Below are 115343 nucleotides of genomic sequence, written 5' to 3'. Positions count from 1 at the left end.
GGTCGCGTGCCGCGATTCCTCGCCAAGAGCGGCCTCTTCAGGAAGGGGTTCGTCGGCGCCGCGATGCGCGGCACCGGGCAGATCCCCGTCTACCGCGAGAGCACGGACGCGCTCAGCGCCTTCCGGGCCGCGATCGACGCCGTGGAGCGCGGCGAGTGCGTCGCCTTCTACCCCGAGGGCACCCTCACCCGTGACCCCGACGGCTGGCCGATGACCGCCAAGACCGGTGCCGCGCGCGTCGCCCTGCAGACCAAGTGCCCGGTGATCCCCGTCGCGCAGTGGGGCTGCAACGAACTCCTGCCTCCGTACGCGAAGAAGCCCCACCTGCTGCCGCGCAAGACCCACCGCGTGCTGGCGGGCCCTCCGGTCGACCTGTCGCGCTTCTACGACAAGGAGATGACCGCGGAGCTGCTGAAGGAGGCCACGGAGGTCATCATGGCCGCCGTCACCCGCCAGCTCGAGGAGATCCGCGGCGAGAAGGCGCCCGAGACGCCCTACGACCCGCGCCGCGAGCGGATCGAGCAGCGGCGCCGGACGCAGGCACAGACGCAGGCACCGCAGGAACCGACGCGGACGCCGCAGGGGAAGCAGGCAGAAGGGCAGGGAACGTGAGCAAGCCCGTCAAGGCGGCCGTCTTCGGCACCGGATCGTGGGGCACCGCCTTCGGCACGGTCCTCGCCGACGCCGGATGCGACGTGACCCTGTGGGGGCGCCGCGCCGCACTCGCCGACGCCGTCAACTCCACCCGGACCAACCCGGACTACCTGCCCGGTGTCGAGCTTCCCGAGAACCTGCGGGCCACCACCGACGCCGCCGAGGCCGCGCACGACGCCGACTTCACCGTCCTCGCGGTCCCGTCCCAGACCCTGCGCGCCAACCTCGCCGACTGGTCGCCCCTGCTGGCGCCCGGCACCGTCCTGGTGTCGCTGATGAAGGGCGTCGAACTCGGCTCCGCGATGCGGATGAGCGAGGTCATCGAGGACGTCGCCAAGGTCGGCGCCGAGCGCATCGCCGTGGTCACCGGCCCCAACCTGGCCCGGGAGATCGCCGCCCGCATGCCGGCCGCCGCCGTGGTCGCCTGCCCGGACGAGGCCGTCGCCCAGCGGCTCCAGACCGCCTGCCACACCCCGTACTTCCGCCCGTACACCAACACCGACGTCGTCGGCTGCGAGCTCGGCGGCGCCGTGAAGAACGTGATCGGGCTGGCCGTCGGCATCGCGGACGGCATGGGCCTCGGCGACAACGCCAAGGGGTCGCTCATCACGCGCGGCCTCGCCGAGACCACGCGGCTCGGGGTCGCCCTCGGCGCCGACCCGCTGACCTTCTCCGGACTCGCCGGGCTCGGCGACCTGGTGGCGACGTGCTCCTCGCCGCTGTCCCGCAACCACACCTTCGGCACCAACCTCGGCAGGGGCATGACCCTGGAGGAGACCGTCGCCGTCACCAGGCAGACCGCCGAGGGCGTCAAGTCCTGCGAGTCGGTGCTGGATCTGGCCCGCCGGCACGGCGTCGACATGCCGATCACCGAGACGGTCGTCGCCATCGTGCACGAGGGCAAGTCCCCGGTGGTCGCGGTCAAGGAGCTGATGTCGCGCAGCGCGAAGCCCGAACGACGCTGAGCGACGCCGGACCGGCACCCGGGTGCACACCGCGCCACGCGGCCCCGCCGACGCTGACTCGCGGCCCCGGGGGCGGGTACTCTCAACGCGATATGAGCACCGAGAACCTCCCCCAGAGCCCCGAGCAGCCGTCTCGCAAACCGCGGGTGGCCGTCGTGTTCGGCGGGCGCAGCTCCGAACACGGGATCTCCGTGGTCACCGCCGGCGCCGTCCTCGCGGCCATCGACCGGACCAAGTACGACGTCCTGCCGATCGGCATCACCCAGGACGGCCGCTGGGCGCTCACCGCCGACGAGCCGGAGCGCATGGCGATCACCGAACGGCGCACCCCGAGCGTCGACCAGCTCGCCGAGTCGACCGAGGGCGCCGTGGTGCTCCCCGTCGACCCCGCCAACCGCGAAGTCGTCTACAGCGAACCCGGCTCCGTGCCCAAGGCGCTGGGCGAGGTCGACGTCGTCTTCCCGGTGCTGCACGGCCCCTACGGCGAGGACGGCACCCTGCAGGGCCTGCTGGAGCTGTCCGGCGTGCCGTACGTCGGCTCGGGCGTGCTCGCCTCGGCCGTCGGCCAGGACAAGGAGTACATGAAGGCGGTGTTCACCTCCTACGGGCTGAAGGTCGGCCCGTACGTGGTGATCCGGCCGCGCGAGTGGGAGCAGGACCGTTCCGGCGCCCGCCGGAAGATCGTGGACTTCGCCGGCGAGCACGGCTGGCCGCTGTTCGTGAAGCCCGCCCGCGCCGGTTCCTCCATCGGCATCACCAAGGTCGACGACCTCGCCGGACTCGACGAGGCGATCGAGGAGGCCCGCCGCCACGACCCGAAAATCCTGGTCGAGGCGACCCTGCGCGGCCGCGAGATCGAGTGCGGGGTGCTGGAGTTCGAGGACGGCCCCCGGGCGTCCGTCCCCGCCGAGATCCCGCCGCCCTCGGCGCACGCGTACTACGACTTCGAGGCCAAGTACATCGACTCCACGCCCGGCGTCGTGCCCGCCCCGCTGACGCCCGAGGAGACCGCCGAGGTCCGGCGGCTGGCCGTCGAGGCGTTCGACGCGGCCTCCTGCGAGGGGCTGGTGCGCGCGGACTTCTTCCTCACCGAGGACGGCGAGTTCGTGATCAACGAGATCAACACGATGCCCGGCTTCACGCCGATCTCGATGTACCCGAAGATGTGGGAGGCCACCGGCGTCGGCTACGCGGAGCTGGTGGACCGGCTGGTCCAGGCGGCGCTGCGGCGGTCCACGGGCCTGCGCTGACCCGCGGCGGACCCGGATGTCCTCAGAAGGCGATCCCCTCCGGGATCGCCTTCTTCACTGCCGGGGCGAGATCGACCAGCGGCGCCATCCCGCTTCCCGCCCGGTCCTCGGGGATGGTCACCTCGACGTACGCCTCACGCAGCGTCGTGGTGAACCGGAAGCCTCCGTCGTCCCGCTTGGTCAACTGCCAGCCCACGCCGTCGACCTCGACGCCGTCGGCCTCCGGATCGCTCATCTCCGCGGGCCGTTCCACCCCGCAGCGCAGTATGATCAGCGGGTTTCCCCAGCCCGCCGTCAGCGCGGAGGCGGGCTCGGGATCCTCACGGTTCAGGCCGTCCACCGTCGACGGCAGCGCCCTGTCCAGGTTCTGGCACAGCTCGGTGACCTTCGCGCCCGGGCTGGGAACCGCCGCCGGCACGCTGTCGTCTGCCGAGGAGCAGCCTGCGGCGGCGATCAGCAACGCGAGAGCGGGCAGGCGGAGGCGCCGGTGACGGTAGAAGTTCACCGGCCCAGCGTAGACGGGGGCTAGAGATGGACGACCGGGCAGGTCAGGGTGCGGGTGATGCCGTCCACTTGCTGGACCTTGGCCACCACCATGCGGCCCAGTTCGTCGACGGTGTCGGACTGGGCGCGGACAATGACGTCGTAAGGTCCCGTCACGTCCTCGGCCTGGATGACTCCAGGGAGCTTGCTGATCGTCTCGGCGACGGTCGACGCCTTGCCGACCTCCGTCTGGATCAGGATGTACGCCTGTACCACGAAACCTCCAGAGCGGCCACGAGGATCATGTGGGGAAAAGGAACGCCACGGTATCGCGTCGCCGCTCTCCGCGGGGAGACCCGCGGGACGCGAGCCCACGCGCCGGGGTGGTGTGATGACACACGTTGACGGCCACGCCGACCGTGACGACGGCCGTTCCGACCGTAACCAGGACCGGGACGGCGCGCGACCGGGCACGGACAGGGACAGAAGGGGACCAAGGCAATGAAGGGCACTGTTGGTGAGCTCGGCGAGTTCGGGCTCATCAGGGAGCTCACCTCCCGCCTCACCTCCACCCCGGCGGTGCGGGTCGGCCCGGGCGACGACGCCGCGGTGGTGGCCGCGCCCGACCGCCGGGTGGTGGCCAGCACCGACATCCTCGTCGAGGGGCGGCACTTCCGGCGCGACTGGTCCACCGCGTACGACGTGGGCCGCAAGGCGGCGGCGCAGAACCTCGCCGACATCGCCGCCATGGGCGCCGTGCCCACCGCGTTGCTGCTCGGCCTGGTGGTGCCGGCCGAACTCCCGGTGACCTGGCCGACCGAGCTGATGGACGGACTGCGCGACGAGTGCCAGGTCGCGGGCGCCTCCGTGGTCGGCGGGGACGTGGTGCGCGGCGACACCATCACCGTGTCCATCACCGCCCTCGGCGACCTGCGCAACCAGGAGCCCGTCACCCGGGGCGGCGCCCAGCCCGGCGACCTCGTCGCGGTGACCGGCTGGCTCGGCTGGTCCGCGGCCGGGTTCGCCGTGCTCTCCCGCGGCTTCCGCTCGCCGCGCGCCTTCGTCGAGGCCCACCGGCGCCCCGAGCCGCCGTACCACGCGGGCCCGGCCGCCGCGGGGCTCGGCGCCACCGCCATGTGCGACGTGAGCGACGGCCTGATCGCCGACCTGGGTCACATCGCGGAGGCCAGCAAGGTCAGGATCGACGTCCGCTCCGGGCAGATCGACATCCCGTCGCAGATGAACGACATCGGGCAGGCCGTCGGCGTCGACCCGATGCAGTGGGTGCTCACCGGGGGAGAGGACCACGCGATCGTGGCCACCTTCCCGCCCGACGTGAAGCTGCCCGCCCGCTGGAAGGTGATCGGCGAGGTCCTCAACCCCTCGGCGCTGCCCCAGGTGACCGTCGACGGGGCACCCTGGACCAGCCAGGGCGGCTGGGACCACTTCGGCGGGGAGACCGAGGCATGAGGCTCCCCCTGGTCCTCACCGTGGCCGGGTCCGACTCCGGCGGCGGCGCCGGCATCCAGGCCGACCTGAAGACGATGCTCGCCCTCGGCACGCACGGCATGAGCGTGCTCACCGCCGTCACCGCGCAGAACTCCCTCGGCGTGCAGGGCGCCTGGGAACTGCCCGTGGAGGCGGTCCGGGCCCAGTACCGCAGCGTCGTGGACGACATCGGCGTGCAGGCGGTCAAGACCGGGATGCTCTCCTCCGCCGAACTCGTCGAGACCGTCGCCGAGTTGATCTCCGGCACCGACGCCCCGGCCGTCGTCGACCCGGTCGGCGTCTCCAAGCACGGCGACCCGCTGCTCGCCGCCTCCGCCCTGGACTCCGTGCGCACCAGACTGCTGCCGGTGGCCACCGTCGCCACGCCCAATCTCGACGAGGTCGCGCAACTCACCGGGGTGCGCGTCGACTCCGACGCCGACCTGCGCCGGGCCGCCGCGGCCGTGCTGGAGTACGGCCCGCGATGGGTGCTGATCAAGGGAGGTCACCTGTCCGGCGACGCCGTGGACCTGCTCACGGACGGCTCCGAGGAGCACTGGCTGCGCGCCCCGCGCCTCGACAACCGGCACACGCACGGCACGGGCTGCACCCTCGCGTCGGCCGTCGCCTGCGGCCTGGCCAAGGGGCAGTCGGTGCCGGAGGCCGTGACGGCCGCGAAGTCCTACGTCACCGGCGCGATCGCGGCCGGATTCGCGCTCGGCGGTGGCATCGGCCCCGTGGACCACGGCTGGGAGCTCGGGCGGCCCACCGCCCCGGCGTGACGCCCAGGGCGGCACTCCGGGCAGGCCGGCCTCCGGGAGGCGGGCCGTGCCCGCGGCCGTGCTTCCCGCACCGGAACCCGGGCACGGCAAAAAGCCGGCCCACCGAAGTGGACCGGCTCAGTGCAGCGGACCGGACAGTGGCCGCGCGCTCAGCTGTAGCGTCAGCGCGAGACCTTGCCGGCCTTGATGCACGAGGTGCAAGCGTTCACGCGCTTCGGCGTCCCGCCGACCACGGTACGCACACGCTGGATGTTCGGGTTCCAGCGACGGGACGTACGGCGGTGCGAGTGCGAGATGTTGTTGCCGAAGCCCGGCCCCTTGCCGCAGACGTCGCAGTTGGCAGCCACGGGTCACTCCAAAGACTTCAGATGCACTTACGGTTGATCCCGGCATGCCGGGACAGGATCTCGAGCGCGAACGGTCCGTGATCTGAGTGGCGGTGCCAGGGGGAGAGCCCGATCGGATCGGGCAACCGGAGCAGCATACAACGGCTGCTCCAGCACAACGAAACTACCACGGCGGTGCAGCGGCCCGCCCCCGGGCCTCTTCCGGTGGGCACCCTCGCGGGGTCTACGCTGCCTGCCACGTCCAGCAGCTCAAGGAGGCGCAGGTGGCGCAGGTGCCGCAGAGGTTCTTCGACGCTCTGGCGGTGCGCACCTGGTGCGGCCTGTCGCTGCGCGCGCTGGGACGGGCGCGCGAGGAGATCGACGCGATCAACGTCTACCCGGTCGCGGACGGGGACACCGGCACGAACCTCTATCTGACCGTCGAGTCCGCCGTCGCCGCCGTGGAGGCCGTGTTCGCGGCGCACGAGGTCGGCCGGGTGCCGGCCGGACGGAACCCGGACCGGCCCGCGGACCCGGCGGGGACGGCCGGCGGACCCACGCTGGCGGACGCCGTCGGCGCCATGGCGCACGGGGCGCTGATCGGGGCCCGGGGCAATTCCGGGACCATCCTGGCCCAGCTGCTGCGCGGCCTGGCCCAGGTGCTCGGCGCGCACGGTGAGAACGCTCACACCGACGGCACGGGCCTGCGGCTGGCCCTGCGGCACGCGGCCGACTCCGCCCGGCAGGCCGTGGCCCACCCGGTCGAGGGCACCGTCCTCACGGTCGCCTCCGCCGCCGCCGACGCGGCCGGGAACGCCGAGGGCGACTGCGCGGCCGTGGCGCACGCCGCCTACGAGGGTGCCCGCGCGGCCCTCGCCGCGACCCCCGGACAGCTTCCGGTCCTGGAGCGCGCCGGAGTGGTCGACGCCGGGGGCCACGGCCTGGTGACCGTCCTCGCGGCCCTGGTCGAGACGTTCACCGGGCGGACACCGGTGCCGGGAGCGGCGGCGGGAGCGGTGGCGGGAGCGGTGGCCGTGCCGCACGCACGCGTGGAGCACACCGGCGGGGAGACCGCCGGGGAGTGCGCGGCGCCGGACGGCCCCGGGGACGGACCCGCCTTCGAGGTGATCTACCTCCTGGAGGCCGAGGACACCGCCGTGGCACGGCTGCGGCAGCGGCTCGACGCCCTCGGCGACTCGCTCGTCGTGGTCGGCGGCGACGGGCTGTGGAACGTCCACGTGCACGTCGACGACGCAGGCGCCGCCGTGGAGGCGGGCGTCGAGGCCGGACGGCCGTACCGGATCCGGATCACCCACTTCGGGGCCGGCGACGTGCACACCACCGGCACCGAGCGCCCGCCGCGGGAACGGGCCGAGCGCGCCGTGGTCGCCGTCGTGCCCGGCGAGGGCCTGGCCGGGCTGTACGCCGAGGCCGGCGCCACCACGGTGCTCGCGCGCCCCGGGGAGCCGCCCGCGAGCGGGGAGCTCGTCCAGGCCGTACGGCGGGCGCACGCGCGCGAGGTCGTGCTGCTGCCCAACGACGCCGAGCTGCGCCACACAGCGGCCGCGGCGGCCGAGCAGGCCCGCGCCGACGGCATCCGCGTCGCCCTGATCCCGACCCGCTCCGCGGTGCAGGGCATCGCCGCGCTCGCCGTGCACGAACCCGAGCGGCGCTTCGACGAGGACGTCGTGGCGATGACCTCGGCGGCCGGCGCCACCCGCTACGCCGAGGTCACCGTCGCCGAGCACCGGTCCTGGACGACTGCCGGCATCTGCCAGGCCGGCGACGTCCTCGGCCTCGTCGACGGGGACGTCGCCGTGATCGGCGCGGACGTCACGACCGTGGCGAGTACGGTGCTGGACCGCATGCTCGCGGCCGGCGGCGAACTGGTCACCCTGGTCGTCGGCGACGACGCCCCCGAGCCCCTCGCCGGACTCCTGGAGGCCCGCGTCCGCGAGGCCTACCTCGCCGTCGACACGGTCGTCTACCGGGGCGGCCGGCAGGGCGCGCCGCTCCTGATCGGCGTGGAGTAGCGCACCTCGCTCCGGCGGGGGTGGCCGGCGATGTCAGTGGCGTGGTGTGCAATGGATCTCGTGCCCGCACTGCAAGAACCCCTGAAGAAGGTGCTCGGCCCCGCCACCGCGAAGGTGATGGCCGAGCACCTCGGCCTGCACACCGTCGGCGACCTCCTCCACCACTACCCCCGCAGATACGAGGAGCGCGGCCAGCTCACCCACCTCGCCGACCTCCCCATGGACGAGCACGTCACGGTGGTCGCCCAGGTCGCGGACGCCCGCCTGCACACCTTCGCCTCCGCCAAGGCGCCGCGCGGCAAGGGACAGCGCCTCGAGGTGACCATCACGGACGGCAGCGGCCGCCTCCAGCTGGTCTTCTTCGGCAACGGCGTCCACAAGCCCCACAAGGAGCTCCTGCCGGGCACCCGGGCGATGTTCTCGGGCAAGGTCTCCGTCTTCAACCGCCGCCTGCAACTGGCCCACCCGGCATACGAGTTGCTGCGCGGCGACACCGACGGCGAAGAGACCGCCGAGTCCTGGGCGGGCGCCCTCATCCCGCTGTACCCGGCCACGGCCAAGCTGGAGTCCTGGAAGCTCGCCAAGGCCATCCAGACGGTCCTGCCCGGCGCACAGGAGGCCGTCGACCCCCTGCCGGACTCGCTGCGCGAGGGACGCGGCCTGGTCTCCCTGCCCGAGGCCCTCCTGAAGATCCACCGCCCGCACACCAAGGCGGACATCGAGGACGCCCGCGCCCGCCTGAAGTGGGACGAGGCCTTCGTCCTCCAGGTCGCCCTGGCCCGCCGCCGGCACGCCGAGACCCAACTGCCCGCGGTCCCGCGGAGACCGAAGCCGGACGGCCTGCTCAGCGCCTTCGACGACCGCCTCCCGTTCACCCTCACCGACGGCCAGCAGAAGGTCTCCCGCGAGATCTTCGACGACCTCGCCACCGACCACCCGATGCACCGGCTGCTCCAGGGCGAGGTGGGCAGCGGGAAGACGATGGTGGCCCTGCGCGCCATGCTCGCCGTCGTCGACGCGGGCGGTCAGGCCGTGATGCTGGCGCCCACCGAGGTGCTCGCCCAGCAGCACCACCGGTCGGTCGTCGAGATGATGGGCGAGCTGGCCGAGGGCGGCATGCTGGGCGGCGCCGATCACGCCACCAAGGTCGTGCTGCTCACCGGCTCGATGGGCGCCGCCGCCCGCCGCCACGCCCTGCTCGACCTGGCCACCGGCGAGGCCGGCATCGTCATCGGCACCCACGCCCTGATCGAGGACAAGGTGCAGTTCCACGACCTCGGCCTGGTCGTCGTCGACGAACAGCACCGCTTCGGCGTCGAGCAGCGCGACGCCCTGCGCGGCAAGGGGAAGCAGCCTCCGCACCTGCTCGTCATGACCGCCACGCCCATCCCGCGCACCGTCGCCATGACCGTCTTCGGCGACCTCGAGACCTCCGTCCTGGACCAGCTCCCGGCCGGCCGCTCCCCGATCGCCAGCCATGTCGTCCCGGCCGCCGACAAGCCGCACTTCCTGGCCCGAGCCTGGGAGCGGGTCCGCGAGGAGGTGTCGAACGGCCACCAGGCGTACGTCGTCTGCCCGCGCATCGGCGACGAGGAGGACGGCGCCGGGAAGAAGCAGGGGCCGCCGGAGGGCGACGCCGACAGGCGTCCGCCGCTCGCCGTCCTCGACATCGCCGAGCAGCTCGCGAAGGGACCGCTGCAGGGACTCGGGGTCGAGGTGCTGCACGGACGCATGCAGCCCGACGACAAGGACGCCGTCATGCGCCGCTTCGCCGCCGGCGAGACCGACGTCCTGGTCGCCACGACCGTCATCGAGGTCGGCGTCAACGTCCCGAACGCCACCGCGATGGTGATCATGGACGCCGACCGCTTCGGTGTCTCCCAGCTCCACCAGCTGCGCGGCCGCGTCGGCCGCGGCTCCGCCCCCGGCCTGTGCCTGCTGGTCACCGAGATGCCCGAGGCGAGCACGGCCCGCCAGCGGCTCAACGCCGTCGCCGGCACCCTCGACGGCTTCGAGCTCTCCCGCATCGACCTCGAACAGCGCCGCGAGGGCGACGTCCTCGGCCAGGCCCAGTCCGGCGCCCGCACCTCCCTGCGCGTCCTCGCCGTCATCGAGGACGAGGAGATCATCGCCGAGGCGAGGCAGGAGGCGGCGGCGGTGGTGGCCGCCGACCCGGAACTCACCGGCCTGCCCGGCCTGCGAACGGCCCTCGACGCCCTCCTCGACGAGGAGCGGGAGCAGTACCTGGAAAAGGGATGAACATCACCGGCCCGGGGCGCGGGGCCGCGCCGGCACACGGCTCGGCCGCGCGGCGCGACCAGCCACACTGAACACAACGCCGTCTACGACCAAGGACCCCAGATGACCCGCGTGATCGCCGGCAAGGCCGGCGGACGTCGCCTAGCCGTCCCGCCGGGAACGGGCACCCGCCCCACCTCCGACCGTGCGCGCGAAGGCCTCTTCTCCACCTGGCAGTCCCTGCTCGGCGGCCCCCTGGACGGCGAACGGGTCCTCGACCTGTACGCCGGATCGGGCGCCGTCGGCCTGGAGGCGCTGTCCCGGGGCGCGGGCCACGTCCTGCTCGTCGAGGCCGACGCCCGTGCGGCCCGCACCGTCCGGGACAACGCCAAGTCCCTCGGTCTGCCCGGCGCCGAGGTCAGGGCGGGCAGAGCGGAACAGATCGTCCGCACCCCGGCCCCGGCCGAGCCGTACGACATCGTCTTCCTGGACCCGCCGTACGCCGTCTCGGACGACGATCTTCGGGAGATCCTGCTCACACTCCGCACGGAGGGGTGGCTCACCGCGGAAGCGCTCGTCACCGTGGAGCGCAGCACCAGAGGCGGCCCCTTCGGGTGGCCCGACGGCTTCGAGGCGATCCGGGCCCGTCGCTACGGCGAGGGAACGTTTTGGTACGGTCGCGCCGCCTCTACGTGCGAAGACGCACGATGACCGGACCGGAGAGCGAGGGAACTCTAGTGCGCCGCGCCGTCTGTCCCGGGTCGTTCGACCCCATCACCAACGGACATCTCGACATCATCGCCCGGGCCTCCAGCCTCTACGACGAGGTCTACGTCGCGGTGATGATCAACCAGGCCAAGAAGGGCCTGTTCGAGATCGAGGAGCGGATCGACCTCATCGGCCAGGTCACCGCCGAGTACGGGAACGTCCGTGTGGAGGCCTTCCACGGCCTCCTCGTCGACTTCTGCAAGCAGCGCGAGATCCCCGCCATCGTGAAGGGCCTGCGCGCTGTCAGCGACTTCGACTACGAGCTGCAGATGGCCCAGATGAACAACGGCCTCTCGGGCGTGGAGACCCTCTTCATCCCCACCAACCCCACCTACAGCTTCCTGTCGTCCTCCCTGGTCAAGGAGGTCGCGACCTGGGGCGGCGACGTCTCCCACCTGGTGCCGCCGCTGGTCCTCGAGGCCCTCTCGGAGCGCCTGAGGAAGGACTGAGCGCGCCCCCGCACGCCGCCCGCACGCCCCCGCGCAGCTCCCGGAGACCGACATCCCGTCACCCGGTGTCCCCGCGACACCCCAGGGTCGTACAGTCGTCCCGTCCGTCTCCAACACAGCTGTAGAGAGTGGCGAGCACACGGTGGACGTGCAGAAGAAGCTCGACGAGATCACCGCGATGGTCTCCGGCGCCCGCGCCATGCCCATGTCGGCCTCGTGCGTGGTCAACCGCGCCGAGCTGCTCTCGATGCTGGAGGAGCTGCGCGCCGAGCTCCCCGGTTCGCTCGCCCGGGCCCAGGAGCTGATCGGCGACCGCGAGCAGATGGTCGCGCAGGCCCGCGAGGAGGCGGACCGGATCATCGAGAGCGCGCACGCGGAGCGCGGTTCCCTGATCTCCGGCACGGAGGTGGCCCGCCGCTCCCAGGCGGAGGCCGACCGGATCCTCGCCGAGGCCCGGCAGGAGGCCGAGGAGGTCCGCGCCGAGGCCGACGACTACGTCGACTCCAAGCTCGCCAACTTCGAGGTCGTCCTCACCAAGACGCTCGGCTCCGTCGGCCGTGGGCGGGAGAAGCTCCTCGGCACCGGCCCGGGCCTCGACGAGAACGGCTACGAGGACGAGGACGCCCCCGAGCGCAGCCACGACCCCGAGACCCTGCGCCGCGACGCCGACACCTACGTCGACACCAAGCTCGGCGCCTTCGAGGCGGTCCTGGCCAAAACCCTGGAGGCCGTCGGCCGCGGCCGCCAGAAGCTGCACGGCCGGATCGCCACCGACGACCTCGGCGCCCTCGCCGACGACCTCACCACCGTCCAGCACTCCAGCGACGCCGACTACCTCGCCGACCTCGCGGCGCTCTCGGACGCCCCCGCCGCGCCGCCCCGGCAGCAGGAGTACGGCGAGCAGCAGCCGGCGGCGGCACAGGCGCCGGCCGTACCGGAGATGCCGTCGCAGCAGCCGGCGTACGGCTACGCGCAGCAGCAGCCCGATCCGTACGCCGGCTACCAGCAGCCCTACGGCGGCCGGCAGGACGCCTACGGCTACCAGCAGCAGGACCCCGACCCGTACGCGTACCAGAGCTACGACGCCCAGCAGCAGACCTACGACGCCCAGGGCTACGCCCAGCCCCAGCAGCCTCCGCAGCTGCCGCCGGCCCAGCCGGGGACCCTCGACGAGACCAGCCTCTTCGACACCAGCATGATCAGCGCCGAACAGCTCCGGGCCTACGAACAGGGCCGCGGGCTGTAGCCCGGCGCCGGCCCGGGGGCCGGATTGGGCCGAGAGCGAAAGGTCCAGTATCCTGGCTCTTCGGTCGCGCGTACGTCCGTGATCAACGCTGCCCGGGACACCGCAGGGCGGCGTCCCCCCACTCAGAAGATCGAAAGCAGGAATGGCCCTGAACGCCCGCCTCGACCACCGAAACCCTCTCGTGTTCGACACGCACGAGCTGGGACGGCGTCCTGGTGCGCTGCAGCGCCTGAACCGCACGATCGACGCTCCCCGGGACCTCGGTGTCGCGGGAGTCATCGGAGTGCCGGAAGGCGCCCCGTTGGAGCTCGAGGTCCGGCTCGAGTCGGTCATGGAAGGGGTGCTCGTCACAGGCACCGCCCGTGCCAAGGCCGAGGGGGAGTGCGTAAGGTGTCTGGAGCCGCTGGAGCAGCAGCTCGAAGCGGACTTCCAGGAGATGTTCTCGTACCCTGACGCCGACGACCGGGGCCGCGTGAAGGCGGAACCGGCCGACGACGCCGAGGAAGACGAGGACAGGCTCTTCGTCGAGGACGGTCTGATCGACCTCGAACCCGTGCTGCGTGATGCGGTGGTGCTCGCACTGCCGATGCAGCCGGTGTGCCAGGAAGACTGCCAGGGTCTGTGCTCCGAGTGCGGAGCACGCCTGTCGGACGACCCGGACCACCACCACGACGCCGTCGACATCCGTTGGGCGGCTTTGCAGGGACTCGCCGGTTCACTCGAAGACGGCGAGAAGGACGAGATGAGCGGCGCCGAACCGGGCGTCGACGAGAAGCAGGAGAAGTAGCCGTGGCTGTTCCGAAGCGGAAGATGTCGCGCAGCAACACGCGCCACCGCCGGTCGCAGTGGAAGGCTGCGGTCCCCACCCTGGTTGCGTGCGAGCGCTGCCACGAGCCCAAGCAGCAGCACATCGCGTGCCCGTCTTGCGGCACTTACAACAAGCGCCAGGTCCTCGAGGTCTGAGCGGCTGGTGAGAGGCACTGTGTCAGTCCCCAAAAAGGCGGAAGACGCCAAGAAGAAGGCGGACACCCAGGCCTCGTCCCACACGCTTCTGGAAGGGCGGCTCGGCTATCAGCTCGAGTCCGCCCTTCTGGTGCGTGCGCTGACCCACCGTTCCTACGCGTACGAGAACGGCGGCCTGCCGACGAACGAGCGGCTGGAGTTCCTCGGTGACTCCGTCCTCGGCCTCGTCGTCACGGACACGCTGTACCGCACCCACCCCGACCTGCCCGAAGGCCAGCTGGCCAAGTTGCGGGCCGCGGTGGTCAACTCGCGTGCGCTGGCGGAGGTGGGCCGCGGGCTCGACCTCGGCTCCTTCATCCGGCTCGGCCGCGGTGAAGAGGGAACGGGCGGCCGGGACAAGGCGTCCATCCTCGCCGACACCCTCGAAGCGGTGATCGGCGCGGTCTATCTCGACCAGGGCCTCGACGCGGCCTCCGAACTGGTGCACCGCCTGTTCGACCCGCTGATCGAGAAGTCCTCCAACCTCGGTGCCGGCCTGGACTGGAAGACCAGCCTCCAGGAACTCACCGCGACCGAAGGACTCGGCGTCCCCGAGTACCTGGTCACGGAGACCGGCCCGGACCACGAGAAGACCTTCACTGCTGCCGCCCGCGTCGGAGGCGTCTCGTACGGCACCGGCACCGGCCGCAGCAAGAAGGAGGCGGAGCAGCAGGCGGCGGAATCCGCGTGGCGGTCCATCCGCGCCGCGGCGGACGAGCGCGCCAGGACCAAGGCGGCCCCGTCGGCCGCCGGCGTCGTCGCCGAACCGGACGCCGACGCACCGTCGGCCTCCGCCTGACCACAGCACAGCACAGCACGACCCGAGCGCCCGCCCCAGCCCCGGGGCGGGCGCTCGGGCCGTCCAACGGACCGTCCGAGGGGAAGCCATGCCCGAGTTGCCCGAGGTCGAGGTCGTACGGCGCGGCCTGGAACGCTGGGTCGCCCACCGGACCGTCGCCGACGCCGAGGTGCTCCACCCGCGCGCGGTACGCCGGCACATCGCCGGCGGCGACGACTTCGCCCAGCGTCTGAAGGACCACCGCATCGGCACACCCAGCCGCCGCGGCAAGTACCTGTGGCTGCCCCTGGAGGACACCGGCCAGGCGGTCCTCGCGCATCTCGGCATGAGCGGCCAGCTGCTGGTCCAGCCGCACGAGGCGCCGGCCGAGAAGCACCTGCGCATCCGCGTCCGCTTCGCCGACGCCCTGGGCACGGAGCTCCGCTTCGTCGACCAGCGCACCTTCGGCGGCCTGTCACTGCACGAGACCACCCCCGACGGACTGCCGGACGTCATCGGGCACATCGCCCGCGACCCCCTCGACCCGCTGTTCGACGACGAGGCGTTCCACCAGGCCCTGCGCCGCAAGCGGACCACCGTCAAACGGGCCCTGCTCGACCAGTCGCTGATCAGCGGCGTCGGCAACATCTACGCGGACGAGGCCCTGTGGCGCTCCCGCCTGCACTACGAACGTCCGACCGCCACCCTCACCCGGCCCCGTACCGCCGAACTCCTCGGCCACGTCCGGGACGTGATGAACGCGGCCCTCGCCGTGGGCGGCACCAGCTTCGACAGCCTGTACGTCAACGTCAACGGGGAGTCGGGCTACTTCGACCGCTCGCTCGACGCGTACGGCCGCGAGGGACTGCCCTGCCGCCGCTGCGCGACGCCGATGCGCCGCAGGCCGTGGATGAACCGCTCCAGCTACTACTGCCCGAAGTGCCAGCGACCGCCGCGCGCGGTGTCCTGAGGCCTAGGTCTGTCGTCTGGATCAGGCCGGCTGTGACGGACGGCGCGTCCCGGCCGACCCGAGCGGGGTGTGGTGCGTGCAGCTGCAAGGCGGAGGAGGGCGCCAGGGCGGAGCCCTGGCAACCGACGACAACGCGGCAGATGTGCGTGCCACACCCCGCGACGCCGGCATGATCCAAACGACAGACCCTAGCCCCGGGCGTCGTAGCGCTCACGCGAGGCGAGCACCTCGTCCATGTGCCCCTCCAGGCACTGGATGAGCGTGATCAGCCGTCCGGCCACCTCGCGTCCGAGCGGGGTGAGTTCGTAGTCCACCCGGGGCGGGTTGGTGGGCTGCGCCTCGCGGTGCACCAGACCGTCGCGCTCCAGCGCGTGCAGGGTCTGGGACAGCATTTTCTCGCTCACGCCGTCGACCCGGCGGCGCAGCTCGTTGAAGCGGAGGGAACCCTCGGACAGCGCGCCCAGCGTGAGCGCGCCCCAGCGCCCCGTGACGTGCTCCAGGGTGCCGCGCGAGGGGCAGGCCCGGGAGAACACGTCGTACGGCAGATCCTGCTCCTCCGTGCGCTCCTGCGTGGTCGACATGTCACCAGCGTACGTGAGCACAGCGCTGCCCCGCGGAGAGCGCCGAGCGCACGACAGCGGTCCCGGCGGCTCGCTCAGTAGCCGAAGTCCTGCGTCCACCAGGGGCCGCCGGCGCCGAAGTGGACGCCGACGCCGAGGGTCCGGAAGTCGCAGTTCAGGATGTTGGCCCGGTGACCGGAGCTGTTCATCCAGGCGTCCATCACGGCCTGGGCGTCCGCCTGCCCGCGGGCTATGTTCTCGCCCCCGAGGTCGCTTATCCCGGCCGCCTCGGCCCGGTCCCACGGGGTGGCGCCGCCGGGGTCGGTGTGGTCGAAGAAGCCCTGTGCCGCCATGGCCTCGCTGAAGTCCTCGGCCAGTTCCCGCAGCGCGCTGTTCGCGGCGACCGGGCTGCAGCCCGCCTTGGCCCGCTCGTCGTTGACCAGCTTCAGCACCTGGGCCTCGGCGGCGGACTGCTCGGAGACGGCACCCGCGGGAGCGCCGGTCTTCCGCTCCGGCGCCGCCGTGGCAGCGCCCGCCGCGCTGGGCGGGCGCTCCCGGCCGGGCGTGGACGCCTCGGGCTCCTTCGTCACGGACGGCGTCCCGGCCGGTGCGGCCGACGTCGTCGACGCCGAGGGCGAAGGGGAGGCGGACGCCGAGGACGAGGAGGGGGACGCGGGGGAGGAGGGCGGAGCGGAGCGGCCCGTGCCGCGGCCGGCGGACGACGCGCCGCCGTCCGGGCCGGCCTCCGCACTGCCGGAGGTGCCGCCCAGCTCGGCCGGGTTGTTCGTCGGGACGTCCGCGGACTCGACCCGGTCACCGCCGCCGGCGCCGCCGACGCGGTAGTTGTCCAGGCCGGGCACCGCACCCGTGGCCACCGCGATCGTGCCGAGGGCGACGGCGGCGGAGACGCCGAGCAGTCCGGTGCGGACCGGCGTGACGGCCTTCTTCCGGCGGCGCCGCTGTGCCGTGCGCCGCGGGCCGTCGTCGGGAGTGAAGCCCTCGCTGGGGAAGGGCACCGTACGGCCGGCCCCCGGGCCCTCGCCGGTCCGGTCGTCCGGCCCGAACAGGTAGGCGTCGCTCCGCGCGCGGGCCTCGGCGTACGTCTCGGGATTCAGATAGGGCGCGATGCCCCTCGTGGGGCGGTCACCCGCGCCCGGGACCTGCGGGTGCCGGCCCTGTCCCGCCGATCCGTCCGGGCGGTGGCCCCCCGCGGCGCGGCCGGCGGCGGAGCGTCGGTGGCGTCCCATGTCCTGGCCTTCCTCGTCCTCGCGTTCACCACAGAACTCACACGATCAGGTGAGTTTGAGGCGCGATTCATTGGGTGGGGACGGTACCGCATGGTGCCAGGGGGTGAAGTGTCCGGAGAGACATTGACTGGTTAGGTTGCACTCATGAGCGAGGATGTACGGCTGGTCGCGTGGGTTCGCGGGCAGGTCCAGGGTGTGGGTTTCCGCTGGTTCACGCGGGCCAGGGCACTGGAACTCGGCGAACTGAGTGGTTTTGCTCTCAATCTGGCCGACGGGCGCGTCCAGGTGGTGGCGGAGGGCCCGCGGGAGCGGTGCGAGGGACTCCTCGACTGGCTGGGGGGCGACGACACGCCCGGACGTGTGGACGGAGTCACCGAGATCTGGGACACACCCCGCGGCGGCTACGACGGCTTCGCGATCCGCTGACGGAACACCGCGCGGAGCCCGCCCGGCACCCGGGGCGGGGGAGTGCCAGGGGTCTGCCGGAGCGAAAACGAGCAGGTGGTTGCCAAGAAGGCCGGTTCCGTGGCAGGCTCCCCACCCAGAATGATCGCCACGCCCCTCGGGGCCCGCAGGATTCGCAGCGCCGCCGTTTCCCGGCCGCGCGCCCCGGGCACCCGTCAATACGGGGCGTGATCGTGTTGACCGTCAAACTTTTTGGTGAGACGCTGAAAGCCCCGCGCACCTTAGCTGTTTGGCATGGTTGAACGGCAGTGAAAACTCAAGAGTGCCAAGCACCGCGGGTGCGAATCCCTCACGACCCAACGACCCGCACCGCTCAGGTCGGTCACTCATTGTGGAGGACCATCCATCATGGCAAAGGCGCTTCTCGGTTACGTCGGCGGCTCCGACCCTCGACTCCTCGCCGAGATGCGACGGCTCCAGCAGCGCGTCCAGGACCTGGAATCCGAACTCGGACGAATCCAGGCGGAGAACGACGCGCTGGCGGCTGCCGCTTCTCACGACAGGATCATGGAGAGCATGGAGAGCGTTGACGCACACCAGGCGGAGCCTGCGCTCACCTGATCACTGCATCGCTCCACCGACGGCACAGCAGTGGTTGGGCCCGCCCGTACAGCCGCTCAGTTGTCAGAGTTGCAAGGGACGCTTCGGCGTCCCTTCTTTCTTTCCCCGCCCCATCCGTCTCGTGCGCTGCTCCGGCGTGCCGTCCGAACCTTCGCCCGTGCATCCTTTCACCCTCTTCAACGTCTGATGTGCCCTGCATGTTCACCGGCGAAACCGCGCCGGTTCACCGGTTCATGAAGTGAGACACCCCGAAAGGTAGAGTCCGGCGGCGTGCACCTGAAGGCCCTCACCCTCCGCGGATTCAAGTCGTTCGCCTCGGCGACCACGCTCCGGTTCGAACCCGGCATCACCTGCGTCGTCGGTCCGAACGGGTCGGGCAAGTCGAACGTCGTGGACGCGCTCAGCTGGGTCATGGGCGAACAGGGCGCCAAGTCGCTGCGCGGCGGCAAGATGGAGGACGTCATCTTCGCCGGCACCACCGGCCGCCCGCCGCTGGGCCGGGCCGAGGTGTCCCTCACCATCGACAACTCCGACGGGGCCCTGCCCATCGAGTACGCCGAGGTCACCATCACGCGGATCATGTTCCGCAACGGCGGCAGCGAGTACCAGATCAACGGCGACACCTGCCGGCTGCTCGACATCCAGGAACTGCTCTCCGACTCCGGCATCGGCCGCGAGATGCACGTCATCGTCGGCCAGGGCCAGCTCGACTCCGTCCTGCACGCCGACCCCACGGGCCGCCGCGCCTTCATCGAGGAGGCCGCCGGCGTCCTCAAGCACCGCAAGCGCAAGGAGAAGGCGCTCAGGAAACTGGACGCGATGCAGGCCAACCTCGCGCGCGTGCAGGACCTCACCGACGAACTGCGGCGCCAGCTCAAGCCACTCGGCCGGCAGGCGGCGGTGGCGAGAAGGGCCGCCGTCATCCAGGCCGACCTGCGGGACGCCCGGCTCAGGCTCCTCGCCGACGATCTCGTACGGATGCGCGAGGCGCTCCAGGCCGAGATCGCCGACGAGGCCGCCCTGAAGGAGCGCAGGGAGAGCGCCGAACGCGAGCTGGGCAAGGCGCTGCGGCGCGAGGCGGACCTGGAGGACGAGGTGCGCCGCCTCACCCCACGCCTGCAACGCGCGCAGCAGACCTGGTACGAGCTGTCCCAGCTCGCCGAGCGGGTGCGCGGCACGGTCTCCCTGGCCGACGCCCGCGTGAAGAGCGCCACCTCCTCGCCCCCCGAGGAGCGGCGCGGCCGGGACCCGGAGGACCTGGAGCGCGAGGCCGCCCGGGTGCGCGAGCAGGAGGCCGAACTGGAAGCGGCCCTGGAGGCGGCCGAGCGCGCCCTGGAGGACACGGTCGCCCACCGCGCCGACCTGGAACGCGAACTGGCCCTGGAGGAGCGCCGCCTCAAGGACGTGGCCCGCGCCATCGCCGACCGCCGCGAGGGGCTCGCCCGGCTCAGCGGGCAGGTCGGGGCCGCCCGTTCCCGCGCGGCCTCCGCGCAGGCGGAGATCGAGCGGCTGGCCGCCGCCCGGGACGAGTCCCGGGAGCGGGCCGCCGCCGCCCAGGAGGAGTACGAGGCGCTCCGGGCCGAGGTCGACGGACTCGACGCCGGCGACCAGGAACTCGCCGAGCGGCACGAGGCCGCCAGGCGTCGGCTGGCCGAGGCGGAGGCCGCCCAGAGTGCCGCCCGGGAGGCGGCCACCGCGGCGGAGCGCGAGCGCGCGGCGACGCAGGCCCGCCACGACGCCCTCGCCCTGGGCCTGCGCCGCAAGGACGGCAGCGGGGCGCTGCTCGCCGCGCGGGACGGGCTCGGCGGACTGCTCGGCCCCGCCGCCGGCCTGCTCACCGTGACACCGGGCCACGAGGTCGCCCTGGCCGCCGCCTTCGCGGCCGCCGCCGACGCTCTCGCCGTCTCGTCCCCGGCGGCCGCCGCCGACGCCATCCGGCACCTGCGCAAACAGGACGCCGGCCGCGCCGCGCTGCTGCTCGCCGGCGCCCCCGACGACGTACCGCACGAGCCGCGGAGCGACGGGCCGCCGTACGCCGCCGACCTCGTCCGGGGGCCCGCCGACCTGATGCCCGCGGTACGGCGGCTGCTGCGCGGCATCGTCGTCGTCGCCACCCTGGAGGACGCCGAGGACCTCGTCTACGCCCACCCGGGGCTGACCGCGGTCACCGCCGAGGGCGATCTGCTGGGCGCCCACTTCGCGCACGGCGGGTCCGCCGGGGCGCCCAGCCTGCTGGAGGTGCAGGCGTCCGTGGACGAGGCCGCCGCGGAGCTGACGGAGCTGGGCGTGCGGTGCGCGGAACTGGCCGAGGCGCAGGAGGCGGCCGTCGAGCGGCGCCGCGAGTGTGCCGCGCTCGTGGAGGAGCTGGGGGAACGGCGCCGGGCCGCCGACCGGGAGAAGTCGTCCGTCGCCCAGCAGCTCGGGCGGCTCGCCGGGCAGGCGCGGGGCGCGGCCGGGGAGGCCGAGCGGTCCGCCGCGGCGGCCGAGCGGGCGCAGGAGGCGCTGGACAAGGCGCTCATGGACGTCGAGGAACTGGCCGAGCGGCTCGCGGTCGCCGAGGAGATGCCGGTCGAGGAGGAACCCGACACCTCCGTGCGCGACCGCCTCGCCGCCGACGGCGCCAACGCACGGCAGACCGAGATGGAGGCCCGTCTCCAGGCGCGTACGCACGAGGAGCGGGTCAAGGGACTGGCCGGACGGGCCGACTCCCTCGACCGGGCCGCCCTCGCGGAACGCGAGGCACGCGCGCGTGCCGAACAGCGCCGGGCCCGGCTGCGGCACGAGGCGGCCGTGGCCGAGGCCGTCGCCGCGGGCGCCCGGCAACTGCTGGAGCACGTCGAGGTCTCGCTGATCCGCGCCGACGAGGAGCGCGGCGCCGCCGAGGCCGCCAAGGCCCGGCGCGAGCAGGAACTGGCCGCCGCGCGCACCGCCGGGCGCGACCTCAAGGCCGAGCTCGACAAGTTGACGGATTCAGTCCACCGGGGCGAGGTACTCGGCGCCGAGAAGCGGCTGCGCATCGAGCAGCTGGAGACCAAGGCGCTGGAGGAACTCGGTGTGGAACCGGCGGGGCTCGAGGCCGAGTACGGGCCGCATCAACTGGTGCCGCCCTCGCCCCCCGCCGAGGGCGAGGAGCTCCCGGAGGATCCGGAGCACCCTCGCAACCGCCCCCGGCCCTTCGTACGGGCCGAGCAGGAGAAGCGGCTGAAGGCGGCCGAACGGGCGTACCAGCAGCTCGGCAAGGTCAATCCGCTGGCCCTCGAGGAGTTCGCGGCGCTGGAGGAGCGGCACCAGTTCCTCAGCGAGCAGCTCGAGGACCTGAAGAAGACCCGCGCCGACCTGCTCCAGGTCGTCAAGGAGGTCGACGAGCGCGTCGAACAGGTCTTCACGGAGGCCTACCGGGACACGGCCCGGGAGTTCGAGGGCGTGTTCGGCCGGCTCTTCCCCGGCGGCGAGGGACGCCTGGTGCTGACCGACCCCGACAACATGCTCACCACGGGCGTGGACGTCGAGGCGCGGCCGCCGGGCAAGAAGGTCAAGAGACTCTCGCTGCTCTCGGGCGGGGAGCGTTCGCTGACCGCCGTGGCGCTGCTCGTGTCGATCTTCAAGGCGCGGCCCAGCCCGTTCTACGTGATGGACGAGGTCGAGGCGGCGCTCGACGACACCAACCTGCAGCGGCTGATCCGGATCATGCAGGAGCTCCAGGAGGCCTCGCAGCTGATCGTCATCACGCACCAGAAGCGGACGATGGAGGTCGCCGACGCGCTGTACGGCGTCTCCATGCAGGGCGACGGCGTGTCGAAGGTCATCAGCCAGCGTCTGCGGCAGCCGGTGTAGGACGTTGAAAGCCGGGCATGTGAGCTTCAACTCTTGAACGCATCGACGTCAGGTGCATCGCCTAACTCACAGCTCTCGCCCTATTGACTTCGAAACTTGAAGGCATAGTCTCTGCAACGTTGCTTTTACCTTCAGGTACCTACTAGTGGCACCTCGAAGGGCGAACCACCCCGGCAGCGTTGCCGGAAGCCCGAGGAGTACACGTGGCCAGCACAGCGCAGGCACCCAATCCAGGAGCCAGAACGGCTCACCCCGATCATCTCGGGCACGTCATCTTCATCGCGGCGGCGGCCGCGATGGGCGGTTTCCTGTTCGGCTACGACAGCTCCGTGATCAATGGCGCCGTCGAGGCCATCCGGGACCGCTACGACGTCGGCTCCGCGGTGCTGGCCCAGGTCATCGCCGTCGCGCTGATCGGCTGTGCCATCGGCGCCGCGACCGCCGGCCGCATCGCCGACCGCATCGGCCGCATCCGCTGCATGCAGATCGCGTCGGTCCTGTTCACCGTGAGCGCCATCGGATCGGCCCTGCCGTTCGCGCTGTGGGACCTCGCCATGTGGCGCATCATCGGCGGTTTCGCCATCGGCATGGCCTCGGTGATCGGCCCGGCCTACATCGCCGAGGTCTCCCCGCCCGCCTACCGCGGCCGGCTCGGCTCCTTCCAGCAGGCCGCGATCGTCATCGGCATCGCCGTGTCGCAGCTGGTCAACTGGGGCCTGCTGAACGCGGCGGGCGGCGACCAGCGCGGTGAGCTGATGGGCCTGGAGGCCTGGCAGGTCATGCTCGGCGTCATGGTCATCCCGGCCGTCCTCTACGGCCTGCTGTCCTTCGCCATCCCGGAGTCCCCGCGCTTCCTGATCTCCGTCGGCAAGCACGAGCGCGCCAAGCAGATCCTCAAGGAGGTCGAGGGCAAGGACGTCGACTTCGACGCCCGCGTCACCGAGATCGAGCACGCGATGCACCGCGAGGAGAAGTCGTCCTTCAAGGACCTGCTCGGCGGCAGCTTCTTCTTCAAGCCGATCGTCTGGATCGGTATCGGCCTCTCGGTCTTCCAGCAGTTCGTCGGCATCAACGTCGCGTTCTACTACTCCTCGACGCTGTGGCAGTCGGTCGGCGTCGACCCGACGGACTCGTTCTTCTACTCGTTCACGACGTCGATCATCAACATCGTCGGTACCGTGATCGCGATGATCTTCGTGGACCGGGTCGGCCGCAAGCCGCTCGCCCTCATCGGCTCGGTCGGCATGGTGATCGGGCTGGCGCTGGAGGCCTGGGCGTTCTCCTTCGACCTGGTCGACGGCAAGCTCCCGGCCACCCAGGGCTGGGTCGCCCTGATCGCCGCCCACGTGTTCGTCCTGTTCTTCGCCCTGTCCTGGGGTGTGGTCGTCTGGGTGTTCCTCGGCGAGATGTTCCCGAACCGGATCCGTGCCGCCGCGCTGGGTGTGGCCGCGTCCGCCCAGTGGATCGCCAACTGGGCGATCACCGCGAGCTTCCCGTCGCTGGCCGACTGGAACCTCTCCGGCACGTACGTGATCTACACGATCTTCGCCGCGCTCTCCATCCCGTTCGTGCTGAAGTACGTCAAGGAGACGAAGGGCAAGGCCCTGGAGGAGATGGGCTGACCGCCCTCCCCGAGCTCGGGGAGAAGGGCCTCATCCCCGCTGCCCCTCTCCCCGTACCGTGCCGCCGCCCCCGGTCCACCACCTGGACCGGGGGCGGCGGTGTTGTGTGCGGGCGGGGGGACGGTTCCGCGGGGGGACCGAGGGCCCGCACCGGGCTCGGCACCGGGGTGCGCGGCGGGACCAGCCGGGTCCGCGGCGGCGGGGGAGGGCGCACGCAAGCGCCCGGCCGTCCGTGGGCGGGGGTGCGGGCACAGGCGCGGTCGCAGTCCGTCGGTGGAGGCCACGGCATGGGCCCCTCCGGCGGGTAGGGACGTGACGGCGGTGTCGCACGGTCGCGCTGTTCGGTGGTGCCACCGGTGGGACCCGCCGACCCATGCCGTGGCGCCGGCGGTGCCGACCTGCCGGGCAGACCGGTGGGGACTGCGGTGCGCCCCACCTCTGCTGACCCGCCGGGCCGCTGTACGGGGGCTGCGATGCCGACCCGCCGGGCACGGTCGACGGCCCGTCGGGCGCGCGGGACGACGACGGCGCGACGCCCCCGGCCACCTGACTGTGCGGGGGCGCGGGCGCCGCTCGCCGGGCCTCGCCGGCCCTGCGGTACTGGGCCCGCCGACCGGCACGGGCCCAGCGGCGGGCCCGCCACGCGAACGTCCCCCTCCGCCGGACCGGGCGAAGGGGGACGCGGTGGTGCGCGGTGTCAGACGCTCAGCGTCTGCGGCTGCTCGGGCTGCTCGGCGCGCTCGGCGGACGCCGCCGGGACGACCACCGGAGGCTTCGGCAGCACCGCGTACAGCAGGCCGGAGATCACCACCGTGGCGACCCAGCCGAGCCCGTACTCGCCGATGACGTTGTTCGCGGCGAGCGGCCCCGTGAACCAGTCGGACGTCGTGAACATCAGGCCCGCGGCCAGACCCACCGCCCAGGCGGCGACGGCGGCGGGGGAGAAACCGCCCCGGTACCAGTACGCGCTGGTGCGCCCGGTGTCGGCCAGGGCCTCGCCGTCGTACTCCTTGCGGCGCAGCATGTCCGCGCCGAAGACGCCGACCCAGGCGGAGAAGGCGACCGCGAGCAGCGACAGGAAGGCGATGAAGGAACCCATGAAGCTGGTCGCCACCAGCATCAGCACGCCGCCGAAGACCAGCGAGATCACGGCGTTCACCGAGACCGCCCAGTGCCGCGGGATCCTGAAGCCGAGGGTCTGCGCGGTGAAGCCGGCCGAGTACATCGACATGGAGTTGATCAGCAGCATGCCGATCAGCGCGATCAGCAGGTACGGCACCGCGATCCAGGTCGGCAGGATCTCGCCGAGGAAGGAGACCGGGTCGCTGGCGGAGGCCAGGTCCGGCGTGGAGACCGCCATGACCATCCCCATCAGCACCATGGGCAGCACGACGATGCCGGCGCCGCCGATCGTCACGCCCACGATGCCCTTGGAGGAGGCGGTGCGCGGCAGGTACCGGGTGAAGTCCGGCGCGGACGGGATCCAGCTCACGCCGCCCGCCGCGATCAGCCCCACGCCGGTGATCATCGCGGCCACCGAGCCGGCGGACCGGTCGAAGACCGCGGACCAGTCGGTGTCGACGATCAGGTAGCCCAGCACCAGCACCGAGAAGACGCCGAAGAGGTACGCCGCGTACTTGTTGCACTTCTGTACGGCGTTGATGCCCAGCCCGGAGATCGCGAACGTCGCGACGACGAAGACGAGAAGCGTCACGATGTCCAGCACGCTGTTGGCCCGGATGCCGAACACGATGTGCAGCACGGTCAGCACGGCATAGGCGCCGGTCACCGCGTTGATCGTCTCCCAGCCCCAGCGGGCGATCCAGATCAGCGCCCCGGGCAGCAGATTGCCCCGCTGGCCGAAGACCGCCCGGGACAGCGCCATGCCGGGGGCGCCGCCGCGCTTGCCGGCGATGCCGATCAGGCCCACCAGGCCGTACGACACCAGGGGCGCGGCGGCCGCGACGACCAGCGCCTGCCAGAAGTTGAGGTGGTAGGCGACGACCAGGCTCGCGCCCATCGTGAGCAGCAGCACGCTGATGTTGGCGCCGACCCAGGTCGGGAAGAGCTCGCGGGTCCGGGCGGTGCGCTCGTGGTCGGGCACCTGCTCGATGCCCCGGGTCTCCAGGGCGCCTTCTGTCTCGGCGGTCTTGCTCATATGGGGGGTCCGTGCCTCGATCGTGGGGAAATCGCGGGAAGGGGATGCGTTCGGGACTCTACGCGCGTTGACGCGTCCTCTTCCATCGTACTTTGATCCGACTCCTGCCTTCCAGGGCCCTTTGTCCCTTGGAGGAAGACACAAGCGGGTGTCCCGGGAGCCCATGGCCGATACTGGACGGGTTATGGAAATCCTCATCCTTGCTGTAGTCATCGCCGTGGTCGTGATCGGCGCGCTCGGCGGGCTGGTCGTGGGCAGTCGCCGCAAGAAGCAGCTGCCTCCGCCGCCTCCGTCGACGCCCGACATCACCGCCCCTCCGGCCGAGCCGCACGTCGGCGACGAGGCCGAGACGCCGCGCGACGAAACGCGCCGGACGATAGAGGAGGTCGATCTCCCCGACGGCGGCACCGCTCCCGTCGGTGTCGAGGAGCCGCCCGTCGTCGAAGAGCTCGAGATCCCGCAGATCGAGGTTCCCGAGCCCACCGCCGGCCGTCTGGTCCGGCTCCGTACCCGACTCTCCCGCTCGCAGAACGCCCTCGGAAAGGGCCTGCTCACCCTGCTCTCCCGGGAACACCTCGACGAGGACACCTGGGAGGAGATCGAGGACACGCTGCTCACCGCCGACGTCGGCGTGCAGCCCACGCAGGAACTCGTCGAGCGGCTGCGCGAGCGTGTGAAGGTGCTCGGCACCCGCACGCCCGAGGAGCTGCGCGGTCTGCTGCGCGAGGAGCTGATCACGCTGGTCGGCCCCGACATGGACCGCGAGGTCAAGACCGAGCCCGCCACCGGCAAGCCCGGCATCGTCATGGTCGTCGGCGTCAACGGCACCGGCAAGACCACCACCACCGGCAAGCTCGCCCGGGTCCTGGTCGCCGACGGCCGCAGCGTCGTCCTCGGTGCCGCCGACACCTTCCGTGCCGCCGCCGCCGACCAGCTGCAGACGTGGGGCGAGCGGGTCGGCGCCCACACCGTGCGCGGCCCGGAGGCCGGCGACCCCGCCTCCGTCGCCTTCGACGCGGTCAAGGAGGGCAAGGACGTCGGCGCCGACGTGGTGCTCATCGACACCGCCGGCCGCCTCCACACCAAGACCGGTCTCATGGACGAGCTCGGCAAGGTGAAGCGCGTGGTGGAGAAGCAGGCCCCGCTGGACGAGGTGCTGCTGGTGCTCGACGCCACCACCGGCCAGAACGGCCTGATCCAGGCCCGCGTCTTCGCCGAGGTGGTCAACATCACCGGCATCGTGCTCACCAAGCTGGACGGCACGGCCAAGGGCGGCATCGTCGTCGCCGTGCAGCGCGAGCTGGGCGTGCCGGTCAAGCTGATCGGGCTCGGCGAGGGCGCCGACGACCTGGCGCCGTTCGAGCCGGCGGCGTTCGTGGACGCGCTCATCGGAGAGTGACCCCCCGCCGGCCCAGCGCCGGTACGCGCACGAAGAAGCGCCCGCCCCCGAGGTGCAGTCGGGGACGGGCGCTTCGCCGTGCCGGGCGGGTGCCGGGGCCGGGTGGCCCGCCGGTCTACGCCCGGGAGCGGTGGGCCACGTACGCCAGCGTCCCCAGCACCAGCCGTGCCGCGGGCGGCTTCGTCGCCGAGTCGAGGGCCGGCGGCCGCAGCCAGCGCACCGGACCCAGGCCGCCGCGGTCCGAGGGCGGGGCCGTGACGTGCGTACCGGGGCCGAGGCCGCGCAGGTCGAGGGCGGTCGGGTCGTCCCAGCCCATCCGGTAGAGGAGCCGGGGCAGCTCGGCGGCCGCGCCGGGGGCCACGAAGAAGTGGGCGCGGCCCTCGGGGGTCGCGGCGACCGGGCCGAGCGGCAGGCCCATGCGCTCCAGCCGCGCCAGTGCCCGGCGCCCGGCGGCCTCGGCCACCTCGATCACGTCGAACGTCCGCCCCACCGGCAGCATCACCGCGGCGCCCGGGAACTCGGCCCAGGCCGTGCTCGCCTCGTCCAGCGTCGCTCCGGCCGGCACCTCCGGGGCGAAGTCCAGCGGATGCGCGCCCGGCACCGGGCAGCCGCGCCGCCCGCAGGAGCAGTCGCCCCCGGCGGCCCGTGCGCCCGGGACCACGTCCCAGCCCCACAGTCCCGTGAACTCGGCCACCGCGGTGGCCTCGGACGCGCGGCCGCGGCGGCGCGTGCCGGGCCGGAGGTCGCGCGTGCCCCGACTCGTCCCGATGCCGATCGTGAAGCCCATGCCCCCTCCAACGGGTCCGACGCAGCGACGGTTACGCAGCGGACGTGATGCGTGACTCTCTGTTTCCAACTCCCCGTTCCGGCGCGGTTCAGACAGCGCCCGGAAGCACTCCGGGTGGTGCGCACGGCGGGGCGCGCCCCGGCGGGCACCGGTTGCACCGTCCTCCGATCGGCCCCTGTCAAGTGAATCGTGCGCAGGCCATCGGGAGTTCATTCGAAGGGGTGGCGAATGGTGGCGATTCCCGAATCACCGTGGCAGGCCCAGTGACCGTGGGATTACTTTGTGTGCATGGCGCCTTGGGGCACATGCACACGTGGGTATGCCGGAGGCAACTCGGCTTTCCGTTCGAAGGGTGGCGTACGCCGGACGGAGGGCCCGGGTCACCGGCATGCTGATAGCGCTTGGCGCACTCGGCGACAGGTGGTCTCAGGGATGGGGGCGTTCCAGTGAGCGGCAACGGCGGAGGCGGCACGAGCGCGGACAGCGCGACGCACGCCGACAAGCGCCCCAACGAGCTGCTCACCTCGTGGTTCGCGCGCAGCGGCTGGTCCAAGGGCGAGCTCGCCCGGCAGGTCAACCGCCGCGCCCGCCAGCTCGGCGCCGGCCACATCTCCACGGACACCTCGCGCGTACGCCGCTGGCTCGACGGCGAGAACCCGCGCGAACCGATCCCGCGGATCCTGTCCGAGCTGTTCTCCGAACGCTTCGGCGTCGTCGTCTCCGTCGAGGACCTGGGTCTGCGCTCCACCCGCCCGTCGCCCTCCGCGACCGGCGTCGACCTGCCCTGGACGGGTCCGCAGACCGTGGCCCTGCTCAGCGAGTTCTCGCGCAGCGACCTGATGCTGGCGCGGCGCGGCTTCCTCGGGAGCTCGCTGGCCCTCTCCGCGGGCCCGTCCCTCATCGAGCCGATGCAGCGCTGGCTCGTCCCCTCGCCCCCGGCGGCGCCCACCGGACACGAGTCCGCGCCCGCCACGCGTGCGCGCGGCCGGCTGTCCCGGCCGGAGCTGGAGCTGCTGGAGTCCACCGCCGTGATGTTCCGCCGCTGGGACGCCCAGTGCGGCGGCGGCCTGCGCCGCAAGGCGGTCGTCGGCCAGCTGCACGAGGTCACCGACCTCCTCCAGGAGCCCCAGACGGAGACCACCCGCGCCAAGCTGTTCAAGGTCGCCGCCGAGCTCGCCGAGCTGGCGGGCTGGATGTCGTACGACGTCGGACTCCAGCCGACCGCGCAGAAGTACTTCGTCCTCGCCCTGCACGCCGCCAAGGAGGCCGGCGACCGGCCGCTCGGCTCGTACATCCTCTCCAGCATGAGCCGCCAGATGATCCACCTCGGCCGGCCCGACGACGCCCTCGAGCTCATCCACCTCGCCCAGTACGGCAGCCGGGACTGCGCCGGCCCGCGCACCCAGTCGATGCTGTACGCGATGGAGGCCCGCGCCTACGCCAACATGGGACAGCCGGGCCGCACCAAGCGCGCGGTGCGCATGGCCGAGGACACCTTCGCCGAGGCCGACGAGTGGGACGAGCCGGACCCCGACTGGATCCGCTTCTTCTCCGAGGCGGAGCTGCACGGCGAGAACAGCCACTCCTTCCGCGACCTCGCCTACGTCGCCGGCCGCAGCCCCGCCTACGCCTCCCTGGCCGAGCCGCTGATGGCGCGGGCCGTGGAGCTCTTCGCCAAGGACGAGGAGCACCACCGCTCCTACGCGCTGAACCTGATCGGCATGGCCACCGTCCACCTCCTCCGGCGCGAGCCCGAGGAGAGCGCCGTCCTCGCCACCGAGGCCATGGCCGTCGCCAAGAAGGTCCGCTCCGAACGCGTCAACACGCGCATCCGCAAGACCGTCGACACGGCCGTACGCGATTTCGGCGACCTGGCCGAGGTCACCGACCTCACCGCACGGCTCGCCGCCGAGCTTCCCGAGACCGCGGAAGCGGTCTGACCCCCACAGACCCCGGCCGCGGCCGGCCCTCCCGAACTGCCCGACTCGGCTCCCCCATGCCAGGTCACTCGGAAGGCCGCCGCGGCCGGCCCGCGTCCACCCCGCGGACCCGCGGCAGGGCCACGCCCGCCGGGGCCCCGACCCGGCAGTTCATCCACGCGTAACACGCACGGCGCCTTCGTCACGGCGGCGAAACAGCGAGGGGCACCCACCGAAACGGCGCTGCGCCAATCTCGTGGCGCATAACCGGCCCACCCCTCACTGCCGCTCAGGCTTCGCCCGCACGGGGCCGCACAACGACGAGGAGACGCCGATGGCTCCAGCCATCACGCTCGCCGCGGAGACACAGCTCTCCGCCGCCAACACGGGCTTCATGCTCATCTGCTCCGCCCTGGTGATGCTCATGACCCCGGCCCTGGCCTTCTTCTACGGAGGCATGGTCCGCGTCAAGAGCACCCTGAACATGCTGATGATGAGCTTCATCAGCCTCGGCATCGTCACCGTGCTGTGGGTGCTCTACGGCTTCTCCATGGCCTTCGGCACGGACTCCGGCAGCCTCATCGGCTGGAACTCCGACTGGGTCGGCCTCAGCGACATCGGCCTGACCGAGCTGTGGGACGGCTACACCATCCCGGTCTTCGTCTTCCTGGTCTTCCAGATGATGTTCGCCGTCCTCACCCCCGCGCTCATCAGCGGCGCCCTCGCCGACCGCGTGAAGTTCACGGCCTGGGCGCTGTTCGTCGCCCTGTGGGCCACCGTGGTCTACTTCCCGGTCGCCCACTGGGTCTGGGGCGCGGGCGGCTGGGCCTACGAACTCGGCGTGATCGACTTCGCCGGCGGCACGGCCGTGCACATCAACGCCGGTGCCGCGGCGCTCGGCGTGATCCTGGTCATCGGCAAGCGGGTCGGCTTCAAGAAGGACCCGATGCGCCCGCACAGCCTGCCGCTGGTCATGCTCGGCGCGGGCCTGCTGTGGTTCGGCTGGTTCGGGTTCAACGCCGGCTCCTGGCTCGGCAACGACGACGGCGTCGGCGCGCTGATGTTCGTCAACACCCAGGTCGCCACCGGCGCGGCCATGCTGGCCTGGCTCGCCTACGAGAAGGTCCGCCACGGCGCCTTCACCACGCTGGGTGCCGCCTCCGGCGCCGTCGCGGGCCTGGTCGCCATCACCCCGGCAGGCGGCGCCGTCTCCCCGCTCGGCGCGATCGCCGTCGGCGCCATCGCCGGTGTCCTGTGCGCCATGGCCGTCGGCCTGAAGTACCGGTTCGGCTACGACGACTCCCTCGACGTCGTCGGCGTCCACCTCGTCGGCGGCATCGCCGGCTCCCTGCTCGTCGGCCTCTTCGCCAGCGGCAAGGGCCAGTCCGACGTCCAGGGCCTGTTCTACGGGGGCGGACTGGACCAGTTCTGGAAGCAGTGCGCCGGTGTCTTCGCCGTCCTCGCCTACTCTCTGATCGTCTCCGCCGTCCTGGCCTTCGCCCTGGACAGGACGATCGGCATGCGGGTCCCCGAGGACGACGAGGTGAGCGGCATCGACCGGGCCGAGCACGCCGAGACCGCATACGACTTCAGCGGCGCCGGCGGCGGCTCCGCCCGGACCGCCGCACCGGCCGGCACCGCGGCCGCGCAGGCCCAGAGCAAGAAGGTGGACGCATGAAGCTCATCACCGCCGTCGTCAAGCCGCACCGGCTCGACGAGATCAAGGAGGCCCTCCAGGCCTTCGGAGTCCACGGCCTCACCGTCACCGAGGCCAGCGGCTACGGCCGCCAGCGCGGCCACACCGAGGTCTACCGCGGCGCCGAGTACACCGTCGACCTGGTGCCCAAGATCCGCATCGAGGTGCTGGTCGAGGACGACGACGCCGACCAGCTGATCGAGGTCGTCGTGAAGGCGGCCCGGACCGGCAAGATCGGCGACGGGAAGGTCTGGTCGGTCCCGGTCGACACGGCCGTACGGGTCCGCACCGGCGAGCGCGGCCCCGACGCGCTCTGAGCCGGGACGAGGGAACAGGAGCCGCCGGGTGACGCACACGGAGCTGACGAACGAAGCACAGGACTCGGGACCCGGCGGCTACGCGGCGGCCCGGCTGCGCCTCCTCACCGAGGGGGCGCGGTCCGGGCCGCCGCGCCGTGCGGCCCTCGCCGGGCTGACCGACACGTGGCTGGCGGGCCTCTTCGGCGCCGGCACCGGGGGACTCGCGAAGGTGTCGCTCGTCGCGGTCGGCGGCTACGGACGCGGGGAGCTGTCCCCGCGCAGCGACCTGGACCTGCTCCTGCTGCACGACGGCGGCGACGACAAGGCGGTCGCCGCCCTCGCCGACCGCCTCTGGTACCCCGTCTGGGACCTGGGCCTCGCCCTCGACCACTCCGTGCGCACGCCCCAGGAGGCCCGGAGGACGGCGGGCGAGGACCTGAAGGTCCACCTCGGCCTCCTGGACGCCCGTCACCTCGCGGGCGATCCGGCGCTGACCGCGGCCCTGCGCACCACCGTCCTCGCCGACTGGCGCAACCAGGCCCCCAGGCGCCTCCCCGAACTCCGGGACCTGTGCGCCGAGCGCGCCGAACGCCACGGCGAGCTGCAGTACCTGCTGGAACCCGACCTCAAGGAGGCCCGCGGCGGCCTGCGCGACGCCACCGCCCTGCGCGCCGTCGCCGCCTCCTGGCTCGCCGACGCCCCGCGCGAGGGTCTCGCCGAGGCCCGGCGCCGCCTGCTCGACGTACGTGACGCACTCCACCTGGCGACGGGCCGGGCGACCGACCGGCTGGCCCTCCAGGAGCAGGACCAGGTGGCGGCCGGACTCGGCCTGCTGGACGCCGACGCCCTGCTGCGCCAGGTCTACGAGGCGGCGCGCGTCGTCTCGTACGCGGGCGACGTCACCTGGCGTGAGGTGGGGCGCGTGCTGCGGGCGCGCTCCGTACGGCCCCGCCTGCGCGCCATGCTGGGCGGCGGCAGGCAGGCGGCCGCGGAGCGTTCCCCGCTCGCCGAGGGGGTCGTCGAGCAGGACGGCGAGGCGGTGCTCGCCCGCACCGCCCGCCCCGAACGCGACCCCGTCCTGCCGCTGCGGGCCGCCGCTGCCGCCGCCCAGGCCGGAATCCCGCTCTCCCTGCACGCCGTACGGCGCCTGGCCGCCACCGCACGCCCGCTGCCCGCGCCCTGGCCCGCGGAGGCGCGCGAACAGCTGGTGACGCTGCTGGGCTCGGGCCGCCCCACCGTGGAGGTCTGGGAGGCCCTGGAGGCCGAGGGGCTGGTCACCCGGCTGCTGCCCGACTGGGAGCGGGTCCGCTGCCGCCCGCAGCGCAACGCCGTGCACCTGTGGACCGTCGACCGGCATCTCATCGAGACCGCCGTCCGCGCCTCCGCGCTCACCCGCCGCGTGCACCGGCCCGACCTGCTCCTGGTCGCCGCGCTGCTGCACGACATCGGCAAGGGCTGGCCCGGCGACCACTCGGTGGCCGGCGAGACCATCGCCCGGGACGTGGCCGCCCGCATCGGCTTCGACCACGCGGACGCCGCCGTCCTCGCCCGCCTCGTCCGCCACCACCTGCTGCTCGTCGAGACGGCCACCCGGCGCGACCTGGACGACCCGGCCACCGTCCGCGCGGTCGCCGAGGCGGTCGGCACCGAGGGCACCCTGGAACTGCTGCACGCCCTGACCGAGGCGGACGCCCTGGCCACCGGTCCGGCCGCCTGGTCGGCCTGGCGCGCGTCGCTCGTCGCCGACCTGGTCAAACGCGTCTCGGCGGTGCTCGCCGGGGACCCGCTGGAGGAACCGGAGGCCCCCGCGCCCACCGCCCAGCAGGAACGGCTCGCCGTCGAGGCCTTCCGCACGGGCGGACCGGTGCTGTCCCTGCGGGCACAGGCCGAGCCGCCGGCCGAGGAGCAGGAGCCCCTCGGCGTGGAGCTGCTCATCGCCGTGCCCGACCAGGCGGGCGTGCTCCCCGCCGTCGCCGGTGTCCTGGCCGTGCACCGCCTGACCGTCCGCACGGCCGAGCTGCGCTCCCTCGCGCTGCCGGACGGCGTCGAGGGCGGCTCCGTGCTGCTGCTGGCCTGGCGGGTCGCCGCCGAGTACGGCTCCCTGCCCCAGGCCGCCCGCCTCCGCGCGGATCTGGTCCGCGCCCTCGACGGCACCCTGGACGTCGCGGGCCGCCTCGCCGAGCGGGACGCCGCCTACCCGCGCCGCCGGGGCGTGGTCCAGCCCCCGCCCCGGGTGACCGTCGAGCCGGCCGCGTCCCGCCACGCCACGGTGATCGAGGTCCGCGCCCAGGACGCGCCCGGCCTGCTGTTCCGCATCGGGCGGGCGCTGGAGGGCGCGGGCGTGCGGGTGCGCAGCGCACACGCGTCGACGCTGGGCTCCAACGCCGTGGACGCCTTCTACGTCACCGGCCCCGGGGGGGAGCGGCTGCCCCTGGAGGAGGCGGCGGACGTGGCGCGCGCGCTGGAGGACGCGCTGAGGGGGTGACACGGCCCCCGCCGCACGCCTCGCGCACACCGAATGCGGCGGGCGGGGACGAATGCCTTGCGTGGCCGGATACCCTGGAAGACGCTCAGACTGCCCCCGACTCCGAGGACCGACGCCGCCGTGTTCGACACTCTTTCCGATCGCCTCTCAGCGACCTTCAAGAACCTGCGCGGCAAGGGACGCCTGAGCGAGGCGGACATCGACGCCACGGCACGCGAGATCCGCATCGCGCTCCTCGAGGCGGATGTGGCCCTGCCGGTCGTGCGCGCCTTCATCAAGCAGGTCAAGGAGCGCTCGCTCGGCTCCGAGGTCTCCAAGGCGCTCAACCCCGCCCAGCAGGTCCTCAAGATCGTCAACGAGGAACTGGTCACCATCCTGGGCGGCGAGACCCGCCGCCTGCGCTTCGCCAAGCAGCCGCCGACCGTGATCATGCTCGCGGGTCTGCAGGGTGCCGGTAAGACCACCCTCGCGGGCAAGCTCGGCAAGTGGCTCAAGGACCAGGGGCACTCCCCGCTCCTCGTCGCCTGTGACCTTCAGCGCCCCAACGCCGTCAACCAGCTCAGCGTCGTCGCCGAGCGCGCCGGCGTCGCGGTGTACGCGCCCGAGCCGGGCAACGGCGTCGGCGACCCGGTCAGGGTCGCGCAGGACTCCGTCGAGTTCGCCAAGGCCAAGGTCCACGACATCGTGATCGTGGACACCGCCGGCCGCCTCGGCATCGACCAGGAGCTGATGCGGCAGGCCGCGGACATCCGCGACGCCGTATCGCCCGACGAGATCCTGTTCGTCGTCGACGCGATGATCGGCCAGGACGCCGTCAACACCGCCGAGGCCTTCCGCGACGGCGTCGGCTTCGACGGCGTGGTGCTGTCCAAGCTCGACGGCGACGCCCGCGGTGGAGCGGCCCTGTCGATCGCCTCGGTGACCGGCAAGCCGATCATGTTCGCCTCGAACGGCGAGAAGCTCGAGGACTTCGACGCCTTCCACCCGGACCGGATGGCCTCCCGCATCCTCGACATGGGTGACCTGCTCACCCTGATCGAGCAGGCGGAGAAGACGTTCAGTCAGGAAGAGGCCGAGAAGATGGCCTCCAAGCTGGCGTCCAAGAAGGGCCAGGACTTCACCCTGGACGACTTCCTGGCCCAGATGGAGCAGGTCCGGAAGATGGGCAGCATCTCCAAGCTGCTCGGCATGCTGCCCGGCATGGGCCAGATCAAGGACCAGATCAACAACCTCGACGAGCGGGACGTCGACCGCACGGCCGCCATCATCAAGTCGATGACCCCGGCCGAGCGCCAGGAGCCGACGATCATCAACGGCTCGCGCCGCGCCCGTATCGCCAAGGGCTCCGGCGTCGACGTCAGCGCGGTGAAGGGCCTGGTCGAGCGGTTCTTCGAGGCCCGCAAGATGATGTCCCGCATGGCCCAGGGCGGCGGCATGCCCGGTATGCCGGGGATGCCCGGCATGGGTGGCGGTCCGGGCCGGCAGAAGAAGCAGCAGAAGAAGGCCAAGGGCAAGCAGCGTTCCGGCAACCCGATGAAGCGCAAGCAGCAGGAGCAGGAGGAGGCCGCCCGCCGCGCCGCCGCGGCCGAGGGCGGCAACGCGTTCGGGCTGCCGCAGCAGGGCGGCAAGGACTTCGAGCTCCCGGACGAGTTCAAGAAGTTCATGGGCTGACGCCGGCTCCGCCCGGCACACCCGCTCCGTCGTACGTCACCGGGGGCACCCCTGCCGCAGGGGGTGCCCCCGGTGACGTTCACGCACATGCCCGCATGGCCTTCCTGTCGTAACGTCCCGGTATGACCAACCCGTCCCCGCCGCGCAAGGCCCCCGAGCCGCCCTGGCGCACCGAGGGCACGCCCGACGAGCCGCCGAAGCCGCCGTCCGGCGGACGCAGGCTGCGCGGCGGCTGGTGGAACCTGGTCCTCGCCGCCCTGGTCGTCTACCTCATCGCCAACCTGGTGCTGTCGTTCTTCAACGAGGGCGACGAGCCGACGATCTCGTACACCGAGTTCAGCAAGCAGGTCGACGAGGGCAACGTCAGCAAGATCTACGCCAAGGGCGACGCGATCCAGGGCCAGCTCAAGAAGGCCCGGGACAACCCCCAGGGCGACGGGACGTACACCAAGTTCACGACCGAGCGGCCGACGTTCGCGGACGACCGGCTCTGGGCCGCCCTGACCGAGCACGACGTCACCGTCACCGCCGAACCGGTCGTCCAGCACCGCAGCCTTCTGGCCAACCTGCTGATCGCGCTCGCCCCGATGCTGATCCTCGTCGTCCTGTGGGTCGTCATCGCGCGGCGGATGCGCGGTGCGATGGGCGGTCCCGGCGGCATGCTCGGCCGCAAACCGCCGCCCAAGCCGGTCGAGCTGGAGGCGGGCAGGCCGCGCACCACCTTCGCGGACGTGGCCGGCATCGACGAGGTGGCGGGCGAGCTCAGCGACGTCGTCGACTTCCTGAAGAACCCCGGCGCCTACCGCCGGATGGGCGCCAAGATGCCCCGGGGCGTCCTGCTGACCGGCCCGCCCGGTACCGGGAAGACCTTGCTCGCACGGGCGGTGGCCGGTGAGGCGGGGGTGCCGTTCTTCTCCGCGTCCGCGTCCGAGTTCATCGAGATGATCGTGGGCGTGGGCGCCTCCCGGGTGCGTGAGCTGTTCGCCGAGGCCCGGAAGGTGGCGCCGTCGATCATCTTCATCGACGAGATCGACACCATCGGCCGGGCCCGGGGCGGAGGCTCCGGCATGGGCGGCCACGACGAGCGCGAGCAGACCCTGAACCAGATCCTCACGGAGATGGACGGCTTCTCGGGCGCGGAGGGCGTCGTCGTCATCGCCGCAACCAACCGCGCCGACATCCTCGACCCGGCCCTGACCCGCCCCGGCCGCTTCGACCGGGTGGTGAGCGTCTCGCCCCCCGACCGGGGCGGCAGGAAGGCCATCCTGGAGATCCACACCCGCGAGATCCCGCTCGCCCCCGACGTCGACCTCGCCCAGGTCGCCCGTACGACGCCGGGGATGACGGGAGCCGAACTGGCCAACCTCGCCAACGAGGCGGCCCTGCTCGCGGTCAAGCGGAAGCAGGACCGGGTGACGCAGGCGAACCTGTCCGAGGCCCTGGAGAAGGTCCAGCTCGGCGCCGAACGCCCGCTGGTGATGCCCGAGGAGGAACGCCGGCGCACCGCCTACCACGAGAGCGGACACGCCCTGCTGGGCATGCTGCAGCCCGGCGCCGACCCCGTTCGCAAGATCACCATCGTGCCGCGCGGGCGGGCGCTCGGCGTGACGCTGTCCACCCCGGACTCCGACAAGTACGCGTACACGGAGGAGTACCTGCGCGGCCGGATCATCGGGGCGCTCGGCGGGATGGCCGCCGAGCACGTCGTGTACGACGTGATCACGACCGGCTCGGAGAGCGACCTCGAACAGGTCACCCGGATCGCGCGCGGCATGGTCGGCCGCTGGGGCATGAGCGAACAGGTCGGCCGCCTCTCCGCCCTGCCCGGCGACGCCCAGCAGGCCTACGGGCTGGCCGCCGCCCCGGGCACCCTGGACGCCATCGACGACGAGATGCGGCGCGTCGTCGACGAGTGCTACGACGAGGCCGTCCGCAAGCTGCGCGACCACCGCCGGCAGCTCGACGCCCTGGCCGAGGCGCTGCTGGCCCGCGAGACGCTGGACGAGGCGGAGGCCTACCGGATCGCCGGGATCACCCGGCTGACGAAGGACGACCCGGAGGCGTGAGGGCCGACGTCCCCGCCCCCGCACGCGGACGACGGGGACGGGACGGACGCCGGTGTGCCGTCAGCGCGTGCGGGCGACGAGGTACCGGAACACGTTCGGCATCCACACCGTTCCGTCCGGCCGCCGGTGGGGGTGCAGCGCCTCGGCCAGTTCCTTTTCCACCTGTTCCCGGCCGGCGGTGGTGATCGCCGCGTCGAACAGCCCCGTCGACAGCAGCCCGCGCACCGCGCTGCCTTCGTCGGCGTATCCGAAGGGGCACGCCACGCGGCCGGACCCGTCCGGTGCGAGTCCGGCCCGGTGCACGACCTCCTCCAGGTCGTCGCGCAGGGCCGGGCGCCGGCCTCCCGCGCTGCGCAGCGGATCCGCCAGCTTGGTCGCCACGCGCAGCACCGACGTCGTGGCGCACCGCTCCGGCGGCCCCCAGCCGGCCAGCACCACGGCCGAGCCCCGTGCGGCGAGCGGTGTCGCCTCCGCGAGCAGGTCGGCCAGGCCCTCCGAGTCGCCCGCGAGGCATCCGACGGGCTCGAAGGCGGTCACCAGGGTGAACGCGGGCGCCGACGGGTCCCGGGCGTCGCGGGGGAGACCGTCGACGATCCGGGCTGCCGCACGCGCGGGCGCGTCCGGTGCCGCGGGCGCCTCGGGCAGCAACCGCTGCTTCGCGAGGGCCAGCCGCTCCGGGGAGCAGGAGTCGACGCCGGTGACGGCGGCGCCCCGTGCGGCGGCCATGAGCAGGGCCAGCCCGGAACCGCAGCCCAGCCCCAGCATCCGGGTGCCGCCGCCGACGTCCAGTCGCTCGTAGACGGCCTCGTAGAGCGGCACGAGCATCCGCTCCTGTATCTCGGACCAGTCACGCGCGCGTGCATCCAGGTCCACGCCGGGCGTCGCCCTCGCGTGGGGTGAGTGCTGCCGCACGAGCGTAGGTGTCATAGGAAAGTGCCCCAATCGCCGACCGTTGCCGATGTGCCCGATTCCATGGCCCCCGTGCAGTGCGCTCGCACTCCCCCCGTATGTCAGGTAACTCCGGGCTCGCCGTGGCGTCCAGTGGTAGCGAGGGCCGGGTTGCCCGATCCCCGCCCGAGTGGCGAGATTTCACTTCCCGGCAACGTGCGCCCGGCCGTGCGGTGGGCCCGGCGGCCCTCCCCGGGCTCTCCGGCGGATGGCCTGATCGTGCCGGTCGGCGATGACAGCGGGTGGCGGCGGCGCCGGACGGGCCGTTTCGGCCATGCCCGGCGGGCCGCCCGGGCACTCCACGGTGCCCGAAGGGCCCCGGGGGCGGGGCGGTACCGCACGCCGGCGGCCGACCGGGTAACGTCACGCACGTCGCTACGCCCGCCGAGGCGGCGCCCCCTCGCCCGGACGGCGGCCGAAACGCCCCTTGCGCGTCCGCGAGCCCACCGCACCCCGGCGCGTGGACGGGGCCTACGCGCCGGCGCGTACGCCGTACTACGCACCAGCTTGGTACGAGCTGTGAGGCTTCTCCGCAGATCAGCGCACCCGCCCTCGTCACGACGCATCAGCGGCAACTGACGGGTACGTGCAAATTATTTGGGATGCCCCGGAATAGGAACACAGCGGCACCCCGGCTCGTTGTCATTACGTGAGCACGACACCACCTGTTCTCGCCGCAGAGCTGGCGCAGGCGTGGGCCGACATTCAGCGGCACCACCCCGAGCTGCCCGATCTTGCCGCGCCCGAGTCCCTGATCGGAGAGTCGTCGTCCGCCTGCGGGCACGAACTCTCCTTCGAACGACTGCTTCACGAGGCAGTCCACGGCATCGCCGCCGCGCGTGGAGTGCGCGACACCTCGCGCGCCGGCCGCTACCACAACCGACGATTCCTCGCGATCGCCGAGGAGCTGGGCCTGGACCACCCCGAGGAGCCGCATCCCAGCAGCGGCTTCTCCCTGGTCACGCTCACTCCCGAGGCGAAGCGCCGCTACCGGCCGACGGTCGAGCGCCTCCAGCGCGCGCTGAAGGCCCACACCGCCGCGACCGCGACCGACTCGGCCCGCAGCTTCCGCGGTCCGGCCGCCCGCCACGGTTCCTCCGGCGGCGGGGTGCGCGTGAAGGCGGTGTGCGACTGCGGCCGCAATGTGCGCGTCGTCCCGTCGGTCCTGGCGCAGGCCCCCATCGTGTGCGGCGGCTGCGGCAAGCCGTTCCGCATCCCGGAGGTGGTCGGCGCGGCGGCGGGCTGACGGTCCGGCTGCTCGTGGCGGCCGGACCGTGACCCAGTGCCCTCGGTCGGGAGGGGTCGGGAGCGTGTGGCAGAATGGACAGCTGTACTCGACAGCCGCACAGGACCCCTCTCTCCTCCGGCTGACGCGTCCGTCGGGCACTCGGGTACCGCAACCCCACGCGGCTCTCCCGCCGTGCCCAACCACGTCAATCCAGGAGAATCCACTCCCGTGGCAGTCAAGATCAAGCTGAAGCGTCTGGGCAAGATCCGTTCGCCTCACTACCGCATCGTCGTCGCCGACTCCCGTACCCGCCGTGACGGCCGGGCCATCGAGGAGATCGGCAAGTACCACCCGACGTACAACCCGTCGGTGATGGAGGTCGACGCCGAGCGCGTGGCGTACTGGCTCGGTGTCGGCGCCCAGCCGACCGAGCCCGTGCTCGCCATCCTGAAGAAGACCGGCGACTGGCAGAAGTTCAAGGGCGAGCCCGCCCCGGCGCCGCTGCTGCAGCCGGCCGAGAAGTCGGCCCGTCCGTCCTTCGAGGCGCTGGGCGGCGACGACGAGGGCAAGGGTGAGGCCATCACCCAGAAGAAGAAGGCCGAGAAGAAGGACGAGGCTGCCGCCGAGTCCGAGTCGACCGAGGCCTGAGCATGCTCGAGGAGGCTCTCGAGCACCTCGTGAAGGGCATCGTCGACAACCCTGACGATGTGCAGGTGGCCTCGCGCAACCTGCGCCGCGGGCGTGTGCTCGAGGTCCGGGTCCACCCGGACGACCTCGGCAAGGTGATCGGCCGCAACGGCCGCACCGCGCGCGCTCTGCGCACCGTCGTGGGCGCCATCGGCGGCCGCGGTGTCCGCGTCGACCTCGTCGACGTGGACCACGTCCGCTGACGCTTCGCAACGCAGCACCGGCTCGGGCCGGGGAAGGCCACAGGGCCGTCCCCGGCCCGCAGTCGTATGACAGGAGATCAAGCACAGTGCAGCTGGTAGTCGCGCGCATCGGCCGCGCCCACGGGATCAAGGGCGAGGTCACCGTCGAGGTCCGCACCGACGAGCCGGAACTGCGGCTCGGACCCGGTGCCGTACTGACCACCGACCCCGCCTCCGTCGGTCCGCTCACCATCGAGACCGGCCGGGTCCACAGCGGCCGCCTCCTGCTGCGGTTCGCCGGCGTGAGCGACCGCACCGCCGCCGAGGCGCTGCGCAACACCCTCCTCATCGCCGACGTCGACCCCGACGAACGGCCCGAGGAGGAGGACGAGTACTACGACCACCAGCTGATCGACCTCGACGTGGTGACCGTGGACGGCACCGAGGTCGGCCGCATCACCGAGATCTCCCACCTGCCCACCCAGGACTTGTTCGTCGTGGAGCGCCCCGACGGCACCGAGGTCTACGTGCCGTTCGTGTCCGAGATCGTCACCGAGGTCGACCTGGAGGAGCAGCGCGCCGTCATCGACCCGCCGCCGGGACTGATCGACGACCGCGTGGAGATCGCCTCCTCCCGGGACGAGGACGCCGGCGCATGAGGCTCGACGTCGTCACGATCTTCCCCGAGTACCTGGAACCGCTGAACGTCTCCCTCGTCGGCAAGGCCCGCGCGCGCGGACAGCTCGACGTCCGGGTGCACGACCTGCGCGACTGGACCTACGACCGGCACAACACCGTCGACGACACCCCGTACGGGGGCGGCCCCGGCATGGTGATGAAGACCGGGCCGTGGGGCGACGCGCTGGACTCCGTGCTGGCCGACGGATACGAGGCGGGCCACGGCGAGCCCGCCCTCATCGTGCCGACGCCCAGCGGCCGGCCCTTCACCCAGGAACTCGCCGTCCACCTCTCCGAGCGCCCCTGGCTGATCTTCACGCCCGCCCGCTACGAGGGCATCGACCGCCGCGTCATCGACGAGTACGCGACCCGGATGCCCGTGTACGAGGTGTCCATCGGCGACTACGTCCTCGCCGGCGGCGAGGCGGCCGTGCTCGTCGTCACCGAGGCCGTGGCACGGCTGCTGCCGGGCGTCCTGGGCAACGCCGAGTCCCACCGGGACGACTCCTTCGCCCCCGGCGCCATGGCCGGCCTCCTGGAGGGCCCCGTCCACACCAAGCCGCCCCTGTGGCGCGGGCGCGGCATCCCGGACGTGCTGCTCAGCGGCCACCACGGCAGGATCGCCCGCTGGCGTCGCGACGAGGCCCTGCGGCGCACCACGGCCAACCGGCCCGACCTGATCGAGCGGTGCGAGCCCGCGGCCTTCGACAAGAAGGACCGCGAGATGCTCTCCATCCTGGGCTGGGAACCCGACCCGGACGGGGAGCCGTACGGCCGATTTTGGCGCAGGACGCCGGGCGTGGAACAATAGGCCGCTGTTGTGCGTCCGTCCGGAGCGCGCCCCTGCCACAGGGGGACACGACGCCCGTCCCGACCCGCACGGCCCAGAATCCGAAACACCTAGTTTCCGTTGATGACCTGTGGCATCAGCGAGGAAAGCAGACGAAATGTCTCACCTGCTCGACACCGTCGACGCCGCGTCGCTGCGCAGCGACGTCCCGGCCTTCCGCCCCGGCGACACCGTCAACGTCCACGTCCGCGTCATCGAGGGCAACCGCTCCCGTGTGCAGCAGTTCAAGGGCGTAGTCATCCGCCGCCAGGGTGCCGGCGTGCGCGAGACCTTCACGGTCCGCAAGGTCTCCTTCTCCGTCGGCGTCGAGCGCACCTTCCCGGTGCACACCCCGATCGTGGAGAAGATCGAGCTCGTCACCCGCGGTGACGTCCGCCGCGCCAAGCTGTACTACCTGCGCGAGCTGCGCGGCAAGGCCGCGAAGATCAAGGAGAAGCGCGAGAGCTGAGCGCACTCCGAGGTCCACGGCGGAGCCGGATAGCATCTGGCTCCGATGGACACCGAAGCACAGCCCACGGAGCGCGACCGCTCCTCCCGCCCTTCCGGCACCGAGCAGACCTCGGACCCGGAGGGCCCGGAGGGACGGTCGCGTTCCGCGTTCTCGGCGTGGCTCGCCGACTGGGTGCCGGGCGGGCGGATCACCCTGGCCCTGCTCGTCCTCCTGACCCTCCTGCTGCTGGTCAGCACCTTCGTGCTGCGGCCGTTCCAGATCCCGAGCGGATCCATGGAGCGCGGATTGAGGATCGGCGACCGGGTTCTCGTAAACAAGTTGGCGTACCGTTTCGACGGCCGGCCGCAGCGGGGCGACATCGTCGTGTTCGACGGCACCGGGCTCTTCGGGCACGGCGACTACATCAAACGCGTTGTCGGTGTGGGCGGGGACCACGTGGTGTGCTGCGACAAGGAGGGGAGGGTCCGGGTGAACGACCGTGCGGTCGACGAGTCGGGATTCCTGTACCCGGGCGACAGTCCCTCCGTCGTGCCCTTCGACGTCGTCGTGCCCGACGGCACCCTGTTCGTCCTCGGTGACCACCGCGACGACTCCAGCGACTCCCGCGACCACCTCGGGTCGCCGGGCGGCGGAATGGTCCCGGTGGACAAGGTGATCGGCCGCGCCGACTGGATCGTCTGGCCCTTCGGCCACGCCACCCACCTCGACCGCCCGGACGCCTACGCGCGCGTGCCGGCGCCGGCCGCCAAGGGCGCCGATGGGTAGCCGGGGCAAGCCGCGCGGGGCGCCCAGCAGTCCCGCCGAGGACCTGCTGCCCACCGGGTCACGGCGCGCCGCCGCCCCGTCCGGCGGCCGGTCCCGTGCCGAACGGCGCAAGCTCCAGCGCAAGGTCAAGCGCCGCCGCAGGCGCGGTGCCGTCAAGGAGGTGCCGCTGCTCATCGGCGTCGCCGTCCTCATCGCGCTGGTCCTGAAGACCTTCCTCGTCCAGGCCTTCGTCATCCCGTCGGGCTCCATGGAGCAGACGATCCGGATCGGCGACCGGGTCCTGGTCGACAAGCTCACGCCGTGGTTCGGCTCCCGGCCGCAGCGCGGGGACGTCGTCGTCTTCCGCGACCCCGGCGGCTGGCTCCAGGGCGAGCAGACCACCAAGAAGGACGACCCCGTCGTCGTCAAGCAGGTCAAGGAGGGCCTCGCCTTCATCGGCCTGCTGCCGTCCGACGACGAGAAGGACCTCATCAAACGCGTTGTCGGCGTCGGCGGGGACCACGTCAAGTGCTGCGACGTGCAGGGACGGATCACCGTCAACGGCGTTCCCCTGAACGAGGACTACCTGTACCCCGGCGACACGCCCTCCACGACGCCGTTCGACGTCACCGTCCCCGACGGGCGGCTGTGGGTGATGGGCGACCACCGGTCCAACTCCGCCGACTCCCGGGCCCACCAGGACACCGACCACGGAACGGTCTCCGAGGACGAGGTGGTCGGGCGGGCCATGGTGATCGCCTGGCCGTTCGGTCACTGGACCACTCTGGACGAACCGAAAACGTACGCGTCCGTGTCCGACTCGGCCTCCGGTTCGGCCGCTGCCTCCACGCTGTCGCATAGGGTTGCCCCCGACGATCCGAACGCAAAGATTCAACTCCCGATCCCTGCGGAACTCCCGCTCGTTATGGGAGTGGTGGGCCTGCGCCGTGCACGGGGCAGGCGGTGGCAGAGAGTAAGGAGTTGGCGTGGGGGATGTGGCGGTAGGCGCACGGTCCGGTCACGACGGCGAGGAACACCCGGGACGCCCCACGGAAGCGGACGGCCCCTCCACGGGCGGCGCCCAGGCCTTCGCGAGCGACTCCGGGACGGCCGAGGACGGCAGGGTGACGGACGAACAGAACGGGACCGAGGACGAGGGAGTGGGCGGGACTCCGCCCCCCAAGCGTGCCCCGGGCAAGAAGCAGCGTTCCTTCTGGAAGGAACTGCCGATCCTCATCGGCATCGCGCTGGTGCTGGCGCTGCTGATCAAGACCTTCCTGGTGCAGGCGTTCTCGATCCCGTCCGCATCGATGCAGAACACCCTCACGGAGGGTGACCGCGTCCTGGTCGACAAGCTCACCCCGTGGTTCGGCTCGGAGCCGGAGCGCGGCGAGGTCGTCGTCTTCCACGACCCCGACCAGTGGCTGGCCGGCGAGCCGACCCCCGAGCCCAACGCGCTGCAGACGGTCCTGAGCTGGATCGGCCTGATGCCGTCCGCGGACGAGAAGGACCTGATCAAGCGCGTCATCGGCGTCGGCGGCGACACGGTCGAGTGCAACGGCACGGGCCCGCTCAAGGTCAACGGCATGGCGCTGAACGAGCCGTACGTCTACCCCGGCAACACGCCCTGCAGCGACGACGACCAGGGCGGCCGGTTCAAGGTGACCGTCCCCAAGGGCTCCATCTGGGTCATGGGCGACCACCGGCAGAACTCCGCGGACTCCCGCTACAACCAGTCGGACAAGCACGGCGGCATGGTCCCCGTGAAGGAGGTCGTCGGCCGCGCCATCGTGGTCGCCTGGCCGATCAACCACTGGGACACCCTGCCGGTCCCCGACACCTTCGACCAGGCCGGCCTGAAGAACCCGCCGTCGGCCGCCGCGGCGCTCACGGTCGCACCCCAGGGCCTCGCGCTCGCCGGTGTCGTCCCGGTCGTCTGGTGGCGCCGCAGGAGGACCGCCCCCGTCGAGACCCGCTGACGCCCCGCGGAGCCCGCCCGTCCGGTCCGGCCGATCCCCGAGCCGGAAGGGGCTGCCCCCTGCGGGTACTGCCCGGTAGGGTGCGGATCCATGGGTGGCGAGAGCACGACACGTACGGCCCCGCACGGCGGCGGCACGAGCAAGGCCCCGACGGGCGGCAGGACCGGTCAGCGGCTGTCGAACGTCGCCGTGGCGCTGGGCCTGGTGCTGTTCCTCGGCGGGTTCGCCTGGGGAGCGGTGGTCTACCGGCCCTACACCGTGCCGACCAGCTCCATGACGCCGACGATCCACGCCGGTGACCGGGTGCTCGCGCAGCGCATCGACGGCACGGACGTCCGCCGCGGCGACGTCGTCGTCTTCAAGGACGCGACCTGGGCCAACGCCCCCATGGTCAAGCGCGTCGTGGCGATCGGCGGGGACACCGTCGCCTGCTGCCAGAAGGGCAAGCTCACGGTCAACGGCAAGGTGATCGACGAGCCCTACCTGCCCTCCGGTACGCCGGCCGAGATCACCGACTTCCCGACCGTGACCGTCCCCGAGGGGCGCCTGTTCCTGCTCGGCGACGAGCGCGACAACTCCGTGGACTCCACCGCCCACCTCACCGACGCGGCGGGCGGCACCGTGTCGCGCGGCGCCGTGAACGCCCGCGTGGACGCCGTGGCCTGGCCCATGAACGGCATGCTCCCGCGGCCGTCGGGCTTCGAGACGCTGGGCGGCCTCTCCTCGCCGGGTCCGCTGCGCACGGTCGTCGCGATGGTGATCGCCGGAGCCGTGCTGATCCTCGGCGGCGCCGCGTACGGCCCGATCGCGAAGCGGGCCGCCGCCTCCCGTGCCCGGGCCGGGACGGAGCCCGCCGGTGGCCGCTGAGCCGACGGGGGGCCAGGACACCTACGAGGGCGGGCTGCGCAAGGTCGCCCGTGTGGTGCTGCTCGACCCCGAGGACCGCATCCTGCTGCTGCACGGCCACGAGCCGGACGACCCGGCCGACGACTGGTGGTTCACCCCCGGTGGCGGCGTCGAGGGCGACGAGACCCGCGAGGAGGCCGCCCGGCGGGAGCTCGAGGAGGAGACCGGCATCACCGACGTCGAATTCGGTCCCGTGCTGTGGCGGCGCAGGTGCTCCTTCCCGTTCGCGGGCCGCCGCTGGGACCAGGACGAGTGGTACTACCTGGCCCGCACCACCCAGACCGCCACCCAGGCCGTGGGCCTGACCGAACTGGAGCGGCGCAGTGTCGCCGGAGCACGCTGGTGGACGTGCCGGGAACTGGGCCGCGCCCATGAGACGGTGTATCCGACCAGACTCGCCGAGCTGCTGCGCACGCTGCTCGACGAGGGTCCCCCGGCCGGTCCGGTGACCCTGGACACCGAAATCGTCTGAGGGCACGCGGGACTGGCGCACAATGGGGGGATCGCACGGCTGAAGGGGAACATGCCATGAGCGCCGAGGACCTCGAGAAGTACGAGACCGAGATGGAGCTCAAGCTCTACCGGGAGTACCGCGACGTCGTCGGTCTGTTCAAATACGTGATCGAGACCGAGCGGCGGTTCTACCTCACCAACGACTACGAGATGCAGGTGCACTCGGTCCAGGGCGAGGTGTTCTTCGAGGTCTCCATGGCCGACGCCTGGGTGTGGGACATGTACCGGCCGGCCCGCTTCGTGAAGCAGGTGCGGGTACTGACGTTCAAGGACGTGAACATCGAGGAGCTCAACAAGAGCGACCTGGAGCTCCCCGGCGGGTGACAGAGTTATCCACAACCGGTGAGTAGTTCACCGTGAGCGACGGGATCGGTCCCGCTGCGTGATCGTTGGCGCCGGAGGTGGTGCCGACATGAACGCACGAGGTGCGCTGGGCAAGTACGGCGAGACGCTCGCCGCCCGCCGGCTGGGCGAGGCCGGTCTGACGGTCCTGGAGCGCAACTGGCGCTGCGGCCGGGCCGGCGAGATCGACATCGTCGCCCGGGACGGGGACGTCCTGGTCGTCTGCGAGGTCAAGACCCGCAGGGGCGGCACGTTCGAACACCCGATGGCCGCCGTGACCCCCGACAAGGCGGAGCGGCTGCGTCGTCTCGCCGAGCGCTGGATCCAGACCCACGGAGGAGCCCCGCCCGGAGGCGTCCGCATCGACCTGGTGGGCGTGCTCCTGCCGCGACGCGGCGCACCCGTCGTCGAGCACGCCCGGGGGGTGGCGTGATGGGGTTCGCGCGGACGTGCTCCGTGGCGCTGGTCGGCGTCGAAGGCGTGGTGGTCGAGGTCCAGGCCGACCTCGAACCGGGCGTGGCGGCGTTCACGCTGGTGGGGCTGCCGGACAAGAGCCTGACCGAGAGCCGGGACCGGGTCCGGGCGGCGGTGGTGAACTCGGGCGCGGAGTGGCCGCAGAAGAAGCTGACGGTGGGGCTCAGCCCGGCGTCGGTGCCCAAGAGCGGCAGCGGATTCGACCTCGCGGTCGCCGCGGCCGTGCTCGGCGCCGCCGAGCGGATCGACCCGCGGGTGCTGGCCGACATCCTCATGATCGGGGAACTGGGCCTCGACGGACGGGTGCGGCCGGTCCGCGGCATCCTGCCCGCGGTGCTGGCCGCGGCCGAGGCCGGGTACGAGCAGGTCGTCGTGCCCGAGTGCGCCGCCGCCGAGGCGTCCCTGGTGCCCGGCGTGTCCGTCCTCGGCGTGCGCAGCCTGCGCCAGCTGATCGCCGTCCTCGCCGACGAACCCGTACCGGAGGAGGAGCAGGACCGGCTGGGCGGGCCCGACCCGCTCATGGCCGGCCTGCGCATGCCCGGCACGGGCGCGGCCACGGGGATGCACAGCATGGGCGCGGCCCAGTACGGCCACGACCACGACCTCGCCGACGTCGTCGGCCAGACCTCGGCGCGTACGGCGGTGGAGGTCGCCGCCGCGGGCGGGCACCACCTGTTCCTCGAGGGCCCGCCCGGCGCCGGCAAGACCATGCTCGCCGAGCGGCTGCCGGCCGTCCTGCCCCGCCTCGGCCGGACGGAGTCGCTGGAGGTCACCGCGGTGCACTCGGTGGCGGGCCTCCTGCCGCCGGGCAAACCCCTCATCGACGTCGCCCCCTACTGCGCGCCGCACCACTCCGCCACGATGCAGGCCCTCGTCGGGGGCGGGCCCGGCGTGGCACGGCCCGGAGCCGTGTCCCTCGCACACCGGGGCGTGCTCTTCCTGGACGAGACCCCCGAATTCAGCAGCCACGCCCTCGACGCGCTGCGCCAGCCGCTGGAGGCCGGGCACGTCGTCATCGCCCGCAGCGCGGGCGTGGTGCGGTTTCCGGCACGCTTCCTGATGGTGCTGGCCGCCAACCCCTGTCCGTGCGGGCGGTTCTCGCGGAGGGACGACCTGTGCGAGTGCTCGCCCGCGTCGATCCGCCGCTACCAGGCCAGGCTGTCCGGACCGCTGCTCGACCGGGTCGACCTCCGCGTCGAGGTGGACCGGGTCACACGCAGGGAGCTCGCGGGGGACGGCCTCCGGGGCGACTCCACCGCCACTGTCGCCGACCGGGTGCGGGGCGCGCGTGAACGGGCCGCCAACCGCCTCGCCGGCACCCCGTGGCACTCGAACAGCGAAGTGCCCGGACGCGAGCTGCGCAGCCGCTGGCCCGCGGCGCCCGGCGCCCTGGACGACGCGGAGCGCTGCCTGGAGCGGGGCGTGCTCACGGCACGGGGCCTGGACCGGGTCCTGCGCGTCGCCTGGACCGTCGCGGACCTCGTCGGACACGACCGGCCCGACGCGGGGGACGTCGCCCTGGCACTCCAGCTCCGCACAGGAGTGCCGCGCGGCGTTCCCATGGCACTGGGGGCGCTGACGTGAACGGGGAGGAGACGCCCGGGGGCGACCGGGCCGGCCAGGAGGGTGAGGGTGCGGGCGGCAGCGGGGGCGCCGGTGCCGCTCAGGGGGCCGGCCGGGCCCGGTACGACGGCGGGGGCCCGCGCCGCGACGGGGCGGACGACGGACTGGGGGAGGGCGATCTGCTGGGCCGGGTCTTCCTCACCCGCGTCGTCGAGCCCGGCGACGAGACCGGCGGACGGTGGGTGCGGGAGCTCGGGGCCCCGGAGGTGGTCCGGCGACTGCGGGAGGGCGGACGCGCCCTGCCGGGGGTGTCCGGGAAGCGTTGGGCCGGGCTCTGCTCCCGGGCCGCCCTGGCCGACCCGCACGGGGACCTCGCCGTGGCACGGGCGGCCGGGGTGCGGTTCGTGGTGCCCGGCGACGCCGAGTGGCCCCGTCAGCTCGACGACCTGGGGGACGCCCGGCCCCTCGGACTGTGGGTGCGCGGCCGGCCCAGCCTGCGGATGTGGGCCCTGCGGTCGGTGGCGGTGGTGGGCGCCCGCGCCTGCACCGAGTACGGCGCGCACATGGCGACCACCCTCGCCGCCGGCCTCGCCGAACGCGGCTGGGTCGTGGTGTCCGGCGGAGCCTACGGCGTCGACGGCGCCGCCCACCGCGGTGCCCTCGGCGCCGGCGGAGCCACCGCGGCCGTCCTGGCCTGCGGCGTCGACCGCCCCTACCCGCCCGGCCACACCGGGCTGATCACCAGGATCGCGGACCAGGGACTGGTCGTCGGGGAACTGCCGCCGGGCGACCACCCGACACCCAGCAGATTCGTCCTGCGCAACCGCGTGATCGCCGCGCTCACCCGGGGCACCGTAGTCGTCGAGGCCGCCCTGCGCAGCGGCTCCCTGGTCACCGCGCGGGCGGCGCAGCGTCTGGGCCGGCACACCATGGGAGTGCCCGGACCGGCCACCAGCGGGCTGTCCGCGGGAGTGCACGAGCTGCTGCGAGGCGAGGCCGTGCTCGTCACCGACGCCGCGGAGGTCGTCGAACTCGTCGGCGACATGGGGGAACTGGCCCCGGACCGGCGGGGCCCGGTGCTGCCCACCGACCTGCTGGAACCCCGGACCCGGCAGGTGCTGGCCGGGCTCCCCGCGCGCGGAACGGCGGCGGCGTCCGACGTCGCGCGCCGCGCACAGACCACGCAGGACGACGCGGTCGCGAGGCTGTACGAGCTTCGAGCACTCGGTTACGTCGAACGACACGGCGACGGCTGGAAGTTGACACGCCAGGCGATGATCCCGGTCCGTGGCGGCCGGAGCCCGTGTTGACCGAGCGTGTTCGGCCGTCCGGGGGAAGCCCGATGCCCTTGGGGTTTCCCGCAGTTGGGGGATAGCGGTGATCACGCTGAGCGATCCCCGTTCCCCCTGCGGGGCGTTCCGCAGAACGTATCCGCGCGCGACCCCCGGCCGTTCTTCGCACACCGCGACAGGCCAGTCACGCTACGCTCACGAGGGCCCCGCGCAGACCGGCGACAACAGGCGACAACCAGACAACGGACCGACGGCCTCCCAGGCCCACCACATGACGGCAGAACGGCACAAGGCGACGAATGCCCCAGCACACCTCCGGGTCCGACCGGGCGGCGCTCCCCCCAGCCGCCCGCGACGGTGGCAGCGTGCGACCGCCCGCCCCCTCGACGCTCGACGAGCTGTGGCGGTCGTACAAGGCGACGGGGGACGAGCGGCTGCGGGAACAGCTGATCCTGCACTACTCGCCCCTGGTGAAGTACGTGGCGGGCCGGGTGAGCGTGGGGCTCCCGCCCAACGTCGAGCAGGCTGACTTCGTCTCCTCCGGCGTGTTCGGGCTGATCGACGCGATCGAGAAGTTCGACGTGGACCGGGAGATCAAGTTCGAGACCTACGCGATCACCCGGATCCGGGGCGCGATGATCGACGAACTGCGGGCACTGGACTGGATCCCGCGGTCCGTGCGGCAGAAGGCGCGGAGCGTGGAGCGGGCCTACGCGACCCTGGAGGCCCGGCTGCGGCGGACCCCGTCGGAGGGCGAGGTGGCCGGCGAGATGGGGATCGCGGTGGAGGACCTGCACGCGGTCTTCAGCCAGCTGTCGCTGGCCAATGTCGTGGCCCTGGAGGAGCTGCTGCACGCCGGGGGCGAGGGCGGGGGCCGGCTCAGCCTCATGGACACCCTGGAGGACACCGCCGCCGACAACCCGGTGGAGGTCGCCGAGGACCGCGAACTGCGGAGGTTCCTGGCGCGGGCGATCAACACGCTGCCGGAACGGGAGAAGACCGTCGTCACCCTGTACTACTACGAGGGACTCACCCTCGCCGAGATCGGCAACGTGCTGGGCGTGACCGAGAGCCGGGTCAGCCAGATCCACACCAAGTCCGTACTGCAGCTGCGGGCGAAACTGGCCGCATTTGGTCGCTGACCCGGCCCTGCGTCCCCGGGCCGGAGGTGCCGGCGGCCGGTGCGGGCGACTCCGGGACCGGGCGGTCGACTCCCGAACGGGGGAACGCCTCCGTAAAGTGGTGACGTGCCAAGGATTCGAGCGGCCTCCGTGGCCGAGCACCGGTCGATGCAGCGTGCCGCCCTGCTGGACGCGGCACGCTCCCTGCTGTCCGACGGCGGGACGGAGGCGCTGACCTTCCCCGCCCTCGCGGAGCGGACGGGTCTCGCCCGTTCGTCCGTCTACGAGTACTTCCGGTCGCGGGCGGCGGTGGTCGAGGAGCTGTGCGCCGTCGACTTCCCCGTCTGGGCCGCGGAGGTCGAGGCGGCGATGGAGCGCGAGGCGACACCCGAGGGGAAGGTCGAGGCGTATGTGCGCAGTCAGCTCGACCTGGTCGGCGACCGGCGGCACCGGGCCGTGGTGGCCATCTCCGCGAGCGAACTGGACGCCGGCGCCCGCGAGAAGATCCGGGCGGCGCACGGTGGCCTGATCGCGATGATCGTCGAGGCGCTGGGCCGGATGGGGCACGAGCAGCCGCGGCTGGCGGCGATGCTGCTCCAGGGTGTCGTGGACGCGGCCGTGCGGCGGATCGAGCTCGGGGCGGCCGAGGAGCCGGCGGTGATCACCGAGGCGGCGGTCGCCATGGCGCTGCGGGGCGTCCGGGGCTGACCGCCCGTTTCGCCCGTCGAGGGCCCCGGTGCAGCGGATGTCCGGCGTCCCCTCCCCGGAACGGGTGCACGGCCGGATGCCGGTTCACCGGAGCGCGCCGACCGTGCCTCCCGGGCCGGGTCAGGCAGCGGGCGACGACCGGGCTCGCGGCCCCGCGGGCAGGGGGACACACAGCACCGGCAGGAGTCTCGACGGGCCCGCGCCGAGCAGCCACGGCGGCAGCAGCGCCAGCGGGTTCAGATAGACATCCCCCCTCAGCACCCCCCAGTGCAGGCACGCCGAACAGTGGGAGCCCGCCGGCTCCGCCCTGCCCAGCAGGCCGCCCGCGGCGACCTCGTCGCCCTCGCGCACCGACGCCCGCACCGGCTCGTACGTCGTCCGCAGCGGCGGGTCGCCCGTCCCCGTCAGTTCCAGCGACACGACGCCCCTCCCGGCGACCCGCCCCGCGAAGGACACCCGTCCGGCGGCCACCGCCCGCACGGCGGTCCCGGCCGGCGCCGAGAGGTCCACGCCGCGGTGCCCCGGCCCGTACGGCGTCGCCGGAGGCTCCCAGCCCCGCAGGACCGCGGGCCGGGTGCCGACCGGCCAGAACCGGGCCACGGCCGGCACCACCGGTCCCGGCTCCCGCCCGGGCCCCGCAACGGCGGCCGTCACCGGCGTCGCCGCCGCCCCTCTCGGTCGTGGCGGGCCCGGGGTCATGACGGCCGCCACCGCCACCCACAGCACCGTCACCCACGTGCACACACCCGCACACCGCCTCGCTCGCATGCGAGAACCGTCCCGCACCGGGGCCGGCCGCCGTCCGGCCCTGTGGAGAACCCGCCGGTTGTGGACAGCCGCGTCACCCGGCGCCCCTCCGGTCCCGTACACTTCTGGTGGCGATCCGGGTGACCGGGTCGACTTCGCACGCCCCGACACGAGGCCACCAAGGCTCATGTCAGCGCCCCTCGGTCCCTTGCGGCACGGCGCATCGCGGGCGTCAGGCGCGGGAGCCGTCCGGCTTCCGCGGCACAACCGAGAAACTCAAGGAGATACGGCCATGGCCGTCGTCACGATGCGGGAGCTGCTGGAGAGCGGCGTCCACTTCGGTCACCAGACCCGTCGCTGGAACCCGAAGATGAAGCGCTTCATCTTCACCGAGCGCAACGGCATCTACATCATCGACCTGCTCCAGTCGCTGTCGTACATCGACCGCGCCTACGAGTTCGTCAAGGAGACCGTCGCCCACGGCGGCACGGTCATGTTCGTCGGCACGAAGAAGCAGGCGCAGGAGGCCATCGCCGAGCAGGCCACCCGCGTCGGCATGCCCTTCGTCAACCAGCGCTGGCTGGGCGGCATGCTCACCAACTTCTCGACCGTCTACAAGCGCCTGCAGCGCCTGAAGGAGCTCGAGCAGATCGACTTCGAGGACGTGGCCGCCTCCGGCCTCACCAAGAAGGAGCTGCTGGTCCTCTCCCGCGAGAAGGCCAAGCTGGAGAAGACCCTCGGCGGTATCCGCGAGATGTCCAAGGTGCCGAGCGCCGTCTGGATCGTGGACACCAAGAAGGAGCACATCGCGGTCGGCGAGGCCCGGAAGCTCAACATCCCGGTCGTCGCCATCCTCGACACCAACTGCGACCCCGACGAGGTCGACTACAAGATCCCGGGCAACGACGACGCGATCCGCTCCGTCACCCTGCTCACCCGTGTGATCGCCGACGCCGTCGCCGAGGGCCTCATCGCCCGCTCCGGTGTCGCCACCGAGGGCAAGGGCGACAAGGCCGCGGGCGAGCCGCTGGCCGCGTGGGAGCGCGACCTGCTCGAGGGCGAGAAGAAGGCCGACGAGGCGGAGAAGCCGGCCGAGGCCGCTGCCGAGGCTCCGACCGAGGCTGCTGCCGAGGCTCCCGCCGAGGCCGCTGCCGAGACCCCGGCCGAGGCCCCTGCCGCGGACGCCGAGCAGGCCTGACCCCTCACCACCTTCGGGTGCTGGACGGCGGGGACCACACCAGTCCCCGCCGTTCGGCCCGTAGATCTTCAGACTTCGAGAGAGATTCCGGAATCATGGCGAACTACACCGCCGCCGACGTCAAGAAGCTCCGCGAGCTCACCGGCGCCGGCATGATGGACTGCAAGAAGGCGCTGGACGAGGCCGAGGGCAACGTCGAGAAGGCCGTCGAGGCGCTCCGCATCAAGGGCCAGAAGGGCGTCGCCAAGCGCGAGGGCCGCTCTGCCGAGAACGGTGCCGTCGTCTCGATCATCGCCGACGACAACGCCTCGGGTGTCCTCGTCGAGCTGAAGTGCGAGACGGACTTCGTCGCCAAGGGCGAGAAGTTCCAGGCCGTCGCCACGGCCATCGCCGAGCACGTCGCCAAGGCCGCCCCGGCCGACCTCGAGGCCCTGCTCGCCTCCGAGATCGAGCCCGGCAAGACCGTCCAGGCGTTCGTGGACGAGGCCAACGCCAACCTGGGCGAGAAGATCGTCCTGGACCGCTTCGCGCAGTTCTCCGGCGGCTACGTGACCGCGTACATGCACCGCACGATGCCCGACCTGCCCCCGCAGATCGGTGTCCTCGTCGAGCTGGACAAGCCGAACGCCGAGATCGCCAAGGGCGTCGCCCAGCACATCGCCGCCTTCGCGCCGAAGTACCTCTCCAAGGAGGACGTCCCGGCCGAGGTCGTCGAGTCCGAGCGCCGCGTCGCCGAGGAGACCACCCGCGCCGAGGGCAAGCCCGAGGCCGCCCTGCCGAAGATCGTCGAGGGTCGCCTCAACGGCTTCTTCAAGGACGCCACGCTGCTGGGCCAGCCCTACGCGCTCGACAACAAGAAGTCCGTCCAGAAGGTGCTGGACGAGGCCGGTGTCACCCTGAAGCGCTTCACGCGCATCAAGGTCGGCATCTGAGTCCGTACCGCGACGGACGCCCGACCCCGGTAGGGTCGACAGCAGTCGTCCGCGCCGTTGCCGTCTGCCGCTGCGCACATGCGCGTGGCGGCGGACGACAGCAGATCTGACGAGGAGGCCATTGCCGCGTATGGGATGCGAAACACGCCCCCACCGGCAATGGCCTTCTTCGTGTGTGTGACCCACGTAAAAGAGGCGAGATCTCCATGACCACCAAGGCCGAGAAGAGCGACGACGGCAAAGTACGCGGCCGCTTCATGCTGAAGCTGTCCGGAGAGGCCTTCTCCGGCGGTGGGGGCCTGGGCGTCGACCCCGACGTGGTGCACGCCATCGCCCGCGAGATCGCGGCCGTCGTCCGCGACGGTGCGCAGATCGCCATCGTCATCGGCGGCGGCAACTTCTTCCGCGGCGCCGAACTGCAGGTGCGCGGCATGGACCGCGCCCGCTCCGACTACATGGGCATGCTCGGCACCGTCATGAACTGCCTGGCCCTCCAGGACTTCCTGGAGAAGGAGGGCGTCGACTGCCGCGTGCAGACCGCCATCACCATGGGCCAGGTCGCCGAGCCGTACATCCCGCTGCGCGCCGTGCGCCACCTGGAGAAGGGCCGCGTGGTCATCTTCGGTGCCGGTATGGGTATGCCGTACTTCTCCACCGACACCACCGCCGCCCAGCGCGCCCTCGAGATCGACGCCGAGGCCCTGCTCATGGGCAAGAACGGCGTGGACGGGGTCTACGACTCCGACCCGAAGACCAACCCGGACGCCGTGAAGTTCGACGCCCTCGGCTACGGCGAGGTCATCACCCGCGACCTGAAGGTCGCCGACGCCACGGCCGTCACGCTCTGCCGCGACAACAGCCTCCCGATCGTGGTCTTCGAACTCCTGAAGGAGGGCAATATCGCCCGCGCCGTCAAGGGTGAGAAGATCGGCACGCTTGTGGGTGACCAAGACAGCCGGGACTGACCGGAGAACCACCCCCTGTCCGCGGACGCCACCTGTCCGGGGGACGGACGGGACGGGGCCGGGCCGGGGGATGGACAATGTCCCACCGGTCGGGAACCGTGCAGGAAGAAGACGCGACGCAGCCGGCCGCAGCCCAGACGGGACCGCAGCCGGGCCTACTCAAGACACGCAGGAGCAAGTGGTGATCGAAGAGACCCTCCTCGAGGCCGAGGAGAAGATGGAGAAGGCCGTCGTGGTCGCCAAGGAGGACTTCGCCGCGATCCGCACCGGCCGTGCGCACCCGGCGATGTTCAACAAGATCGTGGCCGACTACTACGGCGCGCCGACGCCGATCAACCAGCTGGCCTCGTTCTCCGTGCCCGAGCCGCGCATGGCCGTGGTGACGCCGTTCGACAAGAGCGCCCTGCGCAACATCGAGCAGGCGATCCGCGACTCCGACCTGGGCGTCAACCCGAGCAACGACGGCAACATCATCCGGGTGGTGTTCCCCGAGCTCACCGAGGAGCGCCGCCGCGAGTACATCAAGGTCGCCAAGGGCAAGGGCGAGGACGCCAAGGTGTCCATCCGTTCCGTGCGCCGCAAGGCCAAGGACGCCATCGACAAGCTGATCAAGGACGGCGAGGTCGGCGAGGACGAGGGCCGCCGTGCGGAGAAGGAGCTCGACGACACCACCGCCAAGTACGTCGCCCAGGTGGACGAGCTCCTGAAGCACAAGGAAGCCGAACTGCTCGAGGTCTGATGAACGACTCTTCCTGGGGAGCGCCGCCACAAGCCGGGTACTGGGGGCCGTCCGACCAGGGGCCTGCCCAGGGGGTTGCCCCGGCGGGCCCCGCGTACGATGCGCACAGCGCGCAGCAGACTCGCCCCATGCCGATCGTGCCCGGCGTACCCGAACACGGCGGAGACCAGGACGACGACCAGGGGGCCGCTCGGCTGAGCGGCCCCCTGTTCCGAGACGAGCCGTTCCGAGACGAGCCGTTCCGCGACGACATGTACCGCGGTGAGACCCCGTCGGCGCAACCCAGTGCGGTGGTGCCGCAGAATCCGGAGCCCATGCCCGACGCCCAGCAGCCGCCGCAGCAGCCGCGGCCGCAGCCGCAGAAGAAGAGCGCGGGGCGTGACCTGGGCGCCGCGATAGGGGTCGGTGTCGGACTCGGCGTGGTGATCATCGCGTCGTTGTTCGTCGTCAAGGCCGTCTTCGTGGCTGTCGTCGCGGCAGCCGTCGTGGTGGGCCTGTGGGAACTGACCACGCGGCTCCAGGAGCGCAAGGGCATCAAGGCGCCCCTCGTGCCGCTCGCGGTCGGCGGCGCGGCGATGGTGGTCGCCGGGTACGTGCGCGGCGCCGAGGGCGCGTGGGTCGCCATGGCGCTCACGGCGCTCGCGGTCCTCGTCTGGCGGATGACCGAACCGCCGGAGGGATACCTCAAGGACGTCACGGCGGGCCTGTTCGCCGCCTTCTACGTGCCTTTCCTGGCGACGTTCGTCACCATGATGCTGGCCGCGGACGACGGCCCGTGGCGGGTCCTCACCTTCCTGCTGCTGACGGTCGTCAGCGACACCGGCGCGTACGCGGTCGGCTGGCGCTTCGGCAGGACCAAGCTCGCCCCGCGCATCAGCCCCGGCAAGACCCGCGAGGGCCTGTTCGGCGCGATCGCCTTCGCGATGGCGGCGGGCGCGCTGTGCATGCAGTTCCTGATCGACGACGGCTCCTGGTGGCAGGGCCTGCTGCTCGGCCTCGCGGTCGCGGCCAGCGCCACGCTGGGCGACCTCGGCGAGTCCATGATCAAGCGGGACCTCGGCATCAAGGACATGGGCACGCTGCTGCCGGGCCACGGCGGCATCATGGACCGCCTGGACTCGCTCCTGCCCACGGCACCGGTGGTGTGGCTGCTGCTGGTGATCTTCGTCGGCTCGGGGTGACCGGCCTCGCCTCGGTGAACGGCCCCCGCCCGAACAGGGCGGGGGCCTTCTCCTGTGCGGCTGCCCGATGATCACCTAGGGTTCCGCCATGGCGCAGGCGAGGCGGGGAGACGACGGCAGGTACCACGGCGACCTGCCGTGCGTGTGGTGCAAGGCTCTTCTCGACCAGAAGGGCCGGCGCAGAGTGCGCCGCTACTGCGGCCCGTGGCACCGCACCAAGCAGTACGCCACCACGGTCGTCGCCGTGGTCGCGGGCCTGTTCTGAGCCCGACCGGGCCACCCCGATGGATCTGCGACACTGGTTGAGTCATGCCTAAGCCCGGAGAACTCACATTCGTCGCCCCGCGCGGAGCCAAGAAGCCGCCGCGGCATCTCGCCGATCTCACGCCTGCCGAGCGCAAGGAGGCCGTCGCCGCGATCGGTGAGAAGCCGTTCCGTGCGAAGCAGCTCTCGCAGCACTACTTCGCGCGGTACGCGCACGACCCCGAGCAGTGGACGGACATCCCGGCCGGGTCCCGCGCGCCGCTCCAGGAGGCGCTGCTGCCCGAGCTGATGTCGGTCGTCCGGCACCTGTCGACCGACCAGGGCACCACCCGCAAGACGCTGTGGAAGCTGTTCGACGGGACCCTCGTCGAGTCCGTCCTCATGCGCTACCCGGACCGGGTGACCATGTGCATCAGCTCCCAGGCGGGCTGCGGCATGAACTGCCCCTTCTGCGCCACCGGACAGGCCGGACTCGACCGGAACCTGTCCACCGCCGAGATCGTGCACCAGATCGTGGACGGCATGCGGGCGCTCAGGGACGGAGAGGTACCCGGCGGCCCGGCGCGGCTGAGCAACATCGTGTTCATGGGCATGGGCGAACCCCTCGCCAACTACAACCGGGTCGTGGGGGCCATCCGCCGCCTCACCGACCCCGAGCCCGACGGGCTGGGACTGTCCCAGCGCGGCATCACCGTCTCCACGGTCGGCCTGGTCCCGGCGATCCACCGGTTCGCCGACGAGGGCTTCAAGTGCCGCCTCGCCATCTCCCTGCACGCCCCCGACGACGAACTGCGCGACACCCTCGTCCCCGTCAACACGCGGTGGAAGGTGCGCGAGGTCCTCGACGCCGGCTTCGAGTACGCGGCCAAGTCCGGGCGCCGGCTGTCCATCGAGTACGCGCTGATCCGGGACATCAACGACCAGGCGTGGCGCGGCGACCGGCTCGGACGCCTGCTCAAGGGCAGGCCGGTGCACGTCAACCTCATCCCGCTCAACCCCACGCCGGGCTCGAAGTGGACCGCCTCGCGGCCCGAGGACGAGAAGGCGTTCGTCGCGGCGATCGAGGCGCACGGTGTGCCGGTGACCGTCCGGGACACCCGTGGACAGGAGATCGACGGGGCGTGTGGTCAGCTCGCCGCGAGCGAGCGGTAACCTGACCGGCGTACAACTTCATATTCAGACATCTTCATATTCCGACAGGGGAGCGCCACAGCGCTGAGAGTGCGGCACCGGCCGCAGACCCTCCGAACCTGGCCCAGGTCATTCTGGGTAGGGAGATCGGTCATCACTCGAGCTGTTGCGCCCTGCCCGGGTCCCTCGCCAGGGGTCCCGGGCGGGGCCGCGTCTTCTCCTGGTAACCCAGGAGGAATTCCGTGAGCATCACCAAGAAGGCCGGAGTCCTGGCCGTCGGGCTCGGCCTGGTCGGCGGCCTGGCCGGCTGTGGATCGTCGTCCGGCGGCGACGACCAGGCGTCCGGCGGTTCCAAGACCGTGACCCTCGTCAGCCACGACTCGTGGGCCGCGTCCAAGGACGTCATCGCCGACTTCGAGAAGAGGTCCGGCTACAAGGTCCGGGTCCTCGAGGACGGCGACGCCGGACAGGCCGTCAACAAGGCCATCCTCACCAAGGACAACCCGCAGGGCGACGTCTTCTTCGGCGTCGACAACACGCTGCTGTCCCGCGCGCTCGACAACGGCCTGTTCCAGTCGTACGAGCCCAAGGGCTCCGACATGATCCTTCCCGAGTACCGGGTCGACCAGGACAAGCACCGCGTCACGCCCATCGACACCGGTGACATCTGCGTCAACTACGACAAGGCGTACTTCGGCAAGCACAAGCTGACCCCGCCCGACTCCCTCGACGACCTCGTCAAGCCCGCGTACAAGAACCTCCTCGTCACCGAGGACGCCGGCAGCTCCTCGCCCGGTCTCGGCTTCCTGCTGGGCACCGCGGCCAAGTACGGCGACGACGGCTGGCAGGACTACTGGAAGAAGCTGAAGTCCAACGGCGTCAAGGTCGTGGACAGCTGGGAGCAGGCCTACAACGAGGAGTTCTCCGGGTCGTCCGGCGGCAGGAAGGCGAAGGGCGACCGCCCGCTCGTCGTCTCCTACGCCTCCTCGCCGCCCGCCGAGGTGATCTACGCCGACCCGAAGCCGGACACCGCGCCGACGGGCGTCGCCACCGGCACCTGCTTCCGCCAGGTCGAGTACGCCGGCCTGCTGAGCAACGCGAGGAACACCGAGGGCGGCAAGGCACTGCTCGACTTCCTGGTCGGCAAGGAGTTCCAGGACGACATGCCGCTGAACATGTTCGTCTACCCGGTGCGGGAGGCCGCGCAGGTGCCGCCGGAGTTCGTGAAGTACGGCCCCCAGGCCAAGAACCCGCTGACCCTGGACCCGAAGAAGATCGCCGACAACCGTGACCAGTGGGTCAAGTCGTGGACCTCGCTCCTCCTGAAGTGACCGAAGTGACCGAGGCCGCCCGGTCCGCCGGTACCCGGCGGCGCGGGAACGCGGCGCGGCTGGCCCTGATGGCCGGCCCCGTCGCGTTCTTCGCGGTCTTCTTCGCCTACCCCGTCGCCGCGATCGTCGCGCGCGGACTGCGGGTCGACGGGGTCTGGCGGTTCGGGCGGATCGGGGACGTCCTGGCCCAGCCCGACATCCGGCACGTGCTGTGGTTCACCACCTGGCAGGCGCTCGCCTCGACCGCTCTCACGCTGCTGGTCGCCCTGCCCGGCGCGTACGTCTTCGCCCGCCTCGACTTCCCCGGCAAGCAACTGCTGAGGGCCGTGGTGACCGTGCCGTTCGTGCTGCCCACGGTCGTGGTGGGCACCGCCTTCCTGGCGCTCGTCGGGCGGGGCGGGCTGCTCGACGAGCTGTGGGGCGTACGGCTGGACACCACGGTGTGGGCCATCCTGCTCGCGCACGTCTTCTTCAACTACGCCGTCGTCGTACGCACCGTCGGCGGTCTGTGGGCACAGCTCGACCCGCGTCAGGAGGAGGCGGCGCGGATGCTCGGCGCGTCGCCCCTGCGGGCCTGGCGGCGGGTCACCCTGCCGGCGCTCGGGCCCGCCGTGGCCGCCGCCGCGCTGATGGTGTTCCTGTTCACCTTCACCTCCTTCGGCGTCGTCCAGATCCTCGGCGGCCCCGCCTTCTCCACCCTGGAGGTGGAGATCTACCGCCAGACCTCGCACGTCTTCGACCTGTCCACGGCCGCCGTGCTGACGCTGATCCAGTTCGCGGCGGTCGGCGCCGTCCTCGCCGTGCACGCCTGGACGGTGCGGCGGCGCGAGACGGCCCTGCGGCTGGTGGACGCCTCCCGCACCGCGCGCCGGCCGGGCGGAGCCGGGCAGTGGAGCCTGCTGGCCGGGGTGCTCGTCACCGTCGCCGGCCTCGTGGTGCTGCCGCTCGCCGTGCTGGTCCAGCGGTCCCTCGGCAGCGGCCTCGGGTACTACCGGGCGCTGACCCACGAGGACGGCGGCACCTTCCTCGTCCCGCCCATCGAGGCGGTCGGCAACTCCCTGCAGTACGCCGTCGCCGCCACCGCCGTCGCCGTGGCGGTCGGCGGTCTGGCGGCGGCCGCGCTCGCCCGGAGGGACGCGGGCCGTCTGGTGCGCGGCTTCGACGCGCTGCTGATGTTGCCGCTCGGGGTGTCCGCCGTGACGGTCGGCTTCGGGTTCCTGATCGCGCTGGACGAGCCCCCGCTGGACCTCAGGTCCTCCTGGCTCCTGGTGCCGCTCGCCCAGGCGCTGGTCGGCGTCCCCTTCGTCGTACGGACCATGCTGCCGGTGCTGCGGGCGGTGGACGTGCGGCTGCGGGAGGCGGCGGCGGTGCTCGGGGCGTCGCCGTGGCGGGTGTGGCGGGAGGTCGACCTGCCGATGGTGCGGCGGGCGCTGCTGATCGCGGCCGGGTTCGCCTTCGCGGTGTCGCTCGGCGAGTTCGGGGCGACCGTGTTCATCGCGCGGCCCGACAACCCGACGCTGCCGGTCGCCGTGGCGCGGCTGCTGGGGCGGCCCGGGGACATGAACTACGGGCAGGCGATGGCCCTGTCGACGATTCTGATGGTGGTGTGCGCCGTGGCCCTCGTGGTGCTGGAGCGGCTGCGGACCGACCGGAGCGGGGAGTTCTAGCGATGCTGCTGAGTCTGCGGGACGCGACCGTCCGCTTCGGCGGGCGGGCCGTGCTCGACGCCGTCGGCCTGGATGTCGCCGAGCACGAGGTCGTGTGCGTGCTGGGACCCAGCGGCAGCGGCAAGTCGACGCTGCTGCGCGCGGTCGCCGGGCTGCAGCGGCTGGACGCCGGACGGGTGGTGCTGGACGGGCGCGACCAGTCGGGAGTGCCCGCGCACAGGCGCGAGGTCGGGCTCATGTTCCAGGACCACCAGTTGTTCCCGCAGCGGGACGTGGCCGGCAACATCGCCTTCGGGCCGCGGATGCGCGGGGCGTCGCGGTCCCGGCAGGAGCAGGACGTACGGGAGTTGCTGGAGCTGGTCGGGCTGCCGGGGGCCGGCCGCCGGTCCGTCGCCGCGCTCTCCGGCGGTGAGCAGCAGCGGGTCGCGCTGGCCCGCGCGCTCGCGCCCCGGCCCCGGCTGCTGATGCTGGACGAGCCGCTCGGTCAGCTCGACCGCTCGCTGCGGGAGCGGCTGGTGGTGGAACTGCGGGAGCTGTTCGGCCTGTTGGGCACCACCGTGCTCGCCGTCACCCACGACCAGTCGGAGGCCTTCGCGCTCGCCGACCGGGTGGTGGTGATGCGGGACGGGCGGATCGCCCAGGAGGGGACGCCGCTGGAGGTGTGGCAGCGTCCGGCGGACGCCTTCGTGGCCCGGTTCCTCGGCTTCGACAACGTGGTGGAGGCGACCGTCGCCGGGCAGGTCGCGGCCACGGCCTGGGGCAAGGTGCCGGTCCCCGAGGACGCTCCCCAGGGGACGCGCACCGTGCTGGTGCGGCCCGCCGGGGTCAGGATCGTGCCCGCCGACGCCGGTCTGCGCTGCACGGTCGCCGCCCGCACCTTCCGCGGCACCCACGTCGCCGTCCACCTGCAGCCCGAGGACGCGCCGCGCCTGGAGGCGGCGTGTGCGCTGCGGGCGGCTCCGGAGGTCGGGGACGTGGTGGGCGTGGAGTTCGACGGGGCGGAAATCGTGGTGCTCGGGTGATCGTCCGCTCCTAGGATGCGGACCATGACGCCACTGGCACACGAGCGCTACTGCGACGAGATAGCCCACCAGGTAGCTCAGTTGAGGGACCTGGTGACCTCCGGCACCGATCTCTCCGCCACCGTACCTACCTGCCCGGACTGGTCCCTGGAGGAGCTGGTCCGGCACACCGGCGGCGCTCTGCGCTGGGCCGGGCTGCTGGTGCGCACCCGGGCCCGGGAGAACGTGCCCGACGAGCAGGTGCCCGGCGGCGCCGGCCCCGAGGCCCGGGGCGACGCCGCCGCGCTGGACGCCTGGCTGGCGGAGTCGGGCGAGGCGGCCGTCGGCGCGCTGCGCGAGGCCGGGCCGGACGCCAAGGTGTGGTCGTGGGGCGAGCGGCATGACGCGGGCTTCTGGGCACGCCGGATGACGCACGAGATCACCGTCCACCGCGCGGACGCCGTGCTCACCGCCGGCCTGCCCTACCGGGTCGCGCCGGACGTGGCCGCCGACGCGATCGACGAGTGGCTGGAGATCCTGGTGTTCGTGCAGCGGACCGGCACGGACCCCGAGGCGAACGAACTGCGCGGCGCCGGCCGGAGCATCCACCTGCACGCCACCGACGCCGCCCCCGGACTGGACGCCGAATGGCTGATCGGGCTGGGCGAGGACGGCCTCACCTGGCGTCGCGGCCACGAGAAGGCGACCGTCGCCCTGCGGGGGCCGCTCACGGACGTCCTGCTCGCGTTCTACCGGAGGCTGCCGCTGGACGCTTCCGGTCTCGAGGTGGTCGGTGAGCGGGAGTTGCTGGAGTTCTGGCTGGAACGGGCGTCGTTCGGCTGACACGGCAAAGGCCCGCCCCCGGCCGGGGGCGGGCCACCGTCTGCACGGTACCTGCGAGGCGTCAGCGGGTGCCGTTCGCCCCGCGACGGCGCAGGCCGAAGAAGACCGCGCCGCCACCGACGACGACGAGGGCCGCGGCGATGCCGACGATCATGCCGGTGTTGGAGTTGGCACCGGTCTCGGCGAGGTTGGACTCACCGGCCGCCGGGGACGGGGCGTTGCTCGGCACGGCCGCCGGGGCGCTGCTGCCGCTCTGCGAGGGGGCGGGGGCCGACGTCGACGGGGCCGGGGCCGGCGTCTCCGTCTCCTCGGCCGGGGTGGACGAGCTCTGCGACGGGGTCGGGGACGGCGTGTCCTCGGTCTTGCAGGCGGTCGCCGGGGTGACGAGGTTGGGCTTGATGTCCTCGTCGACGTAGCCGCCGGCCTTGACGTGGATGCGGTACTCGGCGTTGGGCTTCCAGTCCGCGGCGAAGGTGATGGTGCTGCCCTCGCGGGTGCCCTTGACCACCTGCTCGTCGATCTTCTGGGCGTCCGCGCCGTTGTTCTGCAGGTACACGGTGACGGTGGCGGGGATGCCGGCGGGGTCCACGTCGGTGACGGTGATGACCCCCTTGTCGCCGTCGCACTTGGCGGCGGCGGAGAACTCGCCGATGTTGCAGGCGAAGGCGTTGCCGGCGGCGCCGAGCGCGAGGGCCGCCGTGGCCGAGGCGACGCCGAGGGCACGGACGCTACGGCGGGACGCCGTGCGGCTGAGTATGGACAGGACTGCCACGTTGTTCCTTTACGGGAAGCGCGGATGCGGGGGGTGGAGAGGGTGCTGACGACGTCAGCACACCCAGGAGCCTCACTGGTCTATAAGCGGTGCATAAGAAGTGTCAACGCATATGCCTGTCAAGGGCGTTGCCTTTGCCCTCTTATTAACCGCCGAGACGTTTCAGCGCTTCCGGTCCCCCCGCGCGCACCCGGTCCGCGTCCGGGTCAGCCCTCGATCACCGCCGGGTCCATCCACGTGACCTCCCAGGTGTGACCGTCGAGGTCGTCGAAGGCCCGGCCGTACATGAAGCCGTGGTCCTGGGTCTCGCCGGTGGCCGAACCGCCCGCGGCGATCGCCCGGTCCACCAGCTCGTCGACCTTCTCGCGGCTCTCCGCGCTCAGCGCGATCAGCACCTCGCTGGACTTGGTCGAGTCCACGATCTCCTTCTTCGTGAAACCGGCGTACTTCTCCTTGGTCATCAGCATCGCGATGATCGTGTCGCTGATCACGACCGAGGCGCAGGTCTCGTCGCTGAACTGGGCGTTGATCGTGTAGCCGAGCTCCGTGAAGAACTTCTTCGAGGCGTCGAGGTCGTTCGTCGCCAGGTTCACGAAGATCATCTGCTGGTACATGGGGCCTCTTCCGTCGGTGCCGTGCTGTTGCCGTGCCGTTCGCAGAGGTAGACGGGACGGCGGTGCGGAACTCATCGGCGGCCCGGAAAGAACTTTCGGGGGATGTCGTTCAGCGGGTAAGGGGCGCTGCGGCCAGGGCCGCGACGAGGAGGGTCAGGGGGCCGAAGAGGACCAGCAGTGCGGCGGCGCGCACGGCGGCGGCGGCCCGCAGCGTCGACTTGGGGGCGCCCAGCCGCAGCAGGGCGGTGATGGTGTCGGCGCGGATCTGCCTGGCCTCGACGGCCGCGGTGAGCAGCGTGGCCACCGTGCAGCCCGCCACGACCAGGGCACCGAGGGTCCCCAGGGGGTGGGACGCCGGACCGTCCGCGCCGTACAGCGCGAACGCCGCGTAGACCGCGGAGGCGACGGCGCAGACGATGCCCAGGGGACGGCCGACGCGGCTCGACTCCTCCATGAGGACGCGGCCGGCGAGCAGGCGCAGGGCGCCGGGGCGGACGGCCTGGACGAGACGGCCGCAGAGCTGGGTGAGGCCGGGGCCGGCCAGGGCGAGGCCCAGCGCGGTCAGGGTCCAGCCGATGAGGACGCCGGCGGACAGTGGGCCGCCGGCGTCCGCCGCGTCGCCGGCGTAGGTCTCCACGGTGAGGCCCGCGGCGAGGACGGCGATGCCCCAGGGGAGGGTGTTGGGGTTCTGGCGTCGGGGGGTGTCCGGGGTGCGGAGCCGGCCGGCCGCCGGGGCCGCGTGCCGGGGATCGCTCGCCGGAGCGCTCGGGGCGGAGTCGGCGTCGCGGTCGGCGGGCTCCGCGGTGAGGACGCCGGCGCGGGCACCGGCGGGGGCGGCACCGGCATCGGCGGGACCGGGAGTGGCCGCGGCGGCGGGAGAGGACCCGGCCGTGGCCGGCCGGGCGGCCCAGCGGGCGCCGAAGCGGCCGTAGGTGCCGAAGGTCTCGCGGGCCGCGCCCCAGCCGTAGGCGCCGAAACGGCCGTAGCCACGTGTGCCGGCGGCGCGGGCGGGCCGCGCTTCGCGGGGGCGCAGGGACAGGGCCGCCGCGGCGGACGCGGTCGCCGGGAGCAGCGTCAGGAGGGTGACGGTCGCCGGATAGGGGAGGGGCAGGCCGACGGCGAGGGAGTCGGCCGCGGCGCCGTCGAAGGGAGCGGCCACCAGATCGCCGCGCAGGAGGAGGAAGAGCAGCAGGGCCACCAGCGAGCCGAGCGCTCCGGACAGGGCCGTGGTCGCCGCGGAGACGGCCGTCAGCCGGGCGGGGCCGAGGCCGATCGCCGCCAGGCCGGAGCGGGGGCGGGTGCCCGGGTCGGTACGGGCCACGGCGACGGCGAAGTACACGGTGGCGGCGAGGGGGGCCGCGCACCAGGCGAGGCGGAGCGCGGAGGCTCCGGGCGTGCCCGGGTGGCCGATCGCGTGGCCGAGGGCGCACAGCAGCAGGAAGCCCGTGCCCGCCGAGAACACCGCGACCAGCAGGCGGCGCAGCTGGACGGCGAACCGGGCGCGGCCGGTCAGACGGAGAGCGAGCACGCTGCCCGGCCTTCCGTCGCGGGACCCCCGGGGGCCGCCGTGGGTTCGGCCACCGGCGGCAGGTGCACGGTCCTGACCCGCCGGCCGTCCAGCAGCGAGACCGTGCGGTCCGCGAGCGCCGCGGTCTGCGCGTCATGCGTGGCGAGGACGACGGTGATGCCGTGCGAGCGGGCCGCCGTGGTCAGGGTCCGCAGCACATGGGCGCGGTCGGCACGGTGCAGGGGGGCCGTCGGTTCGTCGGCGAACAGCACCGAGGGGGTGACGGCGAGCGCGCGGGCGATGCAGACACGCTGCCGTTCGGCCTGCTGGAGTTCGTGCGGGCGCCGGCGGGACGCGCCGCCGGCGTCGAGACGTTCCAGCCACTCCAGGGCGGCCGTCTTCGCCCGGCCCCGGCCGGTGCCGCGCAGCATCAGGGGGAGGGCGGTGTTCTCCCAGACCGTGAGCTCCGGGACGAGCACGGGGGAGGGGTCGATCCAGGCGAAGCGTTCACGGCGCAGCCGTTCCCGGCCGATCGGGCCCATGGTGTGCATCGGCACGCTGTTGAACCAGACCTCGCCGTCCTGCACCCGCGACAGCCCGGACAGACACCGCAGCAGGGTCGTCTTGCCGCTGCCGCGCGGGCCGCCGACGGCGAGGATCTCGCCCTCCCGGACGCCGAGCGAGACGCCCTGCAGCGCGGGCGAGCCGTCATGGTGCTGGAAGTGCAGGGCGCGGGCCCAGAGCACGTCGTTGTCCGGCGGAGCCTCCATCGGCGTACACCTCGGTTCTGATCCGTTGTTCCCCGGTCGCGTCCCCCGTCCGGGGGAACGAAGGCGGGGCCGATCGGTCACGAGGCACCGTAGGCAGTCGCCGGGGCGCGGCCGGACAGCACGCGGCCCCGGACCGCCGTTTCTCACTCGAACGGGCGGCACCGGGGCCGGTGATGATCATCCGGAAGGATGACCGGGGCGCGCGGGGATCAGAGCTTCGTCCACGCCTCCGTCAGCGTGGCGCGCAGGATCTGCTCGATCTCGTCGAAGGTCTCCTGGTTGGAGATCAGCGGCGGGGCGAGCTGGATGACCGGGTCGCCGCGGTCGTCGGCACGGCAGTACAGGCCGTTGTCGAAGAGCGCCTTCGACAGGAAGCCGTACAGGATCCGCTCGGTCTCCTCCTCGTCGAACGACTCCTTGGTGTTCTTGTCCTTGACCAGCTCGATGCCGTAGAAGAAGCCGTTGCCGCGGACGTCGCCGACGATCGGCAGGTCGAGGAGCTTCTCCAGGGTGGCGCGGAAGTTGCCCTCGTTGTCGAGGACGTGCTGGTTGAGGCCCTCGCGCTCGAACAGGTCGAGGTTGGCGAGGCCCACCGCGGCGGAGACCGGGTGGCCGCCGAAGGTGTAGCCGTGCAGGAAGGTGTTGTCGCCCTTGTAGAACGGCTCGGCCAGGCGGTCGGAGACGATGCAGGCGCCGATCGGGGAGTAGCCCGAGGTCATGCCCTTGGCGCAGGTGATCATGTCCGGGACGTAGCCGAACTTGTCGCAGGCGAAGGTGGTGCCGAGGCGGCCGAAGGCGCAGATGACCTCGTCCGAGACGAGCAGCACGTCGTACTGGTCGCAGATCTCGCGCACGCGCTGGAAGTAGCCGGGCGGGGGCGGGAAGCAGCCGCCGGCGTTCTGCACCGGCTCCAGGAAGACGGCCGCGACCGTCTCCGGGCCCTCGAAGAGGATCTGCTGCTCGATCTGGTCGGCGGCCCAGCGGCCGAAGGCCTCGGGGTCGTCGCCGAAGAGCGGGGCGCGGTAGATGTTGGTGTTCGGCACCTTGTGCGCGCCGGGCACGAGCGGCTCGAACGGGGCCTTCAGAGCGGGCAGACCGGTGATCGACAGGGCGCCCTGCGGAGTGCCGTGGTAGGCGACCGCGCGGGATATGACCTTGTACTTGGTCGGCTTGCCGGTGAGCTTGAAGTACTGCTTGGCGAGCTTCCAGGCGGTCTCGACCGCCTCGCCGCCACCGGTGGTGAAGAAGACCTTGTTGAGGTCGCCGGGGGCCTCGTTCGCCAGGCGCTCGGCCAGCTCGACGGCCTTGGGGTGGGCGTAGGACCACACGGGGAAGAAGGCGAGCTCCTGCGCCTGCTTCATGGCGGTCTCGGCCAGCTCCTGGCGGCCGTGCCCGGCCTGGACGACGAACAGCCCGGCGAGGCCGTCGAGGTAGCGCCTGCCCTTGTCGTCGTAGATGTGGGTGCCCTCACCGCGGACGATGGTGGGGACGGGGGCGTTCTCGTACGACGACATGCGGGTGAAGTGCATCCACAGGTGGTCGTAGGCGGTCCTGCTGAGGTCCTTGGGGCTGTCGGTGCTCACGATTATCGGGTTCCCCACATATAGGTCTGCTTCTTGAGCTTGAGGTAGACGAAGCTCTCGGTGGAGCGCACTCCGGGGACGGCCCGGATGCGTCGGTTGATGACCTCCAGGAGGTGGTCGTCGTCCTCGCAGACGACCTCCACCATCAGGTCGAAGGAGCCCGCGGTCATCACCACGTACTCGCACTCGGGCATGGCCGCCAGCGCGTCGGCGACGGACTCCACGTCGCCCTCGACGTTGACTCCGACCATCGCCTGCCGGCGGAAGCCCACGGTGAGCGGGTCCGTGACGGCGACGATCTGCATCACGCCCTGGTCGAGCAGCTTCTGGACGCGCTGGCGCACGGCCGCCTCGGACAGGCCGACGGCCTTGCCGATCGCGGCGTACGGCCTGCGGCCGTCCTCCTGGAGCTGCTCGATGATGGCGAGGGAGACGGCGTCCAACTGGGGTCCGCCGTTCCGGGACTCGCGGGAGTCCTTCGGGTCTGCGCTTCGACTGGCCACGGCCTCACTGTGCACGACGTATCGACAGTTTCGCAAGGCCGGATCGATGAAATTCGTTGTCTGGATGGTTAAAGCCTGCGGATTTCGCACTCGAAAGGGGAGTGGGGGTGTTGAGAACGTCGGGTCTGCGTCTAGGGTGGGTGTCTCAGTCTCTGGACAGCTGAGAGAACCGAAGTCGACACCCGAACTTGGAGGGCCGGCAGTGAGCACCGAGCTGCGTCGTCTGCGCAACTACATCGACGGTGAGTTCCGGGACGCCGCCGACGGACGGACCACCGAGGTGGTCAACCCCGCGACCGGCGAGGCCTACGCGACCGCCCCCCTCTCCGGGCAGGCGGACGTGGACGCCGCCATGGCGGCCGCCGCCGCGGCCTTCCCGGCCTGGCGCGACACGACCCCGGCCGAGCGGCAGAAGGCCCTTCTCAAGATCGCGGACGCGTTCGAGGAGCGGGCCGAGGAACTGATCGCGGCGGAGGTGGAGAACACGGGCAAGCCCATCGGGCTGACCCGCTCCGAGGAGATCCCGCCGATGGTCGACCAGATCCGCTTCTTCGCGGGTGCGGCCCGGATGCTGGAGGGCCGCAGCGCCGGCGAGTACATGGAGGGTCTGACCTCCATGGTCCGCCGCGAGCCGATCGGCGTCTGCGCGCAGGTCGCCCCGTGGAACTACCCGATGATGATGGCCGTCTGGAAGTTCGCCCCGGCGCTCGCCGCGGGCAACACGGTCGTCCTGAAGCCCTCGGACACCACCCCCGCCTCCACGGCGCTGATGGCCGACATCATCGGCTTGATCGTGCCCAAGGGCGTCTTCAACGTCGTCTGCGGCGACCGCGACACCGGCCGCCTGATGGTCGAGCACGAGACCCCGGCGATGGCCTCCATCACCGGTTCCGTGCGGGCCGGCATGTCGGTCGCCGAGTCCGCCTCCAAGGACCTCAAGCGCGTCCACCTGGAGCTGGGCGGCAAGGCGCCTGTCGTGGTCTTCGAGGACACCGACATCGCCAAGGCCGTCGGCGGCATCTCCGAGGCGGGCTACTTCAACGCCGGCCAGGACTGCACCGCGGCCACCCGGGTGCTGGTCCACGAGTCGATCCACGACGAGTTCGTGAGCGCCCTCGCCAAGGCCGCGTCCGAGATCAAGACCGGGCAGCCCGACGACGAGGACGTCCTCTACGGTCCGCTCAACAACCCCAACCAGCTCAAGCAGGTCTCCGGGTTCATCGAGCGCCTGCCCGCCCACGCCAAGGTCGAGGCCGGCGGTCACCAGGTCGGCGACAAGGGCTACTTCTACGCCCCGACCGTCGTCTCGGGCCTCAGGCAGGACGACGAGATCGTCCAGAACGAGGTCTTCGGCCCGGTCATCACCGTCCAGGCCTTCCGCGACGAGGACCAGGCCGTGGAGTGGGCCAACGGCGTCGACTACGCGCTGGCCTCCTCCGTGTGGACCAAGGACCACGGCCGCGCCATGCGGATGTCCAAGAAGCTCGACTTCGGCTGCGTGTGGATCAACACCCACATCCCCCTGGTCGCCGAGATGCCGCACGGCGGCTTCAAGAAGTCCGGCTACGGCAAGGACCTGTCGTCGTACGGCTTCGACGACTACACGCGGATCAAGCACGTGATGACGTCGCTGGACGCCTGACGCGCCCGCGGCGCGGCCCCGGACGGAAGTTCTCGTCCGGGGCCGCGCCGTTTCCGTCTCCGTCCACGCCGGAGTGCGGCACGTGATCGACAAGGTGTCGGGTCCGGGCCGGTCCGCTCGACGCGGCGTCAATTGTCCGGCGCCGCGCACGGGCGGCATGCTGCCCGGATGCCCCTGACACCGAAGTCGTCCCCGCTCTCCCGCCGGACCGTGCTGCGCGCCCTCGGCGCCGGCGCCGCCCTCGGCGGCCTCGCCGGCTGCGGGGTGCCCGCCGCGTACGTGCCCGCCGGGGAGCGTGCCGCCGCCGATCTGTCCGCCACCGACAAGCGGCTCACCTGGGCGAACTGGCCGCTCTACATCGACACCGACGACGGGCACCCGAACCGGCGGCCCACGCTCGCGGCGTTCGAGAAGCGGACCGGCATCTCCGTCGACTACGTCGAGGAGATCAACGACAACGACGAGTTCTTCGGCAAGATCAGCCCGTCCCTGATGAACCGCCAGCCCACCGACCGCGATCTCGTCGTCATCAGCGACTGGATGTGCGGCCGCTTCGTCCGGCTCGGCTGGGTGCAGGAGATGGACCGCTCCCGGCAGCCCAACGTCACCAGGTACCTGGATCCGCTGCTGCGTTCCCCCGCCTTCGACCCGGGCCGGAGGTTCACGGTGCCCTGGCAGTCGGGCATCACCGGCATCGCGTACAACCGCCGCAGGATCGGCAGGGAGATCCGGCGGGTGTCCGACCTGTGGGCCGACGACCTCAAGGGCCGGGTGACCCTGCTCTCCGGACTCGACGAGGCGTTCGCGCTGCTGATGCTCGGCAACGGCGTGGACATCACCGACTGGGCCGAGGACGACTTCCACACCGTCTGCGACCAGGTGGAGAAACAGGTCGGCCGGGGCCAGATCCGCCGCTTCACCGGCAACGACTACATCAAGGACCTCTCCGGCGGGGACGTCCTCGCCTGCCAGGCCTACTCCGGTGACGTGATCCAGCTCCAGGCGGACGACCCGGACATCGAGTTCGTCGTTCCCGAGGAGGGCGCCGAACTGTGGGCGGAGTCCCTCATGATCCCCGACCTGGCCCGTCACAAGGCCAGCGCCGAGCGGCTGATCGACCACTACTACCAGCCCGAGGTCGCCGCCGAACTGGCCGCCTGGGTCAACTACGTCTGCCCGGTCCCCGCCGCGCGGGACGTGCTCGCCTCCAGCGACGACGCGGACACCGCCGCCCTGGCCGAGGACCCGCTGATCTTCCCGGACGCGGCGATGCGCGAACGCCTCGCGATCGCCAAGGACATCCCGGCGGGCCGCCGCGCGGAGTTCGCGAAGCGGTGGAACGGGATCGTGGGCGTGTAGCAGACTGACCGGCGTGAACAATTCATCGCGTGAGGAAATGGTCGGGGGCGCGGTCACGCTGGGGCTGCTGGCCGCCTGGGCCCTGCATGACGCCGAGGAACTGGCGACCGTGCCCGGCTGGTGGCGGCGCAGCCTGCCCGCGCTGCGCGAGCGGTTCCCGGCCGTGCCGGAGACGGTGTGGCGCCGCGTCGCGCCGGCCGATCCCCGGGAGTTCGCGGTCGCGGTGGGGGCGATGGCCGTGATCGTGGGCTCCGCGTCCGCCGCGGGACGGCTGACCGGCGGCCGGTCGGCCGCGTACCAGACCGCGCTCAACGCCTTCGGCCTGCACGGCCTGGTGCACCTCGCACAGGCGGGGCTCGTCCGCGGCTACACGCCCGGGTCCGCGACCTCGCCCCTGCTCGTCGTGCCGTTCACGCTCTGGGCCCGCCACCGGCTGCGCCGGGCCGGCGTCCTGCGTGCCACGCGCCCGCGCGACCTCGCCCTGGGGCTCGGACTCGCGGGCGCGGCGACCGTCGTGGCGCACACCGTGGCGCGGCGGGTCGTCCGGTCCGCCTGAGCGCGGCCGCGCTCGAGACCGGGCCGGGGGAACCGCCCTGTGTACGGGCCCGGTTGCGGGGCTACGCCCCCGCGGGCCGGTGGCCGGCGCGCAGGGCGCACAGGGCGTCGACGCGATTGGTCGTGATCGAGTCGACGCCCAGGGCGATCAGGCGGCGCATGGAGCGGCGGGTGTCGGGCGTCCACACGGAGAGCAGGTGGCCGCCGTCGTGCACGCGCTCGGCCAGCGCCCGGTCCACCAGCCCGAACCGGTAGTTGAGCCACCGCGGCCGGACGGCCGCGAGCAGCGCGGGCCGGGGCGGCGCGACCGTCGTCCAGGTCAGGGCGATCTCGGCGGCCGGGTCGGCGGCGCGCACGGCGAGCATGGCCGCGGGGCCCGCGCAGTAGTACACGCGGTCGTCCGCCCCGCACTCGCGCACGGTGTCCACCACACGGCGTGCCGCACGCACGTCGGGGACGCCGGGCAGGTCGAGCATCACCCGGCTGCCGGCGCAGGCGGCCAGCGCCTCCGCGAGCGTCGGCACCTGCCCCTCCGTCAGCTCGCTCACCTCCCGTGCGGACAGTGAGCGCAGCGACCTGTCCCGCTCCCACAGCCGTTTCAGCGTCTCGTCGTGCAGGAGCACGGGCACGCCGTCCCGGGTGAGGCGGACGTCGACCTCCACCGCGTCCGCGCCGCGTGCCAGGGCGGAGCGCAGGGAGGTGATCGTGTTCTCGCGGAAGCGGTAGGGGTCGCCGCGGTGGGCCACGGCGGTCACGTCGCGCGGGGGATTCACGGTGAGCGGCCGTCTCAGGAGGCGAGCCAGGCGGCGGTGTACGTCTCGATCTCGTCCCGCAGCCGGGCCTTGCCGGGCCCGTCCAGGAAGGAGGCCTCGACGCCGTTCTTGGCCAGGCCGGCGAGCCCGCGTTCGTCGAGGCCGAGGAGCCGGGCGGCGACGGCGTACTCGTTGTTGAGGTCGGTGCCGAACATCGGCGGGTCGTCGGAGTTGATCGTCACCAGGACGCCGGCGCTCACGAACTCCTTGATCGGGTGCTCGTCCAGGGTGCGCACCGCGCGCGTGGCGATGTTCGAGGTCGGGCACACCTCGAGCGGGATCCGGTGCTCGGCGAGGTGGGCGAGCAGCTTCGGGTCCTGCGCGGAGCTGGTGCCGTGCCCGATGCGTTCGGCGCGCAGGTCGGTGAGCGCGTCCCACACCGTCTGCGGGCCGGTCGTCTCGCCCGCGTGCGGCACCGAGCGCAGCCCGGCGGCGATGGCCCGGTCGAAGTACGGCTTGAACTGCGGCCGCCCCACGCCGATCTCGGGACCGCCGAGCCCGAAGGAGATCAGCCCCTCGGGGCGCAGCCGGTCGTCGGTGGCGAGCCGGGTCGTCTCCTCGGCCGACTCCAGACCGGCCTCGCCGGGGATGTCGAAGCACCAGCGGAGCACGGTCCCGAACTCCGCCTCGGCGGCCTTGCGGGCGTCCTCGATCGCGTCCATGAACGCGCCCTCGTCGATACCGCGCCGGGTGGAGGAGAACGGGGTGACGGTCAACTCGGCGTAGCGCACCTGCTGACGGGCCATGTCCCGGGCCACCTCGTACGTCAGCAGCCGCACGTCCTCCGGGGTGCGGATCAGGTCGACGACGGACAGGTACACCTCGATGAAGTGCGCGAAGTCCGTGAACGTGAAGTAGTCGGCCAGCGCCTCGGGGTCGGTGGGGACCTTGGAGTCGGGGTGGCGGGCGGCGAGTTCCGACACGATGCGCGGGGAGGCGGAGCCGACGTGGTGGACGTGCAGTTCGGCCTTGGGCAGTCCGGCGATGAAGGCGTGCAGGTCGCGCGGGACGTCGGGCTCGACGAGGTGCTCGGTCAAGGGTTCCTCCCCGGAACGGCGTCCCGGTGCCGCCCGGGTGCGGGCGGGTCCTGCGGGACGCGGGTGATCGGCTGATCGGTGACTCGGGATCATCGTAGGCCGGGGCCGTGCCGGGCGGGGCGGGGCCGTAGCATGACGGGACGTTCGAACAGAGGGGATCCCGCGCATGTCCGACGACGCGCAGCCGCCGCGAGCCGACGCGCAGGCGCCGGACGCCGCGGGCGACGGTTCCACGCCCCGGCCGAATCCGCCGGGTGCCGGGCGTTCCGGCGGTACGTGGGCCGCGCCGGCCGGCCGGGGCGACGGCGGCCCCGCGGACGCGGTCCCCGGAGTCGGCCTCGGCAAGGCGGACGGCCACGCGGAGAGCCCCGCGTGGCCGAGGGCGGCGGGACAGGACGCCGGCGCGGACACTTCGGCCGACCCGTGGGCGCCGCCGGCGGACGACGCCGCGCCCGGCGGCCCCGGCGGCACCCTCGCGTCCGACGGATCGGCGCCGTGGCCGGCCCCGTCCGTCCACGACCAGCAGACGGTCACCTCCCTGCCGGCCACGGGCATGCAGCCCCCGCCGTGGGCCACCCCCGGAGCCGCGGCACCGGCGGACGGCACGCCGAGCCCCTACGCCCCGCCCGGCGCGGCGGCCCCTCCGAGCGGCGCCGACCCCTTCGCCCCGCCCGGCGCGGCGGCCCCTCCGAGCGGCGCCGACCCCTTCGCCCCGCCCGGCGCGGCGGCCCCCTCGAGCGGCGGCGATCCCTTCGCGCCTCCGGGTGCGGCGGCTCCTCAGCACGCCGGCCCCTTCACGCCCCCGGCCGCGGCGGCCCCGCCGGGCGGCGCCAACCCCTTCGCGCCGCCGGTCCCGGCACCGCCGTACGCCGGGCAGGACCAGGCCGTTCCCCCGCCGCCCATCGGCCCCGACGGTCCCGGGCAGGTCCCCTACGGCTATCCCGGTGGTCCCGGACTCCCCGGCCAGGGCGGCTACGCCGTCCCCCAGTCGCAGGGCTACTACGGCTGGCCCGGCATGGCGCCGTTGCCGAGCAACGGGATGGGCACGGCCGGTCTCGTCCTCGGCATCGTCGCCGCCGTCGTCTTCTGCCTGTGGCCGCTCGCGATCGTCCTGGGCATCCTGGGCGTCGTCTTCGGCGCGCTCGGCCGCGGCAAGGCCGGCCGGGGCGAGGCCACCAATCCGGGGCAGGCCCTGGCCGGCGTCATCTGCGGAGTCGTCGGCATCGTGCTCGGCGTCGGCTTCGGCGCGCTGGTGATCTTCACCTAGCGGCCGGGCCGGCCCGGCCGGTCGTCACGGTGACCGGCCGGACGGTCGCGGGCCGGCCCCCTCGGCGCTCGGCCCGGGGGCCCGCCCGGCGAGATGGCCCCCGTCGCCCCTGTTCAGCGCCCTTCGGTGCGCCCCGTCACCGCATCCCCCGCAGTCGTCCCCGCGCGGCCATCAGCGCGAACCCCAGCAGATTCGCGCCCCGCCACCGCTCCGGGTCCGTCGCCGCCTCGTCGTCCGCCGCGAGGCCGATGCCCCACACCCGGTCCACCGGGCTCGCCTCCACCAGCACCCGCTCGCCGGTGTCCAGCAGGAAGGCGCGCAGAGCGGGGTCCGAGGCGAACTTGTGGACGCTGCCCTCGACGACGATCCGGAACCGCTCCCGCTCCCACACCGCCTCGTCGAAGCCGCGCACCAGCCGCCCCGCCTTCTTGGCCTCCGCCGGGTGGCCCGCGGCCAGTACCCGCCGCTCCGCCTCCGGGTCCTCGAAGAGCCGCGCCTTGCCCGCCATCATCCAGTGCTCGGCGGTCGCGTACTCCACGCCGTCCGCGGTGAAGGGCGACGGCCACCACTGGCTCAGGCAGCTCGGCCCGACGCGGCCGTCCGGAAGCGGCCGGTGCCCCCAGAAGCAGAGGTACTTGACCCTCGCCCCCGCCCGGACCTCTCCGAGCAGCGCTTCCCTGCTGTCGATCATGTCCCCCGCCCCCGTGGTCCTCTCCATGCACGCGAGTCTGGCACGCGCCACGGACACTCCGTCCGTCCTTTTCCGTGGCGACTCGACACCTGGTCGACAGATTCCGTCGCGTAACCAAATGGCAACAACGGAATCACTTGTTGGGGACCAGGTGCTCTGCCAGGATCGGCACTCACATCGAGTCTGAGCCACGCCGGCCCCGTCAGGGGGACTCCCGTCGCGGGCCCTCCGGTCCCGGAGACCCGCCGCGGGGACATCGAGGAGAGCCGTCATGCACAACCCGGGCCATGCCACCCCGGACCGATTCCCGGCCCAGCAGCGCTTCGCGGACGGCGCGCAGTACATCGCCGGCCGCCTGACCAAGGGCACCTCCGGCCGCACGCACACGGTCGTCGACCCGGCCACCGGGGAGGACGTCCTCACCTACGAGCTCGCCGGTGCGGACGACGTCGACGCGGCCGTCGCCGCCGCGCGGGCCGCGTTCCCCGGCTGGGCCGGCGCCACCCCGGGCGAGCGCTCCGACGCCCTGCACCGGTTCGCCGCCGTTCTCGCCGAGCGCGCCGAGGACTTCGCGCGCGCCGAGTCCCTGCAGTGCGGCAAGCCGCTGAAGCTGACCCGCGAGTTCGACGTGCCGGGCACGGTCGACAACGCGGCCTTCTTCGCCGGCGCCGCCCGTCACCTCCAGGGGCAGTCGGCCGGCGAGTACTCCGGCGACCACACCTCGTACGTCCGCCGCGAGCCGATCGGCGTCGTCGGTTCCATCGCGCCCTGGAACTACCCCCTCCAGATGGCCGCCTGGAAGATCCTCCCGGCGATCGCCGCGGGCAACACCGTCGTGCTGAAGCCCGCCGAGATCACCCCGCTCACCTCGCTGATGTTCGCCCAGGCGGCCACCGAGGCCGGCCTCCCCGACGGCGTGATCAACATCGTCACCGGCACCGGGCGGGAGGCCGGTGAGCACCTGGTCGGCCACCACGACGTCGCCATGACCTCCTTCACCGGCTCCACCGCCGTCGGCAAGCGCGTCGCCGAGGTCGCCACGGCCACCGTCAAGCGCATCCACCTGGAGCTCGGCGGCAAGGCGCCCTTCCTCGTCTTCGACGACGCCGACCTCGACGCCGCCGTCAACGGCGCGGTCGCGGGCGCGCTCATCAACACCGGCCAGGACTGCACCGCCGCCACGCGCGCGTATGTGCAGCGGCCCCTGTACGACGCCTTCGTGGAGCGGACCGCGGCCCTGATGGACACCGTCCGCGTCGGCGACCCCTTCGCCCCGGACACCGACCTCGGCCCGCTGGTCAGCCACGTCCAGCGGGACCGCGTCGCCGGCTTCGTCGACCGGGCGCGCTCCTACGCGCGCGTGGTGACCGGCGGCGAGGCCCCGCAGGGCGAGCTGAAGGACGGCGCCTACTACCGGCCGACCCTGATCGCCGACGCGGCCCAGGACAGTGAGGCCGTCCAGGCCGAGATCTTCGGACCGGTCCTCGTCGTCCTCCCCTTCGACGGCGACGACGAGGGCATCCGGCTGGCCAACGACACCCCCTACGGGCTCGCCGCCTCCGCCTGGAGCCGGGACGTGTACCGCGCGAACCGCGCCACCCGCGAGATCAAGGCGGGCTGCGTGTGGGTCAACGACCACATCCCGATCATCAGCGAGATGCCCCACGGCGGATACAAGGCGTCCGGCTTCGGCAAGGACATGTCCGCCTACTCCTTCGAGGAGTACACGCAGGTCAAGCACGTCATGTTCGACAACACCGCGGTGGTCCGCAAGGACTGGCACCGCACCGTCTTCGGGGACCGATAGCCATCACGCCAGGCCGCCGACCACGGCCGACCCACCCGAAAGGGCAACCACGCGCATGGAGCAGTACGAGCCCGACCGCCTTTCCCCGGCCCAAGTGGCCGCCATGCGGCGCAGTCTCACCAACGGCAGGGCCGCCCTCACCCGCCGGTCGCTGCTGCGCGCCTCCACCGGCGGCGCGCTCGCGGTCGGCGGCCTCGGGACGCTGAGCGCCTGCGGAATCCCCGCGGCCGGCAAGACCGAGGGCGGCGTCTCCTCGGAGGACCGCTCGGCCGAGGAGAGGAAAGTCGTCTTCTCCAACTGGACCGAGTACATGGACGTCGACGAGAGCGGGCGGCGGCACCCGACGCTCCAGGCGTTCACGAAGCGGACCGGCATCCAGGTCACGTACACGGAGGACATCAACGACAACAGCGAGTTCTTCGGCAAGATCCAGCCGCAGCTCGCCGCGGGCCAGGAGAGCGGCCGCGACATCATCGTGCTCACCGACTGGCTGGCCGCGCGGCTGATCCGGCTCGGCTGGGTCCAGAAGCTGGACCCGTCCCACCTGCCGCACGCCTACGCCAACCTGTCGCCCCAGTTCCGCAGTCCGGACTGGGACCCCGGCCGCGCCTACTCGTATCCCTGGCAGGGCATCTCGACGGTCATCGCCTACAACAAGAAGGCGCTGGACGGCATCGAGGTCGGATCGGTCTCCGACCTGCTCGACAACCCCGGGCTCAAGGGCCGTGTCGGCTTCCTCACCGAGATGCGCGACACCATCGGCATGGTGCTGCTCGACATGGGCAAGGACCCGGCCCGCTTCTCCGACGACGACTACGACGCGGCGATCGCCCGCCTCCAGAAGGGCGTCGACAGCGGCCAGATACGCCGCTTCACCGGCAACGACTACACCTCCGACCTCACCAAGGGCGACTTCGCGGCCTGTCTGGCCTGGGCCGGCGACGTGGTCCAGCTCAAGGCGGACAACCCCGACGTCGAGTTCGTCATCCCGGACAGCGGCTACATCACGTCGAGCGACAACATGCTGGTCCCCAACAAGGCCCGCCACAAGACGAACGCCGAACGGCTCATCGACTACTACTACGAGCCCGGCCCGGCCGCGGAACTCGCCGCCTACATCAACTTCGTCTGCCCCGTCGACGGCGTGAAGGACGAGCTGGCGAAGATCGACGAGGACGCGGCGAACAACCCGCTGATCATTCCCGACAAGGCCATGCAGGCCCGGTCCCGTTCCTTCCGCTCCCTGAGCGCGAAGGAAGAGACGGCATACGAAGAGAAGTTCGCGAAGCTCACTGGGGCGTGACGACGATGAAGACGACGACAGACGCGACGGACCGCGGCGGCGACGTCCGCCTCTCCGGCATCAGCAAGACCTACGGCTCCTTCACCGCCGTGCACCCGCTCGACCTGACCGTGCCACAGGGCTCCTTCTTCGCCCTGCTCGGCGCGTCCGGCTGCGGCAAGACCACGACCCTGCGCATGATCGCCGGACTGGAGGAGCCCAGCACCGGCACCGTCCACCTCGGCGACCAGGACGTGACCGCGCTCCCGCCCTACAAACGGCCGGTCAACACGGTCTTCCAGTCCTACGCCCTCTTCCCGCACCTCGACATCTTCGAGAACGTCGCCTTCGGCCTGCGCCGGCGCGGCATCAAGAGCGTGAAGAAGCAGGTCCAGGAGATGCTCGACCTCGTCCAGCTCGGCGAACAGGCCCGCAAGAAGCCGCACCAGCTCTCCGGCGGCCAGCAGCAGCGCGTCGCGGTCGCCCGCGCCCTGATCAACCACCCCAGGGTGCTGCTCCTCGACGAGCCGCTCGGCGCCCTCGACCTCAAGCTGCGCCGCCAGATGCAGCTGGAGCTCAAGCGCATCCAGACCGAGGTCGGGATCACCTTCGTGCACGTCACGCACGACCAGGAGGAGGCCATGACGATGGCCGACCAGGTCGCCGTGATGAACGCGGGCCGCGTCGAGCAACTGGGCGCGCCCGCCGACCTGTACGAGAACCCGCGGACCACCTTCGTGGCCAACTTCCTCGGCACCTCCAACCTCATCGAGGCGGAGGTGGACACCCGCAGCGGAGACGACGTCGTGGTGCGGGCGGCCGGCGACAAGCTGGTCCTGCCCGGCGCCCGCTGTTCCGCGCCGGCGCGGGCCGGCGGCAAGGTGCTGGTCGGCGTGCGCCCGGAGAAGATCAGCCTCACCCACGCGGACGAGGCCGGATCCATACCCGAGGGCCGCAACCGCATCACCGGGAGGATCAGCGGCACCAGCTTCATCGGCGTCTCCACGCAGTACGTCGTGGACTGCGTGGCCTGCCCCGAGTTCGAGGTCTACGCCCAGAACATCGACCGCGACCCCCGCCTGGTGGCCGGCGCCGAGGTCGTCCTGCACTGGAACCCGGAGCACACCTTCGGCCTGGACGCGGCGCAGTCCCTGCATGCCGGGACGACGGGCGACGCGGGCCCGGCCGAGGAGGAGGCGGCCTGATGCCGACGCTCACCGAGGCGCCCCCGCCGCTCGCCCCGGCCGCACCGGAGGAGAAGCCCCCGCGCAGGCGGGGCCGGCTCACCCCGTACTGGCTGCTGCTGCCCGGCATCCTGTGGCTGATCGTGTTCTTCGCCGCGCCGATGGTCTACCAGGCCTCCACGTCCGTGCAGACGGGCTCGCTGGAGGAGGGCTACAAGGTCACCTGGCACTTCGCCACCTACTGGGACGCCCTGTCCGAGTACTGGCCGCAGTTCCTGCGCTCGGTCGCCTACGCCGCCTCCGCGACCGTGCTGTGCCTGCTGCTCGGCTATCCGCTCGCGTACCTGATCGCGTTCCGGGCCGGCCGCTGGCGGAACCTGATCATGATCCTGGTGATCGCGCCGTTCTTCACCAGCTTCCTGATCCGCACCCTGGCCTGGAAGACGATCCTCGCGGACGGCGGGCCCGTCGTCGGCGCCCTGAACACCCTGCACGTCCTGGACGTCACCAGCTGGCTCGGCTGGACCTCCGGCGACCGTGTGCTCGCCACCCCGCTCGCGGTGGTGTGCGGTCTGACGTACAACTTCCTGCCGTTCATGATCCTTCCGCTGTACACGTCGCTCGAGCGGATCGACGGGCGGCTGCACGAGGCGGCGGGCGACCTGTACGCGAAGCCGTCCACGGTGTTCCGCAAGGTCACCTTCCCGCTGTCGATGCCGGGCGTGGTCTCCGGCACCCTGCTGACCTTCATCCCGGCCACCGGCGACTACGTCAACGCCTCCCTGCTGGGCTCGGCCGACACCGGAATGATCGGCAACGTGATCCAGTCCCAGTTCCTGCGGGTGCTGGACTATCCGACGGCCGCGGCGCTGTCCTTCATCCTCATGGCCGCGATCCTCGCCATGGTCACCGTCTACATCCGCAAGTCCGGCACGGAGGATCTGGTTTAAATGACCTTCGTCAACTGGCTGAAGCGCCACCTGGTCGTCATCGCGGGCCTGTTCACGCTCGCCTATCTCCTGCTGCCCAACGTCGTCGTCACGGTGTTCTCGTTCAACAAGCCGAACGGGCGCTTCAACTACGCGTGGCAGCAGTTCTCCACGGACGCCTGGAAGGACCCGTGCGGGGTCGCCGGGCTCTGCGGCTCCCTGTCGCTCAGCCTCCAGATCGCCTTCTGGGCGACGCTGGGCGCCACCGCCCTCGGTACGGCGATCGCCTTCGCCCTGGTCCGCTACCGCTTCCGGGCGCGCGGCGCGATCAACTCGCTGATCTTCCTGCCGATGGCGATGCCCGAGGTCGTGATGGCCGCCTCGCTGCTCACCCTGTTCCTCAACATGGGGGCGCGGCTGGGCTTCTGGACGGTCCTCATCGCCCACATCATGTTCTGCCTCAGCTTCGTGGTGACGGCCGTCAAGGCACGCGTGATGTCGATGGACCCGCGCCTGGAGCAGGCCGCGCAGGACCTGTACGCCGGGCCCTTCCAGACCTTCGTCCGGGTCACGCTGCCCATCGCGGCCCCCGGGATCGCCGCCGGCGCGCTGCTCGCCTTCGCGCTCTCCTTCGACGATTTCATCATCACCAACTTCAACGCGGGTTCCACCGTCACCTTCCCCATGTTCGTGTGGGGATCGGCCCAGCGCGGGACGCCCGTCCAGATCAACGTCGTCGGCACGGCCATGTTCGTCGTCGCCGTGCTGTTCGTCCTGGCCTCCATGGTCATCGGCAACCGCCGCAATCGCCGCAAGGCGTGACGCACCGCCTCACGCATTCGTAGGGAGTTGAAATCATGGCCCCGAGCGCCATGAGCCGCAGCAACGACTGGACGAGATCCCTCTCCGACGCCCAGCCGGTCCCGTACTGGCTGGACGACCCCGGCCGCCCCCGCCCCGAGCCCGCCCTCACCGGTCCCACCACCTGCGACCTGCTGGTCGTGGGCGGCGGCTACAGCGGACTGTGGACCGCGCTGATCGCCAAGGAGCGCGACCCGGGCCGGGACGTGGTGCTGCTGGAGGGCCGCGAGGTGGGCTGGGCCGCCTCCGGCCGCAACGGCGGTTTCTGCGCGGCCTCCCTCACGCACGGGCTGTCCAACGGCCTCACCCGGTGGCCCGGCGAGATCCACCGGCTGGAGGAGCTGGGCGCCCGCAACCTCGACGCGATCGAAGCCGCGGTGGCCCGGTACTCCCTCGACTGCGAGTTCGAACGCACCGGCGAGATCGACGTCGCGACCGAGCCGTACCAGGCCCGGGAACTGGCGGACTGGTACGAGGAGATCCGGGCGAAGGGCCTCGCCGACGGCATCGAGTACCTGGACGCCGACGCCGTCCGGGAACAGGTCGACTCACCCACCTTCCGGGCCGGCCTGTACGACCGCCGGGGCGTGGCCATGGTCAACCCCGCCAAGCTCGTCTGGGGCCTCAAGCGGGCCTGCCTCGACCTCGGCGTGCGCATCCACGAGCACACCCCGGCGCTCACCCTGCGGCCGTACGGCGCCGGCATGTCCGTGCGCACCCCGTACGGCGGTGTCCGCGCCCGCACCGTCGCGCTCGGCACCAACGTCTTCCCGAACCTGGTCAGGCGGGTGCGCTCCTACACCGTCCCGGTCTACGACTACGCCCTGATGACCGAGCCGCTCACCGAGGGGCAGCTCGCCTCGATCGGCTGGAAGAACCGGCAGGGCCTCGGCGACAGCGCCAACCAGTTCCACTACTTCCGGCTGTCCGCCGACAACCGGATCCTGTGGGGCGGCTACGACGCGGTCTATCCGTACGGCGGCCGGGTGCGCGCCGAGTACGACGAGCGTCCGGAGACGTACGCCAGGCTGGCCGGGCACTTCTTCACCTGCTTCCCGCAGCTGGAGGGCGTCCGCTTCACGCACGCCTGGGGTGGCGCCATCGACACCTGCTCGCGCTTCTCGGCGTTCTTCGGCACCGCGCACGGGGGCCGGGTCGCCTACGCGGCCGGCTACACCGGCCTCGGAGTGGGCGCGACCCGGTTCGGCGCCGAGGTGATGCTCGACCTGCTGGCGGGGGAGCGCACCGAGCGCACCGCCCTGGAGATGGTGCGCAGGAAGCCGCTGCCGTTCCCGCCCGAGCCCTTCGCCTGGACCGGCATCGCGCTCACCAAGTGGTCCCTGGCCCGGGCGGACGCGCGGGACGGCCGGCGCAACCTGTGGCTGCGGACGATGGACAGGCTGGGCCTCGGCTTCGACAGCTGACCGGCCCTGACCCGGGGTGTGACGCGGTTCACCCCAACGAGTCGCACCGACCCGCGTAATGCCCGCCCGGAGACCTCCCTCTCTCCCATGACGCACCCCGCGTCCACGAGAGAGGGAGGTCTCCACATGCCTGGTGCGAAGACGGCGGTCGCGTGGCTGGCATCCGTCGCACCGGATCCCGAGTCCTGCCGCAGGGAGTGGGAGCGCGACCCGCGGGGGATCGCGCTGCTGCCCGCCGGCAGGGCCTGGGACGTGCTCATCCTGCCGAGCCGGCTCGGCTATCCGACCCTCGACGTGCTCTCCCGGGTCCTCGACCGACCGGGGCCCGTGCTCGTCGACTTCGGCGACGCGCGCACGGGCTTCCTCGTGCCGCCCGGCACCGCCGCCCGCTGGCTGGGCACCGGCATCCGGACGGCCGGACCCGGCACCTGGATCGTCGTGCCGTACCCGGGGCGGCCGTCGGCCTCCGGCGTCCGCTGGCTGATCCCGCCCGACGGGTCCGGCACGCTCACCGATCCCGCGCTCCTCGAACTGGCGATGCACGAGGCGGCGGCGGGTCTCGCGGCGGGGGAGAGGGGGCGGTGAGGCGCGCGAGGGGTTGACAACCGAATTGGTCTGGACCAAGTTGGGCGCGCTCCGCCCTCCCCATCTCCCCCCTGTCCGGAGGCACTTGTGGAACGCTCCAGACCCCTCGCCCGACGGCCCCTCGTCACCCTGCTCACCGCCGCGGCACTCGCCGTGTCCGGCCTGACCGCGCTCTCGTCGGCCGCGAGTGCGGCCGACGTGGACCTCGCGCGGAACGGCGGCTTCGAGTCCGGCCTCGACGGCTGGACCTGCACGGCCGGCACGACCGTGACCTCACCCGTGCACGGCGGCACCTCCGCCCTGAAGGCCACCCCGGCCGGCTCCGACAACGCCCGCTGCGCGCAGACGGTGACCGTGAGGCCCGACTCCGCGTACACGCTGTCGGGCTACGTCCGCGGCACGTACGTCTACCTCGGTGCGAGCGGCACCGGCACCACCGACGTCTCCACCTGGGCCCAGTCCGCCCCCGACTGGCAGCGCCTGACGACCGCCTTCCGCACCGGCCCGTCCACGACCAGGGTCACGATCTACACCCACGGCTGGTACGGCACCGGCGCCTACCACGCCGACGACATCTCCCTGACCGGGCCCGGCGGCGAGACGGGACAGCCCCCGGCGGTCCCGTCCGGACTGACGGCCGGCACCGTCACCTCCTCCTCCGTCGCCCTGTCCTGGTCCCCCGTCCCGGGCGCGACGGGCTACGCCGTCTACCGCGACGGCACCAGGGCGAGCACGGTGACCGGCACCTCCACCACCGTGACCGGCCTGACCCCCTCGACGGCGTACGCCTTCCAGGTCGCGGCGGTCAACGACGCCGGCGAGTCCGCCCGGTCCGCCACGGTCACCGCCACCACCGGCAAGGGCCAGGACGGCGGCGGATCCGGCCTCCCGGCCCACGCCCTGGTCGGCTACCTCCACGCGAGCTTCGCCAACGGCTCCGGCTACACCCGCATGGCCGACGTGCCCGACAGCTGGGACGTCATCGACCTGGCCTTCGGCGAGCCCACCTCGGTCACCTCCGGCGACATCCGCTTCACGCGCTGCCCGGTCACCGAATGCCCGAACGTGGAGAGCGACCCCGAGTTCAAGGCGGCGATCAAGGCCAAGCAGGCGGCCGGCAAGAAGGTGCTGATCTCCATCGGCGGCCAGAACGGCCAGGTACAGCTCTCGACGACCGCGGCCCGCGACATGTTCGTCTCGTCCGTCTCGAAGATCATCGACGAGTACGGCCTCGACGGCCTCGACATCGACTTCGAGGGCCACTCCCTGTCCCTGAACGCCGACGACACGGACTTCCGGAACCCGAGGACCCCGGTGATCGTCAACCTGATCTCGGCCGTCAGGACCCTGAAGGCCCGGTACGGCGACGACTTCGTGCTGACCATGGCCCCGGAGACCTTCTTCGTGCAGAACGGCTACCAGTTCTACGGCACCGGCAAGTGGGGCGGCCAGGACCCGCGCTGCGGCGCCTACCTCCCGGTCATCCACGCCCTGCGCGACGACCTGACCCTGCTGCACGTCCAGGACTACAACTCCGGCCCGGTCATGGGGCTCGACAACCAGTACCACTCCATGGGCGGCGCCGACTTCCACATCGCCATGACGGACATGCTGCTCACGGGCTTCCCGGTCGCGGGCGACGCGAACAACGTCTTCCCGCCGCTGCGCCCCGACCAGGTCGCGATCGGCATGCCCGCCTCCACCAACGCGGGCAACGGCCACGTCTCACCGGCCGAGGTCACCAAAACCCTCGACTGCCTGACCAGGAAGACCGACTGCGGCTCGTACACCACCCACGGCACCTGGCCGGGCCTGCGCGGCCTGATGACCTGGTCGATCAACTGGGACCGGTACGCGAACTGGCAGTTCCAGCGGAACTTCGACGCCTACTTCGGCTGAGCGGCAGCGACACACCCGTCAGCAGGACCGCCCCCAGGCACCAGCTGGCCACCACGTCCAGCGGCCAGTGGTAGCCCCGGCGGACCAGCCCGTAGGAGACGCCGAGGACGAGGACGGCGCAGAGCACGACGAGCAGGCGGCGCACGGCCGGCGCACGCAGCAGCGGAAGGAGCAGCAGCGTCGCCGCGCCGTACGCGACGACCGCCGTGGCGGTGTGGCCGGACGGGTAGTAGCCGACGGCCGGCGGCACCGCCGGGGTGCCGGGGCGGTCGGTCCACTCCTTCAGCGGGGCGACCAGCGCCGGCACCAGGACCATGGCCGCGACCCCGGCGAGGGGCGGCAGCCACCAGCGGTCCACACCTCTGGTACGTCCGAGCCACGCGACACCGGCCAGTGCGAGGGCGAGGACGGGCACCGCCACCTGCACGTTGCCCAGATCGGCCAGCAGCTCGGAGAAGCGGTCCGGGTGGACGAACGCCCGGCTCACCCGCTCGTCCATCCCCACCAACGGCCCGTCGGCGACGACCTGCCAGGTGATCAGGACGAAGAGCAGCACGGGCACGGCGAGCAGCCCGAGCGGGCCGCGGAGCGGGCGGGGTGAGGAGACCGGCATGGCACCAGCCTGCCAGGCTCCCGCTCTCGCGTGCGCTCACCGCCCGTGCGGAGCGTACGAGTGCCGCGGAAACGTGGGCGGGCCGGGTGAAAGCCCCCGAGCGAACACCGAGGGGCCGGCACAAGGGGGGGAGTGTGCCGGCCCCTCGGTGAACCACCGTCCCGGGTGCCGAGGCGGCGTCCTGACCGGAACGTCGCGCGCCCCGGGGGGTTTGGGGCGAGCGACCGTCCGATCGGTGAGGAGACCCGGAACCCTCGGGTCCCGGTTGTGTGCGCGAGGCACGACCAGGTCGAAGCTGGGGAGGCTCCGGCCTGAGCTTCCGCCCACGGTCCCCCGTGGGCGGGGTGCATCTCTCATCTGCGTAGAACCTACGGCAGGGGGTGGGCTCAGGACAGGGCCATCGGCGACCTGACATCCACCCCCCACACCTTCTTCACACGCTCTGCGGTTCGCCGTGCAGGCGTGCGAACCACGGCTCAGATGCGCGTTCGGCCGGTCGCGCACACGCGCGAGCCCGCACCTGCGGGTGCGGGCTCGCGGCGGGCTCGGGTGCGCGGTTCAGACGCGGGCGAAGCCCTGCTCGATGATGTCGAGGCCCTCGTTCAGCAGGTCCTCGCCGATGACCAGCGGCGGCAGGAAGCGCAGCACGTTGCCGTAGGTGCCACAGGTCAGGACCAGCAGGCCCTCGGCGTGGCAGGCCTTGGCGAGCGCGGCGGTCGCCTCCGGGTTCGGCTCCTTGGTGACGCGGTCCTTGACCAGCTCCACGGCGATCATCGCGCCGCGGCCCCGGACGTCGCCGATGATGTCGAACTTCTCGGCCATGGCGGTGAGGCGGGCCTTCATGACCTCCTCGATCCGCTTCGCCCTGGCGTTGAGGTCGAGCTCCTTCATCGTCTCGATCGCGCCGAGCGCACCCGCGCAGGCGACCGGGTTGCCGCCGTAGGTGCCGCCGAGGCCGCCGGCGTGCGCGGAGTCCATGATCTCGGCGCGCCCGGTGACGGCGGCCAGCGGCAGACCGCCGGCGATGCCCTTGGCGGTGGTGATCAGGTCCGGCACGATGCCCTCGTCCTCGCACGCGAACCACTGGCCGGTGCGGCAGAAGCCGGACTGGATCTCGTCCGCGACGAAGACGATGCCGTGGTCGGCGGCGAACTGGCGGATCGCCGGCAGGAAGCCCTTGGCCGGCTCGATGAAGCCGCCCTCGCCGAGCACCGGCTCGATGATGATCGCGGCCACGTTCTCGGCGCCGACCTGCTTGGCGATCTGGTCGATCGCCTGGGCGGCGGCCTCCGGGCCGGCGTTCTCCGGGCCGGTCGGCCAGCGGTAGCCGTAGGCGACCGGCACGCGGTACACCTCGGGCGCGAACGGGCCGAAGCCCTGCTTGTACGGCATGTTCTTCGCCGTCAGCGCCATGGTGAGGTTGGTCCGGCCGTGGTAGCCGTGGTCGAAGACGACGACCGCCTGGCGCTTGGTGTACGCACGGGCGATCTTGACGGCGTTCTCGACGGCCTCGGCGCCACTGTTGAACAGCGCCGACTTCTTGGCGTGGTCGCCCGGCGTCAGCTCGGCCAGCGCCTCGGCGACGGCGACGTAGCCCTCGTATGGCGTGACCATGAAGCAGGTGTGGGTGAAGTCGGCGAGCTGGGCGGACGCCCTGCGGACGACGGCCTCGGCGGAGGCGCCGACGGAGGTCACGGCGATGCCGGAGCCGAAGTCGATCAGGCTGTTGCCGTCGACGTCCTCGATGACACCGCCGCCGGCGCGCGTGACGAAGACGGGCAGCGTGGAGCCCACGCCCTGCGCGACCGCGGCGGTCCGGCGGGCCTGCAGCTCCTGCGACTTCGGGCCGGGAATGGCGGTGACGACGCGGCGCTCCTGCGGAAGTGCGGTCATGGGGGCTCCTGTGGCTCTTTTCGGACGCTTGCCTTCTTTTCTCGCAGGCTAGGACCGGGAGCGGGGGGTGGGCATGCTCCATGTGGGCGTTGTCCGCGCCGCCGGTTGTCCGCGGTGGACAGGTGGCGGACGGGGAGACATGTGGACACGTCGGCGCGGGCCCGGCCGCGTAAGCGGTGAACTCGCCCTGGGAGGGCGTTAGATTGGCTCGCGGACGGTGGACGGAGCGGCTGGTCAGGGGGCAACGGCGATGGACAGCGACGGCATGCGGGACACGCGGGGTACGCACGCGAATCCTGTGCCGCGTCCGGCGGGGCCCCCCGAGGTGCCCGCGGCGCCGCCGCGGCCGACCCGGCAGCCCGGGACGCCCCCGTCACCGGCGGTGCCCCCGCTGCCGGACGGCTCGGCGTTCCTGGCCTGGCTGCGCACCCCGCGCCCCGAGGCGCTGCCCGGCGTGTGGCGCTTCGGGCACCGGCCCCGGCCGGAGGAGGAGCCCGAGCTGATCCCGGCGCGGCAACTGCTGAGCGGGGCGCTGATCGCCTTCCTGGTCGGCTGGCTGATCTGGTCGCTGCTGTGGAACGGCTACCTCGGCGGCTGGTGGCTGCTGCCCCTCTACGCCATGATCCCGGACTCCTGGGCCGAGCCCCACAGCTTCGGCGCGGTCGTGGCCGTCTACGCCTACTACGTCCTGATCGCGGCGATCATCATGGTCGGCGTCGGCCGGCTCGGCCGCTGGAGTGAGATCTGGCGCCGCTACGGCCCGCCCGCCTGGCGCCGCGCCACCCCGGGCGGCGGCCCCCCGCCCGCCCCCGAGGAGGACCCCGCCGCCTGGCCCGCCCTGCGCGCCGCCGGTGCCGTCGACGCCGCCGAACGGCTCGCCGCCGACGCGCGCTCCGGGCTGATGCGGGACGTCGACCACGCCCGCATCGCCCGCGCCTGGCAGGGCGTGGTGCGCGGCCGGCACAGCCTCGCCACGTTCACCGGTGCCGTGCTCGGCCACGGCGCCGCCGCCTGTCCGCACCCCTCCGGCGCCCGCGACCTGCCCTCCCGGCAGGCCCGGCACGACCTGGTCACCGGGCAGGTACGGCTCGGCACGGCCGCCGACGACACCCGCAACCCCTACGCCTACCGCGGCGCCGGCCTCGCCCTCGGACCGGACCTGCTCGGCACCTCCCTGCTCGCCGTCGGACCGGCGGGGTCGGGCAAGACCGGCGCCGTCGTCCGGCCGGTCGCCGAGTCGCTGTGCCTGCACGCCCTGGCCGGCCGGGCCGCGGTCGTCGTGGTCGGCGCGGCCGGCGCCGGACTCGGCGCGGCCGACGCCTACGACGTCGTCGTACGGATCGGGAACCCGGACTCCGTGTACGACCTCGACCTGTACGGCGGCACGACCGACCCCGACGAGGCCGCCGCCGTCCTCGCCGAGGCCCTGGTCGGCGACCTCGCCGACCCCCACCCCGGCAGCGACACCCGTCGCTCCACCACCGTCCTCGCCCAGCTCCTCGGCCCGTTCCGGGCGGTGCACGGACGCTTCCCCGGCGTACCGGAGCTGCGGCAGCTCCTCGACGGGACGCCCGGGCCGCTGGCCGAGCTGCGCCAGGGCCTGCAGGAGACCGGACAGGAGTCGCTGCTGCGCGAACTGGACGCCCGGGAGCGGCAGATGGGGCACCCCGGCGACGTGGGCGGCGTCCTGGCCGACCGGGTGGCGCTCCTCGACCGGCCCGCCTTCGCCTCCTTCTTCGACACCTCGGGACAGACCCGGCCGTTCTCGCTCAAGGCCCTCGACCATCCGGTGCGGGTCCGCATCGACCTGCCCGAGCGCGGCCACGCGGACGCCTCGCGCATCCTGGCCCGGCTGGTGCTCGCCCAGTTCACGGCGAGCGTGTCGGTGCGGGAGGACCGGTCGCTGTTCGCCTGCCTGGTGCTGGACGACGCGAGCGGTGTCGTCACGCCGGAGGCCGTCCGGGGCGTCCAGCGGCTGCGCTCCGCCGGCGCCGGGGTCGTCCTGACCCTGCGCACCCTGGACGACGTACCGCGTCCGCTGCGCGGGCCGCTGCTCGGGTCCATCGGGTGCCGGATGGCACTGTCCGGGCTCACGCCCTGGGACGGACAGGACTTCGCCGAGGTGTGGGGCAAGGAGTGGACCGAGGCCCGGGACGTCACCGACCGGCAGATCATCGCCGAGACCCCGGCCGGCAAGGCCGTGCACATGCTGCGCCGGGTGATCACCGGAAAGGCGCCCACCGCGCGGGCGGTCACGGTGCGGCAGGTCGAGCGCGAGCGGTGGTCGGCGTCCGAGCTGGCGCACGCGGTGCCGGCGGGGCACGCGGTGCTGTCGCTGACGACCGTGGGCGGTGAGCACGCGCCGCCGCTGCTGGTGGATCTGCGTGGCTGAGGTCTCCCGCCGGGAATCCGCCGGGACCGTACGGTGAGGCAGAATCGACACAGGCCGTTCATGCGCGGCGGCCAAAAGATCACAGAGATTCCGCACCGCCCTCGCACACCTGTCGCAGACCTGAAGGCCCCATGCCCCCGACGCTCGCCTCGCTCGTCCACCACTCCGCGCTCAAGCTGACCGTGCGCGCGGGCGAGGACCGCCTCGACGTGCCGGTCCGCTGGGCGCACTCCAGCGAGCTCGCCGACCCCGTGCCCTACATGGAGGGCGGGGAGCTCCTGCTGATCACCGCGCTCACGCTGGACGTGCGGGACCCGGCGGCGATGCGCCGGTACGTGCGGCGGCTGGCCGGGGCCGGAGTGGTGGGGCTCGGGTTCGCCGTCGGAGTCCACTACGAGGACATACCGGAGGCGCTGGTCGAGGCCGCGCGGAAGGAGGGCCTGCCGCTGCTGGAGGTCCCGCGCCGCACCCCCTTCCTCGCCATCAGCAAGGCCGTGTCCGCGGCCATCGCCGCCGACCAGTACCGGGCGGTCACGGCGGGCTTCGCGGCCCAGCGGGAGCTGACCAGACAGGCACTGACCGACGGTCCGGAGGGGCTGCTGGGCTCGCTGGCCGCGCAGGTCGACGGCTGGGCGGCGCTCTACGACACCGCGGGCGCCGTCGTCGCCGCGGCGCCCGAGTGGGCGGGCCGCAGGGCCGCACGGCTCACGGCGGACGTGCAGCGGCTGCGCGAGCGGCCCGCACCGGCCTCCTCGGTGGTCGGCGGAACCGGTGACCCGGACCAGCCCGGGAACGCGGACCGCGTCGAGCTGCACTCCCTCGGCACCTCCCGCAAGGCCCGCGCGGCACTCGCGGTCGGTACGGCCGCGTCCCTCGGCACGGCCGAGCGGTACGCCGTCCACGCGGCCATCGCCCTGCTGACGCTCACCACGGAGCGCTCCCGCTCCCTGCACGCGGCGGAGCAGCGCCTCGGCGCGGCCGTGCTGCGCATGCTCCTCGCCGGCGAGCCGGACCACGCCCGCGCGGTCGCCGGGGACCTGTACGGCGACCTGCTCGACGCGCCCTTCCGGATGATCGTCGCCGAGCCGGCGTCGGCCTCGGCCGCCCGGGCGCACGCCGGGCCGCAGCCGGGCGTGCCCGTCGTCAAGCCCTCCGCGGCCGCCCTGGCGGCGGCGGACACCGGCGGCGACCCGCTCGGCGCCCTCGCCGAGGTCGTCGAATCGGCGGCGGCACGGGCCGGCGAGGCGGTCCTCGTGGTGCCCGAGGGGGAGCGGCTGGTCGTCCTGGCCACCGACGAGGGCGCGGCCGTCGCCGCCTGCGCCGAGTACGCCGCGGCCCTGGAGGCCGCCCGGCCGACGCCGGAGCCGATCACGGGCGGCGACGAGGGAGGGCTGGTCGTCGGCCTGTCGGCGCCGTCCGGACCCATCGCCGCGTCCGCCGCCTACAAGCAGGCCGAGCAGGCCCTGTCGGTGGCCCGGCGCCGCGGTCGTGTCTGCGTGGAGCACGAACACCTGGCCGCCGGCTCGGTGCTGCCGCTGCTCGCCGACGACGCGGTGCGCGCCTTCGCCGACGGACTGCTGCGGGCGCTGCGCGACCACGACGCCACCGGCCGGGGCGACCTGGTGGCCTCCCTGCGCGCCTGGCTGTCCCGGCACGGCCAGTGGGACGCGGCGGCGGCCGACCTCGGCGTCCACCGCCACACCCTGCGCTACCGGATGCGCCGCGTGGAGGAGATCCTCGGCCGCTCCCTGGACGACCCGGACGTACGGATGGAGCTGTGGCTGGCGCTGAAGGCGACGGCGCCCGAATAACAGGTGCGGACCACCGGCCCGTCACCAGCGCCCGTGGACGGGACGGGAAGGGGCGGCGGGGGCGACGAAGAATCCTGAACCCGGGCCCCGCCCCCACCCAAGTCCGCCAATCCGTCGAACCCCCGCCCCCCACCACTCCGACTCGGACAAACACCACTCGCCGCGCCCCGCCCTACCGTGGACCCCGCACACCCCGTACACACACCCCCAACGCGGAAGGGCCGGGACTCCCCTATGACTTCCACCCACGCCTTCTGGCTCGCCGGCCGCCAGGCCACCGGTGAGGACACCTTCGACGTCACGTCCCCCTGGGACGGCCGCACCGTCGCCACGGTGAGCCTGCCGACCGACGCCCAGGTCGAGGAGGCCGTGGCCGCCGCGTACGCCGTACGGGACGAGTTCGCCGCCACCCCCGCCCACGTCCGCGCCGCCGCCCTGGACCACGTCAGCCGCCGCCTGGCCGAGCGCACCGAGGAGCTCGCCCGGCTGATCTCCGCCGAGAACGGCAAGCCGGTCAAGTGGGCCCGCGGCGAGGTCGGCCGCGCGGTGTCCGTCTTCCGCTTCGCGGCCGAGGAGGCCCGCCGCTTCAACGGCGGCGAGGCGCAGCGCCTGGACACCGACGCCGGCGGCCAGGGCCGGCTCGCCCTCACCCGCCGATTCCCCAAGGGTGTCGTCCTCGGCATCGCGCCGTTCAACTTCCCGCTGAACCTGTGCGCCCACAAGGTCGCCCCGGCGATCGCGGCCGGTGCGCCGATCGTCCTCAAGCCGGCTCCCGCCACCCCCCTCTCCGGCCTGATCCTCGGCGACCTGCTCGCCGAGACCGAGCTGCCCGCCGGCTCCTGGAGCATCCTGCCGGTCTCCAACGACCGCATGCCCGCCCTGGTCCAGGACGAGCGGCTGCCGGTCATCTCCTTCACCGGCTCCGAGGCCGTCGGTTACGCGATCATGGACTCGGTGCCGCGCAAGCACTGCACCCTGGAACTGGGCGGCAACGGCGCGGCCGTCGTCCTCGGGGACTGGGCGAGCGACCAGGACCTGGACTGGGCCGCGGCCCGCATCGCGACCTTCTCCAACTACCAGGGCGGCCAGTCCTGCATCTCGGTGCAGCGTGTGATCGCCGACGCCGCCGTGTACGACCGCCTGCTGCCGCGCATCGTCGCCGCCGTCGAGGCGCAGGTCACCGGTGACCCCAACGACGACGCCACCGACGTCGGCCCGCTGGTCAGCGAGGCCGCCGCCGAGCGCGTGGAGTCCTGGGTCGACGAGGCCGTCGCCGCGGGCGCGAAGCTCCTCACCGGCGGCAAGCGGGACGGCGCCTCGTACGCGCCGACCGTCCTGACCGACCTGCCGGCCGATGTCACCCTCGCGAGCGAGGAGGTCTTCGGTCCGGTGCTGAGCGTGCGGAAGGTGAACGGCGAGGACGAGGCGTTCGCCGCCGTCAACGACTCCAAGTACGGCCTCCAGGCAGGCGTGTTCACGCACGACCTGCAGGCCGCCTTCCGCGCCCACCGCGCCCTGGAGGTCGGCGGCGTGGTCATCGGCGACGTGCCCTCCTACCGCGCCGACCAGATGCCGTACGGCGGCGCCAAGCAGTCCGGCGTGGGCCGCGAGGGCGTCAGGTTCGCGATGGACGACTACACCTACGAGCGGGTCCTGGTCCTGACGGGCCTCGCCCTCTGACCCACCCCTGAAGGACCGACGGCCCGAACCCACTGTGCGGGGGTTCGGGCCGTCGGTCGATCCCCCCCGTTCTCACCTGCGAGAACGGGGGGGGTTCGGCTTGTTCTCGCGAACCCACGGGAACACGTCAGGAGAACTCCGTTTCCTTCACATGATCGACAGTTGGCCTGGTGTGCCGTCGGGTGATCCGGGAGAGCGGTGCTCCTGCCGTGCGGCGCACCGGGCGCCCGCGTCGGACGGGTCGGGGCCCGGCGCCGGTCGTGCCGGTGCCGGGCCCCTTCTCGTGCCGGCTTCTCCGGACCCTCAGCCGGAGAAGCCGACGTGCGCGAGCCGCAGTGAGCCGCGCAGCCTGATGCGGAGGTCGTGCACGCCCTCGGCGGTCAGGGCGGCGCCGAGCTCCACGTAGTCGTACGGACCCGGCGTCGACGTCTGCGGCGACAGCACCGCCGACACGGGTCGCCCGTCGAGGGCGATCTCCACGGAGCCCCCGCCGCCCGCCACCGCGACGGTCACCCGAGTGACACCCGGCCCGAAGTCGCAGGCGCGGTAGAGCAGTTCGCCGGAGCCCTCCGCGACCGGCGTCACCGCGTCGCCCGACACCTTCGTGCGGTCCACGATCTCCGTGCCGCTCTGCTCGTCGAAGTCGGCCGCGTCCAGGCCGCGTTCGCGCACCGGGCGCGGTGCGGCGGGCTCACCGTCGAGCGCGACCGTCGTCTCCAGGCGCACGTCCTCGCTGGAGGCGCCGGCCAGCAGGGCGTACGGGCCCGGCTCCAGCCGCCACCGGCCGTGGGCGACGTCCCAGAACGCGAAGGCGGACAGCGGCACGTCGAAGGACACCTCCGCCCGCTCGCCCGGGGCCAGGGTGAGCCGCCGGTGCGCCACCAGTTCCCGGCGCGGGCGCGGGACCGAGGGCGCCTCGGCCCGGGTGTAGAGCTGGGCCACCTCGTCGGCGCGGACGTCGCCCGTGTTGGTGACCGTGAAGGACACCGACACCGCGTCGTCCGTCACCCGGGCCGAGAGGTCCGCGTACGCGAAGGACGCGTACGACAGGCCGTGCCCGAAGGGGAACAACGGGGTCCCCTCGAAGTACAGGTAGGTCTGCCGGCCGCCGATCACGTCGTAGTCGAGCAGGGCGGGCAGGTCGGCGTCGTCGGCGTACCAGGTCTGCGGGAGCCGCCCGGCGGGGGAGACGTCACCGGCCAGGACCCGGGCCAGTGCGGTGCCGGCCGCCTGACCGCCGTGCGCGGACCACAGCACCGCCGGGAGGGCCTCGGTGTCGACCGCGTACGGGTAGGCGGAGACCAGCGCCAGCACCGTGCGCGGGTTGGCGGCCCGGGCCGCGCGCAGCAGCCGCTCCTGGTGGTCCGGCAGCCGCAGGGTCGTACGGTCCTCCGTCTCCCGGCCGTTGATGTGCGGGTCGTTGCCCGCCACCACCACGACCACGTCGGCCGCGGCCGCGGCCCGCGCCACCGCCTCCTCGCCGCGCTCGGCGACGACCAGCTCGAAGATCTCGCCGTCCGCGCCGTCCGCGGCAACCCGCACGCCGTCGGCGGCGACACAGACGGGACGACCCGTTCCCGAGTGCCGGAGGAGGTGCCCGTTGCCGTGGGGTTCGAGGCGGAACGTCTCCTGTACGACCCAGCCGCCGGGCTGGTCGGCGGAGGCGCGCACGTACCCGTCCTCGGCGACCGACAGGTACCGGCCGTCGTGGGCGCGCAGCGTGAGCACGCCCTCGCCCCAGTCGACGAGCGCGAGTTCGCTGCCGGTGGCGTCGGTGGTGAGCGGCGGCAGGTCGGTGCGGCCGGCGACCAGGGCGGGGTCGAGGGCGCCCTCGGCGCCGGGCGCCCCGTCGGGGGCGTCCTCCGCGGGGAGCACGTGCAGGAACGTGCCGGCGGCCGTCCGCAGCCGGACCCGGTCCACGCCCTCCGCGAAGCCGACGGCCTGCGCGCCGAACCGCTCGTACAGGCCCTCCAGCGGGGTGGAGCGGTGGATGAGCGTGCCGCTGTACCAGTCGAGCTTGCACTCGTCGGCGAGCAGACCGACCACGGCGACGCGGGTGTCCGGGGCCAGCGGCAGCACCCCGTCGTTCCGCAGCAGGACCACCGCCTGCTCGGCGGCCTCCAGGGCCAGCGCGCGGTGCTCCGGGGTGTCGAAGTCGGCGGTGCCGGCGTACGGGTCCCGCGCCGGGTCGAACTCGCCGAGGCGGAAGCGGACCGAGAGCTGGCGGCGCACGGCCGCGTCGACGTCGGCCTCGGTGAGGAGCCCCCGCCCGAGGGCGCCGCGGACGCGCTCGACGATCTTCGAGGAGTCCGTGCCGTGGTCGGTGAAGCTGTCCACCCCGGCGCGCAGCGCGGCCGCGGTCGCCTCCTCGTGGGTGTCGAAGTAGTGCTCGGAGTCGACGAGATTGGACGGGGCGCCGGCGTCCGAACAGACCAGCAGCTCCTCCTCCGTCCAGGTGCGCAGCTGCTCCCGCAGGTACGGGGAGAGGTGGTTCGGGCGGCCGTTGACCAGGTTGTACGCCGGCATCACGCCGGCCACCGCGCCCGCCTCGACCGTCTCGCGGAAGGCGCGCAGGTCGTACTCGTGCAGGACGCGCGGGCGAACGGAGGACGAGGCGGTGTCCCGGTCGGTCTCGTTGTTGTGGGCGAGCCAGTGCTTGAGCACCGGCGCCGTGCGCCAGTACGCCGGATGACCGCCGCGCAGTCCGCGCGTGTAGGCGGTGGCGATGGCCGAGGTGAGCCGCGGGTCCTCGGAGTAGCCCTCCTCGTTGCGGCCCCACAGGGGGTGGCGCAGCAGGTTGACGGTCGGGGACCACACGTTGAGGCCGACGCGTTCGTCGCGGGCGCGCATCGCCCGGGCCTCCTTGGACACCGCCTCGCCGACGCGGTGCACCAGTTCCTCGTTCCAGGTGGCTCCGAGGCCCACGGCCTGTGGGAACACGGTCGCCGGACCCATCCAGGCCACCCCGTGCAGCGCCTCCTGGCCGGTGCGGAACGCGGCGATGCCGAGCCGCTCGACGGCCGGGGCGAACTGGTGCAGGAAGGCGGTCTTCTCGTCGAGCGTCAGCCGCGACACCAGGTCGTCGACGCGCTTCCCGAGCGGCAGCTGCGGATCACGGAAAGGCGGCGTGGGCGGCGTGGGTGCGGTCACGTGGAGATCCCCTTGCGATGGAGCGGCGAGACGCTTTCGAAGCGCTTCGATGCTCATTCGGCACCGGGGCGGGTGTCAAGGCGTATCCGCACACCGACTCCGACTTCTCGTCACTGTCCAAGCGCTGCATGAACACGGTGAGTCGTCCATGACCACGCACACATCGGAGGAATCTTGGGAGCGACCCTTGTGCGCCCTTAGACGTTCACTTAACCTCGCTGCAACATCGAAGCGCTTCGACTCGGGAAGCGGTGAACCGGGGGCGTGCCGCGAGTGCGTCCGGAACCGCAGATTCCTCCGACGACCGCTTCAGCTCAGCCAGTTCCACTGAAGACACCGCAGCCGACGGCCACCGCCGGGTGTCCTGGTGCGCCATGAAGGGTTGACGCAATGACGCCGAACGCCGCCTCCGGCCCCAGCCGGAGAAAGTTCCTCGCCTCCACGGCGGTCGCCACCGCAGCGGTGGCGGGAGGAATGCCGCTGCTGTCCGCCTGCGGCGGATCCGACGGCGGCTCGCGCGACGGCACCACGTCGGGCAAGGACGCGAAGAAGCTGCTGCCGGCGTACGTGGCCGGCAACGTCGTCACCCCCGACATCCCCAGCAAGAACGGCTCCGCGGTCGGCTTCACCGGCAAGCTCGACCTCGCGGACCTGAAGGTCTCGGTGCCGAAGAAGCTCGGCAAGGGCGGCCGGGTCACCGTCATGTCGCCCTTCTGGGGCTCCCCGCCGAAGGAGGACAACGCCTACTACAAGGCGATGAACGACCTCATCGGCGTCGACGTGGTCTGGCAGAACCAGGACGGCAACACCTACGACCAGAAGCTCGGCGCGGTCCTCGCCTCCAGCGAGGTGCCGGACGTCGTGGTCGTCCCCGGCTGGAACATGACCGGCAAGATCCCCAGCGGCATCATCGGCAAGTTCGCCGACCTCGGCCCGTACCTCTCCGGCGACGCCGTCAAGGAGTACCCCAACCTCGCGGCGATCCCCACCGACGCCTGGCAGCGCTCGATCTTCGGCGGCAAGCTGCGCGGACTGCCGATGCCGTCCTCGTACGTGTCCGGCATCCTGCCGCTGTACCGTCAGGACGTCTTCGAGAAGGAGGGCTACGAGGTCCCCCGGTCCTGCGACGAGTTCATGGCGCTGGCCAAGGACGCCACCAACGCGAAGGCCAAGCGCTGGGCCTGCCTGGACATGAAGTGGACCGCCTTCAACGCCTTCGGCGTGCTCTCCGGCAACGAGAAGTCCCTCGGCTGGAACCAGGCCGACGGCAAGCTGGTCTACCGCGCCGAGACCGACGAGTACCTCGAGGCCCTGGAGTGGACGCGCAAGCTCTTCGCCGCCGGCGTCGTGCACCCCGACGCCATGCTCGGCAAGAGCAACGCCACCGACCCCGGTCCCAAGTTCGCCGCCGGCGAGTTCATCGTCTACAACCAGGACATCTCCCAGTGGTGGAGCCGCACCGCCGAACAAGCCACCCAGAACCCGGAGTTCAAGGTCTGGGGCATGGACTTCTTCGGGCACGACGGCGGTGAACCCACACTGTGGGCGCAGAACCCGGCGAGCATCTTCGCCTTCGTCAACAAGAAGGCGTCCAAGTCCGTGATCCGCGACGTGCTGGCCGTCGCCAACGTCACCGCCGCGCCGTACGGCACCAAGGAGTACATGGCCACCAACTACGGCGTGGAGGGGACCCACTACACCGTCAAGGACGGCGTGCCCACCAAGACCGACCAGGGCAACATCGACGTGATGAACGCCTACGTGATGGTGGCGAGCCCCGCCGCGACCATCGCCCACCCCGACTTCCCCGAGGTCGCCAAGGGACAGGTCGAGTGGCAGCAGCGGATGGGCGCCTTCACCAGGAAGCCCACCTTCTACGGCATGCAGATCACCGAACCCGCCCGCTACACCAACCTCGCCAACGACTTCGAGCAGCTCGAGGACGACATCGTCCGCGGCCGCAAGAAGATCAGCGACATGCAGCAGGCCGTCTCCGACTGGCGCAGCAAGGGCGGCGACGAACTGCGCGACTGGTACAAGAAGCTGCTCGACGACAACGGCACGGCGGCGGGCTGACCGGTACCGAGGCAAGGAGAACGGCCGTGTCCCACAGCACGGTGCCCCGGACCAGGGCCGAGGCCGATGCGACGAAGAAGACCCCGGTGGCGTCCGGCGACGCCACCGGCTCCCGGAAGGGGAAGCCGAGCACGGGGAGGCTCAGCCTGCGGCTGAGGTTCCGCCGCGACCGCGTACTGCTGCTGATGACACTGCCGGCCGTCCTGCTGGTGCTGCTCTTCAACTACGTACCGATCCTCGGCAACGTCGTCGCCTTCCAGGAGTACGACCCCTACATCAGCGACAACGGGATCGTCTCCATCCTGCACAGCCCCTGGGTGGGCCTGGAGAACTTCCAGCGGATCTTCGAGGACTCCGCCTTCTGGAACTCCGTACGGAACACGCTGGTGCTGTTCCTCCTCCAGCTCGTGCTGTACTTCCCGGTCCCCATCCTGCTCGCCCTGCTCATCAACAGCGTGGTCCGGCCCCGGGTGCGGGCGATCTCGCAGGCCATCCTCTACCTGCCGCACTTCTTCTCCTGGGTGCTGGTCATCGCCGTCTTCCAGCAGCTCTTCGGCGGTGCGGGTCTCCTCTCCCAGCTGCTGCGCGACCACGGGTACGACGGACTCAGCCTCATGACCGACCCGGACACCTTCAAGTTCCTGGTCACCGCGCAGAGCGTCTGGAAGGACGCCGGCTGGGGGATCATCGTCTTCCTCGCCGCGCTCGCCTCGGTCAGCCCCGACCTGTACGAGGCCGCCGCGATGGACGGCGCGAACCGCTGGCGCCGCATGTGGCACGTCACCCTGCCCGCGCTGCGCCCGGTGATCGCCCTGCTGCTGGTGCTGCGCGTCGGCGACGCCCTGACGGTCGGCTTCGAGCAGATCCTGCTGCAACGCGACGCCGTCGGACCGGGAGCCGCGGAGGTCCTCGACACCTTCGTGTGGTGGAACGGCGTGCGCAACCAGGACTTCGGATACGCGGCCGCCGCCGGGCTCGTCAAGGGCGTCATCAGCCTCGGCCTGGTCCTGATCGCGAACAAGGTGGCCCACCTCATGGGCGAGCAGGGGGTGTACAAGAAGTGACCGCCGTCCACGAAGCGACCGCCGTGACCGACAAGCCCGCGCGCGGGCCCGGCCGCTGGGCGGCCCCGCCCAGGCCGGTGTGGGAGGAGAAGCCCAGCCCGGCCGGGCTCGCCGGCAAGGGACTGGTGCTGCTCCTGGCCTGCCTGGGAATCCTGTTCCCGCTGTGGATCGTCGTCGTCACCAGCCTCTCCTCGCGCAAGGCCATCGACGAGGCCGGCGGGCTGGTGATGATCCCCAAGGACATCACCTTCGTCGCCTACCAGGAACTGCTCAGCGGCGGCCAGGTCACCCGCGCCGCGCTCGTCAGCATCGGCATCACCCTGGTCGGCACCCTGTTCTCGATGGCGGTGTCGGTGCTGTGCGCCTACGGACTCTCCCGCAGCGGCTCGCTGGGCCACCGCTGGATCCTCATGGTGCTGCTGGCCACGATGTTCTTCAGCGCCGGCCTGATCCCCACCTACCTGCTGGTGCAGTCCCTCGGCCTGACGGACACCTACCTCGCGCTGATCCTGCCCAGCGCGATCAGCGTGTTCAACATCCTGGTGCTGCGCGGCTTCTTCATGGGCATCTCGCAGGAGCTGACCGACAGCGCCCGCATCGACGGCGCCGGAGACCTGCGCATCCTGTGGCAGATCGTCCTGCCGCTGTCCCGGGCGGTCGTCGCGGTGATCACCCTGTTCTACGCCGTCGGCTACTGGAGCGCCTGGTTCAACGCCTCCCTGTACCTCAACGACCAGGACATGCTGCCGCTGCAGAACGTCATGATCCAGCTCGTGCAGAAGCAGGAGGCGCCGGTCGGCCTCGGCCAGGCGATCAAGACCGGTGAGCTCTCCGGTCTGGCCGTGCAGATGGCGGTCATGGTCATGGCCCTGCTGCCCGTCGCCGTCCTGTCCCCGTTCGTCCAGCGTCACTTCAAGAAGGGGATGCTGACCGGCGCCGTGAAGGGCTGACGCCCCGAGCGGCGGGGCGGCCCGCGCGACGTCCCCGCCGCGGCGCCGTCGCGGCCGGCCGCGCGGTCCCCCGCGCCCCCGAAGCATCCCCAGTCCCCGCCCCCCCCGCACCACGAGGAGTGCCATGCGCGCGTTCCCCCTGAGCCGGCGTGCCGTTCCCGCCGGGAGCACGGCCGCCGTCGCGGCCGCCTCCGTCCCGTCGCTCGCCGGGCACGCGACGGCCGCGGAGCACCCGTCCGAGCCGGTCCGGTACGGGGAGCCCCGATGACGCCCTGCCTCGCGGACACCACCCGCGGCCGCATCCTCTTCGGAGGCGACTACAACCCCGAGCAGTGGCCCGAGGAGACCTGGCCCGAGGACGTCCGCCTGATGAAGGCCGCCGGCGTCAACTCCGTCACCCTCGGCGTCTTCTCCTGGTCGAGGCTCGAACCCCGGCCCGGCGCGCACGACTTCGCCTGGCTGGACCGCCTGATGGACCTCATGCACGCGCACGGCATCGGCGTCGTCCTCGCCACCCCCACGTCCTCGCCCCCGCCCTGGCTCGGCCGCCTGCACCCGGACACCCTGCCCCGTGACGAGGACGGCCGCACCGAGTGGTGGGGCGGCCGCCAGCACTTCTCGCACTCCAGCGGCACCTACCGCCGGCACGCCGCGGCCATCACCGAGGCCCTGGCCGCCCGCTACGCCGGCCACCCCGCCCTCACGATGTGGCACATCAACAACGAGTACTGCACCTTCGACCACGGCGACGAGGCCGCCGTCCGCTTCCGCCGCTGGCTCCGCGACCGGTACGGCACCCTCGACGGCCTGAACACCGCCTGGGGCACCGCCTTCTGGAGCCAGGGCTACGCCGACTGGGAGGAGATCCTCCCCGCCCGCCGGACCCACTACCTGAAGAACCCGACCCAGGTCCTCGACTTCCGCCGCTTCACCTCCGACATGCTCCTGGAGTGCTTCACCGCCGAACGCGACATCGTCCGCCGCCACACCCCGCACATCCCGGTCACCACCAACTTCATGCCGCTGTGGTCCGGCCAGGACGCCTGGCGCTGGGCCGAGGAGGAGGACGTCGTCTCCGTCGACCTCTACCCCGACCCGCGCGACCCCCTGGGCGCGCAGCACGGCGCCCTGGTCCAGGACATGGCCCGCTCGCAGGCGCGCGGCCCGTGGATGCTCATGGAGCAGGCGGCCGGACCGGTGAACTGGCGCGGCGCTAACCGGCCCAAGCCGCGCGGCATGAACCGCCTGTGGACGCTCCAGGCCGTGGCCCGCGGCGCGGACGCCGTCTGCTACTTCCAGTGGCGTCAGTCGCGGCAGGGCGCGGAGAAGTTCCACTCCGGCATGGTCGGCCACGCGGGGGAGCAGGGCCGTGCGTACCAGGAGATCAGGCAGCTCGGCGCCGACCTCGCCAGGCTCGGCCCGCACGTGGCGGGCACCCGGATCACGGCCGACGTCGCCGTCCTGCACGACTGGCACTCCTGGTGGGCCGGCGCCCAGGACGGCCGCCCCTCGACCCGCTTCGACTACCCGGACGTCCTGCACGCCTGGCACCGGGCGCTGTGGGAGGGCGGCCTCACCACCGACTTCGCCCACCCCGAGCACGACCTGACCCCGTACCGGATGGTCGTCGTGCCGCAGCTCTACGCGCTCACGGACGCCGCGATCGACAACCTCCTCGCCCACGTCCGCCGCGGCGGCACCCTCGTCTGCGGCTTCCTCACCGGCGTCGCCGACCAGGACGACCGGGTCAGGGACGGCGGCATGGACGCCCGGCTGCGCGACCTGTTCGGCATCCGCACCCTGCACGAGTGGTGGCCCCTGGAGACGGACGAGACGGCCGCCTGCGCGGGCTTCCGGGGCACGCTGTGGTCGGAGGAGATCGAGCCCGACGGCACCGCCACCGAGACGCTCCCGTACCGGGGCGGCGAGCTGGAGGGGCTCCCGGCCGTCCTGCGCAAGGACCGCGCCTGGTACGTGTCGACCCTGCCGGAGCCGGGCGCGCTGCGCGCCCTGCTCGCCCGCGCCGCCGCCGACGCGGGCGCCCGCCCGGTGCTCGACGGCCTGCCGGCCGGAGTCGAGGCGGTACGCCGCGGCGACCTGCTGTTCCTCCTCAACCACGGCCGCGAACAGGTCACCGTCGACGTCCCGGGCACCCACCGCGACCTGCTGACCGAGGCGGCCGTCACCGGCCGCGTCACCCTCGGCCGCCACGGCGTGGCGGTGCTGACGGAGCCGGCCCCGTGACCGGCGGACCCGTGCACGGCACCTGGGAGCCCGAGCCCGCCCGCCGCTGGGAGGACGGCTTCCTCAGCGGCAACGGCCACCACGGCGCCCTGGTGTTCGGCGACCCCGGGGCCGACCGCGTCGTCGTCACCCACCACACCCTCGTCCGCCCGGACGGCGACGACGCGCACCGCAGGCCGCCCCGGCTGGCCGCCGCGCTCCCCGCGCTCCAGGACCGTCTGCTGGCCGGGGAGACGGCCGCCGCCGAGGAGTTCACCGACGGCCGCCCGCTGCGATGGGTGCGGCCCTTCCACCCGGCGTTCCAGATCCGGCTGACCGGCCCCTCCGGCGACACCGGCCACCCCTACCGGCGCTCCGTCGACTTCACCACCGGCGAGACGACCGCGGCCCGCTCCACCTGGAGCAGCCGGGTCTTCGTCTCCCGCGCCGACGACGTGATCGTCCAGCGCGTCGCCGCCCCGCACCTCACCCTCGACATCTCCCTGGACCCCCGTCTCCCCGGAGCGCCCGCCGGTCTGGGCGTCGGCCACCGCGCCGTCCTCACGCCCGGGGGCGCCCTGCTCAGCCTGCGCGCCCGCTACCCCGGCAGCGACCTGGCGTACACCGGCGTCACCCTGGTCGCCGTCACCGGCGGCGCCACCAGGCTGGTCCCGCCGGGTGTGCTCGTCGAGGGCGCCACGGAGGTCCTGCTCCTCACCCGGGTGCGCCGGCACACCGGCGAACTGGACGTGGCCGCCGAGGGACGCGCCCTGCGCGGCCTGGCGGACGGAAACAGCCACGACGGACGACCGGGCAGGCCCCCGGACGACGCACCGGCCGGGGACGCGGACGACGGACCGGACGGCACGCCGTACGACACCCTCCTGCGCCGCCACCTCGCCCTGCACCGCACCGCCTACGACCGCGTCACCCTCGACCTCGCCGCCGACCCAGCCGAACGCGCCCTGCCGGGCTCGGCCCTGCTGGCACGGCCCCGCAGCGCGGCCCTGCTGGAGCGCCTGTTCGCCGCCGGCCGCTACCACCTCCTGTCGTCCGGCGGCCTGCTCCCGCCCCGTCTGACCGGCCTGTGGACCGGCGACTGGAACACCGCCTGGTCCGGCGCGTTCACCACCAACGCCAACCTCAACCTCCAGACGTCCTCCGCGGCGGCGGCCGCCCTGCCCGAGGTCACCGAGGCCCACGCGGCCCTGGTCCACCGCCAGCTGCCCCACTGGCGCGACAACGCCCGCGCGATCTTCGGCACCCGCGGTGTCGTCGCCCCCTCGCACACCGACGGCGAGTCGGGCCACACCTACCACTTCAGCCGCGAGTACCCCCTCCACCTGTGGACGGCCGGCGCCGACTGGCTGCTCAAGCCCCTCGTCGACCACGACGAGACCTACGGCACCCGTGATCCCCGCACCACCGCCGCACTCGCCGAAGTCGCCCTGTTCTACGAGGACTTCCTCACCCGGACCGACGGGGACGGCCAGGTCGCGGTCGTCCCGTCGTACTCGCCCGAGAACCGGCCCGCGAACGCGAGCTGGGGCACGGTCGACGCGGCCATGGACCTCTCCGCCGCCCGGCACGCCCTGCTGACCGCCGCCGACCGCCACCCCGAGCACGCCGGCCGCTGGCGCGCCCTCGCCGGCCGGATCCCGCCGCACCGGATCAACGCCGACGGCGCCCTCGCCGAGTGGGCCCGGCCCGGCCTGACGGACACCTACGACCACCGCCACCTCAGCCACCTCTACGGTGTCTGGCCGCTCGACGAGATCACCCCCTACGACACCCCCGGCCTCGCCGAGGCCGCCCACCGCGCCCTCGAACTGCGGGGCGCCGAGAACGACTCGGCCCACGGCCACCTCCACCACGCCCTGGTCGCCGCCCGCCTCCGGGACGGCGACCGGGTCGCCCACGCACTCGGCCGGGTGCTCGACGGCGACTACTTCCACGCGTCCCTGATGAGCGCGCACTACCCCCACCGCGACGTCTACAACGCCGACGCCGCGCACACCCTCCCGGCCGTGCTCCTCGAGATGCTCGTCCAGTCCACGCCCGGCCGGCTGGTGCTGCTCCCCGCCCTCCCGGCGACCTGCCCCGCGGGCGAACTCAAGGGCGTACGCACCCGGTTCGGGGCCGGACTCGACCTCACCTGGACGGCCGACGGCGATGCGACGGCCGTCCTGCGCCCGGACCGCACCCACCGCATCGACCTCAGGACCCCCTCCGGCGCCGAACCGCTCGACCTCGTCGCCGGCGAGGACCGCGTCATCAGCGTCAAGGCGCGGCAGCGACAGCGCACCTCCCCCCACCCGTGGAAGGAAACGCCATGGCACCACGCAAGCGCACCCTGACCGCCCTCCTGGCCCCGGCCCTCGCGCTCGGCGCCACCGTCGGACTGGCCTCCGCCCCCGCCCAGGCCGCCGTCTGGAACTCCTGCGACCAGTGGGGCAACACGAGCCTCAACGGCTACACCCTCTACAACAACATCTGGGGCTCCGGTGCCGGCAGCCAGTGCGTCTGGGCCAACTCCGGCACCAACTGGGGCGTCTGGGCCGACCACCCGAACACCGGCGGCATCAAGTCGTACCCGAACGCCAAGAAGGTGATCAACAAGCCGATCACTTCGCTGGGCTCGCTCAGCAGCAGCTACAACGTCACGGTCCCGGCGTCCGGCGCGTACAACACGTCGTACGACATCTGGGACACGGACTACGACTACGAGATCATGCTCTGGGTCAATTACAACGGCGCCGTCGGCCCCCTCGGCACCTCACAGGGCTCGGTCACCCTCGGCGGCCACTCCTGGAACGTCTACAAGGGGAACAACGGCGCCAACGAGGTCTTCTCGTTCCTGCGCACCTCGGACTCCAGCTCCGGCACGGTCGACATCCTGCCGATCCTGAAGTGGATCAAGGACACCAAGCGCTGGATGGGCAACGAGACCATCGGCGACGTGCAGTTCGGCTACGAGATCACCTCGTCGTCCGGCGGCCTGGACTTCCGGACCAACAGCCTGACGGTCAGCGGCGGCTGACCGGAGCGCACCACGGCCGAGGGGCCGGTCCCACCGGGACCGGCCCCTCGGCCAAGTGGTGAGGCGGGACGGCCCGCGCGGGGCCGGTGCCGACTACGGCCGGACCGGCGCGGCCCCCGAGCTCGCCCGCACCGTCAGCTCCGGCTCGAGCAGCACGACCTCCTCGCTGCCGTGCCCCTCGAGCTTGGCGACGAGCTGTTCCACGGCACGCCGGCCCATCTCCTGGGCGGGCAGGGCGACCGAGGTCAGCCGCACCGAGGCCTGCGTGGCGACCTGCTCGGGGCAGACCGCGACCACCGACACGTCCTCGGGCACGGCCCGGCCCTGCTGGCGCAGCAGCGCGAGCAGCGGTTCGATCGCGGACTCGTTCTGGACGACGAACCCGGTGGTGTCCGGACGTTCGTCGAAGACGCGGGCCAGGGTCGCGGACATCGCGTCGTAGCCGCCCTCGCAGGGGCGGTGCAGCAGCCGCAGCCCCAGCTCCCGCGCGCGGGTGCGCAGGCCGTCGAGGGTGCGTTCGGCGAAGCCCGTGTGCCGTTCGTAGACGGCGGGCGCCTCTCCGATGACAGCGATGTCGCGGTGTCCCAGCGACGCCAGATGCTCCACACACAGCGCACCGGTCGCCCGGAAGTCCAGGTCGACGCAGGTCAGGCCGGTGGTGTCGGCGGGCAGGCCGACCAGTACGGAGGGCTGGTCGGTGCCGCGCAGCAGCGGCAGCCGGGCGTCGTCGAGCTCGACGTCCATCAGGATCATCGCGTCGGCGAGGCCGCTGCCGGTGACGCGGCGCACCGCGTCGGGCCCCTCCTCGCCCGTGAGTAGCAGCACGTCGTAGCCGTGGGCGCGTGCGGAGGTGGCGACCGCGATGGCGATCTCCATCATCACCGGCACGTACATGTCGGTGCGCAGCGGGATCATCAGCGCGATGATGTTCGACCTGCTGCTGGCCAGGGCGCGGGCGCCGGCGTTCGGGTGGTAGCCGAGCTTCCGGATGCTCTCCTCGACCCGTTGGCGGGTGGTGGTGGAGATGGACCGCTTGCCGCTGAGGACATAGCTCACCGTGCTGGCCGAGACTCCGGCGTGCTGGGCGACCTCGGCGAGGGTGACCATCCAGCTCTCCAAGCTTTGTGAAGCGCTTCGACAGCGCGCGGGGCGTGCACGGGCGGGTGAGGGTGGTTCGACAGTAGCTTCAGCGATGGTGGGTGTCCATAGGTTGTCGAAGCGCTTCGACAGCTTTCTTCACCGGTATCTCCCCGCTCGCTCGTCCATCCTCTCGTGCCGGCGGCCATCGGCCGAACGGCCGCACGAAGGGTGGTGGGCCGGCCCCGGAGCGGGTACACACGATCGGGTAGCACCGACTAGTAACGTACGCCCGCGAGTTCGCTCATGAGGGACTTCGTGGCCGTACCTCCCTTCGATGCCGATCCGCGGCGAGGTGAGCCTCATGTCCGCTCCATCCACCCCTTCCTCCCGACCCACCGTCACCGAACGTGAGGCCCGTCAGGTGGCGGAGGCTGCCCGGGAACAGGACTGGCGCAAGCCCAGCTTCGCCAAGGAGCTGTTCCTCGGCCGCTTCCGCCTCGACCTCATCCACCCCCACCCGGTCCCCGCCGACGAGGCCGTCCAGCGCGGCGAGGAGTTCCTCGCCAAGCTCCGCGACTTCTGCGAGACGAAGATCGACGGCGCCGTCGTCGAACGCGACGCCCGGATCCCCGACGAGGTGATCACGGGGCTGAAGGAGCTGGGCGCCTTCGGCATGAAGATCGACACCAAGTACGGCGGGCTCGGCCTCACCCAGGTCTACTACAACAAGGCCCTCTCCCTGGTCGGATCCGCGAATCCGGCGATCGGCGCGCTGCTCTCCGCCCACCAGTCGATCGGTGTGCCGCAGCCGCTGAAGATGTTCGGCACCCAGGAGCAGAAGGACACGTTCCTGCCCCGCTGCGCCCGCACCGACATCTCGGCGTTCCTGCTCACCGAACCGGACGTCGGCTCCGACCCCGCCCGCCTCGCCACGACCGCCGTGCGGGACGGGGACGACTACGTGCTCGACGGCGTGAAGCTGTGGACGACCAACGGCGTCGTCGCCGACCTGCTCGTCGTCATGGCCCGCGTGCCGAAGAGCGAGGAGGGCAGGGGCGGCATCACGGCCTTCGTCGTGGAGGCCGCCTCCGAGGGCATCACCGTGGAGAACCGCAACGCCTTCATGGGCCTGCGCGGCCTGGAGAACGGCGTCACCCGCTTCCACCGGGTCCGCGTACCCGCCGCCAACCGCATCGGTCCCGAGGGCGCCGGCCTCAAGATCGCCCTGACCACCCTGAACACCGGCCGCCTCTCGCTCCCCGCCATGTGCGTCGGGGCCGGCAAGTGGTGCCTGAAGGTCGCCCGGGAGTGGTCGGCGGCGCGCGAGCAGTGGGGCCGGCCGGTCGCGCTGCACGAGGCGGTCGGTTCGAAGATCTCGTTCATCGCGGCGACCACCTTCGCCCTCGAGGCCGTGGTGGACCTCGCCTCCCAGATGGCCGACGAGGACCGCAACGACATCCGCATCGAGGCCGCCCTCGCCAAGCTCTACGGCTCCGAGATGGCCTGCCTCATGGCCGACGAGCTGGTCCAGATCCGCGGCGGCCGGGGCTTCGAGACGGCCGCCTCCCTCGAAGCCCGCGGCGAGCGCGCGGTCCCCGCCGAGCAGCTCCTGCGCGACCTGCGGATCAACCGCATCTTCGAGGGCTCCACGGAGATCATGCACCTGCTGATCGCCCGCGAGGCCGTCGACGCCCACCTCTCGGTCGCCGGGGACCTGATCGACCCGGACAAGTCCCTGTCCGACAAGGCGAGGGCGGGCGCGCAGGCGGGCGTCTTCTACGCCAAGTGGCTGCCGAAGCTGGTCGCCGGCCCGGGCCAGCTCCCGCGCTCCTACGCCGACTTCCACCCCTCGGGCCACGTGGACCTCTCGGGGCACCTGCGGTACGTCGAACGCACCGCCCGCAAGCTCGCCCGCTCCACCTTCTACGCCATGTCCCGCTGGCAGGGCCGGATGGAGACCAAGCAGGGCTTCCTGGGCCGCGTCGTCGACATCGGCGCCGAGCTGTTCGCCATCAGCGCCGCCTGCGTCCGCGCCGAGCACCTGCGCGGGCGGGGCGACCACGGCCGCGAGGCCTACCAGCTGGCCGACGCCTTCTGCCGCCAGTCCCGCATCCGCGTCGAGGAGCTCTTCGGCCGGCTGTGGACCAACACGGACGAGCTCGACCGCAAAGTCGTCAAGGGCGTGCTCGGCGGCGCCTACGAGTGGCTGGAGCAGGGCGTCGTCGACCCGTCGGGCCAGGGCCCCTGGATCGCGGACGCGACGCCCGGGCCGAGCACCAGGCAGAACGTCCACCGCCCCATCCCCTGACACCCGGCCCCTCGTCGTCGCCGCCCGCCCGGCGACGACGGGGCCCGGCGACGACGGGCCCGGCCGCGACCGGGCAGCGCCGGGCCGCGCGACACCCGCCCGGGGGACGCGCTGTCCTCCCGGAGGGCGGTTGCGGCCACAATGGGGGAATGAGCGACAGTCCAGCACCCCTCGCCGACCCGCACCTCGTCTACGACCCGGTGGCGGGCGACGGCCCGAAGGACGTGGTGATCCTCGGGTCCACCGGGTCGATCGGGACCCAGGCCATCGACCTCGTGCTGCGCAACCCGGACCGCTTCCGGGTCACCGGCCTGTCCGCCAACGGCGGCCGGGTCGCCCTCCTCGCCGAGCAGGCGTACCGGCTGAAGGCACGGACCGTCGCCGTGGCCCGCGAGGACGCCGTACCGGCCCTGCGGGAGGCCCTCGGTGCCCAGTACGGCACCGGTGAGCCCCTTCCCGAGATCCTCGCGGGACCTGAGGCGGCGACGCGGCTCGCCGCCTCCGACTGCCACACCGTCCTCAACGGCATCACCGGCTCCATCGGACTCGCGCCGACCCTGGCCGCCCTGGAGGCGGGGCGCACCCTCGCGCTCGCCAACAAGGAGTCGCTCATCGTCGGCGGGCCGCTGGTCAAGGCCCTCGCCAAGCCCGGGCAGATCATCCCGGTCGACTCCGAGCACGCCGCCCTGTTCCAGGCACTCGCCGCCGGCACCCGCGCCGACGTGCGCAAACTGGTCGTCACCGCGTCCGGCGGACCCTTCCGCGGCCGGACGAAGGAGCAGCTCGCGAGCGTCACCGTCGAGGACGCCCTCGCCCACCCCACCTGGGCCATGGGCCCGGTGATCACCATCAACTCCGCGACCCTCGTCAACAAGGGCCTCGAGGTCATCGAGGCGCACCTGCTCTACGACATCCCCTTCGACCGCATCGAGGTCGTCGTCCACCCGCAGTCCTACGTCCACTCGATGGTCGAGTTCACCGACGGGTCGACCCTGGCCCAGGCGACGCCCCCCGACATGCGCGGGCCCATCGCCATCGGACTCGGCTGGCCCGAACGCGTCCCCGACGCCGCCCCCGCCTTCGACTGGAGCAAGGCCTCGTCCTGGGAGTTCTTCCCGCTCGACAACGAGGCCTTCCCCTCGGTGAACCTGGCCCGGCACGTCGGGGAACTCGCGGGCACGGCCCCCGCGGTGTTCAATGCCGCCAACGAGGAGTGCGTCGAGGCGTTCCGCTCCGGCGCGCTGCCGTATCTCGGGATCATGGAGACCGTCACGCGGGTGGTCGAGGAGCACGGCACCCCCCGTACGGGAACCTCGCTCACCGTGTCGGACGTCCTCGAAGCGGAGGCCTGGGCGCGCGCCCGGGCCCGGGAACTGGCGGCACAGACGGCGGAGGCCCGTGCATGACGACCCTGATGTTCATCCTCGGCATAGTCCTCTTCGCGGTCGGCCTGCTGTTCTCCATCGCCTGGCACGAGCTGGGCCACCTGTCCACGGCCAAGATGTTCGGCATCCGCGTGCCGCAGTACATGGTGGGCTTCGGACCGACGCTCTTCTCGAAGAAGAGGGGCGACACCGAGTACGGGGTCAAGGCCATCCCGTTCGGCGGCTACATCCGCATGATCGGCATGTTCCCGCCCGGCCCCGACGGCCGCCTGGAGGCCCGCTCCACCTCGCCCTGGCGCGGCATGATCGAGGACGCCCGGTCGGCGGCCTTCGAGGAGCTCCAGCCCGGTGACGACAAGCGCCTGTTCTACACGCGCAAGCCGTGGAAACGGGTCATCGTCATGTTCGCCGGCCCGTTCATGAACCTCGTCCTCGCGGTGGTGCTGTTCCTCACGGTCCTCATGGGCTTCGGCATCTCGCAGCAGACCACCACCGTCGGCTCCGTCTCCCAGTGCGTCATCTCGCAGAGCGAGAACCGCGACAAGTGCGCCGGCACCGACAAGCCGTCCCCGGCCGCGGCGGCCGGCCTGAAGCCGGGCGACAAGATCGTCTCCTTCGACGGTGTCCGCACCGACGACTGGGACCGGCTGTCCGACCTGATCCGCGCCACCCCCGGCGAGACCGTGCCGATCGTCGTCGAGCGGGACGGCCGGGAGGTCACGCTCCACGCCGCGATCGCCACCAACCAGGTCGCCAAGAAGGACTCCCACGGGCAGATCGTCCAGGGCGAGTACGTCACCGCGGGCTTCCTCGGCTTCAGCGCGGCCACCGGCGTGGTGAAACAGGACTTCGGCCAGTCCGTGACCTGGATGGGCGACCGCATCGGCGACGCCGTCGACTCCCTCGCCGCCCTGCCCGGCAAGATCCCCGCCCTGTGGGACGCCGCCTTCGGCGACGGGCCGCGCGAGGCCGACAGCCCGATGGGCGTCGTCGGCGCCGCCCGGGTGGGCGGCGAGATCGCCACGCTGGACATACCGCCCACCCAGCAGCTCGCCATGTTCGTCATGCTGGTCGCCGGCTTCAACCTCTCCCTGTTCCTCTTCAACATGCTCCCGCTGCTGCCGCTCGACGGCGGCCACATCGCGGGCGCGCTGTGGGAGTCGCTGCGCCGGAGCTTCGCCAAGGTGCTGCGCCGGCCCGACCCGGGCCCCTTCGACGTGGCGAAGCTGATGCCGGTGGCGTACGTGGTGGCGGGCGTGTTCGTCTGCTTCACCCTGCTCGTCCTGGTCGCGGACGTCGTCAATCCGGTACGGATCAGCTGAAGCCGGCACGGCCGCCGGGGAGCCCGGTCCGGGGAACACGACCCCGGGCCGGGCTCCCCGCACGTCACGCGCGGATGGATGCCATCGGGTGGTTTCGCCGTACGCTGTGTGCCGGGGGTTCAGGTCCGTGCCGTAATCTCGAGGGCCGGAGCCCGCCGCTGACCGGGGCCGGATCTTGATCCAAGACTTGGGGTTGCACAGCAGATGACTGCGATTTCTCTCGGCATGCCGTCCGTTCCGACCACGCTCGCCGTGCGCCGCAAGAGCCGGCAGATCCAGGTCGGCCCCGTGGCGGTCGGCGGTGACGCCCCCGTGTCGGTGCAGTCGATGACGACGACCCGTACGTCCGACATCGGCGCGACCCTCCAGCAGATCGCCGAGCTGACGGCCTCCGGCTGCCAGATCGT

The 115343-nt window shown here is 72.4% G+C and carries 100 protein-coding genes, 1 pseudogene and 1 riboswitch (1 of these 102 running past the window's edge); of the genes and pseudogenes, 79 read left to right on the top strand and 22 right to left on the bottom strand.

The window, feature by feature from the left end:
* The 3 genes from ACFWJB_RS17080 to ACFWJB_RS17070 form a co-directional block, all read left to right on the top strand.
* A protein-coding gene (locus ACFWJB_RS17080) for a lysophospholipid acyltransferase family protein (protein WP_385464670.1) crosses the window boundary here: on the top strand, nucleotides 1-612 show its 3' portion. It extends 189 nt beyond the left edge of the window; only the last 612 of its 801 coding nucleotides appear in the window; its start codon lies beyond the left edge, outside the window; its stop codon occupies nucleotides 610-612.
* The gene (locus tag ACFWJB_RS17075) at nucleotides 609-1619 is read left to right on the top strand and encodes an NAD(P)H-dependent glycerol-3-phosphate dehydrogenase (protein ID WP_386923048.1); all 1011 of its coding nucleotides are present in this window, start codon (nucleotides 609-611) and stop codon (nucleotides 1617-1619) included. Before ACFWJB_RS17080 ends, ACFWJB_RS17075 begins: the two co-directional genes overlap by 4 nt.
* Nucleotides 1620-1711: 92 nt before the next feature.
* Entirely contained in the window at nucleotides 1712-2869 is a 1158-nt protein-coding gene (locus ACFWJB_RS17070) for a D-alanine--D-alanine ligase family protein (protein ID WP_385464664.1), read from the top strand.
* Between the two features lie 22 nt (nucleotides 2870-2891).
* On the opposite strand, the gene ACFWJB_RS17065 is transcribed toward ACFWJB_RS17070, so the two are convergent.
* Both ACFWJB_RS17065 and ACFWJB_RS17060 read right to left on the bottom strand, forming a co-directional pair.
* A complete protein-coding gene (locus ACFWJB_RS17065) occupies nucleotides 2892-3374 on the bottom strand; it encodes a DUF3515 domain-containing protein (protein ID WP_385464661.1) in 483 nt (160 codons plus the stop codon).
* Nucleotides 3375-3394: 20 nt separating this feature from the next.
* Nucleotides 3395-3628, bottom strand: a complete 234-nt coding sequence (locus ACFWJB_RS17060; RefSeq protein WP_003973433.1) for an Lrp/AsnC family transcriptional regulator — start codon at nucleotides 3626-3628, stop codon at nucleotides 3395-3397.
* 225 nt (nucleotides 3629-3853) lie between these two features.
* On the opposite strand from ACFWJB_RS17060, the gene ACFWJB_RS17055 reads away from it, so the two are divergent.
* Nucleotides 3854-4822, top strand: coding sequence for a thiamine-phosphate kinase (locus ACFWJB_RS17055; protein ID WP_385464658.1), 969 nt, complete (start codon nucleotides 3854-3856; stop codon nucleotides 4820-4822).
* Nucleotides 4819-5622, top strand: a complete 804-nt coding sequence (gene thiD / locus ACFWJB_RS17050; RefSeq protein ID WP_386923045.1) for a bifunctional hydroxymethylpyrimidine kinase/phosphomethylpyrimidine kinase — start codon at nucleotides 4819-4821, stop codon at nucleotides 5620-5622. The genes ACFWJB_RS17055 and thiD overlap by 4 nt, the downstream gene beginning before the upstream one ends.
* 161 nt (nucleotides 5623-5783) lie before the next feature.
* Here the strand turns inward: thiD and rpmB are convergent, their stop codons facing one another.
* Nucleotides 5784-5969 (bottom strand): 50S ribosomal protein L28, encoded by a 186-nt coding sequence (gene rpmB / locus ACFWJB_RS17045; RefSeq protein ID WP_003993230.1) that lies wholly within the window; start codon nucleotides 5967-5969, stop codon nucleotides 5784-5786.
* A 263-nt stretch (nucleotides 5970-6232) separates the two neighbouring features.
* Here rpmB and ACFWJB_RS17040 point away from each other — a divergent pair, with 263 nt between their 5' ends.
* From ACFWJB_RS17040 to mutM, 9 genes are all read left to right on the top strand, one after another.
* Nucleotides 6233-7981 (top strand): DAK2 domain-containing protein, encoded by a 1749-nt coding sequence (locus tag ACFWJB_RS17040; protein WP_386923043.1) that lies wholly within the window; start codon nucleotides 6233-6235, stop codon nucleotides 7979-7981.
* Between the two features lie 51 nt (nucleotides 7982-8032).
* Entirely contained in the window at nucleotides 8033-10240 is a 2208-nt protein-coding gene (gene recG / locus ACFWJB_RS17035; RefSeq protein ID WP_385464649.1) for an ATP-dependent DNA helicase RecG, read from the top strand.
* Between the two features lie 102 nt (nucleotides 10241-10342).
* Complete coding sequence (rsmD, locus tag ACFWJB_RS17030) at nucleotides 10343-10930, top strand: 16S rRNA (guanine(966)-N(2))-methyltransferase RsmD (protein WP_385464646.1); 588 nt, start codon at nucleotides 10343-10345, stop codon at nucleotides 10928-10930.
* A 26-nt stretch (nucleotides 10931-10956) separates the two neighbouring features.
* The gene (gene coaD / locus ACFWJB_RS17025) at nucleotides 10957-11436 is read left to right on the top strand and encodes a pantetheine-phosphate adenylyltransferase (protein ID WP_077798916.1); all 480 of its coding nucleotides are present in this window, start codon (nucleotides 10957-10959) and stop codon (nucleotides 11434-11436) included.
* A gap of 142 nt (nucleotides 11437-11578) precedes the next feature.
* A complete protein-coding gene (locus ACFWJB_RS17020; protein ID WP_386923040.1) occupies nucleotides 11579-12682 on the top strand; it encodes a cell division initiation protein in 1104 nt (367 codons plus the stop codon).
* A 142-nt stretch (nucleotides 12683-12824) separates the two neighbouring features.
* Entirely contained in the window at nucleotides 12825-13469 is a 645-nt protein-coding gene (locus ACFWJB_RS17015; protein ID WP_385464640.1) for a YceD family protein, read from the top strand.
* A 2-nt stretch (nucleotides 13470-13471) separates the two neighbouring features.
* Nucleotides 13472-13645 (top strand): 50S ribosomal protein L32, encoded by a 174-nt coding sequence (rpmF, locus tag ACFWJB_RS17010; protein WP_003951102.1) that lies wholly within the window; start codon nucleotides 13472-13474, stop codon nucleotides 13643-13645.
* A 7-nt stretch (nucleotides 13646-13652) separates the two neighbouring features.
* Nucleotides 13653-14483, top strand: a complete 831-nt coding sequence (rnc, locus tag ACFWJB_RS17005) for a ribonuclease III (protein ID WP_386923038.1) — start codon at nucleotides 13653-13655, stop codon at nucleotides 14481-14483.
* 88 nt (nucleotides 14484-14571) lie between these two features.
* Nucleotides 14572-15432 carry a bifunctional DNA-formamidopyrimidine glycosylase/DNA-(apurinic or apyrimidinic site) lyase gene (mutM, locus tag ACFWJB_RS17000; RefSeq protein WP_386923036.1) on the top strand — a complete coding sequence of 287 codons (861 nt, stop codon included), beginning with the start codon at nucleotides 14572-14574 and terminating at the stop codon, nucleotides 15430-15432.
* Nucleotides 15433-15620: 188 nt separating this feature from the next.
* Here the strand turns inward: mutM and ACFWJB_RS16995 are convergent, their stop codons facing one another.
* Together ACFWJB_RS16995 and ACFWJB_RS16990 are read right to left on the bottom strand one after the other, a co-directional pair.
* Nucleotides 15621-16013 (bottom strand): winged helix-turn-helix transcriptional regulator, encoded by a 393-nt coding sequence (locus ACFWJB_RS16995; protein ID WP_385464631.1) that lies wholly within the window; start codon nucleotides 16011-16013, stop codon nucleotides 15621-15623.
* Between the two features lie 74 nt (nucleotides 16014-16087).
* Complete coding sequence (locus ACFWJB_RS16990) at nucleotides 16088-17239, bottom strand: CAP domain-containing protein (RefSeq protein WP_386923033.1); 1152 nt, start codon at nucleotides 17237-17239, stop codon at nucleotides 16088-16090.
* Nucleotides 17240-17383: 144 nt separating this feature from the next.
* Between ACFWJB_RS16990 and ACFWJB_RS16985 the strand changes: the two genes are divergently transcribed.
* The 4 genes from ACFWJB_RS16985 to ACFWJB_RS16970 all read left to right on the top strand — a co-directional run bounded on the left by ACFWJB_RS16985 (nucleotide 17384) and on the right by ACFWJB_RS16970 (nucleotide 23721).
* Nucleotides 17384-17665 (top strand): acylphosphatase, encoded by a 282-nt coding sequence (locus tag ACFWJB_RS16985; protein WP_385464625.1) that lies wholly within the window; start codon nucleotides 17384-17386, stop codon nucleotides 17663-17665.
* 387 nt (nucleotides 17666-18052) lie between these two features.
* Nucleotides 18053-18265, top strand: a complete 213-nt coding sequence (locus ACFWJB_RS16980; protein WP_003973418.1) for a hypothetical protein — start codon at nucleotides 18053-18055, stop codon at nucleotides 18263-18265.
* A 270-nt stretch (nucleotides 18266-18535) separates the two neighbouring features.
* Nucleotides 18536-22099 carry a chromosome segregation protein SMC gene (gene smc, locus ACFWJB_RS16975; protein WP_386923031.1) on the top strand — a complete coding sequence of 1188 codons (3564 nt, stop codon included), beginning with the start codon at nucleotides 18536-18538 and terminating at the stop codon, nucleotides 22097-22099.
* Nucleotides 22100-22302: 203 nt separating this feature from the next.
* Nucleotides 22303-23721: a sugar porter family MFS transporter gene (locus tag ACFWJB_RS16970; protein WP_385464618.1), complete on the top strand. Its 1419-nt coding sequence runs from the start codon at nucleotides 22303-22305 to the stop codon at nucleotides 23719-23721.
* A 697-nt stretch (nucleotides 23722-24418) separates the two neighbouring features.
* Here ACFWJB_RS16970 and ACFWJB_RS16965 read toward each other — a convergent pair.
* Entirely contained in the window at nucleotides 24419-25879 is a 1461-nt protein-coding gene (locus ACFWJB_RS16965) for a cytosine permease (protein ID WP_385464615.1), read from the bottom strand.
* Nucleotides 25880-26063: 184 nt separating this feature from the next.
* Between ACFWJB_RS16965 and ftsY the strand changes: the two genes are divergently transcribed.
* Nucleotides 26064-27278 carry a signal recognition particle-docking protein FtsY gene (gene ftsY, locus ACFWJB_RS16960; RefSeq protein WP_385464612.1) on the top strand — a complete coding sequence of 405 codons (1215 nt, stop codon included), beginning with the start codon at nucleotides 26064-26066 and terminating at the stop codon, nucleotides 27276-27278.
* A gap of 115 nt (nucleotides 27279-27393) precedes the next feature.
* Here ftsY and ACFWJB_RS16955 read toward each other — a convergent pair whose 3' ends face one another.
* A complete protein-coding gene (locus tag ACFWJB_RS16955; RefSeq protein WP_385464610.1) occupies nucleotides 27394-28065 on the bottom strand; it encodes a bifunctional DNA primase/polymerase in 672 nt (223 codons plus the stop codon).
* Between the two features lie 446 nt (nucleotides 28066-28511).
* Between ACFWJB_RS16955 and ACFWJB_RS16950 the strand changes: the two genes are divergently transcribed.
* The 6 genes from ACFWJB_RS16950 to ftsH all read left to right on the top strand — a co-directional run bounded on the left by ACFWJB_RS16950 (nucleotide 28512) and on the right by ftsH (nucleotide 38201).
* A complete protein-coding gene (locus ACFWJB_RS16950) occupies nucleotides 28512-30005 on the top strand; it encodes a hypothetical protein (protein ID WP_385464607.1) in 1494 nt (497 codons plus the stop codon).
* A gap of 313 nt (nucleotides 30006-30318) precedes the next feature.
* Nucleotides 30319-31662 (top strand): ammonium transporter, encoded by a 1344-nt coding sequence (locus tag ACFWJB_RS16945; RefSeq protein ID WP_385464604.1) that lies wholly within the window; start codon nucleotides 30319-30321, stop codon nucleotides 31660-31662.
* Nucleotides 31659-31997 (top strand): P-II family nitrogen regulator, encoded by a 339-nt coding sequence (locus tag ACFWJB_RS16940; protein ID WP_376363186.1) that lies wholly within the window; start codon nucleotides 31659-31661, stop codon nucleotides 31995-31997. The genes ACFWJB_RS16945 and ACFWJB_RS16940 overlap by 4 nt, the downstream gene beginning before the upstream one ends.
* A 28-nt stretch (nucleotides 31998-32025) precedes the next feature.
* Nucleotides 32026-34464: a [protein-PII] uridylyltransferase gene (locus tag ACFWJB_RS16935; protein WP_386923027.1), complete on the top strand. Its 2439-nt coding sequence runs from the start codon at nucleotides 32026-32028 to the stop codon at nucleotides 34462-34464.
* A gap of 120 nt (nucleotides 34465-34584) precedes the next feature.
* Complete coding sequence (gene ffh, locus ACFWJB_RS16930; RefSeq protein ID WP_385458646.1) at nucleotides 34585-36135, top strand: signal recognition particle protein; 1551 nt, start codon at nucleotides 34585-34587, stop codon at nucleotides 36133-36135.
* Between the two features lie 122 nt (nucleotides 36136-36257).
* Nucleotides 36258-38201 (top strand): ATP-dependent zinc metalloprotease FtsH, encoded by a 1944-nt coding sequence (ftsH, locus tag ACFWJB_RS16925; RefSeq protein WP_386923024.1) that lies wholly within the window; start codon nucleotides 36258-36260, stop codon nucleotides 38199-38201.
* A 60-nt stretch (nucleotides 38202-38261) separates the two neighbouring features.
* Here ftsH and ACFWJB_RS16920 read toward each other — a convergent pair whose 3' ends face one another.
* Nucleotides 38262-39128, bottom strand: a complete 867-nt coding sequence (locus tag ACFWJB_RS16920; protein ID WP_386923022.1) for a class I SAM-dependent methyltransferase — start codon at nucleotides 39126-39128, stop codon at nucleotides 38262-38264.
* 670 nt (nucleotides 39129-39798) lie between these two features.
* Between ACFWJB_RS16920 and ACFWJB_RS16915 the strand changes: the two genes are divergently transcribed.
* The 17 genes and pseudogenes from ACFWJB_RS16915 to ACFWJB_RS16835 all read left to right on the top strand — a co-directional run bounded on the left by ACFWJB_RS16915 (nucleotide 39799) and on the right by ACFWJB_RS16835 (nucleotide 52867).
* Complete coding sequence (locus ACFWJB_RS16915) at nucleotides 39799-40395, top strand: hypothetical protein (RefSeq protein WP_385458638.1); 597 nt, start codon at nucleotides 39799-39801, stop codon at nucleotides 40393-40395.
* A gap of 210 nt (nucleotides 40396-40605) precedes the next feature.
* The gene (gene rpsP / locus ACFWJB_RS16910) at nucleotides 40606-41025 is read left to right on the top strand and encodes a 30S ribosomal protein S16 (protein ID WP_356200776.1); all 420 of its coding nucleotides are present in this window, start codon (nucleotides 40606-40608) and stop codon (nucleotides 41023-41025) included.
* A gap of 2 nt (nucleotides 41026-41027) precedes the next feature.
* Complete coding sequence (locus tag ACFWJB_RS16905) at nucleotides 41028-41267, top strand: RNA-binding protein (RefSeq protein ID WP_003973401.1); 240 nt, start codon at nucleotides 41028-41030, stop codon at nucleotides 41265-41267.
* A gap of 86 nt (nucleotides 41268-41353) precedes the next feature.
* Nucleotides 41354-41905, top strand: a complete 552-nt coding sequence (gene rimM / locus ACFWJB_RS16900; protein WP_385458636.1) for a ribosome maturation factor RimM — start codon at nucleotides 41354-41356, stop codon at nucleotides 41903-41905.
* The gene (trmD, locus tag ACFWJB_RS16895) at nucleotides 41902-42735 is read left to right on the top strand and encodes a tRNA (guanosine(37)-N1)-methyltransferase TrmD (RefSeq protein WP_386923019.1); all 834 of its coding nucleotides are present in this window, start codon (nucleotides 41902-41904) and stop codon (nucleotides 42733-42735) included. The genes rimM and trmD overlap by 4 nt, the downstream gene beginning before the upstream one ends.
* A gap of 136 nt (nucleotides 42736-42871) precedes the next feature.
* On the top strand, nucleotides 42872-43222 hold the full coding sequence (gene rplS / locus ACFWJB_RS16890; RefSeq protein ID WP_108015375.1) for a 50S ribosomal protein L19: 351 nt from the start codon (nucleotides 42872-42874) through the stop codon (nucleotides 43220-43222).
* Between the two features lie 45 nt (nucleotides 43223-43267).
* Nucleotides 43268-43990, top strand: a complete 723-nt coding sequence (gene lepB / locus ACFWJB_RS16885; protein ID WP_386923017.1) for a signal peptidase I — start codon at nucleotides 43268-43270, stop codon at nucleotides 43988-43990.
* Nucleotides 43983-45065, top strand: a pseudogene (gene lepB, locus ACFWJB_RS16880) (signal peptidase I); the annotation flags it as partial. The gene lepB (ACFWJB_RS16885) and the pseudogene lepB (ACFWJB_RS16880), both read left to right, overlap by 8 nt.
* Nucleotides 44956-45948: a signal peptidase I gene (gene lepB, locus ACFWJB_RS16875; RefSeq protein ID WP_386923015.1), complete on the top strand. Its 993-nt coding sequence runs from the start codon at nucleotides 44956-44958 to the stop codon at nucleotides 45946-45948. The pseudogene lepB (ACFWJB_RS16880) and the gene lepB (ACFWJB_RS16875), both read left to right, overlap by 110 nt.
* Before the next feature lie 90 nt (nucleotides 45949-46038).
* Nucleotides 46039-46815, top strand: a complete 777-nt coding sequence (gene lepB / locus ACFWJB_RS16870; protein WP_385458627.1) for a signal peptidase I — start codon at nucleotides 46039-46041, stop codon at nucleotides 46813-46815.
* Nucleotides 46805-47326 carry an NUDIX hydrolase gene (locus tag ACFWJB_RS16865; RefSeq protein ID WP_386923012.1) on the top strand — a complete coding sequence of 174 codons (522 nt, stop codon included), beginning with the start codon at nucleotides 46805-46807 and terminating at the stop codon, nucleotides 47324-47326. Before lepB (ACFWJB_RS16870) ends, ACFWJB_RS16865 begins: the two co-directional genes overlap by 11 nt.
* Before the next feature lie 56 nt (nucleotides 47327-47382).
* Nucleotides 47383-47691 (top strand): DUF2469 domain-containing protein, encoded by a 309-nt coding sequence (locus tag ACFWJB_RS16860; RefSeq protein ID WP_003965949.1) that lies wholly within the window; start codon nucleotides 47383-47385, stop codon nucleotides 47689-47691.
* Between the two features lie 88 nt (nucleotides 47692-47779).
* The gene (locus tag ACFWJB_RS16855) at nucleotides 47780-48142 is read left to right on the top strand and encodes a YraN family protein (protein ID WP_385458623.1); all 363 of its coding nucleotides are present in this window, start codon (nucleotides 47780-47782) and stop codon (nucleotides 48140-48142) included.
* Entirely contained in the window at nucleotides 48142-49767 is a 1626-nt protein-coding gene (locus ACFWJB_RS16850; RefSeq protein ID WP_385458621.1) for a YifB family Mg chelatase-like AAA ATPase, read from the top strand. Before ACFWJB_RS16855 ends, ACFWJB_RS16850 begins: the two co-directional genes overlap by 1 nt.
* A 143-nt stretch (nucleotides 49768-49910) precedes the next feature.
* Entirely contained in the window at nucleotides 49911-51056 is a 1146-nt protein-coding gene (gene dprA / locus ACFWJB_RS16845) for a DNA-processing protein DprA (RefSeq protein ID WP_386923071.1), read from the top strand.
* Nucleotides 51057-51337: 281 nt separating this feature from the next.
* On the top strand, nucleotides 51338-52180 hold the full coding sequence (whiG, locus tag ACFWJB_RS16840) for an RNA polymerase sigma factor WhiG (RefSeq protein WP_351016594.1): 843 nt from the start codon (nucleotides 51338-51340) through the stop codon (nucleotides 52178-52180).
* A 129-nt stretch (nucleotides 52181-52309) separates the two neighbouring features.
* Nucleotides 52310-52867, top strand: a complete 558-nt coding sequence (locus ACFWJB_RS16835; RefSeq protein ID WP_386923069.1) for a TetR/AcrR family transcriptional regulator — start codon at nucleotides 52310-52312, stop codon at nucleotides 52865-52867.
* Between the two features lie 120 nt (nucleotides 52868-52987).
* Here ACFWJB_RS16835 and ACFWJB_RS16830 read toward each other — a convergent pair whose 3' ends face one another.
* Nucleotides 52988-53635: a peptidoglycan DD-metalloendopeptidase family protein gene (locus ACFWJB_RS16830; RefSeq protein WP_385458618.1), complete on the bottom strand. Its 648-nt coding sequence runs from the start codon at nucleotides 53633-53635 to the stop codon at nucleotides 52988-52990.
* A gap of 271 nt (nucleotides 53636-53906) precedes the next feature.
* Between ACFWJB_RS16830 and rpsB the strand changes: the two genes are divergently transcribed.
* From rpsB to ACFWJB_RS16775, 11 genes are all read left to right on the top strand, one after another.
* Nucleotides 53907-54812 (top strand): 30S ribosomal protein S2, encoded by a 906-nt coding sequence (gene rpsB / locus ACFWJB_RS16825; protein ID WP_386923006.1) that lies wholly within the window; start codon nucleotides 53907-53909, stop codon nucleotides 54810-54812.
* Nucleotides 54813-54907: 95 nt separating this feature from the next.
* Nucleotides 54908-55744, top strand: a complete 837-nt coding sequence (gene tsf, locus ACFWJB_RS16820; RefSeq protein WP_385458614.1) for a translation elongation factor Ts — start codon at nucleotides 54908-54910, stop codon at nucleotides 55742-55744.
* Nucleotides 55745-55950: 206 nt separating this feature from the next.
* Entirely contained in the window at nucleotides 55951-56709 is a 759-nt protein-coding gene (gene pyrH, locus ACFWJB_RS16815; RefSeq protein ID WP_352146735.1) for a UMP kinase, read from the top strand.
* Nucleotides 56710-56890: 181 nt separating this feature from the next.
* On the top strand, nucleotides 56891-57448 hold the full coding sequence (frr, locus tag ACFWJB_RS16810; protein ID WP_014675285.1) for a ribosome recycling factor: 558 nt from the start codon (nucleotides 56891-56893) through the stop codon (nucleotides 57446-57448).
* Nucleotides 57448-58629 (top strand): phosphatidate cytidylyltransferase, encoded by a 1182-nt coding sequence (locus tag ACFWJB_RS16805; RefSeq protein WP_386923003.1) that lies wholly within the window; start codon nucleotides 57448-57450, stop codon nucleotides 58627-58629. Before frr ends, ACFWJB_RS16805 begins: the two co-directional genes overlap by 1 nt.
* An 88-nt stretch (nucleotides 58630-58717) precedes the next feature.
* Nucleotides 58718-58894: a hypothetical protein gene (locus ACFWJB_RS16800; RefSeq protein ID WP_386923001.1), complete on the top strand. Its 177-nt coding sequence runs from the start codon at nucleotides 58718-58720 to the stop codon at nucleotides 58892-58894.
* A 44-nt stretch (nucleotides 58895-58938) separates the two neighbouring features.
* Complete coding sequence (gene rlmN, locus ACFWJB_RS16795; protein WP_385458606.1) at nucleotides 58939-60045, top strand: 23S rRNA (adenine(2503)-C(2))-methyltransferase RlmN; 1107 nt, start codon at nucleotides 58939-58941, stop codon at nucleotides 60043-60045.
* Nucleotides 60046-60081: 36 nt separating this feature from the next.
* Nucleotides 60082-60187, top strand: a riboswitch (TPP riboswitch).
* A 79-nt stretch (nucleotides 60188-60266) separates the two neighbouring features.
* Nucleotides 60267-61355 (top strand): thiamine ABC transporter substrate binding subunit, encoded by a 1089-nt coding sequence (locus ACFWJB_RS16790; RefSeq protein ID WP_386922998.1) that lies wholly within the window; start codon nucleotides 60267-60269, stop codon nucleotides 61353-61355.
* A 68-nt stretch (nucleotides 61356-61423) separates the two neighbouring features.
* A complete protein-coding gene (locus tag ACFWJB_RS16785; protein WP_385458654.1) occupies nucleotides 61424-63022 on the top strand; it encodes an ABC transporter permease in 1599 nt (532 codons plus the stop codon).
* Between the two features lie 2 nt (nucleotides 63023-63024).
* Nucleotides 63025-64044, top strand: a complete 1020-nt coding sequence (locus ACFWJB_RS16780; protein ID WP_386922996.1) for an ABC transporter ATP-binding protein — start codon at nucleotides 63025-63027, stop codon at nucleotides 64042-64044.
* 24 nt (nucleotides 64045-64068) lie between these two features.
* A complete protein-coding gene (locus ACFWJB_RS16775; protein WP_386922994.1) occupies nucleotides 64069-64866 on the top strand; it encodes a maleylpyruvate isomerase family mycothiol-dependent enzyme in 798 nt (265 codons plus the stop codon).
* A gap of 61 nt (nucleotides 64867-64927) precedes the next feature.
* Here ACFWJB_RS16775 and ACFWJB_RS16770 read toward each other — a convergent pair whose 3' ends face one another.
* From ACFWJB_RS16770 to ACFWJB_RS16745, 6 genes are all read right to left on the bottom strand, one after another.
* Nucleotides 64928-65638: an LAETG motif-containing sortase-dependent surface protein gene (locus ACFWJB_RS16770; protein ID WP_386922992.1), complete on the bottom strand. Its 711-nt coding sequence runs from the start codon at nucleotides 65636-65638 to the stop codon at nucleotides 64928-64930.
* A 206-nt stretch (nucleotides 65639-65844) separates the two neighbouring features.
* Nucleotides 65845-66252, bottom strand: a complete 408-nt coding sequence (locus ACFWJB_RS16765; protein WP_385458598.1) for a VOC family protein — start codon at nucleotides 66250-66252, stop codon at nucleotides 65845-65847.
* A gap of 109 nt (nucleotides 66253-66361) precedes the next feature.
* Nucleotides 66362-67780 carry a hypothetical protein gene (locus ACFWJB_RS16760; RefSeq protein WP_386922990.1) on the bottom strand — a complete coding sequence of 473 codons (1419 nt, stop codon included), beginning with the start codon at nucleotides 67778-67780 and terminating at the stop codon, nucleotides 66362-66364.
* The gene (locus ACFWJB_RS16755) at nucleotides 67762-68529 is read right to left on the bottom strand and encodes an ABC transporter ATP-binding protein (protein WP_386922988.1); all 768 of its coding nucleotides are present in this window, start codon (nucleotides 68527-68529) and stop codon (nucleotides 67762-67764) included. Before ACFWJB_RS16755 ends, ACFWJB_RS16760 begins: the two co-directional genes overlap by 19 nt.
* Before the next feature lie 209 nt (nucleotides 68530-68738).
* A complete protein-coding gene (locus tag ACFWJB_RS16750) occupies nucleotides 68739-70112 on the bottom strand; it encodes an aspartate aminotransferase family protein (protein ID WP_386922986.1) in 1374 nt (457 codons plus the stop codon).
* Between the two features lie 2 nt (nucleotides 70113-70114).
* Complete coding sequence (locus tag ACFWJB_RS16745) at nucleotides 70115-70630, bottom strand: Lrp/AsnC family transcriptional regulator (RefSeq protein ID WP_386922984.1); 516 nt, start codon at nucleotides 70628-70630, stop codon at nucleotides 70115-70117.
* 187 nt (nucleotides 70631-70817) lie between these two features.
* Here ACFWJB_RS16745 and ACFWJB_RS16740 point away from each other — a divergent pair, with 187 nt between their 5' ends.
* The 3 genes from ACFWJB_RS16740 to ACFWJB_RS16730 all read left to right on the top strand — a co-directional run bounded on the left by ACFWJB_RS16740 (nucleotide 70818) and on the right by ACFWJB_RS16730 (nucleotide 74172).
* Nucleotides 70818-72257: a gamma-aminobutyraldehyde dehydrogenase gene (locus tag ACFWJB_RS16740; RefSeq protein WP_386922982.1), complete on the top strand. Its 1440-nt coding sequence runs from the start codon at nucleotides 70818-70820 to the stop codon at nucleotides 72255-72257.
* 168 nt (nucleotides 72258-72425) lie between these two features.
* A complete protein-coding gene (locus tag ACFWJB_RS16735) occupies nucleotides 72426-73616 on the top strand; it encodes a spermidine/putrescine ABC transporter substrate-binding protein (protein ID WP_386922980.1) in 1191 nt (396 codons plus the stop codon).
* Nucleotides 73617-73629: 13 nt separating this feature from the next.
* On the top strand, nucleotides 73630-74172 hold the full coding sequence (locus ACFWJB_RS16730; protein ID WP_386922978.1) for an HXXEE domain-containing protein: 543 nt from the start codon (nucleotides 73630-73632) through the stop codon (nucleotides 74170-74172).
* 61 nt (nucleotides 74173-74233) lie between these two features.
* Here the strand turns inward: ACFWJB_RS16730 and ACFWJB_RS16725 are convergent, their stop codons facing one another.
* Together ACFWJB_RS16725 and ACFWJB_RS16720 are read right to left on the bottom strand one after the other, a co-directional pair.
* A complete protein-coding gene (locus tag ACFWJB_RS16725) occupies nucleotides 74234-74944 on the bottom strand; it encodes a glycerophosphodiester phosphodiesterase (RefSeq protein ID WP_386922976.1) in 711 nt (236 codons plus the stop codon).
* Nucleotides 74945-74958: 14 nt separating this feature from the next.
* Nucleotides 74959-76020: an adenosine deaminase gene (locus ACFWJB_RS16720; protein ID WP_385458582.1), complete on the bottom strand. Its 1062-nt coding sequence runs from the start codon at nucleotides 76018-76020 to the stop codon at nucleotides 74959-74961.
* Between the two features lie 166 nt (nucleotides 76021-76186).
* On the opposite strand from ACFWJB_RS16720, the gene ACFWJB_RS16715 reads away from it, so the two are divergent.
* Nucleotides 76187-77287 (top strand): hypothetical protein, encoded by a 1101-nt coding sequence (locus ACFWJB_RS16715; RefSeq protein ID WP_386922974.1) that lies wholly within the window; start codon nucleotides 76187-76189, stop codon nucleotides 77285-77287.
* Between the two features lie 136 nt (nucleotides 77288-77423).
* Here the strand turns inward: ACFWJB_RS16715 and ACFWJB_RS16710 are convergent, their stop codons facing one another.
* Nucleotides 77424-78029 (bottom strand): NADAR family protein, encoded by a 606-nt coding sequence (locus ACFWJB_RS16710; RefSeq protein ID WP_385458578.1) that lies wholly within the window; start codon nucleotides 78027-78029, stop codon nucleotides 77424-77426.
* Between the two features lie 220 nt (nucleotides 78030-78249).
* Between ACFWJB_RS16710 and ACFWJB_RS16705 the strand changes: the two genes are divergently transcribed.
* From ACFWJB_RS16705 to ACFWJB_RS16670, 8 genes are all read left to right on the top strand, one after another.
* Entirely contained in the window at nucleotides 78250-79785 is a 1536-nt protein-coding gene (locus ACFWJB_RS16705) for a gamma-aminobutyraldehyde dehydrogenase (RefSeq protein WP_386922970.1), read from the top strand.
* A 55-nt stretch (nucleotides 79786-79840) separates the two neighbouring features.
* On the top strand, nucleotides 79841-81088 hold the full coding sequence (locus ACFWJB_RS16700) for a spermidine/putrescine ABC transporter substrate-binding protein (RefSeq protein ID WP_385458574.1): 1248 nt from the start codon (nucleotides 79841-79843) through the stop codon (nucleotides 81086-81088).
* A 5-nt stretch (nucleotides 81089-81093) separates the two neighbouring features.
* Nucleotides 81094-82272: an ABC transporter ATP-binding protein gene (locus ACFWJB_RS16695; RefSeq protein WP_385458572.1), complete on the top strand. Its 1179-nt coding sequence runs from the start codon at nucleotides 81094-81096 to the stop codon at nucleotides 82270-82272.
* Entirely contained in the window at nucleotides 82272-83201 is a 930-nt protein-coding gene (locus ACFWJB_RS16690) for an ABC transporter permease (protein ID WP_385458570.1), read from the top strand. The genes ACFWJB_RS16695 and ACFWJB_RS16690 overlap by 1 nt, the downstream gene beginning before the upstream one ends.
* A complete protein-coding gene (locus ACFWJB_RS16685) occupies nucleotides 83202-84002 on the top strand; it encodes an ABC transporter permease (RefSeq protein ID WP_385458568.1) in 801 nt (266 codons plus the stop codon). It begins immediately after the preceding gene.
* Between the two features lie 35 nt (nucleotides 84003-84037).
* Nucleotides 84038-85465: an NAD(P)/FAD-dependent oxidoreductase gene (locus ACFWJB_RS16680; RefSeq protein WP_385458566.1), complete on the top strand. Its 1428-nt coding sequence runs from the start codon at nucleotides 84038-84040 to the stop codon at nucleotides 85463-85465.
* 126 nt (nucleotides 85466-85591) lie between these two features.
* Nucleotides 85592-86050, top strand: coding sequence for a hypothetical protein (locus tag ACFWJB_RS16675; protein ID WP_386922967.1), 459 nt, complete (start codon nucleotides 85592-85594; stop codon nucleotides 86048-86050).
* Between the two features lie 87 nt (nucleotides 86051-86137).
* The gene (locus tag ACFWJB_RS16670) at nucleotides 86138-87949 is read left to right on the top strand and encodes a chitinase (protein WP_386922965.1); all 1812 of its coding nucleotides are present in this window, start codon (nucleotides 86138-86140) and stop codon (nucleotides 87947-87949) included.
* Here ACFWJB_RS16670 and ACFWJB_RS16665 read toward each other — a convergent pair.
* Both ACFWJB_RS16665 and gabT read right to left on the bottom strand, forming a co-directional pair.
* Nucleotides 87888-88562, bottom strand: coding sequence for a phosphatase PAP2 family protein (locus ACFWJB_RS16665; protein ID WP_386922963.1), 675 nt, complete (start codon nucleotides 88560-88562; stop codon nucleotides 87888-87890). The two genes, ACFWJB_RS16670 and ACFWJB_RS16665, sit on opposite strands and share 62 nt — an antisense overlap.
* A gap of 558 nt (nucleotides 88563-89120) precedes the next feature.
* Nucleotides 89121-90455: a 4-aminobutyrate--2-oxoglutarate transaminase gene (gabT, locus tag ACFWJB_RS16660; protein WP_386922961.1), complete on the bottom strand. Its 1335-nt coding sequence runs from the start codon at nucleotides 90453-90455 to the stop codon at nucleotides 89121-89123.
* A gap of 250 nt (nucleotides 90456-90705) precedes the next feature.
* On the opposite strand from gabT, the gene ACFWJB_RS16655 reads away from it, so the two are divergent.
* The 3 genes from ACFWJB_RS16655 (at nucleotide 90706) to ACFWJB_RS16645 (ending at nucleotide 96338) form a co-directional block, all read left to right on the top strand.
* Complete coding sequence (locus tag ACFWJB_RS16655) at nucleotides 90706-92847, top strand: ATP-binding protein (protein WP_386922959.1); 2142 nt, start codon at nucleotides 90706-90708, stop codon at nucleotides 92845-92847.
* 131 nt (nucleotides 92848-92978) lie between these two features.
* A complete protein-coding gene (locus tag ACFWJB_RS16650) occupies nucleotides 92979-94658 on the top strand; it encodes a PucR family transcriptional regulator (RefSeq protein ID WP_386922957.1) in 1680 nt (559 codons plus the stop codon).
* 234 nt (nucleotides 94659-94892) lie between these two features.
* Nucleotides 94893-96338, top strand: a complete 1446-nt coding sequence (locus ACFWJB_RS16645) for an aldehyde dehydrogenase family protein (RefSeq protein ID WP_386922955.1) — start codon at nucleotides 94893-94895, stop codon at nucleotides 96336-96338.
* A gap of 303 nt (nucleotides 96339-96641) precedes the next feature.
* On the opposite strand, the gene ACFWJB_RS16640 is transcribed toward ACFWJB_RS16645, so the two are convergent.
* Entirely contained in the window at nucleotides 96642-99488 is a 2847-nt protein-coding gene (locus ACFWJB_RS16640; protein ID WP_386922953.1) for a glycoside hydrolase family 3 C-terminal domain-containing protein, read from the bottom strand.
* A gap of 390 nt (nucleotides 99489-99878) precedes the next feature.
* Here ACFWJB_RS16640 and ACFWJB_RS16635 point away from each other — a divergent pair, with 390 nt between their 5' ends.
* The 7 genes from ACFWJB_RS16635 (at nucleotide 99879) to ACFWJB_RS16605 (ending at nucleotide 108841) form a co-directional block, all read left to right on the top strand.
* A complete protein-coding gene (locus ACFWJB_RS16635) occupies nucleotides 99879-101564 on the top strand; it encodes an extracellular solute-binding protein (RefSeq protein WP_385458548.1) in 1686 nt (561 codons plus the stop codon).
* A gap of 26 nt (nucleotides 101565-101590) precedes the next feature.
* The gene (locus tag ACFWJB_RS16630) at nucleotides 101591-102628 is read left to right on the top strand and encodes an ABC transporter permease (RefSeq protein ID WP_385458546.1); all 1038 of its coding nucleotides are present in this window, start codon (nucleotides 101591-101593) and stop codon (nucleotides 102626-102628) included.
* 23 nt (nucleotides 102629-102651) lie between these two features.
* Complete coding sequence (locus tag ACFWJB_RS16625; RefSeq protein ID WP_385458544.1) at nucleotides 102652-103578, top strand: carbohydrate ABC transporter permease; 927 nt, start codon at nucleotides 102652-102654, stop codon at nucleotides 103576-103578.
* Nucleotides 103579-103702: 124 nt separating this feature from the next.
* A complete protein-coding gene (locus ACFWJB_RS16620) occupies nucleotides 103703-103846 on the top strand; it encodes a hypothetical protein (protein ID WP_385458542.1) in 144 nt (47 codons plus the stop codon).
* Complete coding sequence (locus tag ACFWJB_RS16615) at nucleotides 103843-105822, top strand: beta-galactosidase (RefSeq protein WP_386922951.1); 1980 nt, start codon at nucleotides 103843-103845, stop codon at nucleotides 105820-105822. Before ACFWJB_RS16620 ends, ACFWJB_RS16615 begins: the two co-directional genes overlap by 4 nt.
* The gene (locus ACFWJB_RS16610) at nucleotides 105819-108158 is read left to right on the top strand and encodes a glycoside hydrolase N-terminal domain-containing protein (protein ID WP_386922949.1); all 2340 of its coding nucleotides are present in this window, start codon (nucleotides 105819-105821) and stop codon (nucleotides 108156-108158) included. The genes ACFWJB_RS16615 and ACFWJB_RS16610 overlap by 4 nt, the downstream gene beginning before the upstream one ends.
* Complete coding sequence (locus ACFWJB_RS16605) at nucleotides 108134-108841, top strand: hypothetical protein (protein ID WP_386922947.1); 708 nt, start codon at nucleotides 108134-108136, stop codon at nucleotides 108839-108841. Before ACFWJB_RS16610 ends, ACFWJB_RS16605 begins: the two co-directional genes overlap by 25 nt.
* 93 nt (nucleotides 108842-108934) lie before the next feature.
* Here the strand turns inward: ACFWJB_RS16605 and ACFWJB_RS16600 are convergent, their stop codons facing one another.
* Nucleotides 108935-109948: a LacI family DNA-binding transcriptional regulator gene (locus ACFWJB_RS16600; protein WP_386922945.1), complete on the bottom strand. Its 1014-nt coding sequence runs from the start codon at nucleotides 109946-109948 to the stop codon at nucleotides 108935-108937.
* Between the two features lie 334 nt (nucleotides 109949-110282).
* Between ACFWJB_RS16600 and ACFWJB_RS16595 the strand changes: the two genes are divergently transcribed.
* The 4 genes from ACFWJB_RS16595 to ACFWJB_RS16580 form a co-directional block, all read left to right on the top strand.
* The gene (locus tag ACFWJB_RS16595) at nucleotides 110283-112229 is read left to right on the top strand and encodes an acyl-CoA dehydrogenase family protein (RefSeq protein WP_386922943.1); all 1947 of its coding nucleotides are present in this window, start codon (nucleotides 110283-110285) and stop codon (nucleotides 112227-112229) included.
* A 149-nt stretch (nucleotides 112230-112378) separates the two neighbouring features.
* On the top strand, nucleotides 112379-113635 hold the full coding sequence (dxr, locus tag ACFWJB_RS16590; RefSeq protein ID WP_385458529.1) for a 1-deoxy-D-xylulose-5-phosphate reductoisomerase: 1257 nt from the start codon (nucleotides 112379-112381) through the stop codon (nucleotides 113633-113635).
* 8 nt (nucleotides 113636-113643) lie between these two features.
* Complete coding sequence (locus tag ACFWJB_RS16585; protein WP_385458650.1) at nucleotides 113644-114936, top strand: M50 family metallopeptidase; 1293 nt, start codon at nucleotides 113644-113646, stop codon at nucleotides 114934-114936.
* Between the two features lie 204 nt (nucleotides 114937-115140).
* A partial coding sequence (locus ACFWJB_RS16580; protein ID WP_386922941.1) for a flavodoxin-dependent (E)-4-hydroxy-3-methylbut-2-enyl-diphosphate synthase occupies nucleotides 115141-115343 on the top strand: 203 nt, incomplete at its 3' end.

The sequence above is a fragment of the Streptomyces sp. NPDC127100 genome, from assembly GCF_042724095.1.
Taxonomy (GTDB): Bacteria; Actinomycetota; Actinomycetes; order Streptomycetales; family Streptomycetaceae; genus Streptomyces.
Note: the sequence above shows the minus strand (reverse complement) of the source record. Positions and strands in the feature narration are given on the sequence as shown.

Coding starts and splice junctions, on each gene's coding strand:
- ACFWJB_RS16955 (WP_385464610.1), bottom strand. CDS start 28,065: ATGGGCTTCACGATCGGCATCGGGACGAGTCGGGGCACGCGCGACCTC.
- ACFWJB_RS16735 (WP_386922980.1), top strand. CDS start 72,426: ATGCCCCTGACACCGAAGTCGTCCCCGCTCTCCCGCCGGACCGTGCTG.
- ACFWJB_RS16800 (WP_386923001.1), top strand. CDS start 58,718: ATGGCGCAGGCGAGGCGGGGAGACGACGGCAGGTACCACGGCGACCTG.
- ACFWJB_RS16775 (WP_386922994.1), top strand. CDS start 64,069: ATGACGCCACTGGCACACGAGCGCTACTGCGACGAGATAGCCCACCAG.
- rplS (WP_108015375.1), top strand. CDS start 42,872: ATGTCTCACCTGCTCGACACCGTCGACGCCGCGTCGCTGCGCAGCGAC.
- rsmD (WP_385464646.1), top strand. CDS start 10,343: ATGACCCGCGTGATCGCCGGCAAGGCCGGCGGACGTCGCCTAGCCGTC.
- thiD (WP_386923045.1), top strand. CDS start 4,819: ATGAGGCTCCCCCTGGTCCTCACCGTGGCCGGGTCCGACTCCGGCGGC.
- ACFWJB_RS16965 (WP_385464615.1), bottom strand. CDS start 25,879: ATGAGCAAGACCGCCGAGACAGAAGGCGCCCTGGAGACCCGGGGCATC.
- ACFWJB_RS17055 (WP_385464658.1), top strand. CDS start 3,854: ATGAAGGGCACTGTTGGTGAGCTCGGCGAGTTCGGGCTCATCAGGGAG.
- ACFWJB_RS17015 (WP_385464640.1), top strand. CDS start 12,825: ATGGCCCTGAACGCCCGCCTCGACCACCGAAACCCTCTCGTGTTCGAC.
- ACFWJB_RS16595 (WP_386922943.1), top strand. CDS start 110,283: ATGTCCGCTCCATCCACCCCTTCCTCCCGACCCACCGTCACCGAACGT.
- ACFWJB_RS16585 (WP_385458650.1), top strand. CDS start 113,644: ATGTTCATCCTCGGCATAGTCCTCTTCGCGGTCGGCCTGCTGTTCTCC.
- ACFWJB_RS17070 (WP_385464664.1), top strand. CDS start 1,712: ATGAGCACCGAGAACCTCCCCCAGAGCCCCGAGCAGCCGTCTCGCAAA.
- lepB (WP_385458627.1), top strand. CDS start 46,039: ATGGGTGGCGAGAGCACGACACGTACGGCCCCGCACGGCGGCGGCACG.
- ACFWJB_RS16615 (WP_386922951.1), top strand. CDS start 103,843: ATGACGCCCTGCCTCGCGGACACCACCCGCGGCCGCATCCTCTTCGGA.
- ACFWJB_RS16785 (WP_385458654.1), top strand. CDS start 61,424: ATGGCCGGCCCCGTCGCGTTCTTCGCGGTCTTCTTCGCCTACCCCGTC.
- ACFWJB_RS16635 (WP_385458548.1), top strand. CDS start 99,879: ATGACGCCGAACGCCGCCTCCGGCCCCAGCCGGAGAAAGTTCCTCGCC.
- ACFWJB_RS16995 (WP_385464631.1), bottom strand. CDS start 16,013: ATGTCGACCACGCAGGAGCGCACGGAGGAGCAGGATCTGCCGTACGAC.
- trmD (WP_386923019.1), top strand. CDS start 41,902: ATGAGGCTCGACGTCGTCACGATCTTCCCCGAGTACCTGGAACCGCTG.
- ACFWJB_RS16655 (WP_386922959.1), top strand. CDS start 90,706: ATGGACAGCGACGGCATGCGGGACACGCGGGGTACGCACGCGAATCCT.
- ACFWJB_RS16680 (WP_385458566.1), top strand. CDS start 84,038: ATGGCCCCGAGCGCCATGAGCCGCAGCAACGACTGGACGAGATCCCTC.
- ACFWJB_RS16650 (WP_386922957.1), top strand. CDS start 92,979: ATGCCCCCGACGCTCGCCTCGCTCGTCCACCACTCCGCGCTCAAGCTG.
- ACFWJB_RS16765 (WP_385458598.1), bottom strand. CDS start 66,252: ATGTACCAGCAGATGATCTTCGTGAACCTGGCGACGAACGACCTCGAC.
- ACFWJB_RS16780 (WP_386922996.1), top strand. CDS start 63,025: ATGCTGCTGAGTCTGCGGGACGCGACCGTCCGCTTCGGCGGGCGGGCC.
- pyrH (WP_352146735.1), top strand. CDS start 55,951: ATGACCACCAAGGCCGAGAAGAGCGACGACGGCAAAGTACGCGGCCGC.
- ACFWJB_RS16920 (WP_386923022.1), bottom strand. CDS start 39,128: ATGACACCTACGCTCGTGCGGCAGCACTCACCCCACGCGAGGGCGACG.
- ACFWJB_RS16980 (WP_003973418.1), top strand. CDS start 18,053: ATGGCAAAGGCGCTTCTCGGTTACGTCGGCGGCTCCGACCCTCGACTC.
- ACFWJB_RS16675 (WP_386922967.1), top strand. CDS start 85,592: ATGCCTGGTGCGAAGACGGCGGTCGCGTGGCTGGCATCCGTCGCACCG.
- ACFWJB_RS16715 (WP_386922974.1), top strand. CDS start 76,187: ATGTCCGACGACGCGCAGCCGCCGCGAGCCGACGCGCAGGCGCCGGAC.
- ACFWJB_RS16645 (WP_386922955.1), top strand. CDS start 94,893: ATGACTTCCACCCACGCCTTCTGGCTCGCCGGCCGCCAGGCCACCGGT.
- ACFWJB_RS16705 (WP_386922970.1), top strand. CDS start 78,250: ATGCACAACCCGGGCCATGCCACCCCGGACCGATTCCCGGCCCAGCAG.
- ACFWJB_RS16755 (WP_386922988.1), bottom strand. CDS start 68,529: ATGGAGGCTCCGCCGGACAACGACGTGCTCTGGGCCCGCGCCCTGCAC.
- ACFWJB_RS16830 (WP_385458618.1), bottom strand. CDS start 53,635: ATGCGAGCGAGGCGGTGTGCGGGTGTGTGCACGTGGGTGACGGTGCTG.
- ACFWJB_RS16690 (WP_385458570.1), top strand. CDS start 82,272: ATGCCGACGCTCACCGAGGCGCCCCCGCCGCTCGCCCCGGCCGCACCG.
- ACFWJB_RS16855 (WP_385458623.1), top strand. CDS start 47,780: ATGAACGCACGAGGTGCGCTGGGCAAGTACGGCGAGACGCTCGCCGCC.
- whiG (WP_351016594.1), top strand. CDS start 51,338: ATGCCCCAGCACACCTCCGGGTCCGACCGGGCGGCGCTCCCCCCAGCC.
- ACFWJB_RS16860 (WP_003965949.1), top strand. CDS start 47,383: ATGAGCGCCGAGGACCTCGAGAAGTACGAGACCGAGATGGAGCTCAAG.
- ftsH (WP_386923024.1), top strand. CDS start 36,258: ATGACCAACCCGTCCCCGCCGCGCAAGGCCCCCGAGCCGCCCTGGCGC.
- ACFWJB_RS16685 (WP_385458568.1), top strand. CDS start 83,202: ATGACCTTCGTCAACTGGCTGAAGCGCCACCTGGTCGTCATCGCGGGC.
- ACFWJB_RS16850 (WP_385458621.1), top strand. CDS start 48,142: ATGGGGTTCGCGCGGACGTGCTCCGTGGCGCTGGTCGGCGTCGAAGGC.
- ACFWJB_RS16605 (WP_386922947.1), top strand. CDS start 108,134: ATGGCACCACGCAAGCGCACCCTGACCGCCCTCCTGGCCCCGGCCCTC.
- ACFWJB_RS16620 (WP_385458542.1), top strand. CDS start 103,703: ATGCGCGCGTTCCCCCTGAGCCGGCGTGCCGTTCCCGCCGGGAGCACG.
- ACFWJB_RS16695 (WP_385458572.1), top strand. CDS start 81,094: ATGAAGACGACGACAGACGCGACGGACCGCGGCGGCGACGTCCGCCTC.
- mutM (WP_386923036.1), top strand. CDS start 14,572: ATGCCCGAGTTGCCCGAGGTCGAGGTCGTACGGCGCGGCCTGGAACGC.
- ACFWJB_RS16805 (WP_386923003.1), top strand. CDS start 57,448: ATGAACGACTCTTCCTGGGGAGCGCCGCCACAAGCCGGGTACTGGGGG.
- ACFWJB_RS16600 (WP_386922945.1), bottom strand. CDS start 109,948: ATGGTCACCCTCGCCGAGGTCGCCCAGCACGCCGGAGTCTCGGCCAGC.
- ACFWJB_RS16945 (WP_385464604.1), top strand. CDS start 30,319: ATGGCTCCAGCCATCACGCTCGCCGCGGAGACACAGCTCTCCGCCGCC.
- ACFWJB_RS16665 (WP_386922963.1), bottom strand. CDS start 88,562: ATGCCGGTCTCCTCACCCCGCCCGCTCCGCGGCCCGCTCGGGCTGCTC.
- ACFWJB_RS16700 (WP_385458574.1), top strand. CDS start 79,841: ATGGAGCAGTACGAGCCCGACCGCCTTTCCCCGGCCCAAGTGGCCGCC.
- rlmN (WP_385458606.1), top strand. CDS start 58,939: ATGCCTAAGCCCGGAGAACTCACATTCGTCGCCCCGCGCGGAGCCAAG.
- lepB (WP_386923017.1), top strand. CDS start 43,268: ATGGACACCGAAGCACAGCCCACGGAGCGCGACCGCTCCTCCCGCCCT.
- ACFWJB_RS16905 (WP_003973401.1), top strand. CDS start 41,028: ATGCTCGAGGAGGCTCTCGAGCACCTCGTGAAGGGCATCGTCGACAAC.
- ftsY (WP_385464612.1), top strand. CDS start 26,064: ATGGAAATCCTCATCCTTGCTGTAGTCATCGCCGTGGTCGTGATCGGC.
- ACFWJB_RS16990 (WP_386923033.1), bottom strand. CDS start 17,239: ATGGGACGCCACCGACGCTCCGCCGCCGGCCGCGCCGCGGGGGGCCAC.
- dxr (WP_385458529.1), top strand. CDS start 112,379: ATGAGCGACAGTCCAGCACCCCTCGCCGACCCGCACCTCGTCTACGAC.
- gabT (WP_386922961.1), bottom strand. CDS start 90,455: ATGACCGCACTTCCGCAGGAGCGCCGCGTCGTCACCGCCATTCCCGGC.
- rpsB (WP_386923006.1), top strand. CDS start 53,907: ATGGCCGTCGTCACGATGCGGGAGCTGCTGGAGAGCGGCGTCCACTTC.
- ACFWJB_RS16985 (WP_385464625.1), top strand. CDS start 17,384: ATGAGCGAGGATGTACGGCTGGTCGCGTGGGTTCGCGGGCAGGTCCAG.
- recG (WP_385464649.1), top strand. CDS start 8,033: ATGGATCTCGTGCCCGCACTGCAAGAACCCCTGAAGAAGGTGCTCGGC.
- ACFWJB_RS16940 (WP_376363186.1), top strand. CDS start 31,659: ATGAAGCTCATCACCGCCGTCGTCAAGCCGCACCGGCTCGACGAGATC.
- tsf (WP_385458614.1), top strand. CDS start 54,908: ATGGCGAACTACACCGCCGCCGACGTCAAGAAGCTCCGCGAGCTCACC.